This is a genomic window from Pedobacter suwonensis, from assembly GCF_007833675.1.
In the GTDB taxonomy this organism is placed as follows: domain Bacteria; phylum Bacteroidota; class Bacteroidia; order Sphingobacteriales; family Sphingobacteriaceae; genus Pedobacter; species Pedobacter suwonensis.
Map to the genome: position 1 here is coordinate 115,344 of NZ_CP031708.1, position 115,343 is coordinate 230,686.

Annotated in this window: 85 protein-coding genes, 1 tRNA gene, 1 other RNA gene and 1 pseudogene (1 of these 88 only partly in view); 30 read left to right on the forward strand and 58 right to left on the reverse strand. The window is 39.7% G+C overall.

The features are described 5' to 3' along the window. Nucleotides 1-106 precede the first annotated feature (106 nt). The 6 genes from DV942_RS00520 to recQ form a co-directional block, all read right to left on the reverse strand. Nucleotides 107-2,230 (reverse strand): xanthine dehydrogenase family protein molybdopterin-binding subunit, encoded by a 2,124-nt coding sequence (locus DV942_RS00520; protein WP_145854357.1) that lies wholly within the window; start codon nt 2,228-2,230, stop codon nt 107-109. 2 nt (nt 2,231-2,232) lie between these two features. Then, nucleotides 2,233-3,216, reverse strand: a complete 984-nt coding sequence (locus DV942_RS00525; RefSeq protein WP_145854359.1) for an FAD binding domain-containing protein — start codon at nt 3,214-3,216, stop codon at nt 2,233-2,235. Further along, nucleotides 3,213-3,836: a (2Fe-2S)-binding protein gene (locus tag DV942_RS00530; RefSeq protein ID WP_145854362.1), complete on the reverse strand. Its 624-nt coding sequence runs from the start codon at nt 3,834-3,836 to the stop codon at nt 3,213-3,215. The genes DV942_RS00525 and DV942_RS00530 overlap by 4 nt, the downstream gene beginning before the upstream one ends. A 336-nt stretch (nt 3,837-4,172) precedes the next feature. Next, the gene (locus DV942_RS00535) at nt 4,173-4,892 is read right to left on the reverse strand and encodes a YqjF family protein (protein WP_145854364.1); all 720 of its coding nucleotides are present in this window, start codon (nt 4,890-4,892) and stop codon (nt 4,173-4,175) included. Further along, a complete protein-coding gene (kdsA, locus tag DV942_RS00540; protein ID WP_145854366.1) occupies nt 4,892-5,704 on the reverse strand; it encodes a 3-deoxy-8-phosphooctulonate synthase in 813 nt (270 codons plus the stop codon). The genes DV942_RS00535 and kdsA overlap by 1 nt, the downstream gene beginning before the upstream one ends. 89 nt (nt 5,705-5,793) lie before the next feature. Beyond that, nucleotides 5,794-7,983 carry a DNA helicase RecQ gene (gene recQ / locus DV942_RS00545; protein WP_090979074.1) on the reverse strand — a complete coding sequence of 730 codons (2,190 nt, stop codon included), beginning with the start codon at nt 7,981-7,983 and terminating at the stop codon, nt 5,794-5,796. Between the two features lie 91 nt (nt 7,984-8,074). Between recQ and DV942_RS00550 the strand changes: the two are divergent. Both DV942_RS00550 and DV942_RS00555 read left to right on the forward strand, forming a co-directional pair. Continuing rightward, nucleotides 8,075-9,042: pseudogene (locus DV942_RS00550) on the forward strand (KpsF/GutQ family sugar-phosphate isomerase). 14 nt (nt 9,043-9,056) lie between these two features. After that, nucleotides 9,057-10,148 carry a mannose-1-phosphate guanylyltransferase gene (locus DV942_RS00555; protein ID WP_145854368.1) on the forward strand — a complete coding sequence of 364 codons (1,092 nt, stop codon included), beginning with the start codon at nt 9,057-9,059 and terminating at the stop codon, nt 10,146-10,148. 557 nt (nt 10,149-10,705) lie between these two features. Here DV942_RS00555 and rlmB read toward each other — a convergent pair. Beyond that, nucleotides 10,706-11,470 (reverse strand): 23S rRNA (guanosine(2251)-2'-O)-methyltransferase RlmB, encoded by a 765-nt coding sequence (rlmB, locus tag DV942_RS00560; protein ID WP_145854370.1) that lies wholly within the window; start codon nt 11,468-11,470, stop codon nt 10,706-10,708. A 198-nt stretch (nt 11,471-11,668) separates the two neighbouring features. Here rlmB and dnaB point away from each other — a divergent pair, with 198 nt between their 5' ends. Next, nucleotides 11,669-13,231 (forward strand): replicative DNA helicase, encoded by a 1,563-nt coding sequence (gene dnaB, locus DV942_RS00565; RefSeq protein ID WP_145854372.1) that lies wholly within the window; start codon nt 11,669-11,671, stop codon nt 13,229-13,231. Nucleotides 13,232-13,457: 226 nt separating this feature from the next. Here the strand turns inward: dnaB and DV942_RS00570 are convergent, their stop codons facing one another. From DV942_RS00570 to DV942_RS00580, 3 genes are all read right to left on the reverse strand, one after another. Next, nucleotides 13,458-14,075, reverse strand: coding sequence for a porin family protein (locus DV942_RS00570; RefSeq protein ID WP_145854374.1), 618 nt, complete (start codon nt 14,073-14,075; stop codon nt 13,458-13,460). 91 nt (nt 14,076-14,166) lie between these two features. Next, nucleotides 14,167-15,384, reverse strand: coding sequence for a chromate efflux transporter (gene chrA, locus DV942_RS00575; protein WP_145854376.1), 1,218 nt, complete (start codon nt 15,382-15,384; stop codon nt 14,167-14,169). A gap of 90 nt (nt 15,385-15,474) precedes the next feature. Next, on the reverse strand, nt 15,475-15,810 hold the full coding sequence (locus DV942_RS00580; protein ID WP_090979096.1) for a tetratricopeptide repeat protein: 336 nt from the start codon (nt 15,808-15,810) through the stop codon (nt 15,475-15,477). Between the two features lie 130 nt (nt 15,811-15,940). Here DV942_RS00580 and DV942_RS00585 point away from each other — a divergent pair, with 130 nt between their 5' ends. The 5 genes from DV942_RS00585 to DV942_RS00605 all read left to right on the forward strand — a co-directional run bounded on the left by DV942_RS00585 (nt 15,941) and on the right by DV942_RS00605 (nt 21,117). Continuing rightward, nucleotides 15,941-16,678 carry an electron transfer flavoprotein subunit beta/FixA family protein gene (locus DV942_RS00585; protein ID WP_145854378.1) on the forward strand — a complete coding sequence of 246 codons (738 nt, stop codon included), beginning with the start codon at nt 15,941-15,943 and terminating at the stop codon, nt 16,676-16,678. Nucleotides 16,679-16,775: 97 nt separating this feature from the next. Beyond that, complete coding sequence (locus DV942_RS00590; RefSeq protein ID WP_145854379.1) at nt 16,776-17,744, forward strand: electron transfer flavoprotein subunit alpha/FixB family protein; 969 nt, start codon at nt 16,776-16,778, stop codon at nt 17,742-17,744. A 52-nt stretch (nt 17,745-17,796) separates the two neighbouring features. Then, a complete protein-coding gene (locus tag DV942_RS00595) occupies nt 17,797-18,411 on the forward strand; it encodes a bifunctional nuclease family protein (protein WP_145854381.1) in 615 nt (204 codons plus the stop codon). Between the two features lie 187 nt (nt 18,412-18,598). After that, the gene (locus DV942_RS00600) at nt 18,599-19,978 is read left to right on the forward strand and encodes a nucleoside permease (RefSeq protein ID WP_145854383.1); all 1,380 of its coding nucleotides are present in this window, start codon (nt 18,599-18,601) and stop codon (nt 19,976-19,978) included. 17 nt (nt 19,979-19,995) lie between these two features. Further along, the gene (locus DV942_RS00605) at nt 19,996-21,117 is read left to right on the forward strand and encodes a DUF3667 domain-containing protein (RefSeq protein ID WP_145854385.1); all 1,122 of its coding nucleotides are present in this window, start codon (nt 19,996-19,998) and stop codon (nt 21,115-21,117) included. Nucleotides 21,118-21,525: 408 nt separating this feature from the next. On the opposite strand, the gene DV942_RS00610 is transcribed toward DV942_RS00605, so the two are convergent. The 8 genes from DV942_RS00610 to DV942_RS00645 form a co-directional block, all read right to left on the reverse strand. Then, nucleotides 21,526-22,815: a citrate synthase gene (locus DV942_RS00610; protein WP_145854387.1), complete on the reverse strand. Its 1,290-nt coding sequence runs from the start codon at nt 22,813-22,815 to the stop codon at nt 21,526-21,528. Nucleotides 22,816-22,948: 133 nt separating this feature from the next. Beyond that, nucleotides 22,949-23,479, reverse strand: a complete 531-nt coding sequence (locus tag DV942_RS00615; RefSeq protein ID WP_145854389.1) for a DUF3347 domain-containing protein — start codon at nt 23,477-23,479, stop codon at nt 22,949-22,951. Nucleotides 23,480-23,575: 96 nt separating this feature from the next. Next, a complete protein-coding gene (locus DV942_RS00620) occupies nt 23,576-24,118 on the reverse strand; it encodes a hypothetical protein (protein WP_145854391.1) in 543 nt (180 codons plus the stop codon). Nucleotides 24,119-24,272: 154 nt separating this feature from the next. After that, nucleotides 24,273-24,779, reverse strand: a complete 507-nt coding sequence (locus DV942_RS00625; RefSeq protein WP_090979126.1) for a hypothetical protein — start codon at nt 24,777-24,779, stop codon at nt 24,273-24,275. Nucleotides 24,780-24,895: 116 nt separating this feature from the next. Further along, entirely contained in the window at nt 24,896-25,825 is a 930-nt protein-coding gene (miaA, locus tag DV942_RS00630) for a tRNA (adenosine(37)-N6)-dimethylallyltransferase MiaA (RefSeq protein ID WP_145854393.1), read from the reverse strand. Continuing rightward, complete coding sequence (locus tag DV942_RS00635) at nt 25,825-26,535, reverse strand: PDDEXK family nuclease (RefSeq protein ID WP_145854395.1); 711 nt, start codon at nt 26,533-26,535, stop codon at nt 25,825-25,827. Before DV942_RS00635 ends, miaA begins: the two co-directional genes overlap by 1 nt. Nucleotides 26,536-26,659: 124 nt before the next feature. Further along, a complete protein-coding gene (locus DV942_RS00640) occupies nt 26,660-27,022 on the reverse strand; it encodes a hypothetical protein (protein ID WP_145854397.1) in 363 nt (120 codons plus the stop codon). Nucleotides 27,023-27,075: 53 nt separating this feature from the next. After that, nucleotides 27,076-28,170: an MBL fold metallo-hydrolase gene (locus DV942_RS00645; RefSeq protein ID WP_145854399.1), complete on the reverse strand. Its 1,095-nt coding sequence runs from the start codon at nt 28,168-28,170 to the stop codon at nt 27,076-27,078. A gap of 198 nt (nt 28,171-28,368) precedes the next feature. Between DV942_RS00645 and DV942_RS00650 the strand changes: the two genes are divergently transcribed. Beyond that, nucleotides 28,369-29,385 carry a LacI family DNA-binding transcriptional regulator gene (locus tag DV942_RS00650; RefSeq protein WP_145854401.1) on the forward strand — a complete coding sequence of 339 codons (1,017 nt, stop codon included), beginning with the start codon at nt 28,369-28,371 and terminating at the stop codon, nt 29,383-29,385. A 939-nt stretch (nt 29,386-30,324) separates the two neighbouring features. On the opposite strand, the gene DV942_RS00655 is transcribed toward DV942_RS00650, so the two are convergent. The 4 genes from DV942_RS00655 to DV942_RS00670 all read right to left on the reverse strand — a co-directional run bounded on the left by DV942_RS00655 (nt 30,325) and on the right by DV942_RS00670 (nt 33,978). Then, a complete protein-coding gene (locus DV942_RS00655; protein WP_056096518.1) occupies nt 30,325-30,504 on the reverse strand; it encodes a hypothetical protein in 180 nt (59 codons plus the stop codon). A gap of 183 nt (nt 30,505-30,687) precedes the next feature. Continuing rightward, entirely contained in the window at nt 30,688-31,215 is a 528-nt protein-coding gene (locus DV942_RS00660; protein WP_244950787.1) for a biliverdin-producing heme oxygenase, read from the reverse strand. Nucleotides 31,216-31,344: 129 nt separating this feature from the next. After that, nucleotides 31,345-31,764 (reverse strand): response regulator, encoded by a 420-nt coding sequence (locus DV942_RS00665; protein WP_145854405.1) that lies wholly within the window; start codon nt 31,762-31,764, stop codon nt 31,345-31,347. Beyond that, the gene (locus DV942_RS00670; RefSeq protein ID WP_145854407.1) at nt 31,765-33,978 is read right to left on the reverse strand and encodes an ATP-binding protein; all 2,214 of its coding nucleotides are present in this window, start codon (nt 33,976-33,978) and stop codon (nt 31,765-31,767) included. 143 nt (nt 33,979-34,121) lie between these two features. On the opposite strand from DV942_RS00670, the gene DV942_RS00675 reads away from it, so the two are divergent. Then, complete coding sequence (locus DV942_RS00675) at nt 34,122-34,490, forward strand: response regulator transcription factor (RefSeq protein WP_090979154.1); 369 nt, start codon at nt 34,122-34,124, stop codon at nt 34,488-34,490. Nucleotides 34,491-34,494: 4 nt separating this feature from the next. Here DV942_RS00675 and DV942_RS00680 read toward each other — a convergent pair whose 3' ends face one another. The 3 genes from DV942_RS00680 to DV942_RS00685 are packed head-to-tail and all read right to left on the reverse strand — an operon-like array spanning nt 34,495 to nt 35,858. Next, a complete protein-coding gene (locus DV942_RS00680) occupies nt 34,495-35,313 on the reverse strand; it encodes a mechanosensitive ion channel family protein (RefSeq protein ID WP_244278681.1) in 819 nt (272 codons plus the stop codon). An 11-nt stretch (nt 35,314-35,324) separates the two neighbouring features. Next, nucleotides 35,325-35,477 (reverse strand): hypothetical protein, encoded by a 153-nt coding sequence (locus DV942_RS23365; protein WP_166672290.1) that lies wholly within the window; start codon nt 35,475-35,477, stop codon nt 35,325-35,327. A gap of 12 nt (nt 35,478-35,489) precedes the next feature. Beyond that, nucleotides 35,490-35,858, reverse strand: a complete 369-nt coding sequence (locus DV942_RS00685; RefSeq protein WP_145854409.1) for a SpoIIAA family protein — start codon at nt 35,856-35,858, stop codon at nt 35,490-35,492. A gap of 139 nt (nt 35,859-35,997) precedes the next feature. Between DV942_RS00685 and DV942_RS00690 the strand changes: the two genes are divergently transcribed. Next, the gene (locus DV942_RS00690; protein ID WP_145854411.1) at nt 35,998-37,116 is read left to right on the forward strand and encodes an alpha/beta hydrolase; all 1,119 of its coding nucleotides are present in this window, start codon (nt 35,998-36,000) and stop codon (nt 37,114-37,116) included. Nucleotides 37,117-37,251: 135 nt separating this feature from the next. Here the strand turns inward: DV942_RS00690 and ku are convergent, their stop codons facing one another. After that, entirely contained in the window at nt 37,252-38,022 is a 771-nt protein-coding gene (ku, locus tag DV942_RS00695) for a non-homologous end joining protein Ku (protein ID WP_090979164.1), read from the reverse strand. Between the two features lie 219 nt (nt 38,023-38,241). On the opposite strand from ku, the gene DV942_RS00700 reads away from it, so the two are divergent. Next, nucleotides 38,242-40,512, forward strand: coding sequence for a glycosyltransferase family 4 protein (locus DV942_RS00700; RefSeq protein ID WP_145854413.1), 2,271 nt, complete (start codon nt 38,242-38,244; stop codon nt 40,510-40,512). A gap of 561 nt (nt 40,513-41,073) precedes the next feature. Here the strand turns inward: DV942_RS00700 and DV942_RS00705 are convergent. Then, on the reverse strand, nt 41,074-42,546 hold the full coding sequence (locus tag DV942_RS00705) for a glycoside hydrolase family 130 protein (RefSeq protein ID WP_090979170.1): 1,473 nt from the start codon (nt 42,544-42,546) through the stop codon (nt 41,074-41,076). 146 nt (nt 42,547-42,692) lie between these two features. Between DV942_RS00705 and DV942_RS00710 the strand changes: the two genes are divergently transcribed. Then, nucleotides 42,693-43,793, forward strand: coding sequence for a sensor histidine kinase (locus DV942_RS00710; protein ID WP_145854415.1), 1,101 nt, complete (start codon nt 42,693-42,695; stop codon nt 43,791-43,793). Here DV942_RS00710 and DV942_RS00715 read toward each other — a convergent pair. Further along, nucleotides 43,779-44,918, reverse strand: a complete 1,140-nt coding sequence (locus DV942_RS00715) for a metallophosphoesterase (protein WP_450091364.1) — start codon at nt 44,916-44,918, stop codon at nt 43,779-43,781. The two genes, DV942_RS00710 and DV942_RS00715, sit on opposite strands and share 15 nt — an antisense overlap. Nucleotides 44,919-45,190: 272 nt before the next feature. Here DV942_RS00715 and DV942_RS00720 point away from each other — a divergent pair, with 272 nt between their 5' ends. Beyond that, nucleotides 45,191-46,393 (forward strand): DUF763 domain-containing protein, encoded by a 1,203-nt coding sequence (locus DV942_RS00720; protein WP_145854419.1) that lies wholly within the window; start codon nt 45,191-45,193, stop codon nt 46,391-46,393. A gap of 188 nt (nt 46,394-46,581) precedes the next feature. On the opposite strand, the gene DV942_RS00725 is transcribed toward DV942_RS00720, so the two are convergent. From DV942_RS00725 to gltB, 3 genes are all read right to left on the reverse strand, one after another. Then, the gene (locus DV942_RS00725) at nt 46,582-46,965 is read right to left on the reverse strand and encodes a hypothetical protein (protein ID WP_244950788.1); all 384 of its coding nucleotides are present in this window, start codon (nt 46,963-46,965) and stop codon (nt 46,582-46,584) included. 1,364 nt (nt 46,966-48,329) lie between these two features. Beyond that, complete coding sequence (locus DV942_RS00730) at nt 48,330-49,796, reverse strand: glutamate synthase subunit beta (protein WP_145854421.1); 1,467 nt, start codon at nt 49,794-49,796, stop codon at nt 48,330-48,332. Nucleotides 49,797-49,799: 3 nt separating this feature from the next. Further along, on the reverse strand, nt 49,800-54,299 hold the full coding sequence (gene gltB, locus DV942_RS00735) for a glutamate synthase large subunit (protein WP_090979187.1): 4,500 nt from the start codon (nt 54,297-54,299) through the stop codon (nt 49,800-49,802). A 411-nt stretch (nt 54,300-54,710) separates the two neighbouring features. Between gltB and ffs the strand changes: the two genes are divergently transcribed. After that, nucleotides 54,711-54,810: signal recognition particle sRNA small type (ffs, locus tag DV942_RS00740), an RNA gene on the forward strand. A 91-nt stretch (nt 54,811-54,901) separates the two neighbouring features. Then, nucleotides 54,902-55,561 (forward strand): fructose-6-phosphate aldolase, encoded by a 660-nt coding sequence (gene fsa, locus DV942_RS00745; RefSeq protein WP_090979190.1) that lies wholly within the window; start codon nt 54,902-54,904, stop codon nt 55,559-55,561. A gap of 1,086 nt (nt 55,562-56,647) precedes the next feature. Here fsa and DV942_RS00750 read toward each other — a convergent pair. Both DV942_RS00750 and DV942_RS00755 read right to left on the reverse strand, forming a co-directional pair. Next, the gene (locus tag DV942_RS00750; protein WP_090979197.1) at nt 56,648-57,154 is read right to left on the reverse strand and encodes a D-glycero-alpha-D-manno-heptose-1,7-bisphosphate 7-phosphatase; all 507 of its coding nucleotides are present in this window, start codon (nt 57,152-57,154) and stop codon (nt 56,648-56,650) included. Between the two features lie 167 nt (nt 57,155-57,321). After that, nucleotides 57,322-58,602 carry a sugar MFS transporter gene (locus tag DV942_RS00755; protein ID WP_145854423.1) on the reverse strand — a complete coding sequence of 427 codons (1,281 nt, stop codon included), beginning with the start codon at nt 58,600-58,602 and terminating at the stop codon, nt 57,322-57,324. Between the two features lie 295 nt (nt 58,603-58,897). On the opposite strand from DV942_RS00755, the gene DV942_RS00760 reads away from it, so the two are divergent. Next, nucleotides 58,898-58,970: transfer RNA gene (locus tag DV942_RS00760), tRNA-Lys, on the forward strand. A 452-nt stretch (nt 58,971-59,422) separates the two neighbouring features. Here DV942_RS00760 and DV942_RS00765 read toward each other — a convergent pair. Both DV942_RS00765 and DV942_RS00770 read right to left on the reverse strand, forming a co-directional pair. Next, nucleotides 59,423-60,133 (reverse strand): hypothetical protein, encoded by a 711-nt coding sequence (locus DV942_RS00765; RefSeq protein ID WP_145854425.1) that lies wholly within the window; start codon nt 60,131-60,133, stop codon nt 59,423-59,425. A gap of 637 nt (nt 60,134-60,770) precedes the next feature. Next, complete coding sequence (locus DV942_RS00770) at nt 60,771-61,502, reverse strand: DUF6794 domain-containing protein (protein ID WP_145854427.1); 732 nt, start codon at nt 61,500-61,502, stop codon at nt 60,771-60,773. Nucleotides 61,503-61,751: 249 nt separating this feature from the next. Here DV942_RS00770 and DV942_RS00775 point away from each other — a divergent pair, with 249 nt between their 5' ends. The 3 genes from DV942_RS00775 to DV942_RS00785 all read left to right on the forward strand — a co-directional run bounded on the left by DV942_RS00775 (nt 61,752) and on the right by DV942_RS00785 (nt 63,921). Further along, nucleotides 61,752-62,093 (forward strand): hypothetical protein, encoded by a 342-nt coding sequence (locus DV942_RS00775; RefSeq protein ID WP_145854429.1) that lies wholly within the window; start codon nt 61,752-61,754, stop codon nt 62,091-62,093. 212 nt (nt 62,094-62,305) lie between these two features. Continuing rightward, entirely contained in the window at nt 62,306-63,031 is a 726-nt protein-coding gene (locus DV942_RS00780) for an XAC2610-related protein (protein ID WP_145854431.1), read from the forward strand. 161 nt (nt 63,032-63,192) lie between these two features. Further along, complete coding sequence (locus DV942_RS00785) at nt 63,193-63,921, forward strand: hypothetical protein (RefSeq protein WP_145854433.1); 729 nt, start codon at nt 63,193-63,195, stop codon at nt 63,919-63,921. Between the two features lie 111 nt (nt 63,922-64,032). Here DV942_RS00785 and DV942_RS00790 read toward each other — a convergent pair whose 3' ends face one another. Together DV942_RS00790 and DV942_RS23735 are read right to left on the reverse strand one after the other, a co-directional pair. Then, a complete protein-coding gene (locus tag DV942_RS00790) occupies nt 64,033-64,827 on the reverse strand; it encodes a DUF5712 family protein (RefSeq protein WP_244950882.1) in 795 nt (264 codons plus the stop codon). Continuing rightward, a complete protein-coding gene (locus tag DV942_RS23735; RefSeq protein ID WP_145854437.1) occupies nt 64,733-65,485 on the reverse strand; it encodes a hypothetical protein in 753 nt (250 codons plus the stop codon). Before DV942_RS23735 ends, DV942_RS00790 begins: the two co-directional genes overlap by 95 nt. Before the next feature lie 141 nt (nt 65,486-65,626). On the opposite strand from DV942_RS23735, the gene DV942_RS00800 reads away from it, so the two are divergent. From DV942_RS00800 to DV942_RS00810, 3 genes are all read left to right on the forward strand, one after another. Then, complete coding sequence (locus DV942_RS00800) at nt 65,627-67,003, forward strand: hypothetical protein (protein ID WP_145854439.1); 1,377 nt, start codon at nt 65,627-65,629, stop codon at nt 67,001-67,003. 32 nt (nt 67,004-67,035) lie between these two features. Then, nucleotides 67,036-68,622: a hypothetical protein gene (locus DV942_RS00805; RefSeq protein WP_145854441.1), complete on the forward strand. Its 1,587-nt coding sequence runs from the start codon at nt 67,036-67,038 to the stop codon at nt 68,620-68,622. A gap of 185 nt (nt 68,623-68,807) precedes the next feature. Further along, entirely contained in the window at nt 68,808-69,227 is a 420-nt protein-coding gene (locus tag DV942_RS00810; protein ID WP_145854444.1) for a hypothetical protein, read from the forward strand. Nucleotides 69,228-69,253: 26 nt separating this feature from the next. Here the strand turns inward: DV942_RS00810 and DV942_RS00815 are convergent, their stop codons facing one another. The 5 genes from DV942_RS00815 to DV942_RS00835 all read right to left on the reverse strand — a co-directional run bounded on the left by DV942_RS00815 (nt 69,254) and on the right by DV942_RS00835 (nt 80,603). Continuing rightward, nucleotides 69,254-70,501 (reverse strand): PIN domain-containing protein, encoded by a 1,248-nt coding sequence (locus tag DV942_RS00815; protein WP_145854446.1) that lies wholly within the window; start codon nt 70,499-70,501, stop codon nt 69,254-69,256. A gap of 254 nt (nt 70,502-70,755) precedes the next feature. Beyond that, the gene (locus tag DV942_RS00820; protein WP_145854448.1) at nt 70,756-71,562 is read right to left on the reverse strand and encodes a hypothetical protein; all 807 of its coding nucleotides are present in this window, start codon (nt 71,560-71,562) and stop codon (nt 70,756-70,758) included. Between the two features lie 112 nt (nt 71,563-71,674). Next, a complete protein-coding gene (locus DV942_RS00825) occupies nt 71,675-75,373 on the reverse strand; it encodes a hypothetical protein (protein WP_145854450.1) in 3,699 nt (1,232 codons plus the stop codon). 23 nt (nt 75,374-75,396) lie between these two features. Then, nucleotides 75,397-77,349 (reverse strand): hypothetical protein, encoded by a 1,953-nt coding sequence (locus tag DV942_RS00830; protein WP_145854452.1) that lies wholly within the window; start codon nt 77,347-77,349, stop codon nt 75,397-75,399. A 1,421-nt stretch (nt 77,350-78,770) separates the two neighbouring features. Continuing rightward, nucleotides 78,771-80,603: an ABC transporter ATP-binding protein gene (locus tag DV942_RS00835; RefSeq protein ID WP_145854454.1), complete on the reverse strand. Its 1,833-nt coding sequence runs from the start codon at nt 80,601-80,603 to the stop codon at nt 78,771-78,773. Nucleotides 80,604-80,839: 236 nt separating this feature from the next. Between DV942_RS00835 and DV942_RS00840 the strand changes: the two genes are divergently transcribed. The 7 genes from DV942_RS00840 (at nt 80,840) to araA (ending at nt 91,739) form a co-directional block, all read left to right on the forward strand. Further along, nucleotides 80,840-81,523: a hypothetical protein gene (locus DV942_RS00840; protein ID WP_145854456.1), complete on the forward strand. Its 684-nt coding sequence runs from the start codon at nt 80,840-80,842 to the stop codon at nt 81,521-81,523. Between the two features lie 31 nt (nt 81,524-81,554). Continuing rightward, entirely contained in the window at nt 81,555-82,256 is a 702-nt protein-coding gene (locus DV942_RS00845) for a carboxypeptidase-like regulatory domain-containing protein (RefSeq protein ID WP_145854458.1), read from the forward strand. Between the two features lie 677 nt (nt 82,257-82,933). Beyond that, entirely contained in the window at nt 82,934-84,070 is a 1,137-nt protein-coding gene (locus tag DV942_RS00850) for an FIST signal transduction protein (protein WP_145854460.1), read from the forward strand. Further along, nucleotides 84,057-87,458, forward strand: a complete 3,402-nt coding sequence (locus DV942_RS00855; protein ID WP_145854462.1) for a PAS domain-containing hybrid sensor histidine kinase/response regulator — start codon at nt 84,057-84,059, stop codon at nt 87,456-87,458. The genes DV942_RS00850 and DV942_RS00855 overlap by 14 nt, the downstream gene beginning before the upstream one ends. Nucleotides 87,459-87,715: 257 nt before the next feature. Further along, nucleotides 87,716-89,416, forward strand: a complete 1,701-nt coding sequence (locus tag DV942_RS00860) for a ribulokinase (RefSeq protein ID WP_145854464.1) — start codon at nt 87,716-87,718, stop codon at nt 89,414-89,416. After that, nucleotides 89,413-90,114, forward strand: coding sequence for an L-ribulose-5-phosphate 4-epimerase (locus tag DV942_RS00865; RefSeq protein ID WP_145854466.1), 702 nt, complete (start codon nt 89,413-89,415; stop codon nt 90,112-90,114). Before DV942_RS00860 ends, DV942_RS00865 begins: the two co-directional genes overlap by 4 nt. 131 nt (nt 90,115-90,245) lie before the next feature. Next, nucleotides 90,246-91,739 carry an L-arabinose isomerase gene (gene araA / locus DV942_RS00870; protein WP_134203595.1) on the forward strand — a complete coding sequence of 498 codons (1,494 nt, stop codon included), beginning with the start codon at nt 90,246-90,248 and terminating at the stop codon, nt 91,737-91,739. A 368-nt stretch (nt 91,740-92,107) separates the two neighbouring features. Here araA and DV942_RS00875 read toward each other — a convergent pair whose 3' ends face one another. The 16 genes from DV942_RS00875 to DV942_RS00950 form a co-directional block, all read right to left on the reverse strand. Next, a complete protein-coding gene (locus DV942_RS00875) occupies nt 92,108-92,896 on the reverse strand; it encodes an L-fucose dehydrogenase (RefSeq protein WP_090979286.1) in 789 nt (262 codons plus the stop codon). A 365-nt stretch (nt 92,897-93,261) separates the two neighbouring features. Then, nucleotides 93,262-95,553, reverse strand: coding sequence for a DUF5703 domain-containing protein (locus tag DV942_RS00880; protein WP_186462386.1), 2,292 nt, complete (start codon nt 95,551-95,553; stop codon nt 93,262-93,264). A gap of 245 nt (nt 95,554-95,798) precedes the next feature. Beyond that, entirely contained in the window at nt 95,799-97,217 is a 1,419-nt protein-coding gene (locus tag DV942_RS00885) for a sialate O-acetylesterase (protein ID WP_145854468.1), read from the reverse strand. Between the two features lie 168 nt (nt 97,218-97,385). After that, a complete protein-coding gene (locus tag DV942_RS00890) occupies nt 97,386-99,365 on the reverse strand; it encodes an aceric acid hydrolase (RefSeq protein WP_244950789.1) in 1,980 nt (659 codons plus the stop codon). A gap of 106 nt (nt 99,366-99,471) precedes the next feature. Next, a complete protein-coding gene (locus tag DV942_RS00895) occupies nt 99,472-100,062 on the reverse strand; it encodes a hypothetical protein (protein WP_145854470.1) in 591 nt (196 codons plus the stop codon). A 23-nt stretch (nt 100,063-100,085) separates the two neighbouring features. Next, nucleotides 100,086-103,523, reverse strand: coding sequence for a glycosyl hydrolase (locus DV942_RS00900; RefSeq protein ID WP_145854473.1), 3,438 nt, complete (start codon nt 103,521-103,523; stop codon nt 100,086-100,088). 57 nt (nt 103,524-103,580) lie between these two features. Next, entirely contained in the window at nt 103,581-104,876 is a 1,296-nt protein-coding gene (gene fucP, locus DV942_RS00905) for an L-fucose:H+ symporter permease (RefSeq protein ID WP_145854475.1), read from the reverse strand. A gap of 107 nt (nt 104,877-104,983) precedes the next feature. Continuing rightward, a complete protein-coding gene (locus DV942_RS00910; protein WP_145854477.1) occupies nt 104,984-105,433 on the reverse strand; it encodes a MaoC/PaaZ C-terminal domain-containing protein in 450 nt (149 codons plus the stop codon). A 217-nt stretch (nt 105,434-105,650) separates the two neighbouring features. Beyond that, complete coding sequence (locus tag DV942_RS00915; RefSeq protein WP_145854480.1) at nt 105,651-106,718, reverse strand: Gfo/Idh/MocA family protein; 1,068 nt, start codon at nt 106,716-106,718, stop codon at nt 105,651-105,653. Beyond that, nucleotides 106,719-107,954, reverse strand: coding sequence for an extracellular solute-binding protein (locus DV942_RS00920; protein WP_145854482.1), 1,236 nt, complete (start codon nt 107,952-107,954; stop codon nt 106,719-106,721). It lies immediately after the preceding gene. After that, nucleotides 107,947-109,107, reverse strand: a complete 1,161-nt coding sequence (locus tag DV942_RS00925) for a CaiB/BaiF CoA transferase family protein (protein WP_145854483.1) — start codon at nt 109,105-109,107, stop codon at nt 107,947-107,949. Before DV942_RS00925 ends, DV942_RS00920 begins: the two co-directional genes overlap by 8 nt. Before the next feature lie 109 nt (nt 109,108-109,216). After that, the gene (locus DV942_RS00930) at nt 109,217-110,368 is read right to left on the reverse strand and encodes a CaiB/BaiF CoA transferase family protein (protein WP_145854485.1); all 1,152 of its coding nucleotides are present in this window, start codon (nt 110,366-110,368) and stop codon (nt 109,217-109,219) included. Beyond that, nucleotides 110,365-111,525 carry an ABC transporter substrate-binding protein gene (locus DV942_RS00935; protein ID WP_145854487.1) on the reverse strand — a complete coding sequence of 387 codons (1,161 nt, stop codon included), beginning with the start codon at nt 111,523-111,525 and terminating at the stop codon, nt 110,365-110,367. Before DV942_RS00935 ends, DV942_RS00930 begins: the two co-directional genes overlap by 4 nt. Nucleotides 111,526-111,663: 138 nt before the next feature. After that, a complete protein-coding gene (locus DV942_RS00940; RefSeq protein ID WP_244950790.1) occupies nt 111,664-114,180 on the reverse strand; it encodes a glycoside hydrolase family 2 TIM barrel-domain containing protein in 2,517 nt (838 codons plus the stop codon). Nucleotides 114,181-114,183: 3 nt separating this feature from the next. Next, on the reverse strand, nt 114,184-115,290 hold the full coding sequence (locus tag DV942_RS00945) for a glycoside hydrolase family protein (protein ID WP_145854489.1): 1,107 nt from the start codon (nt 115,288-115,290) through the stop codon (nt 114,184-114,186). Between the two features lies 1 nt (nt 115,291). After that, a protein-coding gene (locus DV942_RS00950) for a family 78 glycoside hydrolase catalytic domain (protein ID WP_145854491.1) crosses the window boundary here: on the reverse strand, nt 115,292-115,343 show its end. It continues 2,702 nt past the right edge of the window; 52 of the gene's 2,754 nt are visible here — the last part of the coding sequence; its start codon lies off the right edge, out of view; it ends in the stop codon at nt 115,292-115,294.

Genomic DNA, 115,343 nt, shown 5'->3' on the forward strand with positions numbered 1-115,343 from the left:
GTCATTCTGAGCGAAAGCGAAGGATCTTCAAGCTGTTTTCTTTAACAGAAAAATAAAAATGCGTCCCAATGTAAAATCTGGACGCATTTTTTGTTTCGGGTGTTTTTTAAGCCAATATCTTATCAGGTGTGATGGGTAATGTTCTGATCCTCTTCCCCGTAGCATTAAAAACGGCATTGGCTACTGCAGCAGAAAAGCCTATCAAAGCAATTTCACCCATACCTTTTGCACCCATAGGGTTAATGTAAGGATCAGGTTTATTGATAAAATTAACATCGATTTCCGGTACATCAGCGTTCACAGGAACGTGGTAATCAGCAAAGTTGTTATTGATGTATCTACCATAACGGTGATCGATTATTGATTCTTCTGTTAAAGCCATTCCTATACCGCCAACTGCGCCGCCCACCATCTGGCTTCTGGCGGTTTTCGGACTCACAATGGTTCCTGAATCACCTACAGAAACAATTTTACTTATCTTTACCACTCCTGTCAGGTTATTTACTTTTACCTGTACAAAGTGAATGGAGAACGAATACATCGAGTAATTATCTCTTTCCTTACCGCCCTGACTCTCTTTTGTTATTTCTATTTGCGGCAGATTATTCTTTTTCAAAACATCAACAAAATTAGACGTTGCATCCATATTTGAATTTGCTGCGAGTTCGGCAATGGTAGATTTTAAGGCTACACAAACATCATTCACTGCTGAGCCTACGGTAGATAGTGTAGCCGAACCGCCCTGACTTGGCGCTGGCGGTAAAGATGAATCGCCTAATTCGAAAGTAATTTTATCTACAGGAATACCCATCAGTTTACTGGCAATTAAAGTCATACCGGTTCCTGTACCAGGACCAATGTCACTTGTTGCACTTTGCAAAAGAAGCGATCCATCGGCTTTTAAAATGCCTTTTACGCTGGCTTTACCCCTATTGGCATTAAATACACCAACACTTACCCCGTAACCGGTTTGCCATGACCCCTCAACTATACTGCCCGGTTTGTTTTTTCGGTTGCGCCAGCCAATCTTCTCAGCTCCGATTTTATAGGCCTCTTTAATATTCTTGCTGGAAAAAGGCTTGTTTTTTTGTTGATCGGTTTCAGGATCATTTTTAATTCTAAATTCCAATGGATCCATGTCTAGGGCATGCGCCATCTCATCAATCGCGCTTTCGAGCGCAAAAGCTCCGGTGGCTTCCCCTGGTCCTCGCATCCATATCGGCACGCCCAGATCAACCGGAACAATAACATAAGAAGTATTTACATTATCGCATTGGTACATAAACTTTGCCATGTTCACTACACCTTCGGTAAAGTTCTCATAAGCAGAAGTTTCACCATAAGCCCTATGCGTAATGCCCGTTAGCTTGCCATCCTTATTTGCACCCAAACCAATGGTTTGTATGGCCGCTGGCCGATTACCTACCATCGTAAACATCTGCATTCTGGTAACAACCAGTTTTACAGGTTTGCCAATGTGTTTAGAAGCCATTATTGTGGCGATCTCCAATGGCCATGTGCGTAAGGCCATCCCAAAACCACCACCCACAAACTCCGAGTTCACCTGGATATTTTCCATTGGGATTTTAAAAACATTCGCAATGGTACCCTGCGTAGCTTTTACGCCTTGTGTTTTGGCATAAACGGTAAGCTGGTTATTTGGTCTCCAATCGGCAATAATCCCATGTAATTCCATTGGGTTATGCGTCTCAATTGGAAGAAAGTACCTTTCTTCGATCTTTACCTCTGCAGTTTTATAAGCATTTTCTTCACCACGTTTATAGTCGGCCTGCCCCTGTAGCTTTTTAGCTTTCGGATCTTTCAGCGCTTTTTCAAAATCAGTATTAAAAGTTTCTTTAGCATAGGTCGCCTTAACCAATGATGCCGCATAAGTTGCCCTTTCAAAAGTATTGGCCACCACAATAGCTATGGGTTGTCCGTTATAGAAAATCTTATCGGTATAAAAAATCTTCATCTGCGGTCCACCCTCCTGTTCGTAAGCCGCCGCCGAGGGCTTATTCAGGTGCGAAATCACCGCGACCACTCCCGGAGCTTTTTCTGCAGATTTCGTATCAAGTGTGATTATTTTCCCTTTAGTGATGGTACTGGTTACCAATACACCGTAGGTTAAACCAGGTAAATCATATTCAGCAAAATATTTGGCTTTTCCGGTCACTTTCAAGAATCCGTCTACTCTGTCGTTTTCATCTTTTAGCATATTCTTTTCCATAACTAGGCTTTTGATTTTGCTAGGTTTAAGGCCTCAATAATTGTATTGGGTGCAAGTTTTAGCTTGAAGTCGTTTCCTCCAAAGCTTTTTGCATCTTTCATGGCCAGTTGCGCAGCCTGCTCAAAATTGGTTAAGCTGGCTTCTTTTCCTTTTAAGAAAATCTCAGATGCGGTTAAACGCCAGGGTTTATGTGCCACGCCGCCCATGGCCAGCCGAACATCAGTAATTTTATTATTGACGATTTCAAAAGCTGCCGCTACTGATACCAGTGCAAAAGCATAAGAAGCCCTATCCCTGACTTTTAGATAATGATAATTTTTGGCCAGGTTGTTTGTAGGGATTTCCAAACCTATAATCATTTCATCGGCCTTTAAGTTATTGTCTAACTGTGGTGTATCTCCGGCTAAGCGATGAAAATCTTTAAATGATAGTTTGCGTTCTCCTTTTGCATTGGCCAATATCACTTCAGCGTCTAAGGCAATTAAGGCTACACACATATCGCTGGGATGAACAGCAATGCATTTTTCTGAAGTTCCGAAAATAGCATGCATGCGGTTAAAACCTTCCATTGCTCCACATCCTGTACCGGGCTGGCGTTTATTACAAGGCATTTCGATATCGTAAAAATACCCACAGCGCGTACGCTGCATCATGTTTCCGCCAACCGAAGCCACGTTTCTGAGTTGCGCTGACGCGCCGGCTTGTAAAGCCCGGGAAAGTAAAGGCAGTTTCTCTTTAATCAGGGGATGATCTGCAACTGCCGTATTCGAAGCCAAAGCACCGATATGGATTTTATTCCCGATCTGCCTGATTTGTTTCAGCGGTACGTGGTTGATATCAATAAGTTTTTCCGGTGCGGTAACACCTCTCTTCATCAGATCGATTAAATTGGTACCACCTGCCAGGAATTTGGCATTTTTATCTTTACCCAATAAAGCAATGGCTGATTTTGCTGTGGTTGTTCTGAGGTATTGAAAATTGATCATACGGTTTCACCTCCTTCTTTCACTTCAATAATTGCATCAACTATGTTTGGATAAGCACCACACCTGCAGATATTTCCGCTCATGTATTCGCTTATTTCAGCCCTTGAATTGGCATGGCCTTCACGAACACAGGCTACTGCCGACATGATCTGCCCTGGTGTACAGTAGCCGCATTGAAAACCGTCATGTTTGATAAAAGCAGCCTGCATCGGATGTAAAGTATCGCCATTTGCCAAACCTTCTATCGTAGTTATTTTCTTTCCCTCATTCATCACTGCTAAGCTTAGACAAGCGTTTACCCTTTGTCCATCTACATGAACAGTACAGGCGCCACACTGGCCATGATCACATCCTTTTTTAGTACCCGTTAAGTGTAATTCCTCACGCAGATAGTCTAAAAGGGTTACCCGGGGTTCTACCGTTGTTTGATAAGCTTTATTGTTTACTGTAAGCTTTAAGGGTATTTTCTCAAAAAGTTCGGCAAAACGTTCATCGGCATTATTTTCTGCTGCTTTAATTGCGGTACCAGGCGTTAGTGCAATGGCCGTAATTACTGAGGTCTTTTTAAGAAAATCGCGCCTGCTATCACCCTGATTTGGTTTCTGTTCAGAAGATTTCATAGTTGGATGTTTATAAATGGTTGCGTTACCAGAATCTTCATTATTATCAATTCTTCGATAAAAATTGACCGTTTTTCCGGTATTTCCATCTCTAAATTTAAAATAAAAACTAAAGCTAATTTCCTTAAAATTGATAGGTAAAAGAAAAGTTACGCCCCGACTTTGATGCCACATACATAAAACCAACAATTTCAAAAATTGTTCGGACTTTCGTACTACAATTATTGCCTTTCTACCGGGTTAAAAAAATGAGAATGATTTTGATTTAATGGGAAAAAAAATCAAATTCAGAATAGTCATGATCATTGCGTTTAACCTGAATGATGGTAATTCCGTCTAAAATCGTTTTCCTTTAAGTACCCTGATTTCTGATCCTTCTGCCAGGAAAACAGAATCTGGCTCGGCATGGTTTAAGAAAGCAAAATCACCACCATAGTTTATCCCAAAATTGACGTTGATTTTATAACTTTTTATCGGATAAACTTGCCAGCGCGGATGTTCTACCCCATATTCAGAGGTTTTATTGTGGCCAATTTTAGTGTATCCCCAGTAATGTTCGGTAATAAATTCTTCTTCGCTACCCGGTGCAATTTCTTCAGCCTTAGCATTGGCAGTAATCTGAAAATTATGCCATGTTTTACTTTTCCAAAGATAATCCACCTCAAGCTTGTTTTCCTGTTCTACCCAAACATGTTTCATGGGTAAAGTTTGATATTTTTCTTTATAAATGGTATTGGCAACAAATGTGATTGCAGGCAAGGGAACAATTTCTTTAACAAAAACAACTCCTCGTTTCCATTCTTTACCATCTTTATACCGAACATAGAAGCGCAGGTTAACCTCCTCAAAATTTGTATGGAATGGAATATTAAAGCCAAGTAACTTTACATTCATAAACATGAAACCCACTAAGCTCACATAATACTTTCCATTCCAGCTATCTAGTTCGGTATGCGGAGGAAGATACTTTAAAAGAATTTGCTCATCTACCGCATATTGCGCAAGTGCTAACTTTCGCCATTCCGCAGTTAAGAAAACACCTTTTTTAGCTGTCATTATATAACAGCTTGTCTTAAACGAACTAATTTGACTAAAGTTTCTTCGAGCAAATCTAAATGAAGCATGTTGGCTCCATCTGATTTGGCATTTGCAGGATCAGGATGTGTTTCGATAAATAAGCCATCGGCACCAACGGCAATGGCTGCTTTTGCAATAGTTGAAATCAGTTCGGGTTTACCACCGGTAACTCCGCTGCTTTGATTAGGCTGTTGTAAACTATGGGTACAATCCATTACCACAGGCGCACCAAAACTTTGCATTTCGGGTAAACCGCGATAATCTACAATCAGATCCTGATAACCAAAGGTATTTCCACGATCGGTTAAGATGACCTTATTGTTGCCCGCCTCTCTTACCTTTTCAACCGCAAATTTCATTGACCCAGCCGATAAAAACTGGCCTTTTTTTACATTTACCACTTTCCCCGTTTCTGCAGCAGCAACCAATAAATCGGTTTGGCGGCACAAAAAAGCCGGAATCTGCAGTACATCAACATACGCAGCAGCCATCGCGGCTTCACCACTCTCATGGATATCGGTAACGGTTGGCACACCAAATTCTCTGCCGATCCTTTCTAAAATGCGTAACGCTTTTTCATCGCCAATGCCCGTAAAAGAACTTCCTTTACTTCTATTTGCCTTGCGGTACGAACCCTTAAAAATGTATGGAATCTGCAGTTTATCGGTAACCGTAATAATCTTTTCAGCAATTCTCATGGCAATATCTTCGCCTTCAATAGCGCATGGACCCGCCATTAAAAAGAAATTCCCTGAATCTGTATTTTTTAATTTATCTAAATAGTTTAACATTGTTGAGATGTGAGATGTGAGATGTGAGATGCGAGATTTGAGATTTGGGTTTCTCTCAGATCTAACGTCTCAAATCTCATATCTGATTTTTAGTTTCCTAATTCGGACATAAATTTTATCCGCATCAATTGAATTTCTTCCCGGGTGTAATCGGTTTCGCCCAGTTCATTTAGTGCTTCGTCTATAGAATCGCTTTCAGCTGCCCTGAAGTAATCAAAAACTTCATCCTGCCTATCATCGTCAATGATTTCATCAATAAAGTAGTTCAGGTTCAGTTTGGTGCCGGAGTTTACAATCGACTCTACTTCTTTCAGGATTTCTTCGTAAGTGATGCCTTTTGAATCGGCAATGTCTTCCAGGCCAATCTGTCTGTCGATATTTTGGATGATTGATACTTTCATCTGTGATTTATTGGCCTGCGTTTTAATGATCAGATCAATAGGACGTTCAATGTCGTTATCCTCCACATATTTTTTGATCAATTCAATAAAAGGTGCACCGAATTTCATTGCTTTACCCGAACCTACACCCGAAATCTGGCGAAGTTCTTCCATGGTAATTGGATAATGGGTACACATTTCTTCTAAAGACGGATCCTGGAAAACCACAAATGGTGGAACGCTTTTTTGCTTCGCAATTTTTTTACGCAGCTCTTTGAGTAACGATAAAAGATGGGTATCCAAAGCACCTGTGCCTTGTTTTACATCTTCATCATCATCGTCGGTGCTGTTTCCTATTGGCTCATTTAATATGAATTTGAGGCTGTAAGGATTAACGATAAAATCTTTTCCCTGTTTAGTTAATTTTAATAAACCGTAATTATCGATATCCTTAAAAAGATAATTATTTAAAACCGCCTGGCGGATAATGGATTTCCACATCAGCTCACCGTCCTCCTTGCCGATTCCAAATTCAGGAACCTTACTATGTTCATAAGCAATGGTTTGCGCTGTTTCCAGACCTAAGAACACATTTAACAGGTGTGCATCATCGAACTTCTCACCGGATTTTTCAATAAACTTTAATAAGGTAGATAACTGACTTTCTACTTCAAACTGTTTTTTAGGCTTTTTGCAGTTGTCGCACATGCAGTTGCAGCCGGTTTCGTTAAAGTTTTCGCCAAAATAGTGTAGGATTTGCTTACGACGGCAAACGCCGGATTCTGCATAATCAATCACTTCTTTTAATATCTGTGTACCAATCTCTCTTTCAGAAACCGGTTTATCTTTCATAAATTTTGCCAGTTTATCTACATCTTTTTGAGAGTAGAAAGCAATGCACACGCCTTCGCCACCATCACGTCCGGCCCTACCGGTTTCCTGATAATAACCTTCCATACTCTTAGGCACATCGTGGTGGATGACAAAGCGTACATCTGGTTTATCGATCCCCATACCAAAGGCAATCGTTGCAACAATTACCTCGGCATCTTCCATCAAAAATTTATCCTGTGTTTCGGCCCTGACTTTCGGATCTAAACCTGCATGATAAGGCAAGGCACTGATTCCATTCAGGTTCAAAGCTTCGGCCACTTCCTCTACCTTTTTACGGCTTAGGCAATAGATAATCCCTGATTTACCCGGATTAGACTTGATATATTTAATGATTTCTTTGGTGATATCTTTTTTAGGACGAATTTCATAAAATAAATTCGGCCGGTTAAATGAAGATTTGAATAACGTGGCTTCCGTCATGCCCAGATTCTTCATAATGTCCTGTTGTACCTTTGGCGTAGCCGTCGCAGTTAATGCAATAATCGGGATATTATTCCCCAACCCTGCAATAACTTGTTTAATCTTACGGTATTCCGGCCTGAAATCGTGACCCCATTCAGAGATACAATGCGCCTCATCAACGGCGACAAAGGAAATTTTAATCAGGTTTAAAAATTCAATGTTATCCTGTTTTGCCAAAGACTCTGGCGCAACGTACAATAATTTAGTCTGACCGCTTAAGAGGTCAGATTTAACTTGGGTAATTTCAGATTTGTTTAAGGATGAATTAAGAAAGTGAGCAATACTGTCATTTCCACCAAAAGCCCTTAATTGGTCTACCTGGTTTTTCATTAATGCGATTAAAGGAGAAATCACAATTGCTGTACCCTCGCTCATTAAAGCGGGCAACTGATAGCAAATAGACTTCCCTCCGCCTGTGGGCATAATAACAAAAGTATTATTGCCTTCTAAAATATTGGTAATGATCGACTCCTGATCACCCTTGAAATTATCAAACCCGAAGAAATTTTGTAGGTTATCAAATAACGACTTTTTCACGTCCATTTTGTGTAATAAAATATGCGATGCTATTTTTGTATCCAAAATAACATAATTTTACAAGAATTTCAAGTATTAACAAACAATTATTTTCTCTTTGAAAAGTAAAAAATCCATAATCCAATCAGCTATAGGCACTTTAGAGCTTGAAGCAGCTGCAATATTAAATGTTGCGAAAAACATTAACGGCGATTTTGAGAAAGTCGTATCAAGCATTCTAAATAGCAAAGGACGGGTGATTGTAACGGGCATAGGTAAAAGTGCAATTATCGCGCAGAAAATAGTGGCTACTTTTAATTCAACGGGTACACCCGCTATTTTTATGCATGCTGCAGATGCGATCCATGGCGATTTGGGCATGATCCAAATGGATGATATTGTCATTTGCCTTTCCAAAAGCGGAAATACACCTGAAATTAAAGTGCTTATTCCCTTATTGAAAACAGCTGGCAATCTACTGATTGGTATGGTTGGCGAATTAAATTCTTTTTTGGCAGAGCAGGCCGATCTGATTTTGAATACCGCTTTCGAAAAAGAGGCCTGTCCGCATAATTTGGCGCCAACAACCAGTACAACTGCGCAATTGGCATTGGGTGATGCTTTGGCCATTTGTTTGTTAGAATGCAGAGCGTTTAACGAATCTGATTTTGCAAAATATCACCCTGGTGGATCTTTAGGTAAAAAGCTATATTTAAAAGCACGTGATTTAGCCCTGTCTAACGAAAAACCAGCTATACATCCTTCTGCCTCAGTTAAAGATGTGCTGATCGAAATTAGTAAAAACCGTTTGGGGCCGTAGCTGTTGTAGATAGCGACGATAAGGTACTGGGCATCATTACCGATGGTGACGTTAGGCGGATGTTGGAAAATAATACTACTATTGCAAACTTAAAAGCGCAGGATATCATGGGCAGAACACCAAAGAGCATACAATTTGATGCTTTAGCTGTCGATGCCCTGGATATTATTAAGCAAAACAATATTACCCAGTTGTTAGTTCTGGAACAAAATACTTACTTTGGCATCATCCATTTACACGATCTTTTGAATGAAGGTATTGTGTAATTTTAAATTATAAAATGAATAAAAACTACTATGCATTAATTATGGCCGGTGGCGTTGGAAGCCGCTTTTGGCCGGTGAGCAGAACAGAATATCCAAAACAATTCATAGATTTTTTCGGTGTCGGAAAAACCCTTATTCAAAGCACTTATGAAAGATTTCTGAATATCTGTCCTCCGGAAAATATATTTATCGTTACCAACGAAATTTATACCGGTCTGATTAAAGCGCAGTTACCACAGTTAACGGATAACCAGATTTTGGCTGAGCCTTTAATGAGAAATACAGCACCTTGTATAGCTTACGGAAGTTTAAAAATCGCAGAATTAAATCCTGATGCGACTATTGTGGTTGCGCCATCAGATCATACCATTGCTAATATTGATGGCTTTGTAGCATCCATTGAGCAATCTTTAGAAGCAGCATCCAAAAATGATTGTTTAATCACGTTGGGAATTAAACCGAACCGTCCGGATACTGGTTACGGTTATATCCAGCATACTGATTATGTGCTTAATACCGATACTGACCTGCATAAGGTTAAAACCTTTACTGAAAAGCCAAATTTAGATTTGGCTAAATCATTTATACAAAGCGGTGATTTTTTATGGAATGCCGGAATTTTTATCTGGTCTGCCAGAGCGATATTAAAGGCGTTTGAGAAACATCTGCCAGATATGTATGAAATATTTAATGTCGGGAGGACTGAGTTGAATAAGGCCAGTGAAAAAGAATTTATCAATAATGCCTATTTCCAATGCACCAATATTTCAATAGATTTTGGAATTATGGAAAAGGCAGAAAACGTTTACGTACTTCCATCTGATTTCGGATGGTCTGATTTAGGTACCTGGGCGTCTATTTATGAAATGGCTGAAAAGGATTATGTGGGTAATGCCGTTATTCCTTCAGAACAGGTGCTGATGTTCGATTCATCAAATTGTATGGTAAATGTTCCAAAGGATAAATTGGTGATCTTACAAGGGCTGCATGATTATATTGTGGTTGAAAACAATAATATGCTTATGATCTGCCCCAGAGACGAAGAACAGAAGGTTAAAGAGTTTGTTGCGGAAGTTAAATCCAGATTTGGAAATAAGTTTATTTAAGGATGGATAATGTGGGATGTAAAATGGATGATGTGGCATACTTTCATCATCCATTTTGCATATTCTATTGTAGAAAGATATTGAAACAAGTACGATTAACAGATTTTAGTAAGACAGGAGCGTCATTGCGACGAGGAACGACAGCCCGTCCCGATTTCTCGGGAAAGCAATCTTAAAGCACACGCTGGTGGTTATTGTTTTAAGATTGCTTCATCGGCTGAAATAGCCTGCTTATAATGATGTTTCTTGCAACCAACATTTTGCAAAAAAACTTTTACTCATATAGATTTTACGCAATAAATTATTTCAAAGGATAACGGTTTTGACGGAACCCATTAGGTTGGTCGTCATCCGATAGCTCTCGGATCCCGCGCATGCGCAGACCACAAAGTGTTCAGAAAGGCAAATCTTAAAGCGCTGGTCGTGAAATCTCAAGTTAATCAAGTATATAGCAACTTTCGATCACCGTAAATGAAGTTCAAAGATCCTGAAATACGTTCAGCATGGCGGATCTGGTTGAATTCCATTATCCATCTCCCCTTTTACATCTTACATTGTTACATCCTCTGCCTAACTGCCTCATATAAAATTACCCCGGCAGCTACTGAAACATTTAATGATTCAATTTTTCCTGCCATAGGTATTTTAGCTAAATGATCTGCTACCCTCAAAAGGTCGTTAGAAATGCCTTCATCTTCTGAACCCATTATAATTGCTGTAGGCATGGTATAATCGGGGGCGTAAATAAAATCATTGGTTTTTTCAGTACAGGCCACAATCTGCAGACCACTTTCTTGCAGAAATAAGCAGGTTTTATGCAGGTTGGCATGGCGGCAAATCGGAATGCTGAATAATGCCCCTGCAGAAGTTTTAATCGCATCCGCGTTAATCTGTGCCGCATTTTTTAACGGAACAACTATGGCGTGAACACCTACACAGGCAGCCGTACGTGCTATTGCACCCATGTTGCGCACGTCAGTTACACTATCTAAAACCAGAATTAGCGGCACTTCGCCCTTTTCGAAAACAGCAGGAATAATGTCTTCAATATTTTGATAGGTAATTGGAGAAATGACAGCAATTACGCCCTGATGGTTTTTCTGCGACATGCGGTTCAGCTTTTCTACAGGAACCGAATTCAATGGTATAAGTGTATCCTTTAGAAGGGCTTTCAGCTCCAGAAAGAGTTCACCTCCCAAACCGCGTTGCTGATAAATGGTTTCAATGTCTCTTCCTGCTTTAACGGCTTCTATTACGGCCCTGATGCCGAATACAAACTCATTATTCTCTTTTGCCCTTTGCGGTCTTCTAAAATTATCCATGTTTCAAAATTGTTAGGCAAAAGTATTCAATTAAAATGTTTTGACCCTAAACAATATGTAGCTTATTAACATTTAATTGTTTAAAATTTTTAAAGCCTCATAAATGCGATAAAATTTAATTTGATTATCCCTCAATTTGTTAACAAACGGCTAGTAACTATTCAAACAACCCCATCAAAATTTGCTTACTTTTGTAGAATGAGTATCGATAACGAACAAGGCGGAAAGGGTAGCATGACTGCTAGAAAAAGCAGGTTAAGTAACACCATAAGTTCACAGGGGAAAATCCCCCCACAGGCATTAGACCTGGAAGAAGCTGTTTTAGGTGCATTGATGCTCGAAAAAGATGCACTCTCAGCGGTAATTGATGTTTTAAAGCCAGAGGTTTTTTATAATATCGCACATCAGAAAATTTTTGAAGCGATCCATATCCTTTTCCAGAAATCGAAACCGGTAGATATTTTAACGGTAACCGCTGAGCTCCGTACTTTAGGAGCCTTAGAAATGGTTGGTGGCGCTTATTACATTACTCATTTAACTAACCGTGTTGCTTCTGCCGCCAATATTGAGTTTCATGCGCGTATTATTTCTCAGAAATATATTCAGCGTGAATTGATCAGAATTTCGACGGAAATCATTACCAATGCATACGAAGATACCACAGATATTTTCGACTTATTGGATCAGGCTGAAAAAGGCCTTTTTGAAATCGCCCAGAATAACCTGCGTAGAGATACACAAAAAATGGACGATATCGTTAAACAATCACTGGCTACACTCGAAGAACTCCGTACCAAAACCGATGGTTTAACCGGCGTGCCAACCGGGTTTACCGGGCTGGACCGTATTACCGGAGGTTGGCAAAAGCAGGATCTGGTTATTATTGCTGCGCGTCCGGCGATGGGAAAAACCGCATTCGTATTAACCTGTGCACGTAACGCTACTGTTGATTTCCAAAGACCTTGCGTAGTATTCTCGCTGGAGATGTCTTCAGTTCAGCTGGTTAATCGTTTAATTTCAGGAGAAGCAGAAATCGAGCAGGAAAAAATCAGGAAAGGAAATTTACAGGAATGGGAATGGCAGCAGTTACACAGCAAAATTGGACGTTTAACCGAAGCGCCCCTATTAATTGATGATACACCTGCATTAAATATTTTCGAGTTCAGGGCAAAATGCCGGAGGCTAAAATCACAATACGATATCCAATTGGTTATTGTCGATTACTTGCAGTTGATGCATGGTAAAGGTGAAGGAAAAGGCGGTGGTAACCGTGAGCAGGAAATCGGTAGTATTTCAAGGGCACTTAAGTCGGTTGCAAAAGAACTGGATGTTCCGGTGCTGGCGTTATCGCAGTTAAGTCGTGCGGTAGAGAGTAGGCCTGGTTTACAGGGAAAACGGCCTATGCTGTCTGATTTACGTGAGTCGGGTTCTATTGAACAGGATGCGGATATGGTATTGTTCTTATACCGGCCAGAATATTATGGTATTACCGAAGATGAGCAGGGACGATCACAGGCTGGTATCGGTGAGGTAATCATTGCGAAACACCGTAATGGTGAAACCGGAATTGTACCGCTTAAATTTGTGGGAAAATTTGTGAAATTCCAGGATCTGGAAGATGATTTCAATGCGCCGCCAAATTCATTTGCTGCCGATCCTTCCGCTGGAATGTATCCATCTCAGGATTTTGAAAAACAAAGCAATGTGATTATCCGTCCGTCAAAAATGGACGACTACAATGACGATGATCCACCTTTTTAATCATCTTTGATCGTCATTTTGAGCGTAGGAGAAATTTTTGGTTATGATGATCCTAAAAGCTAGGTATTTATAAAAAAGAAGCTGTGTCATAAGTATAGCTGTCATCATGAGCTTGTCGAAGGGCCATGTTTTAATTGCCCTAAAGGCGTTTCGACAGGCTCAACGTGACAAACGAAGGTAAAATTACAAATCATGACACAGCTTCTTTTATGTAAGAAAGCTTTTCCTACAAATCAAAAAGCAAACCTGCATTAAAACTCGATCGGTTTGTCCTGACCTGGTAACCTTGATTTTGTTTAAAAAGATCGGTAAGGCCGGATTGTCCGTCAAGTTCCAGTAATACCTTTACTTTATTGGCTACAGGTAATTTTACACCGATACCCAGGTCAATGCCAATATCTCTGTTATGGATAAAATTCTTTAAATCGGTATTGAATTTTGTTTCGTTCGCATTCAATAAAATCCCGAAATATGGCCCGAAGTTCAGGTACCAATTTCTTTTTTTTCCAAAATGCCAGTTCGCCATTACAGGGATAGTCAAATAGTTAATCCGGTAATCTGTAACAAAGCTTTGCCCGTTATCCAAATTGGTGATGTAGCCACTGTCCCAACCTTTTTGATCATAACCAATCTTAGCTTTAATGCTCCATCTGTCTGAAAAGAAGTAGTCGCCAACAGCTGTGAGGTTAAAGCCATTTCTGTAATCGCTGTTTGTTTGGCTACTGGTTGATACGGTAGCGAGGTTAAATCCAGCATGTAGTCCCAATTCCAGACTGTTTTTTTCTTGTGCCGATGCGGTTATGCCGAAGCCGGCAACTAATAAAAGCGTTAATAGTTTCTTCATTGTTTGATCTGATTTAAATTTCGATGAAGATAAAACTAAAAAACAAGTTATTGAAGAACGGACTGTATTCTGGGAAAAAAAAAGTTAAAAATTAGAGGATGTATCCTATAAGAATGCCTGCTATTACTATAACCGGCGGACTTATTTTAGTGAAATTAAGCAATAGAAATGTAGCGAGCATAATACCCAGAAACAACCAGTTAAAGCCTATTGGGATCAATAACAGCACAAAAGCAGCAATAATAAATCCAACACTAACAGCATTAATGCCCGAAAGGCTATGGCGGATCCTGGAAATCTTTTTCAGATCATCCCAAAAGGGCACAATGAATAACACGAGGATAAGGCCGGGTAAATTAATCCCGATCACGCCGATCAATCCACCTAAAATCTGCCCCCATAATCCATATCCAAAATTCTTCATGCTTAGTGCGCCCAGATAGCTCGTAAAAGAAAATGTCGGTCCGGGTAAGGCTTGCTGTAGCGCGAAACCTGATAAAAAACCGGATGAAGGCAGGTAATGTTTCATCTCTACAAACTCGGTAAACATTAGCGGAACCAGCACCTGCCCTCCTCCAAAAACCAATATTCCGTTACGGTAAAAGTTCTCCAGTAAACGGATGGGTAAACTAAAGGGAGAGGTTCTGTTTATGATTGCGCCTACCAATGCAAACAAAAGTAAAGCACCAAGAAAGTAAACCAGTTTTCGGGGATTGATATTCGAAAAAAGTTTTACCCTTAACTCCGTTTCCTCTTTTGGTGTTTCAATAGCCGAAGAGATCATTCCTCCTATCAATATCGACAGCGGAAATACATAAGCATTTCTTAAAACCAATGTGGCAATAACCGAGGCAATAGCTAAAAATATAGAAACCTCTGATGATAAAACTTTTTTGCCAAGTTTCCAGGCACCATAAGCAACAATACCGAGTGCAATGGGCTGAATATATTCTAAAATATAACTAAACTTCTGTTTTTGATCAAGCAAAGCGTAACTGATGGCAGCTAAAGTCATTATCGTTGCGGTGGGTAATATCCAGATCAGGAAAGTGATAATGGCCAGCTTAAGCTTTCCAACCTTCCAGGCTATGCCAACCAAGGTTTGTGTAGATGCTGGTCCGGGAAGTACCTGTGCCAAGGCATTCAACTCTAAAAGTTCTTCCTCTGAAATAAACTTAGCACTCTGGACAAAATATTTTAGCAACAAGGCCAGATGCGCCTGTGCGCCACCAAAAGAAGTGAAGGTGAAAAAAATTACATTCCGGATAAACAGCAACTGTCTTTTAGCAGCGATGGGTTTGTTTTGCATTAATTTAAACTGATAACATTAACTGAATGCAGTCAACTGACAAGTGTAAACTGAGAATTGTAAACTGACAACTGTAAACTGAAGATCTGCCTAGTCATCCTCATAATCTAATCCCGCGGCTGTATTATACGCGCCCTGCAATTCTGAAAAGGCGTGCATATCTCTTTTATTTCGGGCTACCTGCATCCCCTTTTGATAAATTTCGATTGCTTTCTCTTTTTGATCGTCTTTTTCCAATAACTTACCTAAATGGTAATAGGTACCTACATAATCAGGATGTTTATCCGTTAACTGAAGGTAAAAAGAATAGGCTTTTTCTTTATCATTTTGAGCATTATACTCTGTGGCTAAGGCATATAGTATAAATGGATCGTTTGGATCGCTTTCTAAAAATTCCAATAACTTACTTAAACGGGTGGATGACATTTTATTTCCTTGCTTTTTTAATTAAATTTGCAGAAAGACCTTATATAATAATCATATCGTATATGGACTGATCGATAGCTAAACAATTTTAGTTCGAGATCGTTCATAACAATAAAACCACTATTAACATATGAAAATATTAGTTTGTATCAGTAACGTGCCAGACACAACGACAAAAATAACTTTTACTAATGATAATACCGAATTCAATACGTCAGGAGTTCAATATATTGTTAATCCATACGATGAAATCGCTTTATCACGCGCAATTGAGTTAACTGAAGGTGGAAAAGGAACGGTAACCGTGATCAATGTTGGCGAAGCAACTAATGACCCAACCATCAGAAAAGCCCTTGCAATTGGTGCTGATGATGCGGTTCGGGTAAATGCAGCGCCGAGAGATGCTTATTTCGTGGCTAAACAAATTGCTGAATATGCAAAGGACAAAGATTTTAATCTTATTTTAACGGGTCGCGAATCAATCGACTATAATGGTAATCAGGTTGCCGCTATGGTTGGCGAATTTTTGGATATTCCTTCGGTATCTATCATCAAAAAATTAGCTATTGATGGAGATACTGCAACAATTGAACGTGAAATTGAAGGTGGTAAAGAAGTTTTAACGGTTTCGGGCAAATTTATTGCCAGCTGTGCTGAAGGTGTGGCGGAACCTAAAATCCCGAATATGCGTGGTATTATGAGCGCCAGAACCAAACCATTGAATGTGGTAGATGCAGTTGATGCTGAAGAAGTAACTAAAGTCATTAAATATGAAACCCCTGCTCCGCGTGGAACGGTAAAATTAATTCCTGCAGATCAAACGGAAGAGCTGATCAGCTTGTTGCACAGCGAGGCCAAAGTAATTTAATTGGCAGTTTGAAGTTTTCAGTTGCCAGTTTACAGAGATAACAAATAAAATATTTCATTAAAATAAAGTCCCCTTTACGGGGTTACAGGATAAATATATGTCAGTATTAGTATATGTAGAACAAGCTGAGGGAAAATTTAAGAAGTCGGTTTTTGAAGCTGTATCTTATGCCAAAGCCATTGCCGATCAACAGTCAACCAATTTAACTGCTATTTCTATTGGCGATGTAGCCGACAGCGAATTGAAAGAATTAGGTAGATACGGTGCATCAAAAGTGCTAAATGTAAGTGCCGATCAGTTAAAGACCTTTGTAAATCAAGCTTATGCAAGTGTTATCGCTGCAGCAGCAGAAAAAGAAGGTGCAGATATTGTTGTGTTGTCTAATTCCTTTTCTGGTAAGGGTTTAGCACCGCGTATTGCAGTAAAACTTAAAGCAGGCTTGGCCGATGGAGCGGTAGAATTACCAAGCACAGATGGGAAGTTTGCGGTTAAGAAAACAGCTTTCTCTGGTAAAGCATTCGCCATTACCGAGTTAACATCAGCCAATAAAGTAATTGCTTTAAATCCTAATGCATTTGGTGTGAAAGAAAATGCTACCGATGCAGCGATAGAAACTTTTACTGCAGATGTGAAACAATCAGATTTAGGAACGGTTATAAAAGAGATTGTCAGGGCAACCGATAAAGTATCATTACCTGATGCAGAATTGGTCGTTTCAGCAGGCAGAGGTTTAAAAGGACCTGAAAACTGGGGAATGATCGAAGAATTAGCTGGTTTATTAGGCGCTGCTACTGCCTGCTCTAAACCAGTATCAGACGCAGATTGGAGACCGCATTCAGAACACGTTGGTCAAACCGGTATTGCAATTAGTCCTAACCTTTATATAGCAATTGGTATTTCCGGCGCTATCCAGCACCTGGCGGGTGTGAGTTCATCAAAAGTGATTGTTGTCATCAATAAAGATCCGGAAGCGCCTTTCTTTAAAGTAGCAGATTATGGTATTGTTGGCGATGCTTTTGAAGTTGTTCCAAAATTAATTGAGGCATTAAAAGCACATAAAGGATAATATCTTATAGACCTTATCGGTTTTTAAAAACCGATAAGGTCTTATCACAAATATGAAAAAAGTTAAATTAGATATTGTAGGTTTATCTTACAGCCAGACACAATCTGGTGCGTATGCCCTGGTTTTAGGAGAAGTAAACGGGCGTCGGCGCTTACCGATTATTATTGGCGCATTTGAGGCACAGGCTATAGCAATAGAAATTGAGAAAATGACTCCTAGCCGGCCATTAACGCACGATTTATTTAAATCAATGGCTGATACTTTTCATATCGGTATCAAAGAAATTATCATATACAATTTGGTTGATGGTGTTTTTTATGCAAAGTTGATCTGTAGTGATGGTAAAAACACCCATGAGGTTGATGCGAGAACATCAGATGCTATTGCTTTGGCTGTTCGCTTCAATGCCACGATTTACACTTACGAATTTATCCTGGCTTCTGCAGGAATTGTAATCGAAGGCAATGACTTTCTTTTCCTCGAAAATATGGATTCTATTGCAAAAGAACATGAAACCGAAAACTTGTCAGGCTCAACGCAGCAACCGGGCTTTGGTGATTTAACATTAGACGAACTTCAGCAAAAATTACAGGAAGCCATTGCTGAAGAAGCCTACGAAAGAGCCGCAAGATTAAGAGATGAATTGAATAAACGCAGTAAATCCTGATACCGGCGTGCTTAAAATGTTCATCCTTTCAAAAGCTCTTGAATTTTTTTTCTCAAATCCCATTTGTAAAAGCTAAATTCTAAAATGATCCGAATTAATTAAAATAATTTGGGCTCATTTTGGATTATCATTCAAAATAATTCTATATTCAGCTTTTACTTTCAATCATTCAAACTAAAGTATTATTATGAATGTTAAGTTTCGCTTAACTATAATGAGTTTCATGCAATTCTTTGTATGGGCTGCCTGGTTAATTACAATTGCAAATTATTGGTTTGGGACCAAACAATGGGATGGTGCAGATTTTGGAATTATTTTTTCCACCATGGGTATTGCATCGCTGTTTATGCCTACCATTACCGGTATTTTAGCCGATAAGTGGATCAATGCAGAAAAACTTTATGCTATCTTGCATCTTCTATACGCCGCAACCATGTTTTACCTTCCGCAGGTAGATAATCCCCATATTTTTTTCTGGGTAATATTGGTAGCCATGTGCTTTTACATGCCAACCATAGCGCTGAGTAATTCCATCAGTTACACCACTTTAAAAAACGGCAATTTCGATGTGATCAAAGACTTTCCGCCAATCAGGGTTTGGGGTACCATTGGTTTTATTGCCGCCATGTGGATAACCAATTTAACCGGTAATAAAGCCAGCGCCAACCAATTTTATATTGCAGGTATAAGTGCTTTATTGTTGGGTATATATTCTTTTACGCTACCCGCTTGTAAGCCTTTAAACTTAATCAGCGATAAGAAAACATTTGCACAAAAACTTGGACTGGAATCCTTTAAGCTCTTTGCCGACTACAAGATGGCCTTGTTTTTTATCTTTTCGATGTTTTTGGGGGCAGCCCTACAGTTAACCAATGCATATGGTGATGTTTTTCTGGATGAATTTAAATTATTTCCTGTTTTTGCAGAGTCATTCGTAATTAAGTATTCTACCATTATTTTATCGATTTCGCAAGTGTCAGAAACGCTTTTTATCCTGGCTATCCCCTTCTTTTTGAAAAGATTTGGAATTAAATGGGTTATTGCCATTGCCATGTTTGCCTGGGTGCTTCGTTTTGGTTTATTTGCCTATGGCGATCCATCAACCAATCTATGGATGATCATCATTTCATGTATTGTGTATGGAATGGCATTTGATTTCTTTAATATTTCAGGGTCGTTGTTTGTTGAAACATCAACCGCGCCTAAAATCCGCTCTTCTGCGCAGGGCTTGTTTATGATGATGACCAATGGTTTTGGTGCCGTTTTTGGCAGTTTGGTTTCAGGCTGGATGATTAGCCGTTTCTTTACAACATATTACCATACCATCGGATCGCTATCCAAATATGTTAAAAGCGAAGAAGACAACGTGCATCTGCTTAAATTTCTTAAAAATAAAGGGATTGATGTACTACCAAATGGCGAACTGAGCCGGGCGCTGGATGTAAAAGACTGGCATAATATCTGGTTAACCTTTACCATTTACGTACTCATAATTGCCATTATCTTTGTTATCACTTTTAAACACAAACATACCCGAGCCGAACTCGAAGTCATTAACCATTTATAATTTGCGATTAGCCTCTTATGTCAGCTGGTAAATATAGAAAAGAACACGATTGCTTAAACTGCGGTGCTCATGTTGAGAAACATTATTGTAGCGATTGTGGTCAACCGAATTTAGAATTAAAGGAAAGTTTCTGGACTTTTATAAGTCATAGTATTGCCCATTATTTTCATTTCGACAATAAGTTTTTTCAAACGCTTGTCCCTCTCCTAACCAAACCAGGTAAAGTTACACTCGATTATCTGGCTGGTAAAAGAGCCCGTTATATCAATCCGGTAAGCATGTACATTTTTGTTTCCATTGTCTATTTTTTGGTGGTATACTCTCCAAAACATGTAGAAAAGGATCCTGATCATGGTCATATCGACATTGAAGAGAAAAAGGGTGCGGATGTTTCCGATAGTGTGAATAAAGCATTAAAGCTTACAGGTTTATCTAAAGAAATTGCCAATAAAGCAACAAAATCAATTAATGAAGCAATCAGGAGAAAAGAATTTATAAAACTTGGCTTTGCTGATCAAGAGAAGGAATTAAAAAGACTTAACGCGGAAAATGCCAAACTGAAATCCGATTCTCTCAGCGATATTATTGATGAGTACAACGATATTCATATCGAACGAAACGATAGCACCTATGCGGCTTATCTGGCAAGACAAAAAAAACTGCCTGTTTCAAAACAGGATAGCTGGTATGATAGATTGATTAAAAAAAGAGCAATCACCCTTGGAGAAAAATCAGAAGTCATTCAGGAAACCCTTGAACATAACCGGCCGAAACAATATTTTTTATTGATGCCATTGCTGGCCTGGTTTATCATGCTCAATTTCAGGAAAAATCATATCTATTATCTTGATCACCTGATTTTCACCATCCATGGTATGATGGTTTATTTTATCGTCTCGATAATCACCCAGCCTGCAATGAAGCATGTTTTCGGTGAAGATTCCTTCATGAGTAAAATTATAGCGGTGTGTGTGACGATATTTTTATTCTGGTACATGTTTAAGGCGCTTACCATTTTTTATCAACGCAAAACGTGGAGTACCATTTTTAAAATATTCTGGATCTTGATTTTGTATTCAGTGGCATTTAAGCTAACTGAAATGGTGATGATCAATTTAATTTATTATGTAGCGACTTAGTTTAGCGAGATCCCGATTGGAATGCAGTGAAATGGAGAGCTCTATTTATAGCAGATTTTTCGGCTACCTTGCACTCTGCTCAAGACGAATCTGATCACGCAAATTCGTATTTCTGAACTTGTTTTACGAGTAGAAATGATATTTTCAATGGCCTTGTGTCTGTTTTATGGTCAGCATCTTATTGTTGAACCACCTTTCTATAAAGACCCTGAAACAAGTTCAGGGTGACGACCGTTTCCTGTAAGTTGGCAACAAACCTAAATTATAGCAAATTATTAATTGAATTCAGGTTTTTATCACTTAAACATTTTTAAAGATCTCTCGACTGCGTTGCACTTCGCTCGAGATGACGCATAAAACAAAAAAAAACCACCCGGATTCGGGTGGTTTTTTATCTTTTTTTTGAAATTATTTTCTGTCTTTAATCTCAACAAATTCCCTGTCGGTTTCGCCAACGTAAATCTGACGTGGACGACCAATCGGTTCTTTGTTTTCGTGCATTTCCTTCCACTGTGCAATCCATCCTGGTAAACGGCCTAAAGCAAATAACACCGTGAACATTTCGGATGGGAAACCCAATGCGCGGTAAATAATACCTGAATAAAAATCCACATTCGGATATAACTTACGGTCAATGAAGTATTGATCAGTTAAAGCTGCTTCCTCTAATTTTTTAGCAATTTCTAAAATCGGATCATCAATACCTAAGTTCTCTAAAATATCATCACAAGCTTTTTTAATGATTTTAGCTCTTGGATCGAAGTTTTTGTACACCCTGTGTCCAAAGCCCATCATGCGGAACGGATCGTTTTTGTCCTTAGCTTTTGCAATCCATTTTTCTGTATCACCACCGTCAGCTTTGATCAATTCAAGCATATCAATTACAGCCTGGTTAGCACCGCCATGCAATGGTCCCCAGAGCGCGGCAATACCAGCAGCAACTGAAGCATATAAATTACAGTCTGAAGAGCCTACAATACGAACGGTTGACGCAGAACAGTTTTGCTCGTGATCGGCATGCAGAATCAGCAATTTATTCAAGGCATTTACCACGATAGGATTCACATCATAATCTTCCGTACGTTGGCCAAACGTCATCCAAAGGAAGTTGGTTACATAATCATATTTATTTTTTGGATAAATAAGCGGGTGACCTAACGACTTTTTGTAAACGAAGGAAACAATGGTTGGAAATTTAGCCAGGAGCTTAATAATGGTTAAATTCTGCTCTTCTGCAGTTTGATTTGGCTTTAAGCATTCCGGATAGAACGTAGACAACGAGAAGATCAGTGAGCCGAGTTGCCCCATAGGATGAGATCTTGACGGATAACCATCAAAAAATTTCTTCATATCCTCGTGGATGAGCGTATGTTTACTGATTTCGGCCTGTAATTCTTCTAATTGGGTCTGTGTAGGAAGATCGCCATAAATAATCAGATAAATCACTTCCAAAAAACTTGATTTTGCTGCAAGCTCTTCAATAGCGTATCCCCTATATTTTAAAATGCCTTTTTCACCATCTAAAAAAGTGATTTTACTTTTTGTAGAACCAGTATTTTTAAAACCAGTATCTAAAGTTACGAAGCCTGTTGAATCTCTTAATTTCGAAATATCTATGGCCTTTTCATCTTCTGTTCCTGTTATTACTGGCAATTCTACTGTCTTACCATCAACTTTTATCTCTGCAATATCTGACATATTATTGTATTGTGTTTATAGCTTTCTAAATTATATAAAATTAATATACATGCATAACAAATCTGTTAAATTAATATGAATAATTGGTCAAAATGACGTAACAATCATGCTTAATTTAACCCGGTTCAGCCTCTTATTTTGCTTTGATTTCTTCTGCAACTCTGCCACATTCTAACATTTCATTGCCGTAATAAGGGTTTTTAATTTCCTTTTCGGTTGATAACCAGTCCCCTCCATCTCCTTTATTCGCCATCGGACAATGCTGGACATAAATGGTTCCTTTTTCTATTTCCGCATTTTTAAGCAAAGCAATGATATCGGCACTTAAAGCAGTAAAATCTTTTCTTTGTATAACCAGGTTATTACTTGCCGCTATTTTCTGAGCAATTTCTGCAGTTGGCTCACAGCCCTCGTAGGCAGCCAGACTATTTTTCAGTACGGCAGCAGTTTTCTGCGCATTTGCAGCATCAGACTTCACCAGCGCATTTTTCAAATTCACATAGTTTTTAAATATCGCCAGTTTCTTCTCGTCCTTTATTAAAACCTCGTTGTTAACCGAAGTAGCTTCGGTTTTGGTAGAATCTTTGGTTTCATTAGATTTCTGCTCTGCCTGGTTGCAGGCCATTAAAGTAGTAAATATGGCTATCCCGAATATTCTTTTCATGGTATTTGGTTTTCGGCTCAAAATAGGAATTAAAATGGTAAATAAATAAAAAAGTCCCAATTTTCATCGGGACTTTAATATTATATGATGTTTGAATTATAATTTGAAATTGTAAGCCAGCCTTAATGCGTACTGACCTGTTTTTCTGAAATAGGTGGCTGATGAGCTATCATTCACATAACCTTCATATCGAACACCAGCGTCGAAACCGCCAAACTCATAACCCAGTCCACCCGAATAAATAAAGTTCGTTTTGCCACCATCTTTAATGGCAAAGCCTGCACCTGCTTCAGTGGCTAAATACATTCTTTTAATCGGAAACACTTTAACGCCACCTTTGGCCGGGATAAAATCTATGTCAATGGCGTTATTCTTAGCCATTAGTTTGGTATAACCGCCTGAAGCAGTCACGGCAACATATGGTGATAAATCCCATTGCAATTTCAAATCAGCACCATAAGCGTAATCCATTGGCGATTGATCACGGAAGAGTCCGCCGTTAACACCAACCCCTATTTTGAAAGCCATTCCCTTAGGTGCCGGATTCGGATCAGTTTCTGTCATGGTTTGCGCATTCAGTGTTGTAGTGGCAAACAAAGCAACTGCAGTAGCTGCTGTAGCGAAAATTTTAGTAATCATTTTCATATTAGATAAATTAAGTTAATACTAAGGTTTTGGTAGATATACGTAGTGTGCTTTCGTTCAGATTTTTTTATTTTCATTTTTTTCAGAAATAATGATAAATAAAAAAGCCCCGGTATTTGCCGGGGCTTTAAGTATCAGGTAAGTAATCTTATAAGCTAAATCCGTAAGCTAAGCGAATGCCTGCAAAACCAATGCTACCATTGTTTGAATAACCTTCGTATTTCGCGGCTAAATCTAAACCATTAGCCCATGCATAACCAATTGCTGGTGAATAAACAAAAGATGTACCAGCACCTTTTTCAGTTCCAAATCCAGCACCAAGTTCAGCTAATCCGTAAGCACCAGAGCCAGAATCATTAAAGAAATATTTAGCACCGGCTTTTACAGGAATAATTCCGAAGCTACCTCCACCGTACGAATCTTTTCTTGAAAAATTGTTGTACCCAGCGGTTACAGGGATAGATAATTGCTTATCTACATTGAATTGGTATCTGATATCTCCACCAATAACCAAACCTAAACCTGTTGTTGTTCCTGCACCAACATTTAAACCTATACCTAAGTTTCTTGCAGAGCTTTGAGCATTTGCATTAGTTGAAAAAAATAGTGCTACAACAGCTGCTGATGTAGCAAAAATTTTTGTAATTGTTTTCATGTTTAAGATATTCTTTTTGAGTTAAAATAATATCCAATGCAGATACAAAGGTTGTGCCAAAAGGGCGTTTTTGGGCTTATTTGCACATTTTCCTCGCTTAAAATCAGCTTTTGAAGCTAATTTTTATTTGTTGAAACTTTTTCCAAAATCAACTGTTTTAACAGGTTTGTCGGCATGCTGGCATCAAGCCAGATAATCTCTACATTGTCCTTTTCCATTTTTCTGAAAAATGTATTTTGTCTTTTAGCATACTGACAAATGGCCGTACCAAGTTTTAACTTTAGTTCCTCAAAGGTTAATAATCCATCAAGATAGTTTACGATAAATTTGTACTCCAGGCCGTAGAAAACTAAGATTTCCCGGTCAATTCCCTCTTTCAGCAATTGTTCTACTTCTTCTACCAGGCCGGCTTTGAACCTTTCGTTCAGCCTGTTTAGAATTTTAGCCCTGGTAACTTCAACCTCATTTTTTAACCCAAAAATAACCGGTTTAAGTGACGGTCGATTTACTTTTTCGAGTATGTTATGTTTGAGATAATCGGCTATTTCTAATGCGCGGATCAGTCTTTTTTTTGAGGATAGATCAGCATGTCCGATATTTTGGCTTTCATCACTTTGCAATATCAAAACCAGTTCTTCCTTTGATAATAAATCTAATCGATCTCTCAAGGGTTGATTGACGGGGACAGCGGTATAGGTTTGATTCTGTAGTAAGCTGTGAATGTACATGCCTGTCCCGCCACACAGGACCGGCATGTTGTTTTTTTTTGTTATGGCTGCAAATGCCTTGTAGAAATCGTTTTTAAAGGCATCTACATGATAACGTTCGCCGGGCAATAAAATATCGATCAGATGATATGGAATTGTTTTGCCGTTGATATGATACTCTTGCAGATCTTTACCTGTACCGATATCCATTCGTTTAAAAACCTGACGGCTATCGGCACTAATGATCTCGCCATTTAAAGCATCTGCAACGCTCACAGCCAGCTTCGTTTTACCAGACGCAGTTGCTCCTAAAATGATGATGAGATTATGTTGGTCCATTAAAACTGAAGAATAAATTTAAAACTCCCGGTGTTAAATACCTCCTGTGCAAAAAACCGGGCATCTTTTTTGAGTACACGATTAAGATTTTCATCCAGGCTGTAAATCTGCGGTTCCAAAATTGCAGTTTGTAAAAAGCCCAGTTTAGTATAGGCCTCTCCTGCAGACCAATCGCGATCAGCGTAAGTCATGAGGTCGTTAGGTTGATAGGTTGCAGCAAAAAATGAAATCAATTTACTTAATCCGCCTGTAATAGAATACCCCGCTTTAACTGCAAACCTGATCAGTTCCGCAGATCTGTAATTTTCGGTATGGTTCATTTTGCGCAATCCCGAAAAGGTAGCAACAGCAACCAGTTGATCTTTTTCAAATAAACCTATTTTATAACGGCTCGTTACCGCACCCTGCAAATGATTTTCAGTTAAAAAAGAATCAGCAACAGGTTTGGTAATTTTTAATATTTTAGTTTTCCTGCCGTGAATGCGGCTATTTTTGCCAAGCAAAGATTTTATTCTCGCTAAAACCTGCACGGGTTTTGATAACCAGAGGTCTTCCCAAAGGTGAATGAGCTTAATGCCTTTCTGATAATGTCTTTCCTGTAGTGCAATAAGATCCTGTGGAATAAAGCTGTTTTGTAAGCTGACCAGGTGGATAATCAGTTGATGATCAATCCTGAGTAACTGAAAACCATCTTCTGAAAAAAAAAGCACCCAATTTTATGATCAGCAAGAGCCAAACTAAATTGATGGTGCCAGTTATCTTCAAAAGTTAAATTATTCAATCAGTAAAATATTGTTCAGAAATATATCGACTGCAAATTTAACCATCAGATTGTTAAATCCATTCTTTTTCTTTAAAGTTCGTACTGATAATCTCTATTAAAGTTTCTACTTCCTTTAATTTGGCATCATCAAGAGCCGAAATTTTCAAGCCAGCTTTGTTATGGCCAAAATCAGTTAGATTATGATTGTCTGTAGAAAATTCTTCTGTATTGATCTTAACTTCAACGGCATCTCCATTGATATAAACACCTGCAAAAAATCGCTTGGTTATTTTTTGTCCATTTAGTTCAATATTTTTTTCACTATACAGATCATATCCGTTTTCTGAATTTTCGTGTACCGTATATCCGCGGGTGGCATAGGGCTGTAAGCCGGCTCTGATGGTCTGAAAAATTTCTACAAGATCAGTTTTCATAATGGTATTTGATTTTAGCATTAAACACCATAGTCTTCTTATTGTTTAATTTTTTATTCTTTTAGCCACCAGTTTTCGGTTGGTAAATATTCATCTAAAATAATGGTTTCTCCTAATTTTGGAGTGACCAAAGGAAACTGTTTTGCTGCTGCGGCTACAACTATCCGTTTTATTGGCTCATTCCAGGGGTGCATGGCCAAGCTGAATTTTCCCCAATGTACCGGCATTAAAATTTTAGCTTTCAGCTCGATTGCGGCCTGTACAGTTTCTTCCGGGAACATATGGATGTATGGCCAGTAAGCATTATACTGTCCGCACTCCAGCAAGGCCAAATCAAAAGGACCGTGCTCCTCACCTATTTTTTCGAAGTGTGTATCATAACCGGAATCGCCACCCAAAAAAAGTTTAAAGTCTGCAGTTTTCAGTACGAAGGCTGACCATAGTGTTTGATTTCTTTTAAATTTTCTGCCTGTAAAATGCCTGGCTGGAACAGCTGTTAAATGCAAACGGTTAAACAATGTGACCGATTCGTTCCAACTCAGCTCATTAATTTTTTCTTTTTTAATTTTCCATCGCTCCAGATGCGACCCTACACCAAGCGAAGTGACAATACTGTTAACCTGCGGCGAAATTTTTAATATACTCTCATAATCCAGATGATCATAATGATCGTGTGTAATGATGAGGATATCAATATTTTTGAATTCTTCGGCCTTTATAATGTCAGTGCCCAAAAAAGCCTTACTCCCGATAAATGAAAACGGAGAAGGTGTTTTGCTGAATATAGGATCAACCAAAATTCTTAGTCCGTTTATTTTGATCAGATATGACGAATGGCCAAACCAGATAATTTCAGGTGCATTACCCTTAGCACTGCCATTTATATTCGGTGAAATATATGGAAGCGCTTTGCTCGGGGCCTTATCCGGATGTTTTTCGAAAAAGAAAGCGCTTAAAATCTTAAAAAAGCTTACTCCTTCTGGCTGCATTGGTGTGATGGATAAGTTCTGTAGCGCACCATTGCGATAATTACTCAGGCTTCGGATTTTATCCAAACGCAATCCCTTTGGTAACTGTCCGAAAACCGGCAGATTGGTTATAATAAGGAATAAGGAGACAACAAAAACTAAAATATATACTGCGATCATTTTTAAATTAAATAGCAGCCAAAATATGAATATGATTTCAAAGATGCGGCCAGTGTGATATATATGACGAATGGATTACAGGTTGGGTGTAACTACATATCTTTTTAGCTGAACAAGGAGTGAAAACAGCGCAAACGTTTGATTAATTTTGTATTATTATATGTTGAAGCAATTTAATATACTAGTTTAGTACGCATCATGCAGTCGAAACCCACAACGATCAAAGAAATAGCCAGAATCTTAAATATCTCTCCCTCCAGCGTTTCAAGGGGCCTGCACGATCATCCGAGCATTGGGGCAGTTACCAGGGAGAAGATTAAACAGTTGGCGAAGTCGCTAAATTATGAGCCTAACAAGGCTGCCATTCTATTTCAAAAAGGAAAAACATATACCATTGGTGTCATTTTACCAGAGCTATCAGAACACTTTTTTTCAATCGCTATTTCTGCAATTGAAGATGAGGCGATGAAGAAAAATTATACCGTGATTTTCGCCCAGTCGCACGACCGTTATGAGCTCGAAGTAAAACTTGTTGAGAAAATGAAAAATCAACGTGTTGATGGCTTATTGGTATCAATCAGTAAGCACACCTGTAATTTTGATCATTTCGAAAAAGTTAATTCGTTTAACATTCCGGTTGTATTTTTTGACCGGATACCACCTTTAAAAAACGTGCATTACGTTGCATCCGGCTTGGAAAGTGCAACAGTTAAAGCGGTGAACTATCTTTTAAAAAAAGGGCACAGAAGTATCGGGATGATTAATGGTCCAGGTACCTTATATGCCAGTGAAGAGCGCAAAGACGGTTACAAACAGGCGATTACTTTTAACCGTTTAAAGTTCGATCCATCATTGGTCATCAATTGCGATTTAACAGAACAAGGTACTATAGATGCTGCCGAAAAGTTTTTAAAGCATAAAAGAAAACCAACGGCTATAGTCGCTTTTAATGACTACGTGGCACTTTTTCTTATCAAACACTTTAAAAAGATGAATGTAATCGACGATTTTGACATCGTAAGTTATGCCAACCTCCCTATTATCAGTTATCTTGATCGCGCTCCCGTAGCTTCGGTAGAGCAATATCCATATTTGCAGGGGCAAAAGGCGGTAAATATTCTATTGGATCTTATTCATAGCCCCAATGCTGAAAACCAGGCCTATTATAATACCATTGTTGATGCCGATCTTATTGTAAATGAAACGAATTACTGAACAAACGTTTGCGTGATGCTTAAGGTTGCTTAAACTTTCGGGTAAGCGGGTTGAGCCTGTAATCATTAATCTCCATTTTATTTGGTATCTGTGTTAAAGAATGACAAAGTTGTAAATCTGCCTTACCAATTTCTTCACTAACAGAATCTTATACATATCACCCCTCCCCCTACACTCATTTCTTTCTTAGTAGACGTTTTGCAATAGTGATGTGCATGCCAATAAACGAATTTGAATGACGTGTAATGTTTCATGGTTTGCAGTGAAAATTGTTACACGCTCTTACACAGCTTAGTATCATGAAATTTTCTTGCTACATCTGCTTAATTACAAGTTTCTTTCCTGAAGAAATGAGAGGTAAATTCATATTCACTTATGCGTTTACCGTTCTCCTCCTCTTAGAGAATATCAATATATTTTATAATTATTTATAATTAGTCTAAATAAGTTATAAGATAATTATATATTTGTGTAAGAAAGGGGCCAAAAGATATTTGGATTACGGGCAATAGGTTTGCAGATTTTAAAATTCAAATTTTACCGCAGATGTGTGATTGACCGGGTTAATATGATAATGATTTAGAGCAACACACCGGGTTTAAATATATTGATAAAAAGAATATCCATTTTAGTGAAGATCTTAACCTGGTAAAAATATGTTTTGTTAGTTGGATACATGCTCCCCGCGATGGGGAGCTTTATCATTTATATCGGTATGTTTGATAAGCACCTTTTATTTAGCCGCCATCAAATTATCGCAGGCCATTAAGATGCTAAAAAAGTCTGGAATGGAGATTTCTGGTATTCGCTTTATTTTATGTGCTTAAATAAGCGGAGCGTTTGTAGCTAAACCGAATTTAGATTGAAGAGCGATGATATCTAAACGCAAAAAGGGCTTTGGCGTACCAAAAACCCTTTTTGTTTCATACTCGCGAAATATTATTTTCCAGAGTTTTTCTTTTCAGTTACTTCTGCACGGATTTCTTGTGCTAAAACTTTAAGATCTTGCATTGCTTTACGCACACGAGTACCAGCAGCTGCGTTGCCAGCATTGTAAAATTTTTCTACGTCTGCTTCAATAGCAGCAACAGCAGCTTTAACTTTTGAGAATTTTTCCATCGCTAATTGATGTTTTAAGGTTTAAAAAATTTATTTTTTTTCAATAATACATATTTACCTCGAATTAACAACAGAAAGCAAATATTTATTTACAATAAGTTTTGCACATTTTCAAAATCAAAAAAATGCCCTGGCACATATTACAACCACATTTTTAGTTTTTTTAAATTAAAATAAGTTGATTTATGTCATTTGTTTGGAGAGCATAATCAGGTTATTAAAGGTTTGGTTTGCGCTATTGCTACAACGTTCGTAATCGGCTTCTGCAACATGCTCGTTTATTACCATAACAAAGCTTTTCCATTTAGTACTGAGCTCATCACCATACACACCGTAATAATTTAAGCCACCCTCCTGGTTTATAAAATTTGGATTGGCCAGTATATGCTTTCTAATTACGTTACCACCTAATGTAGCGCCCTCAAGCACATATAATGCGCCTAAAACCTCTGCTGTATGCTGTTCAGGAACAAATAATTCGAAATTTAAACCCGGTAATGTCAAACTGCTTATTTCCCAGTAATTCAGGTCTTTTTCTAAAGCATTCAACTTAAAACGACCTTTCATGTCTAATTTCTCCGCAATAGCCAGGTCTAGCATATTTGCCAGTGCATTCTCCAGTTTTTGGTGAACCATATAATTAATGGTTAACAGCTTTTTATATTGATCGATACTTAGTGAATGGTTCATAATTTCGTTAACGAACATCATTGACTCTAGTGTTTTGTGATTATGTGCTGTTTCCGTTCTCAGTAAATTGGCAATCATACAGGGAAGTTTTCGATGAAATAGAAAAAATCCGGGCCTGCCGCCAGATTTTTTCATATTTGTATTATATTATTAATTTAACCTCAAGTGCTGGTTAAACCAAAAGTCGTGTACGGAATGTACGCACTTAACCAGGTTCTCGTAACCATCCGGTTTGGTGAGGTAAGCATTGGCTCCAAATTCTATCGATGCTTTTACATCGTCCGGATTATCTGATGTTGAAAATAAGATAACCGGTACGGTTTTTAAATAAGGAATATCACGTATAAATTTCAATAAATCCAAACCGGATAAGCCCGGTAAGTTCAGGTCAAGCAGGATTAACTTCGGTTTGGTTTTAAGTTCTGCAAAATGCTGAAGTTTTTTCAATGCCTCTACCCCATCTTCAACTATGGCCAGATTAAGCGTCTCCTTAACTTCCTGTACAGCACTTTGCATAAAAAATGCATAGTCTATGTCATCTTCAACATAAAATATATCTGGTGTTCTCATTTATCTGTTTTTAAAAGCTACAAAAAAGGTAGATCCAACATTTAACTTACTTTCGAACCAAACCCTGCCATGATGTTTCTCTACAATCCTTTTTACTATAGCAAGTCCTACTCCTGATCCTTCAATATCTTTCACATTATCCATGCGCTTAAAAAGCTCAAAAACCCTGTCGTAATAACGGTTATCAATTCCTATACCATTATCTTTTACCGAATAGATGATTTCTCCCCCTTCTATATACGCAGCAACTTCTACTTTGGGTTTGTTGGCATTTGAAGAGTATTTTACAGCATTTCCGATCAGGTTGGTAAAAACCTGTGTAATCATGGTTTTATCTCCTTTGATATTGGGAAGTTGTCCTAAAACCAGGGTAACATGATCTGCTTTGTAGGCTGCCCAAACTTCGCTGGTGATGTCTTTTATTAAAGAGGCTATATCAACTGTTTCAAAATTAATTTCAGAGCGGCCAACTCTTGCCAAATTTAAAATCTCTTTAATTAACAAGTTCATTTTATCGGCACCCACCAAAATTCTGCTTAACATTTTTTTACCTCCCTCATCTATGCTTTTGTTTTTAGACATCAGCTCTGCGTAGGTTTTAATAGAGGTAAGCGGTGTTCTTAAATCATGCGACACGGTGTAGCTAAACGTATCCAGTTCTTCGTAAGCGGCCTGAAGTTTTTCATTAAGCGATCTGATCTCGTTTGCTTTTTTATTAATATCGGTAATGATAATTTCGCGTATCCTTAATACGGAGGCAATTTCTTCAGCCATCCATTTTTCTGAAGTATTATTAACAACCTCCGCCCAGATTTCGAAAGATTTACGGGGAGATAAACTCATCAAACCATTTTCTGACGGAACTACAGCTTTGTCCGGATTTCCAGCCCAATTTACCTGTGTAATCATTTCCGGCTTAAACCAAATGATCATTTCGCCCATTTCCTTATTGATCACGCATGAAAGAATGCCAGACGCTACAGACTTGTATTTCTTAGCCGGAGAATAGATTTCAGACAACCGATGCGTATAATATAACGACTCATCGCTGGTGGTTTTTAACCAAAAAGCAAGGTCACTTATTTCTTCTGCTGATGGTACATTCCCAATAGTTTTAAGCTCATTTTCAAAAATGATCGCCACTCCGCTGGCTTTAGTGGCATCCAGAATGGTTCGTTTATGGGTGGTTATCGCTTCCATCAGATATTTATCCCGGTTTAAATGGTCTGACAGTATATTCGCGGTATTTTTAAATTGTTCAATAATTTTGGCATCTTCCTCTTCCTGGCGATATTCAAGCGCTGAGGAAAGAATCTGTCCGATTAACTTGGCACCCTCTCTTGCCTTATAATCTATAAATTTAGGGCTATAGTTATGGCAGGCAATCAACCCCCAAAGCTCGCCATGAGAAATCAGGGAAATACTAAAACTGGAGTGGACACCCATGTTTTTCAAATATTGAATATGAATGGGTGATACGGCACGTAAGCCGCCGTTTGTTAAATCCAGCGCTTCACCCTCCTTAAATGTAATCACCTTCGAATCGGTTATGTTTACATCAGCAATTAACCTCGTTAAGTTGAGCTTATACAGTTGTCTGGCCTGCTTTGGAATATCTGTTGCCGGATAGTGTAAGCCAAAAAATGCTTCCAAACCGGCTTCTTTTTCTTCTGCTACCACTTCACCATGGCCATCTTCTAAAAACTTATAAACCATGATCCGGTCGTAATTGATCAATCGTTTTACTTCCTTGGCAGCACCTTTTAATAAGGACTCTATGTTTTTTCCCTGAAGCATCGATGAGGCCGAACGGCCTATAGAACTTTGAATGTCATATTGAAGTGTAACAGGTTCAAATTCCAATAACCAATCGTTTTTTGAGGAAGAAATAATCAGGTAAAAGGGATTTCCTTCAATTTCTATTGGATGCGGACTTATGGCATCGAAACTTTTACGAATGATACCCAGCTTTAACAAATCCTCGATATGGAGAGCTGAATCCGGTTGGCTGATTAAATCATTTAATGTAGATAAGGGAGTATTTAATAAGCTTTTGGCATCTTGTTTTAAAAAATCTCCTGTATTTTCACTGATATAGGAAATGGTTGAGCTATTTTTATCAACAGCTATCAGAAAACCATGTGATTGAATCTTGCCCGGTATATGAATTGGCTCTTGATCACAATTGGTCAGGTCTACAGAAAATTTACTCATGTGTTTGATGTTGCAACATATTTAATCTCGCAAATTAACAATTTTAAAGCCTAATTTTAGAATGTCTCTAATTTGATAAATTCAGATTTGAGATTTATTTTTTGTTATATATTTGTTTGAATTTAAAAAAAACCATTCAAACTTTGGCAAAGAAAAACATTTTGGTGATTGAAGATAACCATGCAATCCTAGACGTTATCACACTTATTTTAGAGAGCGAAGCATTTAACGTTGAGGGATTAAATAAGGGAGCTGATTTTATTAACCATGTTCAGGAATTCAATCCAGACGTAATCATCATGGATATTATGCTCCCTGACGTTGACGGAAGGGTCCTTTTAAAGGAACTTAAAAATTCCGGGGCTACAAAGAACATTCCGGTTTTGATGATTTCCGCCCGGTATAACGCCAGCAACTATGCACTTGATGGTGTAGAGGCGGATGACTTTATGGCCAAACCTTTCAACATTGATGAGTTAATGGATAAGATTTACGCTTTATTAAAAAGCTAAATTTTTAGTCAGGCATACCCGGTAATTTTATTCCTCCAAGTTTTAGGTTTTTCATCAGCACTTCCAGAAATGAAAGCTTGGTATCGGTAAATCCATGAGCATTTACCCAGATATTTAAACTTGCTTTGAAACCGTTATCCTCTAAAGAGGATACACCAATTCTCCTTTCGGGGGTTTTTAAGCAAGACTTAAACTCATCCACCGTTTTATTAAAAATGGAAACTACTTTTTCGTAATCTATTCCGTAGCTAAATTTAATTTCTATATCCAATCTGCGGGTACCTTCCCTGCTGATGTTGATAATCACCTCATTAGATAGTTTACTGTTGGGTATCACCACAGTTCTGTTATCAAATGTTTTCACAATGGTATAAAATATCTGTATTGAGGCTACAGTTCCTTCCTGGCCCTGCGCAATGATGTTATCTCCGGCAACAAATGGTTTCAGGAGTAAAATCAATACACCGCTGGCAAAATTTTGCAGGGTGCCCGACAACGCCAAACCTGCCGCAACGCCAATACCACCAATCAGTACGGTTAAAAAAGTAAGCTGAATGCCAATAACCTGCATCACGGTAAGAACAAGCAAAACCCTCAAAGTGATGATGATCAGGCTTGTTAAAAAAGGTCGTAGTGACGGATTGATGTCTTTACGGTGCATGCCGCCCTGCATCCATTTTCCCAGCAGCTTAATGAGCCATAAGCCAAAAATAAGCAGTATAATCCCTAAAATTACTGAAGGTCCCCTGTCTATTATCCAATCGTAAGCTTTATCATAAAAACGGTTTACATTACCCGCATCAACTTTCATAATGGTATTCAATGTATCTATGATTATTGTTTTTTCTGTTTAGCTGATTTGTCTTTAGTTACATCCACTTTCTCCGCATCTTTTGCTGATGTCACTTTATCATCAGCACCTTTGGCTTTAACATTTTTCGGTGCAGTAGCCTTGCTACTTTCGGCCGATGTTTTTGAATCTTTCATATAGTTTAATCGTTAATCTTCAGCATTAAGCCAGGCTTTTGCCTCTTCTATTTCTTCAGGTTTAAAGCCTTTCGACTGACCATGTGTAGCGATGGTGAATACGTCAGTAAACCACTCCACTCCTTTTTCAGCGCTTACAACTGCAATTTTTTTCCATTTACTGAAATTTTGCAGGCCCGCTTTAATGTCTTGTGCCCATGCACCGGCCGTAAAATTTTTTACGTCAGTTTCCAATACCAGCAAATACCTGATTTCTTTAAACCTCCTGGCCGTCCTTTGCAAACCGGTTAATAAAACGCTTTTAATATCATCACTGGTAACTTCTCCCGTGGCTCTTACGCCAAAAATGTGATCTGGTAGTCCTGTAATTTCTGTCAACATAAATTATTCGTTTATTTAAGAACAGATTAAGCTGTCAAGAAGTTTGCCATTTATATAAATTCTGAAAAGTTGTGTTATCATAAAAACACTTGTATTACTGATTACGTTATAAAGCCGTATTAAAAAGTAAAACAACCCTATGAAAAACAACCTGCTAAAACCTATTATTCTGGCTTTTGGAACAACCATTTTGCTTTCAGCCTGTACTGGCGAAACAAAAAATATAACAGTTACAGATTCTTCCATGACTGATTCTACGCAGATGGCGACATTAAAGCCTGCCGGGCCTGCACCGGAATGGGGCAAAACCATCAGACCTGAAATGCAGGTAATAATAGAAAAGTTAAGCAGTTATGGTGATCAACCCATAGAAACTTTAAGTGCTACTGATGCACGTAAGAACCATACCCCAACAGATGCGGTAATGGACGTAGCCAAACAAAATAATATTGCGGTACCAATGCCTAAGGTAGATACCACTGGAAAGGATATTGATGCCGATAACGGGAAGGTTCACCTGCGTATTTACACGCCTAAAGTTGGAAACGGGCCTTACCCGCTCATTGTTTATTATCATGGCGGTGGTTTTGTTATTGCTAATGTGGATGTTTATCATGCATCTGCCGAGGCCCTGGCAGAACAAGTGGGCGCAATTGTCGTTTCTGTGGCTTACCGCCTGGCGCCAGAGAATAAATTTCCTACGGCGCACAATGATGCATTTGCAGCTTACGAATGGGCAGTTAAAAATGCTGTAGACTTAAAGGCAGACCCGGCAAAAATTGCTGTAGCTGGCGAAAGTGCGGGTGGAAATTTAGCAGCAAACGTTTCTATTATGGCCAGAAACAAACACATTATGCTTCCTGTACACGAAGTTTTGATCTATCCCATTGCACAAGCGGATACGAATACCGAATCTTATAAAATGTATGCGAATGCAAAGCCTTTAAATAAAGCGATGATGGGCTGGTTTACAGAAAAATACCTAAATAGCATGATCGAAGCGCAAGATACTAAAATATCACTGGTTAATGCCAATTTAAGCGGACTTCCATCAACCACGATCATCACCGCCGAAATAGATCCTTTGCATGATGATGGCGTAATGTTGGCTGATAAGCTTAAAGCTGCCGGGGTAAAAGTTGATCTTAAAAATTATGAGGGTGTAACACACGAGTTTTTTGGCATGTCGCTTCTTGTACCAGAAGCTAAAGCCGCACAGGCGTATGTTGCTGACCAGTTAAAAGCTGCCTTTAAATAAAATCAGCTGCATTGGAGTGGAAACACTTCAATGCAGCCTCGTATGTGCGCTCAGCTTGAAACTTTAAAAATCCCCTTCCAACCTAATAACTGCAAACTGACAACTGCGAACTGTTAACTGATAACTGCAAACTGTCTAAGCTCCTTTCTTCGAACCCAGACTCTGCATCAACTGGTCATACAAATCATCACTTGAAGCTTTTTTCGGTTTCATCTTTTTAACGGTAGCCCGCTTTCCTTTGGCCTTGGCTTTAATAATTTTCAGTAATTCGTTACTGTAATCATCTTTGAATGTACTCAGGTCAAATTTTGAGCTGTATTGTTTAATCAGGGCCAGTCCTACATCCATTTCTTTTTTAGTGATGCTGATATCATCCGCCTTATTAATTTCGGATAAACTTCTGATTTCCTGGTCAAACCTAATTTTTGTGATGACAATAACGTTTTCCATGGGATGGATAACACAAAGATTTTCGGTATTCCTTAACACAAACCTGGCCACGCCGGCTTTGCCAGATTTCTGTAAGGCCTTTAACAATAAGCTATAGGCCTTTCTACCCTGCTTTTCAGGTTCGGTATAATAAGATGTTTCGTAGTAAATGGGGTTAATATCTTTGATATCAACAAAATTTTCGAGTTCAATAATCTTTGTTTTTTCAGGTGCAGCCTCCTCAAAATCATGTTTGTCTAAAATGATGTACCTGTCCTTTAAAAAGTAACCTTTAACGATCTTATCATAAGGTACCTCTTTTTGTGTATTTTCATTTACCCTTAAAAATTTGATCTTGGCATGGTCGCGTTCGTCAAGCATATCCAAATCAAGGTTACTGTTCTGGACACCTGAAAATAACTTAACCGGAATATTTACCAAACCAAATCCAATTGAACCTTTCCATATTGATCTCATAGCGAAATGTTTAAAATATTAACCTATTAACAGGTGTCTAAACTTATTGTTTTGGGTTTACAAGCTGTAAATCGTTCAAACAGCAAACTATTTGGAACCAATAATGTTATTTAACCATAACCTTATAGAAATACTTGTGAAACTATTATGATTTTTCAAAGTAATAAAGGGAACGAAGAGATCACGATTGTGTAATTACCATTGAAAACATTTATAAAGATGAAAATAGCCTATATTTCTACCTATCCGCCCCGTGAGTGTGGTTTAGCTACCTTCAACCAAAATTTAGTTAATGCTTTAAGTTTAAATCCTACCTACGATGCCCGCAGGAGTTTTGTAGTTGCCATGAATGAGTCGGATGATGTAAACGAACATCAGTACCCGGGCGAAGTAAAATTTGTTATCCGACAACAAAATCAACAGGATTATATTGAAGCAGCTGATTTTATCAATAACAGTGATATAGATACTTGTATTATTGAACATGAATTTGGTATATATGGTGGTAATAGCGGTGTTTTTTTGCTTTCACTAATTAACCGGTTAAAAAAACCTTTCATCACTATTTTGCATACGGTTTTGAAAGAACCAAATTTTATGCAACAAACCATTATCAAGGAAATAGCATCTAAAACGGCTAAATTGGTAGTGATGAGCAAAAAGGCAGTAATGTTTTTAACAAGCATATACCAGATTCCACAGGCATCTATTAAATTAATAGAACATGGTGTTCCTGATTTAGAACCGATCGTTAATAATCAAATCGAGCAGAGTGATTTATTTAGGGGTAAAAAAGTACTTTTTACTTTTGGTCTGATTAGCAGGAATAAAGGTTTAGAAACGGTAATCAATGCTTTACCGGATATCGTATCAAAACATCCTGATGTTTTATACCTGATTTTAGGAAATACCCATCCTGGTGTAGTTAAACACAACGGCGAAGAATATCGCGACAGTTTGAAGGCCCTGGCAAAAGATTTAGGTGTAGAAAAGAATATCGCTTTCGTCAATAAATTCGTTTCGGAAGAAGAACTGCATCAATATTTAACCGCATGCCATTTATACATTACTCCCTATTTAAATGAAGCCCAGATTACCAGCGGTACCTTATCATATGCTATTGGCGCGGGTGCGGCAGTCATTTCTACACCTTACTGGCATGCACAGGAGTTATTGGCCGATAACAGAGGTAAATTATTTGATTTTAAAGATCATCATAAACTGGCCGCAATTGTTAATGATCTTTTAAGCGACAGCGATAAATATCACAAACTGAAGCAGAATGCTTATGAATACGGATTAAACCTTCGTTGGCCGGCGATCGGAAGTATTTATCTTAATGTATTGAATGAAGCGCTATCTGCAGGGACGAAAACAGAGCGGTCAATCCCGCCGATTATCGACGTAGAAGGAATGCCTGCTTTGAATTTAAGTCACATTGCTCTACTAACAGATGATACCGGAATTATACAACATGCCCGCTTTGGCATTCCGAATTTAAAAGAAGGTTATTGCATTGATGATAATGCACGGGCATTGATTATGGCCATTATGGCTGTGGAGCAGAATAAAAACCGAAGGGCTTTAGCTTTTATGCCAATATACCTCAGTTTTATTCAGTACATGCAAACAGATGATGGAAATTTCAGGAATTTCCTGAGTTTCAACAGACAATTTTTAGATGAGGTTGGCTCTGAAGATTCATTCGGCAGGACCATTTGGGCATTAGGTTATCTGGTTTCCAGCGCACCGAATAATTCCTATCGGGAGTTTGGCCGCGAACTTTTTTCTCATTCTGTAAAACACTTTAAAGAACTAAAATATCTGCGCGGAAAGGCAAATACGGTTATTGGTTTATCTTATTACCTGAATGCTCATCCCGGAGATGAATTGATTAGCCAGGAGATAAATATGCTGGCAAGTTCATTGGTGGCATCATATAAAGAAAATAAAGATGGAGACTGGCATTGGTTTGAAGATATTCTGACTTATGATAATGCCATTCTTCCTTTAGCTTTGCTTCATCATTATGATGTTACAGGCAACAAGGAATCGTACCAGGTAGCTATGGAAAGTATTAAATTCCTGAACAGTTTCTCTTTTGAAAACGGATACCTGAATCCGGTTGGAAATGCCGGCTGGATGAAAAAGCATGGTAAAAACCCTATTTATGATCAACAGGCTATAGAAACAATGGCCATGGTTTTATTGTATGCTAAAACTTATGAGATTACTAAAGATGATCAATACCTGAACCTGATGCACATCAGTTATAAATGGTTTCTAGGCGAAAACAGCCTTCACATCCCACTGTACGATTATGAAACCCATGGCTGTGCGGATGGATTGCAGTTTAACAGTGTGAACAGAAATCAAGGTGCCGAAAGTACATTGGCTTATTTTATCTCGCACTTGGCGATTTTAAAAATTGCTGAAGTAGAATATGAAACTTTGTCTTCACCACTAATGGAAACAGAGAAGATCGGTTAGATCAATAGACTCGCCCGGAGCTATCAAAAGCTGGTTCGAAATGAATCAGCTTTTTTTTTGAAGATCAATTTATTTGATAAATAAAAATATAAAATAGCCTGTCTCAAAATAACAGATTAAATAATAGCAGTAGAATTTAATTTGGGTATGTCGTCATGCTCAGCTTGACTGGGCATCTTAATGCTTTGGTATGGACTGATTTAGTTGCTGTTCTATCGCATTAAGATTGGCTTCGCTGAACTCTGCATGGTTCCCGTTGTCACGGGAATGAAGCCCTTTCAAAATATTATTCTGCCAAAAATCCCCAAAATCATTTCTGAGATAGCCTCTTCGTGTGAAAGGATTTGTTACTAAAAATATTAAACCAATAATTTCAGCTTTAACTTCGATTCTGGTTTTGTCCAGGCTAACTTTAGCCTGTAATAATAAAGAAGAAGTGTCTAAACGATTTGTTTTAATTTAATGGCGGTATTTAAACTGCTTGAGCCGAAACTTCTAAATCTCGCGCTGAAATTAAATTATACCGGTGTCAGAACGTGAATGATGATCGTTGGCAGTATATTAAATCTGATTATTCTCTAATAGCCTATTCAACAGTAACTCCAAATTTACAGTAGCAAATGATGAGCTATAATCTGATAAACCGTAAGGTATAATCAGTTCGCCATTGCTGATAATAGAACCACAAGAGTATACTACATTTGGTACATAACCTTCCCGTTCGTCATTATTTGGGATAATCAATGGTTCCTTTAAATGGCCTATTTCAATACTGGGATCCTCCAGGTCCAATAAACTCACACCAATGCAATATCTTCGCATCGGCCCAACTCCATGCGTAATCACCAGCCACCCTTTTTCAGTTTCTATGGGCGAACCGCAATTGCCGATCTGCACCAGTTCCCAATCGTAACGGGGCTGCTTTAAAAGAACCGGGTTTTCCCAAACATTCACCTTATCCGAAAACATCAGGTAATTGTTCCATCCATCTATCCGACTCATCATCACATATTTTCCTTTGATTTTCCTTGGAAATAAAGCAAGGTTTTTATTCTGTGCACCGTCGCCATAAAGGGGAATCACTTTAAACTCATAAAAATCTTCTGTTTGAACGAGTTTGGGAATAATTAAAGAACCATCAAAAGCAGTGTAGGTGGCATAGTATAGTACTTTGCCATCATCTTTAATAAACTTGACAAAACGAGCATCTTCAATCCCCTTGCGTTCAAATTCTGAGATAGGAAAAATTACACGATCAGAAATATCCGTATCCTTTGAAAAGGTGATGGTGTGATAAGTGTCTGATAACCAAAGTACCTTATCGTATTCGATTAAACGTGCCGGATTCTCTTTATATAAGCTTTTAGAATCTTTGATGATATTGCTTAAACTGGTGTATTCAAATTTATCATCAAGTTTAGACTCAATTTCTTCTAAAACAGCAGGATCAATCTGCGCATAAGCCGCTTTTTTCAGGAATAGTTTTTTGATGTAGATGGCATTCTTTACTACCTCGGCCTCATCAACATAATTTCCAACTGGTAAAACCTGTATGTTGTTATTTTTATCAATTAAGGCACGTCGGAATACGATAGATGAAATGTGTCCCTCTCCTACAGCCCTAAAACTTATGATTACCCTTTTTTCACCTTCAACTAAATCGGTCTGATCAGGATCATCAACAATACTCGGATTGAAAAAAGCAGCCGATTCTATGGAATATTCGTGTGTAAAATATGCGCCAATCAATAACCGGGTATATTCATCAATGTCTTCGAATGAGGTACCCAGGGCTAAAAACTGCTTTTTTAATTTCTTACAATGACGGGTTAAGATTTTAGTGATATTCCGGTGTCTTTTGGAATATTCCTGCAGTATAGGCGATATCAGTGAAAACACTTTTTCATCCGAAAATTCCAAGACCTTTCTGATTACTTCCAGTGCCCTCTCCTCTCCATTAAAAAAAAAACGTGCAATAACTCTCTTTGTATCTGGATTTACCTTAACAGGTTTACGTTCTATATATAGTCTCATTTTTTAAAAGTTATGATGGTAATTTTAATGCATTCGGCTCTGTAATCTCCAACCTAAACATAACGAAAATTACTGCTTAATTGTTTATGGTATTGTATATAATTTTTACCTTTAGTGATTCATCCATCTATTAAATTGTGCCATAAATGCTATACGAAAAAGCAGAACATGATATCTCTTCAGATGAAACCTTACGGTTGAAAAAGCTGGGTAATTACGAGATATTAAATACCCCGCCAGAAAGTGCTTTTGACCAGATTTCGCAGCTGGCTGCTGAAATATTTGATGTGTCATTTGCCGGGATCTGCTTTGAGGGTGATGGTAATTTTTTCGTGAAGTCGGAGGTCGGCGGAGCTGCATTGGAAGTTATTCAAGATCAGGCTAAGGCAGGATTTACTTTTTTTACTTCAGCACCCATCGTATCGCCTGACGGTTATCACCTTGGACTGATTTACGTTGCAGATAAAAAATCTAAACCAGTCGACGAAAAGAAGTTGAAAATGCTGCGGTATTTAGCTGATATGGTAGTGGAAAAACTGGAGTCCAGGATGGCAATAAGGAGAACTTTAAGGGCTTATGATGATCGTTTACATGTACTTGTTCATGATCTTAAAAACCCAATGACCACCATTACGCTACAATCTGAATTGTTGGGACGAATTCCAGGTATTGATGATAAGGCATCTTTAATTGCGGGTAAGATTAATGCACAATCTAAAAAGATGATTGATAATCTGAACGGCATTTTAAGTGCTGCCCGGAAAGAGGCAACTTCATTTAAGCCCCAAAAGAATAAGATAGATTTAAGACAAATTCTGGAAAAAGTAAAGAAAGAATTTACGCCAGCGCTTGAGCGTAAAAATCAGACAGTTTTAATCGAAATTGAGGAAACTGCTGAGGTTTTTGCTGACCCGGATAAAATCGCTATGGTTTTTAGCCAGTTGATTGATAATGCGATCAAGTTTTCGCCGATAGGAAATAAAATTGTGATCACCCATCAAAGTTTTGACAATCACATCACCATTGCGATGAAAGACCATGGCGTGGGTTTAACCCAGGAGGATTTAGACAGCGTTTTTCTGAAATTTGCGCGTCTGAGTTCGGTAAGTACAAATCGGGAAAATAGTTATGGATTGGGACTGATTACAGCAAATGCGCTTGTGGAGATCCATAAAGGGAAGTTGTGGGCAGAAAGCGATGGAAAAGATTTGGGATGTACTTTTTATGTAACGTTACCCGTCAAATAAGTTTGAATCTACTAAATCGTTGATTTTCATTTCCTCAAGTATTATCCTTTCGGGTACAATATTGGTATGGTATGACCATTTGATTAATCTTATCAAGCCATCAGCAATTTCGATCCCGGTAATATCGCCGTCACTAAAGCAGCAGCATCCGCTGTTAAAATAAACCGGCTTGTATTTGCCAAAAATCGGGGCCTGGTCTCCTTCTTTGATCCGTTTATGAAGTTCGGCATTTAGAAACGCGATGTCGCTGGTATTTTTCTCGTCTTTTGCTTTTTTTAACTTCATGTAAATTCGTTCCAGATGAGTTAATGAGGCAAAAACTGGCTGGTGCGTGTGCCCCGTAATTAAAGCCATATTACGCTTGGTAATCGCCCAATTGTACATCAGTGTGTTGTGAACTGTTTTAAGCTGATTATCGTATGCCGGCGTATTCAGATTAATCTGAAGGTACGACTGTAGCGGTGCCCATATCGTACTTACAAACCATTTGCTAAACCAATTTCCGTCACTCTGCAAGTCGCCCTGATGTCCATGCGTTAAAAAAATATCAAGTTTTCCATTCTTTACCGGCATCCTTAATATGGCTCCTTCGTATATACGGATCGCGGCTCCGTAAAGTCTGTTGAGGTTAAATCCAGCCAACGGATCATTATCCCAATATAAATCATGGTTGCCAAATATTTTGGTGAACTGATTTTTAGCAATAAATGCTTTCTCTGCTTCGAATGTTTCTTTATTGTGTTTGATTACCGATTCGAGCAAATTCTCCCAAAGCTCCTCACTATCCCCTAAATTTATATAATGAAAGTTCTGTTCATTATAATACTGAAGTGCCTTTAAATAATTTTTTTCAGCTAAAGTGAAATCGTCTGCATCATCTCTGGCACCTTTATGCTGATCTGAAAAAATAATGAATTTATGATCATCAGTAACTTCGAAAATAAGTCCACGTTTTCCAGGGTTATCATTAATGGTCTTGTAAAGTTTATCTAACGCCTCATGGATGCGTTCAGGGTTGGGATTTGAACTAAACTTATTCGACAGGTGAATAATCCAGGAACTGAGTAAACGTTGTAGAAATTTGCGCATAGATAAATAAGCCTTTGCCAGGATGTTATTGCTCAAAATAACAAAAAATATGATTAATCGTTTTGTTTCGTGAAATCGTTCAGGGGTATTGCTTTTAAAACATGTGCAAAAATTAATTAGCCACGGAAACACAGAAATCACGGAGGAGATTAAAATTTTTCCGTGTTTTTCGTGCTTCCGTGGCGAACATAATGCTTATGCATGCGCAGAAAGAGCTAGAACTAACAAAGAAAAGTTAAAAGCGATTTCCCTGTTAAATCGGTAGCTGCTTTTTCGCTTTTGTAAATTTTTTACTAATTTTGTTAGTATTGAAAAGATCAGGAAGCGCAGATTTACCCTTACATTATGGCCATGTCCCACCATGGCTGGCACAACGCATGGCCAAACTTGGCTTAGCAATAACAGAAGCCATACTATTGGAATATGGTAAAGCCGAAGTAATACGCCGGTTAAGTAGTCCGTTCTGGTTCCAGAGTTTAGGTGCGGTAATGGGGATGGATTGGCATTCTTCAGGAATAACGACATCAGTAATTGGCGCTTTAAAAAAATCCATAAATCCTTTATCAAAAGAGTTGGGCATTTACATCTGTGGTGGCAAAGGAAAGTATAGTAGGGAAACACCAAATGAACTTCTGAAAATTACCGATAAAACCGGATTGAATGGTACAGATTTGGTTCGTGCGAGTAAACTCAGTGCAAAAGTAGATAATACGGCCATCCAGGACGGATTTCAATTGTACCTTCATAGTTTTATTTTGAGCAATGAGGGCGATTGGGCAGTGGTGCAACAAGGCATGAGCGATAGCAGCGCAACAGCGAGAAGATACCACTGGCACTCTAAAAATTTAAAATCCTTTGTAGAAGAACCGCATACGGGAATCTGTGGCATTAATCAAGGCCAGATCCTTAATCTGACAGCTCATAATGCTGATCAAACCAGGCAGAGCATGATGGGCATGACGGTTGAATCGCCTGCTCGTATGCTTAATGAGATACAAAAATTGGTGTTACCCCATCATCATGATGTAAAAGCAAAAGATGTAGATTTGAAACGTTTGGGCAGTATATTGTGGCTGGCACAGGAAAAGCAACCCCGCGATTTTGAAGAATTATTGTTGCTGGAAGGCATGGGACCGAGAACCTTACAATCTATGGCTTTAGTAAGTGAGGTAATTTACGGTACGCCTTCGCGGTTTACTGATCCTGCACGTTATTCATTCGCTCATGGAGGCAAAGATGGCCACCCCTTCCCTGTTCCGGTAAATGTTTATGATGAAACAATTAATGTTTTGCAAAAAGCAATTGATAAGGCGAAAATCGGCAATACCGACAAACAACAAGCGATAAAATCACTACATCAAATTGCCCGAAATGCAGAAAAAGACTTCGTTCCTAATATGGATTTTGAAAAAGTAATTGAACAGGAACGTGAGGAAAGCTGGAAATACGGTGGTCGAACGGTTTTTGGGAAAGAGAAGCCACCCATAGATAAACAGTTGAAATTGTTTTAATTTTTATTCTGCCAGGTCATTTATTATCATACTGTTTTCAGTTTCTTTCTGTAAAGTTCCGAAGGACTCTGGGACTGTAAAATGGATAAGAGTCTCTGACTCGGTTTTGTTACTGAGTTTTAAACTCAGTTCTATTAACAAATTCTTAGAGACGCTACGGATAGTGTATGTGAATGGTAAGCCTCTTTTTATTCTATAAAGTCTATTTCTATCAATCCTCTTTCTGTTGTATAGTAATCTATAGCAGAGGAATAAACGTATTCTTTTGCACTCCTAACCGCACCTGATCTTACAGGATTATCATGTAAATAATTTAATCTTTGATCCATCATTTCATTGGTAGAAAGTTCCACCGGATGATTTTCCTGCTGCCAAAATTGATAATCTTTATTTCTTTTATTTTCTTCTCCAGCTTTTTTAAATATCCAAAGCATCCAGCTTCGTCTACTTTCATAATTATTGTTTTTGATTGCTTTAATGATGTTGTTAGATGTAAACTTTTTAAAATCTCTTAACGTATCAGATAGATTACTATCACTTGCTGATAAAATCAAATGAAGATGATTACTCATAATACACCAGGCATGAATTCGTAACCTTTATTCGTTTTGCAATAAATTAGACTTTCTACAACGATATCAGCATATTCTTTTCTGGTAAATACATCTACCCACTGTACAGTAGCAAATGTTATAAAATATATAGCCTCCTGATCTTTTATTTGATAGCCATTTTCTCCCATATACTAATATAAGTTTTTAGAATTAAGATATTTACGTCGTTTCAAAATAGACCGTAGATTATAGACGATTTATAGAATAGCTAAGTCTCTGAGTCGCCATTTTGCTGAGTTATAACTCAGTCTATTCTTATCCGTAGAGACGCTGCGCTTAACTCTACGGATAGTATGGTAAGGATATGGTTCTATCCGTAGAGTTCCGAAGGGTTCTACGGATTTTGGAATGGACAAGGGTCTCTGACTCTATTTTGTTGCTGAGTTATAAACTCAGTTCTATTCTTAAATCCGTAGGAGATTCTGCGCTTAACGCTACGGATAGTATGGTAAGGATATGGTTCTATCCGTAGAGTTCCGAAGGGCTCTACGGATTTTGGAATGGGCAAGAGTCTCTGACTCGGTTTTGTTGCTGAGTTATAAACTCAGTTCTATTCTTAATCCGTAGAGACGCTGCGCTTAACTCTACGGATAGTATGGTTCTATCCGTAGAGTTCTGAAGGGCTCTACGGATTTTGGAATGGACAAGAGTCTCTGACTCGTTTTTGTTACTGAGTTATAAACTCAGTCTATTCTTAGATCCGTAGAGACGCTGCGCTTAACGTTAAGGATATGGTTCTATCCGTAGAGTTCCGAAGGGCTCTACGGATTTTGGAATGGACAAGAGTCTCTGACTCTGTTTTGTTGCTGAGTTATAAACTCAGTTCTATTCTTAAATCCGTAGAGACGCTGCGCTTAACTCTACGGATAGTATGGTTCTATCCGTAGAGTTCTGAAGGGCTCTACGGATTTTGGAATGGACAAGAGTCTCTGACTCGGTTTTGTTGCTGAGTTATAAAATCAGTTCTATTCTTAAATCCGTAGAGGCGCTTCGCTTAAAGTTAAGGATATGGTTCTATCCGTAGAGTTCCGAAGGGCTCTACGGATTTTGGAATGGACAAGAGTCTCTGACTCGGTTTTGTTGCTGAGTTATAAACTCAGTTCTATTCTTAAATCCGTAGAGACGCTGCGCTTAACTCTACGGATAGTACGGGGCCCGAAAGATGCTGACCACGAAGTAGCTACAAGGTAACTGAAAATAATATCTCTTACTTGTAAAATAAATTCAGCATGACGATCGAATGAATTATCAATTTTATTGTATAAAACAAAAAAGGTCGTGGTTTACACCACGACCCAAAAAAATATAGAATTTAAACCTGTTTAAGCATATGCTACTGCATCTTTCGACGCCAGTTTAGTTGCTCCCATTAAGTATTCATCTACCTTACGGGCAGCTTCTCTGCCTTCTGAAATGGCCCAAACCACTAACGATTGTCCACGGCGGACATCGCCTGCAGCAAAAATCTTTGCAATATTAGTTTGATAGGTATGTTCAGATGCCTTTACATTTCCACGGTTATCTAATTCAATACCCAATTTTTCAAGTAAACCTTCTTTTTGCGGATGTAAAAATCCCATTGCTAAAAGCACCAGCTCGCATGGAAGATCTCTTTCAGTACCTGCTACTTCTTTAAATGTAACCGGACGCCCGTTTGCATCAATTTCCCATTCTACATCAACAACTTTTAGTGCTTTAAGATTTCCTTCCTCGTCAGCAATAAAGTTTTTGGTATTAACAGACCAAGCTCTCTGTGCACCTTCCTCGTGAGAAGAAGTATTTTTCAGCAACATTGGATAATTTGGCCAAGGCATATGCTCATTGCGTGCCTGCGGTGGCATTGGCATGATCTCGAATTGCGTAACGGATTTTGCGCCATGGCGGTTTGAAGTACCAATACAATCAGATCCGGTATCACCACCACCAATTACAATCACATTCTTACCGGTAGCCATAATATCTTCTGCTTCTACAGTCCTGCCAGCCACACGTTTATTCTGCTGCTTTAAGAAATCCATTGCAAAATGAACACCTTTAGCTGAACGACCATCAATCGGCAGATCACGTGGAATTGTTGAACCACCTGCCAATACAATCGCATTAAAATCACGTAACAAAGTACCTATTTCAACATTCTCGCCTACGTTGGCCTTGCATTTAAAAATGATGCCTTCTTCTTTCATCAAATCAATACGGCGATCTACTACGTTTTTTTGCAGTTTGAAATCGGGAATGCCATATCTTAATAAACCACCCGGTGCATCATCACGTTCGAAAACGGTAACTTCATGCCCGACTTTATTTAGCTGGGCAGCAGCTGCCAGGCCTGCAGGACCTGAACCAATTACAGCAACTTTTTTACCCGTTCTGATTAACGGTGCTTTAGCTTTGATAAATCCTTTTTCGAAAGCAATTTCGATGATATGCTTCTCAATCTCTTCAATAGAAACCGGTGGTCTGTTAATACCTAACACACATGCAGATTCGCATGGTGCCGGGCAAATTCTACCCGTAAATTCCGGAAAATTATTGGTGCTTAATAAAATATTTGCCGCTAATTCCCATTTACCCTGATAAACAGCATCGTTAAATTCCGGTATCACGTTACCCAGCGGACAACCTGACTGGCAGAAAGGCACTCCGCAATCCATACAACGGGCAGCCTGATTATTTAATTCTTGTGGCGGTAAATTATTTAAAAATTCACCATAGTGTTTTACACGCGTTGCAACCTCTTCTCTAATGGGTGCAACTCTGTCGTATTCTTGAAATCCTGTTACTTTACCCATGGCCTAGTGTGTTTTTACTTGTTGGTTACGTTTGCTTAAAACTGCCTTGTATTCTTTAGGGAATACTTTTACGAAATGCGCAGACTGGGTTTTCCAATCGCTTAAGATAAACTCAGCTACCTTGCTATCTGTTAAGCGGATATGTGCTTTAAGTAAGGCTAAGATACGTTCTTCATCTTCTGCCTGAAGTGGATCTAAATCAACCATTTCTTTATTGCATTTTCGCTCGAAAGTTCCATTGGCATCGTAAATCCACGCCACACCACCACTCATTCCAGCGGCGAAATTGCTTCCGGTATCGCCCAGAATCAGCACCTCACCGCCAGTCATGTATTCACATCCATGATCGCCAACACCTTCAACAACAGCTGTTGCACCAGAGTTACGTACGGCAAAACGTTCGCCTGCTTTACCACGGGCAAACAACTCACCAGAAGTTGCACCATACAGGGCCACATTACCAATAATGATATTTTGTTCAGGAACAAAAGTAGCGTTTGAGAAAGGATAAATAGCCAGTCTCGCACCTGATAAACCTTTACCTACATAATCGTTTGCCTCGCCTTCCAGTGATAAAGTAACCCCGCGGGTATTAAAAGCACCAAAGCTTTGTCCGGCAGAACCCACAAATTTAAAGTTGATCGTATCCGGAGGTAAACCAGCGCTTAAATGAACTTTTGAAATTTCATTAGACAGCATAGTGCCTATCGCACGGTCAGTATTTTTTACATTAAAGCTGGCAAATACAGGTTCGTTATGATGGATGGCAGGTTGGGCTGCAGCAATCAGCTGGTGATCTAAAACCTGATCCAAGCCATGATCCTGAGCTTCTGTATGATATAAAGGTAAACCATTTTCTTCTGCCTTGTATAATATGGCTGATAGATCAAGGTGTTTCAGTTTCCAGTCTTCGGCAGGCAATTCACGTAATTTTAAAATATCAGCCTGGCCAATCATTTCGTTAATGGTCCTAAAGCCAAGTTCGGCCATAATCTCCCGTAATTCCTCGGCAAGGAAATAGAATAGGTTTACTACATGGTCTGCATCACCGGTAAATAATTTCCTTAGTTCCGGATCTTGTGTAGCCACCCCTACCGGACAGGTATTTAAATGGCATTTACGCATCATGATACATCCTGATGTTACCAACGCGGCTGTTGCAACGCCCCACTCTTCTGCACCCAATAAAGCTGCAATGGCGATATCCCTACCTGTTTTTAGCTGACCGTCTGTTTGTAAAACGATACGGTTGCGCAATTTGTTCTTTACCAGGGTTTGGTGCGCTTCCGCCAGTCCTAACTCCCATGGTAAACCCGCATGCTGAATAGAAGTTAACGGCGAAGCACCGGTACCGCCATCAAAGCCGGATACAAGAATAACATCAGCATGAGCTTTAGCTACGCCGGCTGCAATAGTACCTACGCCGGCTTTAGATACGAGTTTTACATTGATCCGTGCCGCGCGGTTGGCATTTTTAAGATCATAAATTAACTGTGCCAAATCCTCGATGGAATAAATATCGTGGTGTGGAGGAGGCGAAATTAAACCTACGCCTGGCGTAGAGTGACGAACTTTTGCAATCCAATCGTCTACTTTGTGTCCAGGTAATTGCCCGCCTTCTCCCGGCTTAGCACCCTGAGCCATTTTGATCTGTAACTCATCAGCATTGGTCAAATAATAGCTCGTTACACCGAAACGCGCAGAAGCCACCTGTTTAATCGCTGAGCGCATGCTATCGCCATTTGGCAGTTTGGTATAACGCATTTCATCTTCACCACCTTCTCCGGTATTGCTCTTTCCACCGATACGGTTCATGGCGATGGCCAAAGTAGAATGTGCCTCATGCGAGATTGAGCCGAAAGACATCGCTCCAGTGGCAAATCTTTTTAAGATAGATTCCGTAGCTTCTACCTCGTTTAAAGGAACAGAAGGGCGGCTATAATTGAATTCAAACAATCCACGGATGGTGTAAGCCTGTTGTGTTTGCTCATTTACCAGTTTAGAATATTGTTTGAAAATATTGTAGTCGTTTTTACGTGTTGCGTTTTGTAGTAAGTGAATGGTTTGCGGATTAAATAAATGCGCTTCACCTTTGCGGCGGAATTTATATGTTCCGCCAGCCGGCAATAAGTTTTCTGTCTGCGTTAGCGGGCCAAAACTGCGGTGATGCTTGATTAAAGTTTCTTTCGCAATCTCATCCAGACCTAAACCACCTATACGAGAAACCGCACCCGTGAAATAGGTGTTCACCACCTGTTTGTTTAAACCTAAAATCTCAAAAATCTGCGCACCCTGGTATGATTGAAGGGTAGAGATACCCATTTTAGAGAAAATTTTAAGTAAACCGCTGTTTACCGCGTAGATATAGTTTTTGGTAAGTTGTTCTGCCGACAAACCAGATTCTTGCTGAAAACCATTGATGGTTTCTAGAGCCAGATAAGGGTTTATAGCCGTAACACCAAAGCCCAGCAAGGTTGCGAAATGATGTACTTCCCAAATATCTCCAGCCTCAATCACAATACCAACCGCACCACGGTATCCTTTACGGATCAAATGATGGTGTACTGCTGAAACCGCCAGTAGAGAAGGCATCGCGGCGTGTTCAGAATCGATAGCCCGATCGGTTAATACAATCACCTGGAAACCGTCTTCAACCGCATCAACGGCATAACGGCACAAACGGTCTAAGGCTTTAGCCATAGCGCCTGGTTTGCCATCTGCCCTGAAATAAGTCTGCAAAGTTTTTGCCTGGAAAACGCCGGTGTCAATACTTCTTAATTTCTCTAGTTCCTGGTTGGTTAAAATCGGGTGTTTAATCGCAACGCAATGTGCCTGTTTTGGTGTTTCTTCCAGCAGGTTGCCCATGCTGCCCATAAAACTGGCCAAACTCATTACCACTTTTTCCCTGATCGGGTCAATTGGTGGGTTAGTTACCTGTGCAAATAACTGCTTGAAATAGGATGATAAGTGTTGCGGACGTTTTGACAGGATAGCCAGAGGCGTATCGGTACCCATTGAACCAATCGGTTCCTTGCCTTCAATGGCCATTGGTTTAAGCAAAAGATCTACATCTTCTCTGCTATAGCCAAAAACCTGTTGATATTTGAAGATAGATTCAGTAGATAAGCCGGTAAACATTACGCGGGGCTCAGGCAATTCCTCTAAGCGGATCTGGTATTGGTTAATCCAGTCGCCGTAAGGACTTTTGCCACAAACTTCTTCTTTAATTTCATTGTCGCTGATGATCCTGCCCTGCTCCATGTCTACTACAAACATTTTACCGGGAGTTAAGCGGCCTTTTTCGATGATCGTGCTTTGATCGATGGCCAGCGCTCCCGCTTCAGAACCCATAATTACGCGGTCGTCAGAAGTAATGGCATAACGCGAAGGACGGAGACCATTACGGTCTAAAGTAGCGCCAATTAATTTACCGTCAGTAAAAGCGATGGCGGCAGGTCCGTCCCAGGGCTCCATTAAAGTGGCGTGGAATTCGTAAAAAGCCTTTTTAACAGGATCCATATCCTCATTGCCATCCCAGGCTTCAGGCACCAGCATCATTAGTACATGCGGCAGGCTTCTTCCTGAGTGAAGCAACAGTTCAATCACATTATCCAGACAGCCTGAATCTGAGTTTGTTTCGTCGATTACAGGCAATAACATATCAAGTTCTTCCGGTGTAAAATAAGCAGAAGCAAAAGACTTTACGCCAGCCCTAAACCAGTTTAAATTTCCTTGTAAAGTATTGATCTCGCCGTTATGCGCAATAAAGCGGAACGGCTGGGCCAGTCTCCACGAAGGAAAAGTATTGGTGGCAAAACGCGAGTGAACCAAACCCAGGGCAGACACCATACGCTTATCGGTAAGATCGGTAAAATAGGTGCGTACCTGTAAGGAAGTAAGCTGACCTTTATATATAATGGTTTGTGCGGAAAGCGAAACGATGTAAAAATCTTTACCGCCATGAACGGTATTTACAATCAGTTTGATCAGGTAATTTTTAAAAATGTAAAGTTTGCGTTCAAAATCTGCACCTGGTGCCACCGCATAAGGGCGGGCAATAAACACCTGTTCAATTTCAGGTTCAACGGAAAGGGCCATGTTGCCTATATCCGTTGTGTCTACATCAACCTTTCTAAAACCTAAAATTTCAAGGCCTAGCTTTTCAGCAGCACGGTAAATCAGCTCTCTGCATTCTTCTCTGGACCTGATATCTTTTGGCATAAATAACATACCAACACCATAATTATTGGTTTCTGGTAGGCTAAAGCCTGCTTTTAAACATTCATCGTAAAAAAATTCGTGAGGAATCTGAATCATGATACCTGCTCCATCGCCTGTATTTGGTTCTGCTCCACATGCCCCTCTATGATCTAGATTCTCTAAAATAGTAAGTGCATCAGAGATGATTTGATGCGATTTCCGCCCTTTCACATGTGCAACGAACCCAATACCGCAGGCATCGTGTTCAAATTGCGCATCGTACAATCCACTGTTTGGTTCCATTCTTTGCTCGTTAGTTGTTAGTGTATAGGAAACACTAAGATAGGAAAAAGAAACTTTAAATTACAGAGTTGACACGATTTTTGGAAAAATTTTAGTTCCTAGGTAATTTAATGCGTTTAAATTTAAAAAATAATAATTATTGTGCAATACATTTAGCAAATTGATAATGGTAATATTGTACAATAAATGCTCATATTAGCTCAATTTTAAAACTAAACCGTTTTAACAAGTATTTCAAGTATGAATAATTTATTTAAATATAAAATAAACTACTGAAAGTGAGTCTGTTGTGGTCAAATTAAAATGCCGGTTTCGATTTTATTAATTTATTAATCAGCTATATAGCTTAAAACTAAAAAAAAATACAGAAATGCGTTTTGCAAAACAACTTCTTTTTCTACCTTTGTGGCCGGGCAAGTCTTTTACGACCAGCTCCCTTTGAACTCCCCCAGGGTGGGAACGCAGCAAGGGTAGAAGGTTGTAGCGGTGCGATAGAAGGTGCTTGCCCTTTTTTTACCCCCTTATTCCCCTGAAGGGGGGATATTAAATTCTTCAGGGCTTCTTGCAGCAGAACCTAATAATCATTTTAAGAATTTATAAACATGAAATTTTTTATTGACACAGCAAATCTTGATCAAATCAAAGAAGCTCAAGATCTTGGCATTTTAGATGGCGTAACCACCAACCCTAGCTTAATGGCTAAAGAAGGTATTACCGGCGATGAAAATGTAATTAACCATTATAAAGCAATCTGCGATATTGTTGACGATAATGTAAGTGCAGAAGTAATTTCGACCACTTTTGAGGAAATTATCAAAGAAGGCGAAGCCCTGGCCGCATTAAACCCGAAAATCGTAGTTAAAGTTCCAATGATTAAAGATGGTTTGAAAGCCATTAAATATTTTTCTTCAAAAGGAATTAAAACCAATTGTACTTTGATTTTTTCTGCCGGACAAGCTTTATTGGCAGCGAAAGCAGGTGCAACATACGTTTCTCCTTTTTTGGGCCGTTTAGACGATATTTCTAACGATGGCCTGGTTTTAATTGAAGATATCAGAACAATTTTTGATAACTACGGATATGAAACACAAATTTTAGCGGCATCCATCCGCGGACCATTGCATATTGTAAATTGTGCTAAATTAGGCGCCGACGTAATTACGGCACCATTGGCTGCTATTGTTGGTTTATTAAAACACCCGCTAACAGATAGCGGTCTAGCAACATTTTTAGCCGACCACGCTAAAGCAGCGGGTAAATAAGTTTTGAGTATTAAGTTTGGGATGTTGAGTTCCAGGCAGACAAAAAAGTCCTGAATTAAGTAATAATTTAGGACTTTTTTGTTTAACAAAATTTAATGAATAAGAGTCCTTAGGGTTTTCTATTTGAGCATTTTGCTTATTCCAAACTCTAAACCCTGAATGCCAACTGAGCTAAATATTTTATTTTCAATAATTTAGTGTCTTTCCTCTCCCATTTTCCCTGATCTTTTGGAGAGCAGAACCAGTGCCAATCGGTTGCTCCAGTCCTGCTTTCCATTATATTCCGGTGAATTTTCCGGAAAGATAATTGATTTAACACCGGAATGCCATTTCAATCAGGTCTAGTTTCCATGGGCAGCTTAAGAAAGTTCAAAGCACAAGCGCGTGGAACGATTTCGTAAGTTTGGCAAGGCAGGTTCCATCATCCATTTTCCCTCTTCCATTTTCCCTGATCTTTTGGAGAGCAGAACCACCAGTGCCAATCGGTTGCTCCAGTCCTGCTTTCCATTATATTCCGGTGAATTTTCCGGAAAGATAAATTGATCAGACACCGGAATGGTCTAAAAGGCAAGGTAACTTGAGAAATTTTAAAGGAGAAGTTTCCGGAAGGATTTAAGTATTAGGTACGAAAAAACGTAATATAATTTCATAAACTTCTGATTGACAGTGTATTTATTCTTTCCTTTTTAAACTTCGTATATCTTTGCGAACATTTTGAGTTAACGATGGAAAAGGCATCCTTTTGGCTATCATCTTGAGGGATAATTTATGATATAAAAATCAATATGATTGACGGATAAAATTTAATTAGGAAATATCCCTCAGGAAATCGTCATTCCCAACTTGATTGGGAACCACGAAGTGCTCATGAATGCCGCTATATAAAAGCAAACACTGATGAATAATCTTAAAACGTTTTATTAAGATTCCCGCGTACGCGAGAATGAAGACCAAAATAGTGGATTCTGTCGATGGCAGCGTACTCGAAGGCCAGCCAAAAAGATATAGTGTACAGCGTGTTAAAACGCCCAAATAAAATCAATATAAGCCCTGGAGTTAAATTCTTGTACGCCTTAAAAAGAGACTTTAGACTAAAGACTCACGACTAAGGACTTCCTTAACCTTCTCGTAACTGATCTGCTCATCCGGTTCAATCAATATTCCCTTCACTCCTGCCCCATTTGCGGCTTCTACGTCTCTGGGTTTATCGCCGATCATAACAGACTGTGCCGGATCAATATCATACATGTCAATGGCATCCAGAATCATTCCTGATGCAGGTTTTCTACATTTACACTCCCCACCAACAGTTGGATGATGCGGACAGTAATAAAAACCGGCAATATCAGCCCCCTTGGCCAAAAAAGCATTTCGGAGCATCTGGTGCATAATAGCCAGTTCTTGTTCGGTATAGCGCTTCAATGCAATGCCGCCCTGGTTCGTAATGACAATCAGCAAATACCCCTCATCAAAAAGTTTCTTTAGTACAGGAATTTGGTAATCCAGGATTTTAAAGTCTTCAACGCGACAAATGTAATCGTATATTTCGTGGTTAAGTACACCATCGCGGTCTAGAAAGATAGCTTTGTTCATTGTTGATATTATGGGTTTTGGAGTATTAGTATCAAGATTTAAGTATTAAGTATCGAGATTCTACCTGTTTATAATTTCGCCAAAATAACTGAAAATTAAGCATAAAAGAAAGCCCAACCTCATTGAAGGCGGGGCTTAATCATAAAATTGATGTGGTTTTGCTTATTTCAAATCAATCCTGCCCTGTGGCCTTTTATGGCAAAAAACAGAATGTATAAGTAGCAGGGCAATACCGTTAACAGGTAGGCCAGTTGAAAGTTAATATGCAGTTTTTCATTTAAGAAAGCATATAGTAGCGGCATTATGGCACCCCCTGCAATACCCATAATCATAATGGCTGAACCTATTTTGGTAAATCTGCCCAGATGACTAATGCCTAGCGGAAAAATTGCAGGCCACATTAATGAATTGGCTAAGCCGAGTAAAGCCACGAAAATTACTGCGAACCAGCTGGAAATTACAAAAGATAAAATGGTGAACAAGATCCCTAAAATGGCACACATTCTTAAAGCCTTTTGCTGCGAGATGTATTTTGGAATGGTTACAATGCCAACAATGTAACCAATTAACATACTAAAAAGGGTAATGGAAGTTAGTTTTCCGCTAATCTCGGCTTTAATGCCCAATTCACGGCCATAAATTCCGATAATATCACCGGCCATAACCTCCGCTCCCACATATACAAAAATACAAAGTGCTCCCAAAAATAAATGTGGAAACTGGAAAATACTTTTGTGTTTGAGTACCGCTCCATTGCTTTCGTCTACCACATCCTCTTCAACTTCAACCTCCGGCAAATTGGTAAATTTAATCAGCAATGCAAAAAGGCAGAAAACAATGGCTAAAACAACGTAAGGCATATTTACGCGACCTAAAACATCATTTAATAACTGTTGGTGCACTGCACCGGTAGCCGATTTAATCTGTTTTTCTACTTCAGAAGCATTTTTTAAAAACAAGGTACCCATAATCAATGGCACAATCATTCCGGCAAATTTATTGCAGATCCCGGCAATGCTGATGCGTTTGGCTGCACTTTCAATAGGTCCTATAATGGTTAAGTACGGATTTGATGCGGTTTGTAACAAAGCCAGTGCCGCCCCTTGTACAAAAATACCGGTTAAAAATAAACCAAAAGTTCTGGTCTGAGCTGCCGGAATAAATATCAATGAGCCTAAACCCAAAATAATCAAACCTAAAACAATTCCGTTTTTAAAGCCCACTTGTTTCAAGATCCACGACGATGGTAGCGCCAAAAAGAAATAGGCCATGTACGAGGCGAAGGTTACAAAAAATGCCTGTAGGTTTGACAGGCCAAAAGATAACTTAAAAAAAGGAATCAGGGTTCCGTTTGCCCAGGTTACAAAGCCGAAAATAAAGAATAAAGCACAAATAATAATGAGCGGTTTCGGCCCCTGTGCCAGGGCTGATGTTGTTTTTTGCTGCATGAGTTTGGTTCGGTTTATTTGTTTAGGCCAAACTAAAGAATAATTTTTAATAAATAGGCATCACCGCTTTCGTAATTTTATTTTTAACATGTCTTTAAACCCCATTTCACTATGGATGATCTACATGTTAAGTATAGAAAACTTACAAAATCAGTTTAAAAAAGGACCGCCAGATAATTAATTTACCTATAAATCAATACACTACCGCATTTATCGATTTTTTATTTGCAGGAAACAGTCTGTACGCCTATATTTGCACCACTTTAAAGGAAACGGCTAACGTTGATGTAAAGTAGATTCCGTAGCTCAGCTGGTAGAGCATTACACTTTTAATGTAGTGGTCCTGGGTTCGAATCCCAGCGGGATCACGAAAATAGTATAAAAACTATGTAAAAGCTTGCAAATCAAATGATTGCAAGCTTTTTTGTTTTAGTTGAAAATCTAAAATACTCACAGATTCTCATATCAAAAGTGTGTAATTCGGTGAGTAATTTAGGTACAAAAAGAACTTGCCGAATTATACATAACCATTTGTTTAACAATTCGTTATAGCATCGAACATCTTGACGTTTTCAGAGTGCAGAAACAGTTACAACAGGGACGCGGGATCTAATCCAGGCGCTGATGAAAGGCCATCGCCTCAATTCTTTTTACCTCGTAGGTGGTACCGCCTATCTTTAAGGATCGGACACAGTGAATTCATAGATATAGACCTTTTCAGCTCATCAGACCTCGATGGTGACGGACTCGCCTTCCACTTAAGGAACAGCTATGGCGCAGATGTAAAACGCTGGGAATGGTCAGAGTCATTACCTCCTTTTCATTTAGGTGTGGATAACTTTCCATTACGTTTTAAAAACTGTTTGATTATTACCAGAATCACCGTTAGCAATGCTGCAATAGGAATAAAAAAATAGCTAATGTCGCTATGCGCATCGAAAGGCCTTATTTCAAATTTACTTTTCCTAACCATCGTGACCTCACGGGCGATTTTTTTTCTCACGCCATTCTTTGTAAAATCGGCGGTTATCTTTGCAGTGAACCTTTCGCCAGAGTATTTAGGATTTAGCTTAAATATGAATTCATAAGCAAAATAAGGGTTACTGGAACTGTTTATAAACTTAAGACTATCTGGAATTTCTGAAAAGCTTCTAAATTCAGGAATGTCCCAATTGTGCATTCCGCTATAGGGCAGTATTTTTTCTAATAATAAGTTGTTTTCCTTTTCACTTTCGATTTGAGATAAACCAATTTGTAAATCCTGAATCTGAATTTCAGCTTTGATATTGTTTAGACTACAGTCAAATGAGTAGCCTGTACCTTCGGACTTCAAACTAGTTGAAATTACAAATCCATTATTATAGATTTTTTCGCTTAATTGGCTTGAAGGGTTTTCAAAATATGTATTCTTTCTGGAATGGGTAACTAGCGATATAATAGTTATACTGAGAAAAATATAGAGAAGGGTATTTGTTAATTTCATTTTATCTGATAAATAATTCAAAGTTCCAAATAGGGTTACAGCTAGCATATGGCCTTTTGTAAGCTAAGGATATTGATCTAATATCCAGGTGGTCTTCGAGGGTTTGATCTAATAAACCTGGATATGTCTAGCTAATTTAAAATTCACCAATCGTCGCTATAGATCATATATTCTACAAAATAGAATGACGGGATTTCTAATTCAGATTTGTAATAGGGTATCTGGTCTATCTCCCAGTCAACCACAGGAGGCTTGTTTCCAAAAAAATTGTTTAAAAAGTTCATTTTTTCAGGGGGTATTATTAGTTACGGGATCTTTTGCTTTTCCTCATTGATCCTCCTGTAAACGAGTTTAACTATCAAATCAAGTTCGCTCTGCTCACAGTAATATTCACTTATATGTCCAAAAGTCTGGTATGTTGAGACGTTAAAGCCTTCCTCAATGTCATTGTAAAAAACTACCTTATTACCTAAGATTGCGACCACCCAAAATCCTCCGTCCTCGTTTCCATATTCTTTTTTCTTTCATTTCTGGAGTGCATTTTAATCAGGTTCCAAAAGTTCAATGGCTTACCTTCGAGTTTTGACTCTCCCCTTGAGATCCAATCTTCTAATTTTCGGTTAACGAAATCGGTATCTATTTACTCATTGATAAGCCATTATTTTTTTTGAAATAAACTGCAATTTTATTCTATGTTCAAACCTATAAGTGAGAAGTCGATATCTTCTCCAATTTTTATTTTCTGCATAAGAATATCCGTATCACTTCTATTTGCGCTATTTATCTTTACTGTAAAAAATACATTCGATGGTGCATTGATGTTATACTTTTTTACAACAGTACCTTTAATCAAAAGGTCGGTTTTTGGATCAAATTTCCAGGATACATTTGGGCAATCCAGAATTACTGCATTTCTGGAACCGTCAGTATTATCTACATGCATATAAATTAAAATATGATCTCCTTCATTAAATCGATTATAGTTTTTAACAGCCATGAATGCAGCTTTTTCTTCGCATTCGCTTATGGGTTTCCAATATATTTTGTATTCTTCAATCTGGTGATCCACATCGATTTTTTTATTATTTAATTTTCTATGCAAAGATGTGAGGATGATCGAGGAGATACCATCGGGATGGTTAATGCCCAATGATCTAAAATATTTAGCTAACGGAACATTTCTATCGCCTCTTATCCAATTATTTCTGATCCAAAGTCCAGCTCCAAGATGGGCTTCAGCAACGGCTTGTTTTTCCGATTTGGTTTTAAACGAATTCAATTCGGAGGAAGTCCATTCATTTTTGAGATATGAGATTGACTCCTCAAGGTTTTTCGGCATTGCCTGTGTTTTCGGAGAAGATACCGAAGAACAACCAAAGCATGAAATAAGCAACAGAAAATTGACCAGTGTTTTCATTAGCGAGCGAATAATTTTTAAATCTACAAAACGCTATTGATTAATCATCCTAATCAATGATAAACTAGTGGATCCGATAAAAGTGGTACACGAGTTTTTTAGTCACGCATGGTTGCCCTATCATCTGAAAACGCTGACATGCTGGAGAAACGATGTCGCGTTTGAATCTGAAGAGCCAAAAAATGTAGTCCAGCCTTTCTCGTGTATCATTACGAACTGATCATAAAGCTGATAGAAGCCGCCTGGCTCTTGCAGCACCACAAGCTTGGCAGACTTGACATCGATGACAAACAGGAAAGTGATATCGCAAAATGGTACATTAAAACGGAAAGGAAGAAACTACGGAACTATCCTGAAAATCTGACCGTTCGGGAGATCGTAAAGCCTTCATCTGTACTCAAGAAAATGTTCAGGATCTATCAACTGGACGGCTACAAAAAAATCCTGAACACATGGCTTCACGAAGCGCTGAGCAGTTCCTTCATGGAAGAAAGCCTTTCCAAGGCTGAAGTAATTACCGTTTACGAACAATTGGTCAAACTGGTCGAGGCTACGTGGCTGATTAGTCAGCGCATCGAGACAAAGGCTTAGTTCATTTTAACGGCTTCCAGTCTAAAAAAATAGCCCGGTGTTTTAGGGCCAATCAATAATATGTCATACATTATAGCTGTTAAGCTTGCTCAACTATAAAATCTGACAATAGATATAATCAAGTATATTCGTTTACAGATATCTAGGCAAATAGGATTTACAAATACTCAAGTTAACAGCATACAGGGCGCATATCTATGACAATAAACGACATGAAACACTACCTATTAATAATTTCATTGCTTATTATCTCATGTAATAACGGATTGAAAAAAATCTCTAAATCTGATATTGGTGCTGTTTCAAAACTGCAAACTAAATACGTAGCTAAAGAAGAAATTGAACTTCTAGAATATTTTACTGACTCTACAATTATTGGAAGGCCTAATAAGAACAAGATTGAGCTTTCACATTTTCGAAGCCCTGATAGTGGTTACGTGGTAATTCGTTTTTATGCAAAATCGAGTGAAAATAAATGGCTGTTAAAGCAGGAATTCAGTTTCTTAAAAGATGAAATTTCAGGATGCTTTACTGAACTTTCGGATTTCAACAATGACGGCTATAAAGATTTGACCTATAAATCGGCAATAGCCGCAAGAGGTGCAAATGATGTTAGAAATCTCTTTATTTACGACAAAATAAAAGATCAGCTAACTTATATTAAAAACTCAGAGAATTACCCTAACATGTTATACAATAAAGAATTGGATTGTATAGATGCATTTTTAGTTCATGGGGGTTGCACTACTGTTTTCTTAAAAATTGAATTGGATAGTTTAAAAGAATTTGCTAGCGTTGACCTAAGTGATAAGATTAATATCCAGCTTTTATATAAGAATGGAGACAGAACATACTTAGTGAAGGATAAGAAAAATAATTTTAAACCATACACACGATTTAAAAATTTTAGACCACTGGAAGAATTTTCAAAACGTTAAACCGCAGTTAACAAAGTTCCAAAATTGGCGGAAAATCATGTTTAACCTGTTATATTGCATATGAATTTATCTCAGACAGCCAACTGGGCAAAGCATTTGGATCGTGAGTACCATTCACGGCGCTTATCTTTTAAGCGCAAAACTTGCTAACTTTAAAGAGAATGAATACACAACTACACGACATAAAAACTAACATTGAAATAGGTCAACAAATTTTTGAAGCTGTTCCAAGCAATCTTCAACCGAAGTGGGCTGGAGTAATTTTAAATAAATTCAACAAACACATCACAGAGATTCCAGAACAAATCAAGGAACTAAATGACATAATAAAAAAGCCTGATCGTTGGCATGAAGCCCATAAACAATTTGGCTCAATTAGGCGTTTTTTATTGGACAGCAAAAAATATGCGCCCCAGGAATATGTGCTTTTAGCAGAAAGTATTGCCAAAATCACTTACAATTCGTCAGGGAAGCCTGCACCATTTGACTTTGATAGCGGTTATTACATTCCAAGCTTAGCCCTGAAGGCGGCAGATTTTTTTCAGGATGAAAGTCTCGAAGAAGATATAAAAACTACTTTACTTTTATTTAGGGGAAATAAAAACCTAACTACAGATCTAGCAAGCGCTAAAGAAATACTCCTTTATCATCAAATAGACGATATACTTTGGTATGATTGGGATCCAATTGGAATCAATGATTTAGCACCAAGGGATGAATATCAAAGCTACACGCCTCAAATTTTTAGTCTTATCAAGTCAAATACCGATAAAATGGTAATTGCAAAGACTTTGTCTAAGATTGAAACCTACAATATGGGATTGGCCGGAAATATAGAAAAATGCTTAAAGATTGCAGATCAGATTCTGGCTATAGATATGGAAAACTAAACTTCCCATAGTGTAGTACAATTCTTTCCGTAGATACCAGAGCAAAAACAGCGGTGCTGTGTGGGCTGGCCGTTTTTGCAGACCGCAAATGCGCGGGGGGAAAATCTGATGCTACCGCCCAAGGCCTTGGTTTTGTTGCATCTTTCGCTTCCGCCTTTTCCGTGCTGCAAGTTCCACTGGATTTACATCAGGCTCGATCGACTGCACTGGTTCAAGCATTGCCTCAATAAATCCACCGATCGATTGGCCTGTTACCTTGACCATATCCGCAACCGAGTTATAAAGACCATCTGCTACATCCTTTGCCAGTTCATTCACATGCTTTAAATTATGGTGCTGATTTGTTGACAGTTCAAGAATATCCATCTGTTCCCTCTGTGCAGTGCTACCGTTCTTCTGGACGTTTGCATGCGCAAAAGTCTCATCTAGCCCCCTGTCAAAACCAAAGAGCCTATCAAAGATGGTCTCTCCCGATTGCTTGAACGCCACACGGTTGAACTGTCCAAGCTTTTTGGAATGTGCCTCGTTCTTGCCCTTTGAATTGTTCATTGGGCTTAACTTGATTTTGTTGCTGGCATCCTTTCGGCTTATGATGATCTGAATGTGCATCTGGTTGCCCTCTTTTCTCTCAGCACGTTTCCTTTCACCGTTTAATACTTCTTTGTCCTTGTAGCCGTAGTAGCGATGGCGCTCAATCTTACCGAACCACATCAGGTCTCTGGCGGAACTGATGCCTTCACGCTTGAAGTTCCTGGCATATTCGTCCATTACCTTTTCGGCATATTTCTTCAGCTGTTTCTTGATCTCCTTTTTACCATAGCTTTCTTCGAGGTATTTCAATTCTTTTTGGCTGGGGCTGATGTTGACCAGAAAGAACTTTGCATCGGCCTTGCAGAGCTTGGCGATATTTTCGAGCGGTTTCGATGGGAATATCCTTACCACCGTGTGAGAAATATTTGGCGATCATCTTAGCATACGGGATTTTGTGGTCGCTCTTTATAAGTTTCCTGCCAGATGGCAGTTGTAACTCACGCAATTGTTGAATAACATCTATGAAAGTTGGCAGGTGGCCATCATCGATCAAGATCTTGAGTGAAACTTCGTATTCGTTTAGTTCTGCCAGTTTAGCATTTAGTTTTTCAATCTCTTGTTTCTGGTTCTGGATGAGTTCTTCTTTTTCGGCGATAACGATATTAGCAGGTCTCGCATTCCACTCATCTATGCTCGTCAAATATTTTTGGAACTGTTGGAGCTTTGCAAGGTTTTGCCTATGCATGCCGTGGTTGCTTGAAAAAGGATCCTGCATTTCGAAATGTTTAACCCTGGTCTGTACAATTTGCCAGACATGACTGAAGAAATCCTCGCTACTTGCCAATTTATTTTCTAGGACGTAATTCAGGTGATAAATATAATAATTGGAATAGTCCTTTTCGTCCATTCTGTAGATCTTTAACAGGAAATGGTTATCATCATGGTTGTGCCATAAGCCCATAAAGGTTCCTAAGTCGTATGGATGAGCAGAAAAGGAAAAGGGCTTGCGGGGTTTAAAGTAACTTGTTTTCATAAGTTATATTTTAAATGAAACTAAGTTAAGGTTTTTAAAAAAAATCATATTCATGATTGTAGCTATAATGAAAGCGACGGCATAATCAACCCGACACACCGTATTTTAATGTAATTCATGGTAAGAAGCTTATCTTAGCTTATGATTTGGCCTGATTTTAGTACAATGGTAGCCTTTACTGGTTCAGAACAGTTATTTCAGCTGGCTCTTCAGGAAAAGTTATATAAACCCTTAAAGGAAAGCGGTTTCCCGACGACGTTACTTGCGATTGAAAAAAACAGTATTATTCCTACTGACGGATTTATATATTTTCCTTCCTGGATCAACCTCTATCTGACACAAGACTTCATTGTAGACGAGTGCAACACCACATCGGAATTTTATCTTGATTTCACGACCAAGCTTGAAGACATCTTTAAAATGACTGGCAGAAAAGAAGATAGGCCAACATCGGAATCAATAAGGGCAGCCACCTATACCATTTTCTATAAAGCAAATGACGGAAAGATATTATTGTTTCAAATGCATAACGATGCGAGCGAGGTACTGATATCGAAGTTTAGACAAGCCATTGGTTTTATTTCGGATATTTTGAACTCAAGAACTCCGGAAGTAGTGGATGCCATGAACAAAAGTTACTCGTATACCGACGTTGTTTATTATGTGGGTTATTTGGATGCGTCCTGGAGAATTATAGATCCATTACTATATGTGTCAGATCAAATTAATTCTGAATACCGGCAACATGCAGATTTAAGGGCGCATAAGCCAGATATCATTCTACAGGAAGATAACTTGAACCGCCGGCACACATTCGGTGATAATTGGGTATTAGAATTTGACGGTCTTTCTACGTATTTGGATCGGCCCAATGATGTTGGCTTATATTCGAGCATTTGCGAAAAAAATCTTATAGCGGCAAAGAAATTTTACGATGATACTATTCTCATCAGGCATCAGCATTACACCGGTAATTTTCCGATACCAGAGCAACAGCGAGAATATTTTGACTATTTTGAACTCATCACAACCGCGCTGATCTTTGCCTATAGTTCGATTGAAGCATTTATTAATAATTTCATCCCTGATGATTACACCTTTACCAAACCAAATGGCACTAAGGTAATGGATAAAAATCATATCGAAAGGTTTCTATCATTAACAGACAAGCTAAAGAATATTTTCACAGACATATACAATACACCAAATCCAGAACAAGAAACCTGGTGGCAAAGCCTGACTGATCTGCAAGAGCTAAGGGATCAGACCATTCATACCAAGCAACATTATTCACAGATACGTTATTCTAAATTATTAAGCCGGGAAATATTTCGTACGATCCAAGTCTATAAGGTTATTATCGGCTATTATGGTAAATACATGCAGGAGAAAGACAAAAATCTCATTAACGAATTTCCTTACAATTTTGGCTTTGACCAAGTGTACCCGGCATTAATGACAGATCGAACTTACGAGGACATCTATAACAGCCTGCACAATCCATATAACCCTTTATAAATCAGGCTAAAATTTGAGCTACACCAGTATCCATGACATCTAAGAACTCCCTAAATGAACTCTATGAACAATTAAAAAAGTTCCACTTATCTGACGGACTATATGTGATCGGCGCTGTAAACGCTGCTTTGAAATATGGCACCATTAAGGCAGACAATAAAAATATACCCGCCTGGATTTGGGACTGGCTTCAAACACGGGGAAGAAGTGAGCAAGATAGACGATCGTTATCTGTTGTCCTCTCCAGGATGGCACGTTTTCTATTACTTTCTTCTGCAAACGACTATAAAGGAATTTTTTTTGACCTAAATAATCCAGCGGTTCACAAAGCCTACAATCAAGTGGTGAATTTGGAAGACTTGGATGAATCTTCAGGGGAAGATATGCTGGGCAAGTTTTCACTTTACTTCAACAGGATAGGTCAAATTCAATTTCCTCTTCAAGCCAGTAAAAAAACTACAATCGGTAGAGGTTATCTTCTGTTCCATAAGCTGATACTTAATACACCGACAGACTATGATTTCGACAAAAAGTTTCAAGAATATTTTGGATTGACTCTTATCGAGTTCATGTCTACTGGCTTTGCAATGTGGATTCTGTCAAACGGCACGTTGGACTACGAGATAAAAAACGAAATATCAGAACTTAAGCATGTCATAACTCTCGATTCGCAACGCATATTCTTAGAATTGTCCTGCGGGACGCCGCAACGCTATAGGGAAATGGTTCGTGGCACCGATTGGAAAACTCCGCATAGGCTCAAGGATATGTATGCACTTGAACCGTTAACAATTATGCCGGCCGTTAAAGTTGAGAAGTCTTCAAAATTATCTTCTACTACCTATGTAGTACCGCAAGCTAAATACCTGCTTGACAGAGCTAGTTCCGGAATATTTTATTTGTTGGGAGACAAAGAAAAAGAATTGGCCGAAAAAGAAGGAAAGATAGGAAAAAATCCATTCAGGAACGCCTTCGGAATGGTATATCGTGCCTACGTCGGCAAACATTTGTCCATTTCGGGCAAACATGATTTTGTTGATCTTGATAACGATTTTGTTCAAACTACTGGAAAACTCCCTGACTTTGCAATTGTTCAAGGTGATACATGTATCTTATTTGAAGTCAAAACTTCGCTGCTCAATATTGATTCCCGCACCTATTTTGATAAGCAAATGTTAGAAAAGGAAGTAAAATCCGGCAATATTCAAAAGGCAATGAAGCAGTTAACGGATTTCAAGAAGAGAATATTAACAGCGCAAATAGATGATGCTAGATTTTCAAAAGTCACTTCAGTTGTTGGTGTGATTGTCGGCTATGAGGATATTTTTTCAATCAATTCAACCCTGCTACCTATGCTCGACAACCTTAATGGGTCATTGGTAGATGATCTTCAATTTGCCTCAATCTCGGATATCGAAGCCATTGGCAGCGCTATTAATCAAAAATTGAACATTATAGAGATGATACAAAAAAAGGTGGCAAGCCCTGCCGAGCGGCAATGGTCTATAGCTACCCTTTTCCATAAAGATATGGATCACAGAAATTCTATATTGGATCAGGCCTTTAATGAGTTCATTGTAAAAATGGGTGTTCCTGGGTTTAAAGGAAAATCAGTTTAAAAAGCTTAACCAAACCGTTTCCCATTCATCTAGGGCTTTAAACTGGTCTAAAATCTGCATTAATGTCCCTATACACGCTAAAGGGTCAGTGTTAAAATCATATCCAGCCCACAGTGTAAAACAATTTTTGAAATTTTTCAGAGATAGCATTTAGAAGTAATTTGAGATGGGGTATTTTTGTATACATGACAAATAAAGATCAATTTATAAACACATTAATCCAAAGACATAACCAGAATGCGTTGATTACGATGAAGCATGATCCATACAAAGTGGCATTGTACACTGATAACGGTTTTAGAACAGTCGTTTCTTATGAAATAACGGATGACCCAATTGCTATGCTCAATGCAGAACAATTTCATGTAGAGGCATACCAAAATAACCAGTTTCCGCAATCGCCAGAATATTATGTTATAAAACCTTTTATTCACACTGTTACCGCTTCAGGAGCTACCAGAAACATCATTCATTCCATTACAAAAGACAATTTGGTGATAGTTAAAGGTCGAAATCAAGGATATCATATTTTTGGCGAGTCGACAGCCCTAATAAACTGGAAATTAAACAATGGCCAGTTGACAAGCCTTGGCTTGCTGTTATAAGTCAGGGTTATTTCTGAAATCCCGAGCTAGTTATTTATTGTATCATCCTCATATTCCTGGCACGTTTCGCATAAATTATTAACACTGACTTCATCCAACTCATCACCACAAGAGGCGCAGCTATGGCGCATTAATATCTCGTATTCCAATTTTTCGAGGAATCCTATATGATCTCTTTTTTCATGGAGAACAAATTTGTAGTGACAGCCAGAACAGTTTGCTTTATGGTTTGCTGACCCGATAGTAACTAAATCCTCACAATTTGGACAGATTAAATACGATGCACTACACATATTACATTCTCCGGTAATTACTTCGATATAAGGATTTTCAAGCTGAATTTTTATTCCTTCAAAAAGACCAAGTTGATTTTTGTCTCTGCTTCCAGCCTTAATCAAATGAGGATCAAAAAGAGAAATCGGCTTGAAAAAATCAACACGGGAAAACTCATGGTCACAGACTTCACAGTTTAACCAATCTTCTGCATTCTCGATGGCTGATTCTTCATCCCGAGTCAACAGTTCCTGCTCCACGTCTTTTAAAAGTTTATGCAAGACATAATAAAACTTGGAGTTGCTGTGTGCCATTAAAGGTTCCAAATCAGGATGTAAGGCTTCCTTATTATTTGGATCAGAAAAATCACCCGAATTACTTGAAACGAAGTATGACAAAGGAAAATTTTCGACTTCGAAACCTTCGTTGTCACCCCATTGGCTAAAATCAATTTTGGTAATCCCAATCGTCCTCATGTAATCGACGAAACCGAGCATCAATAGTGCATCAGCCATGCTGTTTTTCTTTTCCCCTATGAATGGCGCTTTTCTGTCCAGTGCCATTTTTGCGGCATCTATATGGTGCTGATCTGTGACAGGAATTGTTACTGTGGCATTTTTAATAAAGTGTTCAACCTTTGCTATGTGTTCTTTCTGTTGATCTATTCTTTGTTTCGCTTGCTCAATTATTTTGTTTTCGATCTCGTTTACTCTATTCAAATCCTCCGCCGCGAGGAATCCTTTAATTGGTTTGAGATTATTTACATGATGTGCCGCTTTTTTCTGTATTTCTACAATATAATTTTCTGTTTGAATTTTGTTGCGTTCAAATTCGGCAAGAACAATTTCATTTACCAAAAATACGTAGGTTCCATCGTTCGATTTTTCTTCGATTGTCTCGAAAATTTTCAGATGTAAATCCCCATGTTTGTTCGAATATATATCAAAGCCATTAGCCAGATAAATCCAGTTATTCGTGTCTAGGAAAACGTAAACGGGCATTGAGCAAATAATTATCTCCCAAATATAAAAGATGTAAAATGTAAATCCTATTTCTCCCTAATAGAGTAAGCTATATTTTTAAACTGACCACCTTTGGGGCACTAAAAGTTTTAACGCTGAAAGAACAACAACTATAGGTGCTGGAAGAAAGAAAAACGAGCAATTGTAAAATCAAAACGCCTACGGGCCTCAATTTCTAACACCAACATGTAAGGCCTTGTGAAAATTTCATGACCACTTTGACATGTGATAATTTAACCCTGTGTGGGCTTTATCTGTTTGATTAGGTATTCGGCAAGGTCAAATTTAAACTGTTCCCAATGCAGATTTTTAGGCGCATCCTCTTTTCCCATTGTACTATAACCAAATAATACCAATTGTGTATTATCGTCATCAAGGTATTTTTTATAGGTAATCATTCGTTGAGCGCAAATCAATAGTTTTACTGTATCGATGTTATTGATCGCTATTGTATGTATCCTGGTTACGCATTGGATAAGGACTTTGAAATATGGAAAGATATCAAACGATTCGTTCATTGATGCGAAATCGCTTAGGATACGTTTTTTCCAATCCATACCCTCGATAAGTTCAGTCTTATTGACCATGAAATGATGTACTTGGTTTTCATTTTCATCCAACTTGGAGGTTACCATTATATTGGGCATACCACAATGATGGATATAATTTCTAAGTCCATACAAAAACCTGTATTCAAAATGATTGTCATACTGTTCGGCCGTACTTTTTTTAAAATCATTATAGTTTTTCGAGTTTTCGCCGAACGTTCTCTTCAGGGATGTATTCCAATGATTTAAGAACGCGTTGAAAGTTGACATCAGTTCCATTAGTTGCCTAAAGAGGATATGTGATGGTTTACCACTCTGTAACGTGTCCAACATCTCCTGGTAAATGTCCCGAACAATCTCAAACTTTAAGTTTTGCACGTCGAAATCGTTTATCACCTGGAACATGACTTCAATTGTAGCCTGTTCCTCAAAGGAAAGATGTTTGATCACTACAAATTCTTTGTTTTTATACCTGGCAAGGCTTTTACTCATATTGATTATTTAAATTGGATTCCAAAAATACCGATTAGCCTATTGTAGAGTTTAGGTAGCTGCCCGACATTTGAAAATTTATTTATTTTATTGTAAAGTGACGACGGAAATATCACATCTCATATAAAAGACTGCTCTTGCGCTTCCAAGTTCCGAAGTCGTAAAATGGAAGATTTTTATAGTTTTTTGTAATAAATGGATATGGTACCTTTTCACTCGTTAAAAACACTGATCTGACTTCATACTGATCATAATTTTCAATATTGTATGCTCGACCCAGTTCAACTAAATTGTTTTGTAACCATTTGTGACGCTTGAGATGTTTGCCTATCCAGTCCGATTCAAATTTTTTGAGTTCAGAGGCAAATTCACTTGTAATTCTAGCTGGATTGAGATTTTTGCATTCAATGGAAATGATTCTTTTTTGCCAAGGGATTATGATTAATATATCTATATCTCCTAAATTTTTGTATGCAATCATCTTACCTTTTATGTCAATTTTCACCTCATGGTCAATTATGCATTCAGATAAAGCATCATTGTTTTCCAGCCATTTATATACTGTTTGTGTAAAAGTTTTTCCTTTTATATTGAGCATATGGCCAATGTATTTGCCCATGGATTTAGTTCTATACGTATATCGTCCGCTATCTATTAGGTCTGATATGTACTGCCAACTAAGTATGACTTGCCGCATTCCCCAATAATAATATATAATTTCGTTTTTCATAAGCTGAAGCAGGGGTTTTCTCATATAAGACAATGCCCTGCTGTAGCGCCATGGATAGATATCAGTTTGGGTGTATCCTTCGGGAACGTCACCCCATGAACTCCTTGATTTTAAACTAAATTCACCAAGAACATATTCTATTTTCTCCTCGCTGAGCTCTATTTTTTCCTTCAGTTCTTTAATTAATACATCTTTTCTGAACATTATAACACCATCTTCCTGCTGATACCCATATTCCATAAGCGCAACTAAAATATCAAGTATTTCATCCCATGGGTAAATAAATTCTTCCTCATAGGCTTTATTTTTAAGAGATTCGGTTTCGGAGGATGAAATGAGTTCGTTTTTCGATAAGCCAAGAGCAAGAGCTTGTTCTTCTTCAATACGGTCGTCGATGCCTTCATTTCTTTTAGCAATGTTATATGGTCGCAATGAATTATGCAGAAATTCTTTTCCAGTTGCCAGACGGCCTGATGGAAGAATACCCAGTTCAATGTCGTTTATCCCCAGATTTATTTCTTCACTAAGACCACCCCATGTGATGATTTCCTTGGATAAGGCTAGCATTTGATCAATATCATAGTTATTCACTGTTTTCTTTCCAGATGGTGGGGTAGCGATGATGATTTCGATCAAACATCGTAATGCAACTGAAGCTTCATCAATTTCAAGTCCTTCATCCAATATCTCGTCTCGTAAGGTGGAAACTTCCCCAAAACAAGCAAGGCGTGAAGTCACTTTAGCTCCTGCAATATGCTTAGCTCGCCATAGTTCTTCACTGAGTCCAACTGTTCGATAAATTAGTTCTGAAGCAGGAAAGACAGCAACTAATTCCTGTAGTGTTTTAAAGTAATAGGCAACTACGGCATGACATAATTTGTTTTTTTCTCTTTGGGTAGTCAGATTACCTAGTGGATATCCTGGTACAGCTTTTTGCGCGAGATCATTGAGCAATTGCTCCACGTGGAAGCGGGATACCAATCTCTTTGTAGGAAGCTTATGACCAAATAACATTGGATTTTCAAAGGCGTCAAAGCCTAAAATCATAGTTTTCTTGCCAGCAGGGCAATATTTGTCAATTAGTTGCCGTATATCCAATTTGGTTAAGGCATCCTTGCACTCAAGAAATGAATTTATACCTTTTAAAATCCATTCCAGCAATACCATGTCATTGTCATTGTTCTTCCCATTGATTAGATAGGCAAACTCAAAAGGTACATTGATGTTGATCTTATGCTCATTCGAGTTTGCCGTAAATAGAGAAGAGACATGAACGCTATCTAACTTCTTGTCATAGTTATAATTTGCCCATTTATGTTGGTCAATTAGGTTAAACTGAAACTGCACAAGCCCCCTTTCAGCGTAATCGGCATAATTTTGCAATTCGGAAGATATTTGCCAAATCCAATAGGAACACGCTTCCATTATTGACCAAGCTACTTGGCGAACAGCAACTTCACTGGTGTCCTGCATGTTAACATGCACCCAAAAAGATAATCTTTTACCCTTCACATATAAACGTGGTAATAACTCTGGTTCAATTGGAATGTAAATATCTATTTCTTTATGAGGAAACTTACGTTCCACCTGCGCAAGCAAATCTGAATGATTGAAAAGTACTAGATGCGGATCTGCCTTTCTATAAGCCTCTTCCCTGAAATCATTTGCTAGGCCGATTTCTAATGTGATGTTTGGATACCTGGCATCATCTGTAAAATAAAAGCTATTACGGTTTCGTGAATAAAAGGCATATTTATCTAACGTACTAAAAGCTATTATCTCTGAATGATTCAAAACATCTCTTTCAGCTAAAAAGTAGTTCCATAATAGCAGTTTATCTTTTCCGCTATCATGATGGGCAATACTTGTCAGGTCCGCAACATTCATTAAAAGATGATTGAATGATTGCTTAGGTAAAACTATTTTGTATTCTCTACCAATCGGTACATAAATGTCAAGAAATAGAATTTTGTGATCAATGAATTCATTTGCGATGCATTCGGAGATAAAGTCCTTTCTTCTATGAAGCACATCAGGGCTAACTAATTCGTTGCCTGTTGTGAAAAATATGTCTTTGTTGTATGCCTTAAACTGATCTGGTACGATGGTAATATGTATCAGTTTATCATCGTCTATTTTTGAAAGTATTTCTAAACCATAAAGAGGATGCGCTTTGGAAAGGGCGGGTATTTCTTTAAAAGGCTTTAAGCTAAGACGAGTGAAAAGCATTTCAATATGTTTTTTCAATACTCTACGGTAATCGGCTACAAATTGATCATTTATTTGATACTCTAATATTTTGGATATTATAAAATGTACTAGTGAAGCCGGTATAGTAGCTATTTGATTAACTATTAATGTGTCACCAAATTTTGAAAATGGTTTAGTTTGCAGAGGATTTTTATTAAAATCATCCTCGTCAATGAACTTTGATTTTTCATCACAAATGAAAAAATTTATAGTATTTTCTCTTTGCTCAAATCCACCACGATCTATGCCGACGACTTTACTATACTGAAATTTGATAGCGTTGCACGCATTACTAATTAGGTTTTGATTTCCAAAATATAGTGGGTCGTGATGGCTAACCGGGCTATTAAGATATCTATCAAATCCCATTCTTTTGGCTATCGTATCACTCATATTGAGCAGACTACTGGCAGCGTAATAAATCTCCTGTTTAAAAGGCTGCGGGAATTTGGTTCCATCCATAAAAATAGTGTCCAAAAAAAATTTCAGCGCAGTATGACTATCAGCTAGAACTTCTGGAAAAACAATAAAATTTCCCCCATGAAATTGTATCAGCTCGGTAAACAGTACTTCTTGGGGATCTTCATATTGCCATATTTGTTCATCAGGCGTAAAATGCTGTTCTAACAATTCAGCCAAAATTGAACTGTTGACCTCACTTCTTTGCTCGCTACTACTGTTCGAGCAGATAGCAGCTTGGAGCGCTGCCCTGAGCCGTGGTTTTTTTGAGTGGTTTTCAGGAAAAAGGGCTATTGCACCTAATTTGGAAATTAGGCTTTCTTTATCATATTTAGCGAATTTATCACTGAGGCTTTTAACTATCTTTTGCATCCGGCTTTACTGTTATTCAATTATCATATGAAATTTTTTCGCTTTGGTTTTGCTATGGTTTGCCCCATTTGCAAGGCATTATAATAGCTGTCAAAATCATGGAGATAACGGCCCACTGTAAAATTGTCCAAGTGCTTTATGTGCTTTTTAAACACCAACCCCTCTTCAAAAAAGCATCCGAGCAAATTCAATTCATCTTGGGTAGAGAATGCTTTCCATTTATTTAAGGGAATACGCTTGTCTAAATAGTCGTTAAAGTCTTTTGCAGATTCGATGATATCTGCAAAAACCATCAAATCATAAATATGGATAATCCAGGGAGAATCACCTGTAGCATCAATAATTTCTGCCTCCTCTAAAGAATCTATCCGAGTCAGCAGGCCTGAAAATGAATCCAGGGTAACGATGATCTTGTATATTTTTTTTGATTTGTCAATTGGCAACTGATTTTCTTTACCCTCTTCGATGAAATATGGTACATCATTTAAACGGATATGGTTTTCGGCTCGTTGACTTTGATAGACACCCTTACCAACATTTTTCTTAAGTCGACTGACCATACTTTCAACGGCTCCTCGTCTGGCCGAGTCATTGAATTCCCCAGCTTTAACTTCTATTAAATAAGTCTCATTTGGTCCTATTCCCAGTAAATCCAGTTCTGTCATTTCCAACGCTGTAGAATTATTATGCGTTTCGGGAAGCGGATACTTAACATTTGGATAAAACATAACCTCGGGTAATAGTGAACGGAACACCTCTTCTATCTTTCGCTCAATAAATCGGTCCCTGCAAATCTCGTAGGCTTTTCCAAGAAATTTTTTGTTATAGTAAGCTGGATCTTTATCTTTGATTAAAGCTTGTCCAATTGTAAGATAGTTCCTGGATGCAAGTGCATTTGAAAAAATGAATGAATCCCCTTCAGCATTTTTAAGAAAAGGTTTTTCATGGATTTGTGTTGAGGCTAAAAGGTGACCCTTTATCTTATCACCAGCAAATTTCTCATTCTGACCAAATTCGAGGGAGAGTGCGTCCACGACCTTTTCCTGAACCAAACTTGTGCATATTATCTTAAATAATAAATGGTATGATCCGATCTCGTTTATTTTGAAAAGCCTAATTCCATTTTCGTCTACATACACATCAGGGTTGTCCTGTTGGAACTCTCTAGCTAATTTAGGAGTTATTGAGAAAGGTGGCGGAAATATCCTTTTAGACTGCGCCCAGTTCATAAATCTTTGCTCAAGGATGGGATGAGGGCCGCCCCATCGATTGGGTATCCTTGTCAAGCATGACGTTTCTATATCATTTAATGCTTTTATGAAATCATGTGCGGTAAAACCATATTTTTCAGATAAGAACTTGTCGTGGAGTGAGAACATTTCCAGAAAAAGCTGTTCTATGTGGACATAGTAGCCGATACCCCTGATATTCAGGCTCTCTGTGATAACATGAATTTTTAAATCATTCAATCCTTGGCGATCCTTTCCTTCAGTATTGCCATTTAATACAGATTCATGGACATAATAGCCATTATAATTATCTCTGATCTCACCAAGGGTTTCAATCATGTTTTGCAATACTTCTGGTGTTGGCGGTTCTCGATCAGCTTTTTCAGGGATCGATGAAGATACACTCATTCCATATTCTAGGATAACCTCACTTAGGCCATCGTCGATACGATCTGTTTTTTTAAAAATGTCATTGCAAGATAGTGCTCCTAAAAGTTCTATGTTGTCGTATTTCTCGAAAATATCGAAAACCTCTGAGATACGCTCATTTATCCCCTCCAGCACTTTGGGAAGAGCAGTTTCTATTTGGTCTAAAAATTCTTGATGCTGATCCGGTGTCCTCTGATTATGGGTAAAGATCGTATTTCCTTTTCTAACGATTTTCATTCCGTTGACGATAGTAACCTGCTTGTCAGAATTCTTATTAGACTTCTTTTTTTTCTTTTTTCTCTTGTTGCTAATAGGCATCGTTACTGGTTTAACTATTTGATTAAGATGTAAATATAGTGAAGTCTGAGCAGGATCAACAGACGATAAAATCCGGAAGGCGGCAACAATAGTTATATCTCTATCATTGTTGCCCTTATCATTAATGATATGCGGGGCGCCTGAGGATGTAATGTAACACCTACAGGAACTTTTCAGAATAATCAGGGAAATTTATAAAAATAAAAGTGCATTAATGATAATAAAATAGTTAAATTAAGTGGAATCGACTTAGATGTCGTTTAAACCATTTTCAATCCTTTTTTTCGAAGATGTATTTTAAAAATGCCTATTAGAGGGTTTTGCATTCACTCTACTGGGTATAATGTCCGGTTGTTCATCTTGCAACTAACTACTTAACTTTGGATACGACCAATTATAAATGTGAGGATAATAAAGCAATTTATAGAAACGGTTTTAATCGGTTTGCTTATTTTTGCTTTTTACTAATCTTTTTTAAAGAAAAAACTTATATTTAAATAATAGCAATTGCAACTAAAAAATACAGACAAAAAGGTGAGTGATTCGGTGAGTCACATTTTAAAAACCTTCCAGATAGCTTTTAAACGCTGAAAATTGAACGAAGTTCACGTCCCAGCAGGATCACATAAATCCTTTCCTGCTCATTGTAGCATTTTTATTTCAAAAGGATTTATTTCATGATACTAAAATCCCAAACAGCCGTTTATTGCCCCGCGTTGCTCCGACACAGCTATACACCAGCAATACCTTCGGCTGAATTTCTCTTTACCCTTTATTTACCCATTGTAAACCTTGCCATCGAAAGCGAGGTAAATGTTTGATCATCCTGATCTATACCAGGGCTACAACTCTACCAAAGTAAGTGTCTAGCAGTGTGCAAGCAGGTACCACGCAAGCCTGGCCGGAAGGTGGGTCAAACGTGGGGTGAATGTGGACTTTTGAATATTTTTAGGGAGTATTTTTTTTCAGATGGATGATTTGGGTACTCATCTTTTTGGGTGATTACAATATACTCAAATTATGGCGAAACGGACCAAAAAAAGCTTATAAATTTTTCGGCAAGGGCAATATCAACGCAATTTATTAGGGTTTGTACCAGGCGTTGGTAAGCTGCTACAGTTTGATCATTGTACAGTGTTTGTAATTCGCCTTATGGAGTAGATCAACTTAATTTTATTCATCCAGCCATAGGCAACAGTGCTAAGATTGAACGGGTAAATAACTGAAGCTGTTTTGTGTCCGGTTGCCCCTTCCCCATCCATATCTTTATGGGCTAAATCAATGTAACCTGATCGCTCTTCTTAAAGCATCAGTAAGCATTTTAAGGTTTTAATCAGCCAATGAGGTATAGTTCAGGCCATCACCCGCAACTGTAAAATAACAGGGAAACTCGCTCAATACCTCCTTTTTTATATGCTGTTTTATGATTGTTGCGCCTCGAGTTGCAAGCCACTCAGGTACTTATACAGTCCTTGTTCAGTTTTCATGAGTTCCTGGTGGGTGCCCGATTCAACAATCTGTCCCTTTTCCAGCACCAGGATCCTGTCTGCTTCACGAATGGTAGATAACCGGTGCGCGATGATGATAGACGTCCGTCCGCTCATTAATTCTTCAAGTGCTTCCTGCACCAGGCGTTCTGATTCGGAGTCGAGCGAAGAAGTGGCTTCGTCCAGAATCAATATAGACGGATTTTTTAACAGCGCCCTGGCAATGGCAATGCGCTGGCGTTGCCCACCCGAAAGTTTTACGCCACGTTCTCCAACAACGGTTTCGTAGCCTTCTGGAAATGCACTGATAAAATCATGCGCATTTGCCCGTTTAGCCGCCTGTATAATTTCGGTTTTTGTAGCCTTTAGCTTGCCATAGGCGATGTTTTCCAATATCGTTCCGCCAAATAACATCACATCCTGTGGCACAATCGCGATCTGATTCCGTATATCCGTAAGTGAATAGGCAGCGGCTGGTTTGCCATCAAACAGGATTTCGCCGCTTTGGGGCTGGTAAAATTGCAGGATCAATCCTGCAGTAGTCGATTTACCCGAACCACTTGGACCTACTATTGCTATTTTTTGTCCGGCTTTCGCTTCGAAAGATACCTGGTTTAACACCGCTACTTCAGGCCTTGAGGGATAGGCAAAATTAATGTGTTTAAAAGCAAGATTCCCCGCTATTTTTTGTTTTGGTACGTTGTCGTTTTCGACTATCGATACTGCTTCACCCTGTTCGCCCAATATCTCCAGCACCCGTTCGCTGGCACCTACAGCCTTTTGCAGGTTGGCAAAAAGTTCCGGAAAACTACCCAGGGAACTGCCAAGGAACATCGCATAAAGTGAAAATTTTAAAAGTTCGCCAAAGGTAATTTCCTGGTGACTGACCAGGATACAGCCATAACCAATCACCCCCAGTACACTTCCAAAAACACAAAGCACGATAAAGGAAACAAACATGCCTCTGAATTTGGCTCCTTTAATAGCAATATCGGCTACCTCGCGGATGGTATTCCTGTACCGTGCGGCTTCAAAGGCTTCATTTACAAACGCCTTTACATTTGATATGCCCGACAGGGTTTCTTCAACAATGCTGTTTGATTCGGCCATTTTATCCTGGGCCTGGCGCGAAATCTTCTTGATAAACCGCCCGAATAACACCGCAAACACAATCATAAGGGGTAAAATCAAAAGCAGGGTAAAAACCAGTTTTTTCGAAATGATGGCCATCAAAACAATGCCACCTGCAAACAATACAAACTGCCGTAACATCTCAGCAATGGTGGTGGTTAAGGTATCCTGAACCTGCGACAGATCCGCAGAGATCCTGCTGTTGAGCTCCCCAACCCTGCGGTTGGAAAAGAAGTTCATCGGCAAGGTGATCAATTTGAAATAGGTATCGCGCCTGATATCGGCAAGTGAACGTTCTGCTACATTGACAAACCATAAAATTCTAAAATAAGACACCACTGCCTGCACGGCCAATACAACAAAGGCTAACATTAAGATTCCCGGTATGGTATCCGGCAAATAACCATTGGCGTGTTTACCCTGTGCGGTATCAATCAATGCACCGATAAAAGATGGAAAGGCCAGTCCAACCAAACTTGATAAAAAGAGAAAAAACAGCGCTGCAATGAATTTGCCGCGATAGGGTTTCAGATAAGTAAGCAAACGGGCAACATTGCCCAAACTTTTTCTGTTTATTTTGGCTTTTGATAATTCAACGCCTGGTGCATTTCCACTGTTTAACTGTTTTCTTGCCATTGTTTTGATGTGATCTTGTTTGGAGCGATTTCTGCTCTATCGCTTATTCCTGCGCCAAAGCGGGTTTTGATAATGAAGACGGATCAATGCCAAAAATACTTCATTTTTTTTTCATGAAATTCTAACGCTCCTGATTATCAGATTACTATTTTTTTGTCTTTAAGTTGGTTAAAAATTATCCCATAAGTACGCAGTCATTATTCTATATTTGCGGCCAAAATAAAATAAATATGTATATGAAATCAAAATTAACCCTCTTCATTCTTCTTGTAGCGGTATTTATCTCTTGCAAAAAAACGACCAATGTTGATGTTAAACTTTCTACCAGCGGAAAGCTTACTTACAAACTAACCGACGATGCCGGTAAAGGATTGGCAAATGTAAAAGTATCTTTATTTGACCGTACCGACACCTATTACGCTAATTACAACATTCTGTTGGAAACCCGTTTAACAGATCCTAATGGTCTGGTAGATTTTGGCAACCTCAATCCAAGCAATTACTTACTTGTTGCTGATTCTGCAAAGGTAAATAATGTTGCCTACATGGTTCAGGAATATGTTCAGGTGATTACTGGTGCTGATAAAGCTAAAGAAACCAAGGTAACAGATTTTTCAGGAACATTTGCGCTTGCGGTTAGATCTTACAATAATAATCAACCATTAAAAAATATAGGTGTGATTATGATTCCTTCAAATAAATTCAACTACGCTGCAACTACTGCCGCCAATTTAAAAGTTGCCGATTTTTCAGGAGTGACAAACGATGCAGGGTTGATCACCTTCAGAATTCCTTCAAGCAAGCAGTACGCAATATACCTTTATAATACGGTTACAAATGCATCATACAATTATAACAATAGCGTTTCGGTTCAAAAAGATGCTACGGTCAATTATTCAATGAATATCTATCAGCTATAGTTGATTGTAAGATTGCTTATTTTATAATAGTATGAAATGTAAAATCATGGTCCTGCTGGGGCTGTTTATTTTGACGCTCTCCTGTAAAAAGATTACCAACGTTAAATTGGTTGATGGGGTAAATTCTGGCAAACTGAGTTATAAACTTGTAGATGATGCAGGGAAAGGTTTAGCTGGTATTAAAGTTTCGCTGTATGATGCAAAACTTGGTTTAAATACGAACTACCCTGACCCAAGTGCGTTGGTTGGATCAATAAGAACAGATCAGGATGGCGTAGCGTATTTTCCTGATCTGCTGCCTAAAAATTATCTTGTAACCTGCGATACTGCCAGGATCAATAAAGTGAGGTACCGTACTGACGAATTTGTTCAGGTTGTTGCGGATGTAGACAAGAAAAAGAGTATAAATGTGTCTGAATTTTCAGGCCTTTTAAACCTCACGCTCATATCCACAAAAGATTACAGAACTGTATTGAAGAACGTAGGCGTAGTGGCTTATCCGGTTAATGAAATCATCCTTAATTCCAGCAATGTTTTTGAAGTGATCAATTCGTCAACACTTAAAGGGGTTACCGATGCCAATGGTTTTGTATCAATAAAAGTACCATCCAATATTCCTTTTAATTTTATTGTATATAATATAACAAACAGGAATCTTGCTTATGGATACAATAGCTATTCGGTAGCAAAGAATGCTAAAATTAATGCTACGCTTTATTCAGATCCTTTTTAAGTATCATACCACCAGAAAAAGCTACTGATCAAAAAAAGGGAGCTGTCCGGAATGGATAGCTCCCTTTTTTATTGGATTCCAAAGACAGCACGCCTGTTGTTTTACAGTGTGATTCAAACCTCAAATATCCAATAAAGCGCTCCTGCCCTGGCAGGCTGTCCAAATTGTCATCATTTCCAAAAAAAAGTATCAGGACCTGATACTTCAAATTTTTAAACGACCGGATAGAAATGTTTTCCGCTGTTGTAACAGAGAGGATAATCTATGCTTCTTCTGGATTTCCTTTCAGCATATAGAATCACAATCATTTGAAAAAAAATTATTAGCTTTATTTAGGTTATTGCAACTGAATTTTATAAGGGAAAAGTATATCTGGTAACTATTTGATTTTCGTTGTATAGGATGATTCTGGTCAGATCATATTTATCTCCTATCATTTGAACTTAGTTATTTAGACCCACAATAATGATGCGCTTAAAGCCGCAGAAATGTAGGATATCGGAAAAAGTACCGGTGATAAAACGATAAGAGACGACGAAGCTTTTTATACGTGCTGTGTTTCGGTTAATTCAATTAAATGAAATATTATTTTTAATTTTCTATAAAATAATGATATTCAGGTGTATGTGATGTTTTATCAATACATTCGTCCAGGTGTTATGTGTAAAAAATAAATCATGAAAGCTAAGCTCTTTAATTATACAGCAGGCCAATGGATTGCTGAGAACGGTGAAGAAAACATAGCTGCTGATCAGTTTCAATTGGTATTGTGTTTTGGTGGTAAGGATTTATTGCAGACCATTGATGTATACCTGCAGCTAAAATCACTTTTTACAAATGCAGATATTGCGTTATGCAGTGCTGCAGGAGAAATTTACCAGCAAACAGTATGCGATAATGCGCTTATTGCTATTGCTTTAGCTTTTGATTCAACCACGATAAAAACTTCGCTGGCCAATATAAACGAATATGAAAATAGTTATGCTGCGGCGATCGGGTTAATTGAGAAATTGCCGAAAGAGGAACTAAGCTATATACTAACGTTTGCCGATGGAAATATGGTAAATGGAAGTGAGCTGATTAAAGGACTAAACGTTGCCACGGGAAACATTTTGGTAACCGGTGGTTTGGCTGGTGATGATGCGAATTTCAAATCCACTTTAGTGGGACTCAATCAAAACCCAGGTGAAGGAAACATCATTGCCATTGGGTTTTATGGGAACAGGCTGCTGGTTACCCATGGCTCGCAGGGTGGTTGGGACATGTTCGGTTTGGAGCGAACAGTAACCCGATCGCAGGCAAATGTATTGTATGAAATTAATGGCGAAAGTGCCCTGGATTTGTATAAAAAATATTTGGGACCTGATGTGGATAACCTCCCGGCCTCTGCGTTGTTATTTCCGTTAGCTATTTCAATTCCAGGTTTTTCAGAGCCAATTGTACGTACCATTCTATCGATTGATGAAGATAAAAAAACGATGACTTTTGCAGGAGACATACCCGAGGGCTCACAGGTAAGATTGATGAAAGCAAATTTCGATAATTTGATCGAAGCTTCGAGCCATGCAGCCACAAATAGCCTGAAACAAAATCAAAAGCCGGATTTTGCTTTGCTCATCAGTTGCGTTGGGCGTAAATTAATACTCGGCCCCAGAACCGAGGAAGAAGTTGAAGCAGTTGCTGAAGTGTTTGCTAAAGAAACTACCATCGCGGGTTTTTATTCGTATGGTGAGATTTCCCCGTTTAATAATAGTGGAACCTGCCAGCTACACAATCAAACGATGACCATTACTTCATTCTATGAATTACCATAAGTTACTCAATAAGCAGATTAGCAAATATTTATCTGCCGAACTGGTGGAGAATCCGGCTATTAAAAAATTTTTGAGCGTAATCAGCGATTCCTATGACGCGTTGCTAAGAGATAAATTATTGGTTGAAAGGGCTTTTTCAATTAGTGAAGAAGAGTATATATCCGTAAATAAAAAACTGAGCCATGAAGTATCGGTAAAAAGGAAATCAATTGAAACCTTGAAAAACATTTTGGGTGAAATGGGTCGGAATTATCAGGGCGAAAACCCTGATGATTTTCTTGCCATTGCCGAATACCTGAATAAACAGGTTACGTTAAGGAAAAGTGCAGAAAAAGTATTTACTTCTTTGGTGGAAAACTCGCACAGTGGGATTTTATTGGAAGATGAGCATAGAAACATCGTTTTTACGAATCAGCTTTTTTGCGATCTGTTTCAGATACCCTATCCACCAGATGCACTTATTGGCACCAGCTGCAGTGATAGTGCAGAGCAATCAAAACACCTTTTTAACAATCCTGATGAGTTTGTTGCCGGTATCGGGCAAATACTGAAAAACAGAGCTTTCGAAAGTACAAACCTAACGCTAGCCGATGGAAGGATATTAAAACGCGAGTACATTCCGATTTTTATAGACGATGTATACAAGGGACACCTTTGGAATTATACCGATATTACCGAAAAGAAAAAAGCGATGGAAGCGCTTGAGCAGAGCGAATTAAAAAATCGCCTGATCATGAATTCGGCTTTGGATGCCATTATTACCATCGATAGCGAGGGATTAATTACTTTCTGGAATCCTCAGGCAGAGAAAATATTTGGCTGGAAGGAAGCTGAAGTGATCGGAAAGCATTTAACAGATAATATTATTCCATCCTATCACAAAGCCGGACATAAAGCGGGTATGGAAAGGTACCATCAAAATAGTGCCGGTACAATTTTAAATAAAATGATTGAAATGCCTGCGATGAATAAAAACGGAGCGGAATTTTCAGTTGAATTGTCTATCATTCCCGTAAGCCAGGGCAGCACAAATTTTTTCTGTGCCTTTATCAGGGATATTTCTGACAGAAAGAAAAATGAAGAAGAGCTAAGGGCAAGTAAGGAGTTATGGCAATTTGCTTTGGAAGGCGCCGGGGATGGTGTTTGGGAATACAATTTCCAAAACAAAAAAGCCTTTTTTTCTAAAAAATACAAAAGCATGCTCGGCTATGGGGATGAAGATTTTGCTAATGACCCTGATGAATGGTTAAGCCGGATACATCCCGATGACCTTCCTAAAATTTTGGAGACAGATGAAGCCTATTTTTCAGGTGAAATAAATTCACATCAGCGGGAGTACCGGATATTACACAAAAATGGCAACTACATATGGGTGCTTGACCGGGGAATGATTGTGAACAGAACACCTGATGGGTTGCCGGAGAGAATTATCGGTACCCATTCTGACATCACTGAACGTAAACTTTCTGAGCAGGCCCTGATCAACAAAGAAGAAAAGTACCGAAACATCATTACCAATATGAACCTGGGCTTACTGGAGGTTGATAATGACGGATATATCCAATTTGCAAATCAAACTTTTTGTAAAATGATCGGGTTTGACCAGGAAGAACTTGCCGGAGCGAAAGACACAGATATAATCGACCTTGGCGAAAGTAAGGAGACCGTAGCGTCAAAAACAAGTCTCCGAAAACATGGAATATCGGATGCCTATGAAGTGAAAGTTCGGAATAGAGCCGGCGAATTAAGATGGTGGCTCATAAGCGGAGCGCCAAGGCTCAATGATAAAGGGGAACATATCGGCTCTGTCGGAATACACTTAGATATTACTGAGCAGAAAAAGCTGGAGCATGAGCTTATCAAAGCTAAAGAGGCTGCCGAGGAATCAACGAAATCAAAAGAAGCATTTCTGGCCAATATGAGCCATGAAATACGAACACCAATGAATGCCATTTCCGGGATGGCCAATCAACTTAGTAAAACAAAATTAGATCATCATCAGCAATTTTTTCTCAATACAATCCGCTCCTCTGCCGATAATCTGCTCGTAATTATCAATGATATTCTGGACCTAAGTAAAATAGAATCAGGCAAGCTGGGTATTGAAAAAATTGGATTTGAACCTAAAAAGGTTATTAGCCATGTTATGCAGGTGATGCAGCACCGGGCCGAAGAAAAGGGACTTACGTTTACCAACTCATTTTACGATCAACGACTTTCGAGGGTATTAATTGGCGATCCTTACCGCCTTTCCCAAATTATGCTCAATTTAGTCAGCAATGCAATCAAGTTTACCCCTAAAGGAAAAGTAGATATTTACTGCAGCGTTTTACAGGATCACGAATCGGAACAGCTTATTGAGATAAGCGTGATTGATAGTGGCGTTGGAATGGAGCAGACATTTGTTAACCACCTGTTCGCTAAATTTTCACAGGAAGATAACTCTATTACCAGAAAATACGGTGGAACCGGACTGGGCATGAGCATATCTAAAGAACTCATTGAACTGATGGGAGGAGAAATTAAGGTAAACAGCGAAAAAAACAAAGGAACTACCGTATCCTTCAACCTCAGGATACCAAAAGGTAACGAACAGGACCTTATAGAGAAAGGCAATATTGAAGTAGATACGACATTACTGAATGGTAAGCAGATTTTGATTACCGATGACAATGAAACCAACCGGCTTCTGGCATCAGCAATATTAGGTAATTTCGGTGCTGTTGTTACCGAGGCCTCTAACGGACACGAAGCGCTTCTTTTAATTGAAAAGAATAAATTTGATCTGATCTTGATGGATGTACAAATGCCCGAAATGGATGGGCTGGAAGCAACCAGATTGGTTAGGGAAAAGCTAATAGATGTACCGATTATAGCACTCACGGCTTTCGCATTAAAAGGAGATAATCAAAAATGCTTAGATAATGGCATGGACGATTATTTGTCAAAACCATTTGAAGAAGAACAGCTCCTTGAAATTGCTTCGAAATGGCTGGGTAAATTTCACTTAGTTAAAAAAGAACCTGATAACGTAACTGATACACCTCTTTATAATTTATCGAAAATTGAGGGGATAGCGAGAGGTAATACCAAAGTCATCAATAATCTGGTCGGTTTTTTTATCCGGCATATACCGCTTACGTTAAAAGAGATAAATGATGCATATGATCACAATGATTTTTCGAAAATTTCAAAGCTTGTACATCGGATTAAACCCTCTGTAGCTGATATGGGTATATCATCCATAAAGGACGAGTTGATCGAAATAGAGAATTTTGCACCGGAATATGGTAAATCGCAACGACTTGACTATTTACTGAATAACATCAATGTGGTATTAAATCAGGTGGTTTCCGCATTGAAAGCTAATATCGTATCTGATGTTTAATCTTTAACGTTTGATTTGGTTGCTCCCTGTGATGTTATACTGCGCGATAAAATTGTTTGCTGATGGACTTGGGTTTACCATTAAGTGGTACGGCAGGTTCCTGTCGTTTAAAATAACCAGGAAATACCTCAGCTAAACGAAAGAAATTCGCAAACAAAAGAGCTCCAGACTGTTCGGAATCGACGTTTTAGAATTAAAAATCAATAAAATTTTTTAATTCAAATAAATAAACGTTAATTAGACATTTATTTATTGTTATGAGCAAAGCAAACTATGTAATTGGAGTAGATTATGGGACTGATTCTGTCCGATCTGTTCTAGTCGATACCGCAAATGGAAAAGAAATTTCGGCCTCTGTTTTTCTTTATCCCAGATGGCAAAAAGGTTTATACTGTAAACCGGCTGTTAACCAGTTCCGCCAGCATCCCTTAGATTATATTGAAGGTTTAGAGCATACCATAAAAGATTGTTTAACCAAAGCCGGTGGTGCAGAAATTGCTTCTTTAGTAAGGGGTATTTCGATTGATACGACAGGTTCTAGTCCGGTTGCTGTTGATGCAGCAGGTACTCCCCTGGCTTTAACACCTGGTTTTGAAGAGAATCCAAATGCCATGTTTGTGCTTTGGAAAGACCATACAGCGGTTAAAGAAGCTGCAGAAATTAATGAGCATGCTACCCGGTTCGAAACCAACTATTTGAAGTATGTAGGCGGAATTTATTCGTCTGAATGGTTTTGGGCCAAACTCTTGCGTACCTTAAGGGTAGATCAGTCTATTCGGAACAGTGCGCAATCCTGGGTAGAACATTGTGACTGGATTCCGTTTTTACTTTGTGGCGGCAAGGATGTGACTTCCATGAAAAGAAGTCGTTGCGCTGCCGGACACAAAGCTTTATGGGCAGAAGAATTTAACGGTTTGCCGCCGGAAGATTTTTTTAGCAGTCTGGATCCGCTTTTGACCGGTTTCAGAGATAAATTATTTAATGATACCGATACTTCTGATGTTGCCGCCGGAACCTTGTGCGAAGAGTGGGCAAATAAATTAGGCTTAAGTACTGATGTGGTAATTGGTGTTGGCGCTTTTGATGCACACATGGGCGCAGTTGGCGGACAGATTGAGCCTTATTATTTAAGTAAGGTAATGGGTACCAGTACCTGCGATATTTTAGTAGCACCTAACCAGGATTTAGATGGAAAACTGATAAACGGTATATGTGGACAGGTAAATGGTTCTGTAATTCCGGGTATGGCAGGTTTAGAGGCAGGTCAGTCTGCTTTTGGCGATGTATACGCCTGGTTTAAAAATTTAATCAGCTGGCCGCTAAACCATTTGCTAACTGAATCTGCACTTATTGATGAGGCCACGGCAATTGCGCTGAAAGAAGAACTTGAAGCCAAAATTATCGCCAGTTTAAGTAAGCAGGCTGAAGCTTTAGATGATGATGATTATGCAGAGCTGGCTGTAGATTGGTTAAACGGCAGAAGAACGCCTGATGCCAATCAGGAACTTAAAGGTGCCATCACTGGTTTGGGTTTAGGAACCGATGCTCCGCGGTTTTTCCGCGCCCTGGCAGCCGCAACCTGTTTTGGTGCAAAAGCCATTGTAGATCGTTTTAAAGAACAAGGGGTGCCTGTAAAAGGTATTATTGGCATTGGTGGAGTGGCTAAAAAATCGGCTTACATTATGCAGATGATGTCTGATGTGCTCGAAATGCCGATCCGGATCCACCGCTTTGAGCATACCTGTGCTTTAGGTGCAGCTATGTTTGCCGCAGTAGCAGCCGGTATTTACCCGAATATTGAGGAAGCCATGCAAGCCATGGGTACCGGTTTTGAAAAAGAATATAAGCCAAATGTGAAAAAGCAAAAGCTTTACCGCCAGCATTATCAGCAATATTTAGGGCTTGGCCGTTATTTGGAGAAATACAGCAAAAAAGATGTTAAACCTTATCTGTCATGAGCAACTATCAGGATATAAAACAACAGGCTTACGAAGCCAATATGCAGTTGCCGAAATTGGGATTGGTACTGTTTACCTTCGGTAATGTAAGTGCCGCCGACCGTTCAAAAGGTGTATTTGCAATTAAGCCCAGTGGTGTGCCTTATGAGGATTTAACACCGGAAAAAATGGTGATTGTAGATTTTGATGGGAAAACGGTTGAAGGTAGTCTCCGCCCCTCTTCGGATACCCAAACGCACGCCGTGTTGTATAAGCACTGGGAAGATATTGGTGGCGTGGTGCATACCCACTCTACCTACGGCACTGCCTGGGCGCAGGCGCAAAAAGCCATCCCGATTTTTGGTACCACCCATGCTGACCATTTAACTGTCGATATTCCGTGTGCACCACCGATGGATGACGCCATGATTAAAGGTAATTATGAATATGAAACGGGGTTCCAGATCATTAATCACTTTGAAAGCCTGGGCTTAAGCCATAAAGAGGTAGAAATGATTTTAGTGGGTAACCATGCGCCTTTTACCTGGGGTAAAACAGCAGAGAAAGCCGTTTACAATAGTGCAGTACTGGAGGCCGTAGCGCAAATGGCTTTGTTAACGCAACAGATTAATCCGCAGGCACCAAAGTTAAAAAACTCATTGATTGAGAAGCACTATGAGCGTAAACATGGTGCAGGTGCTTACTACGGACAGAAATAGTGAGTCCAAAGTCTTGAACTATCGGTTGGTGTCTCACCGACCGGAAAATAATAACCTATCAGGTTTTTAAAACCTGATAGGTTTATTTGAATAAATTAAAAACAAAATAATTAAAAACAACATAAACAGTAATGATTGATTTAAAAAAATTACAGGTTTGGTTTATCACCGGTACGCAACATTTGTACGGCGAAGAAACCTTGAAGCAAGTAGCAGAACATGCACAGCAGGTTGCTGATTCATTAAACCAAAACCAAAATATTTCGGTTTCGGTGGTGTACAAGCCGATTGTAAAAACCACCGAGGAGATTTTTGAAACTTTACAACAGGCCAATATCGATGAGAACTGTATTGGAGTTATTACCTGGATGCACACGTTCTCTCCAGCAAAAATGTGGATCAGGGGTTTGAATGTATTGCAGAAACCTCTGTTACACCTGCATACACAATTCAATCGTGATATTCCATGGAATACCATTGATATGGATTTTATGAACCTGAACCAGAGTGCACACGGCGACCGCGAATTTGGTTTTATGGTTTCGCGTATGCGTAAAGACCGTAAAGTGGTGGTTGGCCACTGGCAGGATGAAGAAGTGGCAAAACAGATTGATACCTGGTGCAGGGCTGCTGCCGGATGGAACGATTGGCAGGGCGCTAAATTTGTACGCTTTGGCGATAACATGCGCTTTGTAGCGGTTACCGATGGCGACAAGGTTGAAGCGGAAATGAAATTTGGCTTTTCAGTAAACACTTACGGTATAGGTGATTTAGTAGCCGTAATTAATGGAATTGATGAGGAAGCTGTTCAGGCTTTATTAAAAGAATACGAAGCTACCTATGAAATGGCTGATGACCTGAAAGCTGGTGGCGCAAGACACCAATCGGTTTACGATGCGGCTAAAATTGAGTTGGGATTACGCAAGTTTTTAGTTGATGGTGGCTTTAAAGGTTTCTCAGATACCTTTGAAGATTTACACGGGATGATTCAGTTGCCTGGTATTGCAGCACAACGTTTGATGGCCGATGGTTACGGTTTTGCCGGTGAAGGTGATTGGAAAACTGCGGCTTTGGTACGTGCGTGTAAGGTAATGGGCGCGGGTTTACCAGGTGGAAATGCTTTTATGGAAGATTATACGTATCATTTTGATCCGGCAAATGCCATGGTGCTGGGTTCGCACATGCTGGAAGTAGACGCCAGCCTAGCATCAGGAAAAGCAAGTTTAGAAGTACATCCACTGGGCATTGGCGGTAAAGCCGATCCGGCACGTTTGGTATTCAACGTAGGCGGTGGCGATGCCCTGAATGCTTCGTTAATTGATATGGGCAACCGTTTCCGTTTACTGGTAAATGAAGTTAAAGCCGTTGAAGCAGAAAATGATTTGCCTAACCTGCCTGTTGCACGCGTGCTCTGGAAACCACTGCCTGATATGAAAACAGGTTGTGCAGCATGGATTTACGCGGGTGGAGCACACCACACGGCTTACAGTCAGAATTTAACTACCGAGCACTTGTCAGATTTTGCCAACATTGCCGGTTTGGAATACATTAACATTGGGGCCGATACGAAAATCAATCAGTTCAGAAATGAATTGCATTGGAATGAGGTGTTTTATAAAGGTTAAGCTAAATGAACCCCAATAATACAGAAGCCGATAATTTAAATTTATCGGCTTTTTTTTGGGATTATACTTTTCAGCGATAAAATCGCTGTCCTCATGCATCCGCGTTACAAACGCGGACGATTTTTTTCTTTCAGTAGGTTATCGGATATGGCCTAACAAAATGGAGAGATAACAATAGACATTCGTCATTGCAAGAAGGCTTTTTCAGCCGACGAAGCAATCTTTCTAGCAAGAATCGCTGGCATGACAGATTGCTTTGTCGTTCCTCCTCGCAATGACGATCTATTTACGCTCCAGTTTTCATTAGTGTTGGTTAATTGCCGGCATTGGTATAAACTGCAAACTAATAACTGTCGACTGAAAACTGATTAAGCGTTCGCCAAAGCCCGATCTAAATGTACATAGCCACCATCTACATGGATTATTTGCCCGGTAGTGTGACTTGAGCGGGCCGACATTAGAAATACCGTCATATTGGCGATTTCTTCTGCAGTGGTCATTCTGTTTTCTAAAGGAATTTTAGCGGTAATTTCATTTAGTTTTTCCTGTGCATCAGTTAACGTTTCGATCCAGGTTTCGTAGGCGGGTGTCCAGCACTCTGCCACTACAACTGCATTAACCCTGATGCCATATTTTAAAAGTTCTACCGCCCACTCGCGGGTTAGCGCATTTCTGCCACCATTGGCTGCCGCATAGGCTGAGGTGTTGCCCTGACCGGTTTCAGCTGTTTTGGAAGTGATATTTACAATTGCCCCCTTGCTTTTGATCAGCTCAGGCAAAGCATGGTGCGCCATCAGGTAGTAATGCACTACATTTTTGTGGAGCGAAGCCATAAAACTTTCATAATCGCCACGCTCAAGGCCCACCCCATCATTTACACCGGCATTGTTTACCAGACCATCAATCCTGCCAAATTTAGCGACAATCTGGGCAATTACTTTTTCGCAATCTTCCGGTTTGGAAAGTTCGGCTACAAACTGATCGGCTTTTTTGCCTAGCGCGATAATTTCATCAACCACCTTCTGGTTGTCTGCTGCTTTTCTGCCTACAATTACGGCGACGGCATCTTCTTTGGCAAATACTTCCGCGATACTACGGCCAATGCCTTTGGCCGCGCCGGTAATGATGATTACTTTTTCTTTTAGTTGTAAATCCATATTTATTTTTTTTTGCCACAGATTAACACAGATTTGGTTTTAGTTTGAGATTTGTGTTTGTCTTTTTTAGCTGTGGGTTGTTGTAATTCTTGTTCTGTTTTTTGCCACAGATTGCAAGGATAGACACGGATTATGTTTATTAATATCTGCGTTCATCCTTTTTATCAGTGGTTTATTCTGAGTGTTTTTTCTGTTCTGTTTTTTGCCACAGATTGCACGGATAGACACGAATTATGTTTATTAATATCTGTCTTCATCCTTTTTACCTGTGGTTTATTCTAATTGTTTTTCTGTTCTATTTTTTGCCAACGTATTTCACGGATAAATACCGATTGTTTTTTTATTAAAATCTGTATTTATTCTTTTTATCTGTGGTTGATCATATTCATGATGTCCTGTCTTCTCGATTCGGGTAATACTTTTAAATCGATTAATTTTCCGTCTTTTAACCTTCCTTCAACGGTAGTTTGGTATGGTGCATAAAGTTTAAAATGTACATCCCAGTCTTTTGGCCAGGCTGGGAAAAGATAAATCTTTTTTCCATCGCTTTGCATGAGCATCTCCTGTAAACCAATCATACCCGAGCCACCCCAGTTGTGATCGGGTGTCCAATCGAAGCCCGGTCCCCAGAAGGCCGGAAAACGCCTTCCGGAATCTTTTAATTTAAGGGTGGTTAATCGGGCAGCTTCTTTGGTTAAACCTAATCTCGCTGCAAAGATATTATCCTGCTTCCAGCCTACATAACTCCTGAATTTCAGCACATCTGTATCGTATCGGAAGGTATTGACCGCAGTATCTAAACCTGGTTTCCCTATGCCATAAATGCCCCATGGATATACCGGATAGAGTTGCGGACTTTCGACGTTATTGATGCGTTCCCAGAGTCTGGCCGGTGCAATAGTGGTGTGCTCCTGAAAGGCCCTGAAACTGATTCCCGGAATGGTTTTGAGCATGGCTGTCCATTCGCTTCGCTTATTTTCGGGTAATGAAGGGCTTTCAATCAAGCTTCGTAATACTGTTTTTAATGCAGCGATGGTAGACGTAGAATTGTATGCCATTTTATAGGTTTCGGCACCGGATCCCGGATACAAAACCAGGTGCCCTTCCCCATCAAGTGCTTTGGCGCCACGTTGTTTGGCAAGATAGATATAATGCTCCTTGAAAAACGTCAGTGAGCTTTCAATTAAAGGAAGATATTTTTCAATATTGCGCTTATCGTAGCGCTCCGTCTCCAGAATCATCATGCAGAACTCCAGAACGGTATCCCATTCGTATTCGAGCCAGGCATTGTATTCCATCCCTTTGTTAAAATCGGCCGGACGTTTCCAGCCATATTCTGCAGGGTTGGGTAAACCGAAATTTTCGAGTTGCTCGGTAAAACTTGCTCCCTTATGTCCCCAGGCAGCCGCTGTCCTGATCTCCGCATTCTTTAGTAAATCCAGGTAGAAATCAAATTGAGGCTTCATCATATCGAAATCGCCGGTTTTGAGCATGGGCCAGTAAACCAAACGCTGGTTTTGTGCGGTATGGGTACCTCCTCCCCAGTTTCTGAAATCGGGCGTGTATTTTAATGCGCTATCAATGAGTTGCGGATCGAAAGTAAATAGCCCGCCGTTAAATTTAGTAGGGTATCTGCCAAAAGCGTTACATCCCAGCATGTAGCGGAAAAGCTCGTAATTCCTTCCGGATTGATTGGCGGCCTCATCTTTTGCCTGGATGTAAATAAAACTTTTGTTCCAGTAATTGTTCCACCATCTGATGCTGGCCTGCTGATCGTTTTTCGCATGTTGAAGTATGCTTTTCAATTCCTTTTCCCAGTTGGCAACAGCCGATGTAGTACTGGTATTCAGGGCAATGGTGAGGTGTTCGTTTGTAGCAGGTGTTTTGCTTTTCAATTTCCAGCCCTGAAAAGGTGTGCTGAGGTAAGTGCCGGCATCATTACCTGCAGCCACCATGTTTTTCCCTGTCATTATTCCGCCAAAAATCAGATTTTTTAAAGGGTTGTAGAGTGTGGTTTGATATTCAGTTAAACCTTGTTGTTTTACGGTCACATCAAAAACAGTTTGCGGCTGATTCTGATGATAAAATTGTACGCCACCATCTTTAAAAGCAATTTCGTCTTTCCGTGTTTTTACAATGCCTTGAGGAGCCCATTTGTACGAATTCTGGTTATTTTCTTTGCCTGTGGTAATGCGATCTTCAAAGCGCCAGCTCTCATAATTGGCGGTAGTGGTCATTTTTGCATTCGATTGAATGTCTATATGAATGACTGGTTTAAAAACATCGACCCAAACCTTGATTTCGCTTTTAATTTTTCCATTGGCGCCGGATATGCTGGCGTAACCATCTTTCAGGATGAGTTCTTGCTTAAAGGTTTGGCCGGCAAACGGATTGGGGCTAAACTGCAGCCTGATGCGACCAAGTTTAAGCAAGGTATTGTTTTCATCAAAGGTTCCGCTGCGGGAAAGGTACAGATACACCTCTCCTTTTTCTACCCAGAGGTTTAAACCGATATCTCCACCGCCAACAGGCATCGATTCGGCTGAATTGTTACTTTGGGTAGTCCACACCACATTATCTTTTTCTTGCGCATAGGCAACTGTTGAGGTGAACCACAAAGACGCGAACAGCACAAAGAAAAAGGTTTTGCCTTGCAAACGTAAAATATTTGACCAACTGAGACACCTAAGCACACCTGACTGATGATTTAAAAAAACCAACCATATAAGACAATTAAGCACATTTAAGTTGATTAATAGAATTCCCTGTAGCCTTCGTGTCTTTGTGGTTAAAAAGCTAAGCACACCTGAGGAATGGCTTAAAAATGCCGGCCATATATGGAAATTTAGTACATTGAAGTACTTTTTATACAAACTAGATGTCTTTGTGGTTAATATCATTACTATTTTTCCCAATTGTCTGTACGGAAGGAAGAAACCGGCAGGCCGTCATTTCCGAATAAATCGCCGGTTACAAAATTCTTAAACGCATAACGTACGGCCACAGGCACTTTCACCTCTTCCGCCGAAACAACGATACTGCTGCCTTTTATAATGGCTTTAGCCGGATAAAACTTCTGATCAGCGCCCGCAATTTCAAATAAAGATAAAGTTTTACCAAAAGAAGTTAACCCGTTAGGTATATTTTTAAACCTCAGGATTGCAGTGTTTTTTTCGATACTTAACGATTCGTAAACCGGACTAAGTGCACCAAAGCCTTTGATACCATAGGTTTGGGCCAGGGCCAGGTAGGCAAGCCTTTCTCCACCCTGTTTTTTATTGGCCGGATGGATGGAGTTTTCTTCACCGATATCCATTAAAACCGCCATACCACTGCTGGGTATTTTGCTTAAAGATTTGCGCTGCGCATCGCGTAAATATGCCGAATTGTAATTGGTGCCTGGCTTGGCGATGATTGAATAATTGTAAGGCGCAATTTGTGCGTAGTAGAAGGGAAATTCGCCATGATCCCATTGTTGTCGCCAGCCGGAAACCATGGCCGGTAACAAATCTTCGTAGCGTTGTGGTCGCTCATAATTCGATTCGCCCTGATACCAGATGGCTCCTTTAATGCCATAACCCATTACCGGATAAAGCATGCCATTGTATAAGGTAGTGGGTGTTCTGCTTACTTCTTTAATAGAATCGACTTTTGAAGGGATTTTAATTTCTGTAAAGGGCTTTAATTCTTCGGGCGACATCCAGGCTTCAATGCTCGAACCACCGTAACTGTCGTTGATTAAACCAATGGGTATATGGAGCATTTCGCTCAGCAGCGATCCAAAATAATAAGCGGTAGCACTGAAATTAGAAACGGCTTCGGGTTCGGCAAGTTTCCACAACGAAGGTTTGCTATTGTCCTGTCTTTCGGTAATGGATGAACGCGGAACAGTATATAACCTGATGTTGGGGTTTAAAGATTTTAAGATAACTTCATTAGATCCAATAACAGGCTGACTTTTGAATCCTTTCATCGGCATTTCCATATTCGACTGGCCCCCGCAAAACCAAACCTCACCAATGAGGATGTCTTTCAGGACGAGTTTTTCTCCATCATTAAGCGCGATTTCGTATGGTCCGCCTGCTGCAGGTGTAGCCACTTTTACTTTCCACTTTCCGGTTTCATCAGAAGTTACAGCATAGCTGGTTTTGTTCCATGAGGTAAACACTTTAACTTTGGTTGCCGGTTTAGCCCAGCCCCAAATGGATACCTTGCTTTGCTGCTGCAACACCATGTGATCGGTAAAAATGGAAGCTGGTTTTACTGTGGCCGATGCAATGCTGGAGCAAAGGATCAGGAAAAGTATCAGTTTTAATTTCATTGTTTTATTTTTTTTTCTTTCGTGATTCCCACGCAATTGGAATCTTAAAGATCATCGTCCTCTCGACTGCAGCGCAGCGAAATGGAGAGATCTATCTAAGCAGATTGGCTTCGCTGAGCCTTCGGGTTCCCGACTACATTGCGCTCCGTTTGAATGACGCACATCTGTTTATCTACTAACCGGCAGCCAAACCGACATTTCTGAATGGCCCCTGTTGCCCCAGGCAAAGTAGGGTATCAGTTTAAGTGTGGTTGTGGTGTTTTTATCTTCAATTGGCTTGTAAAGCACATTTTTCCAGTTATTGGGTGCTACAATTTTAGCGGTACCCTCCAGGCTCATTATTTTGGCGCCATCAATATTCATGGTTTTTGCTTCAAATTGGGTTGTGGCAGGTATAAAGGCGTTGAAAATACGCTTACCCGGCAGGTCGGTAGATTCAAGGCAATATACCACCGGGCCGCGTTTTACGGCTACCTGATTGCGGTTTTCCTCTACCAAAGGATTGGCTTCAATTAAAACAGCCTCCATAGGAAGGTTGAGTGTAATCACATCCCCTTTTTTCCAAAGGCGGTTCATTTCAGCATAAGTGCCAGGAACAGCTTTTACCTGTGCGGCTGCTCCATTGATGCTGATTTTCGGATCATGAGTCCAGGCGGGTATTCTCAAAAAAATTGAATAGGCTTTATCGGTACTTTCTTTTACAGTGATTTTGATGTTGCCACTCCAGGGATAGTCGGTTTCTTCGCTCAAAGCAATTTTAGCGCCGTTAGTTAGTGTAGTGCTTAAATTATTGCCCCCATAAAGATTGAACCACAATCCTTTATCTGAAATGCTGTAGGCGTAATTACTAACTTCGGCAATGGTGCGCACCACATTTGGCGGACAACAGTTTGATAGTGCTATGTAAAGTACCCGATCTTTAGACCAGCGCTGTTTGAAAGGTAAATCATCAGATTGTGCCAGCGGATTGGTATACAGGAAATTCTTTCCATCTAAGCTAATGCCTGATAAAACACTGTTGTGAAGCGCCAGTTCCATCACATCGGCATATTTGGCATCGCCAGTAATTTGCAACATGCGCCAGTTCCACAATACGTTACCGATATTGGCACAGGTTTCATTGTGGGCGGTGAAATTGGGTAGCTGGTAATCGCGGCCGAAAGCCTGGTGTATTTTCTGTACCTCGGCCGGATTGTATGAAGTGCCATCAGGCGATGTACCATCGTAAAGGGAACCACAACCGCCGGTAATGTACATTTTATGCTGGTTTACATCATCCCACATCAAATTCAGTGTGTTTAAAAGTGAATCTTTTCCGGTTTCTGCGTACAGATCGGCTACCCCGGCATACAGGTAATTGGCCCTTACGGCATGGCCCATGGCTTTGGTTTGCTGTAAAAAGGGAATACGGTCCTGGTTATCGTCGGTTCCATCCTCAATTTTTCCTTTAATGGCAATTAAATGTTTGGCCAGCTCGAGGTAGCGCGGATCTTTAGTGGTACGGTACATTTCTATTACACCCATGTAGTGCGAAGGACAAATGGCATTTCTGGCCAGAGTAGGCGAAGCGGATTTATAGAACCTGTATAAATAATCGGTGGCTTTTTTGGCGATATTAAGCAAGGTGGTTTTACCCGTAGCGCGGTAATGGATGCAACCTGCTGTCATTAAATGACCGATGTTGTAGGATTCGAAACTCAGGCGATCCTGAAACTGGTTATTGGTACCGGTTTTACGCTGCTCAATCATGGCTTTGGTATAAATGTAGCCATCTTCGCGCTGCGATTTGCCAATTACAACAATCGCCTTATCCATCATCTTATCTAATTTTGGATTTTTGGTAGAAGCATACAGCACCGCCACCGCTTCCAGCGTTTTGTAATAATCGCCATCGTGAAAGGAAGGGCCGGCATGCGAACCGGTATCAAGGCCAGCGGCAATTTCGAAGTTTTTAAAGGCATGGCTGATTTTAGGATCGTTGTAAATCGCCCACATATTCGGTACCATGGTTTCGGTGGCCACTTTAAAACGGTCGGCCCAAAAACCTTTTGTCCAGGTTACATCACTCATATTAATGCTATGCAGCTTAGCATAAGGGCTGTTTGAGGTGTTGACCAGCGCTTTATCCTGTGCTACTGCGTTTAACATTAAAAAAAGCATTGCGCAAATCATTACCTGAAGTCGTAAATTCTGAAAGAAAAAATTTCCGATCATATGAGGTAGCTTTTTTATCATTGTTTTCCTTTTTAGCGTTCTAATCTAGTTTATTGCCAAAATTTCTTAAATTCTGAAGGGTGGGCAATGGCCTGATCATAATTTTCTTTACATTTTTTTTTAGAATTTTTTCGGAGCCCAATGATTTTAAAGTTTCAGTCCTCACTCCTGCTAAAAGATCAAAGACTGTTTCAATAGTTGAATTTTTGCCATCATAAACTACACTGGAGATTTTAACCAATTGAAAAACGCCGTTTTTGTAGATGAATTTGTGTTCATAACGAACATCATTTTTTTCGGAGTTCATGACTAAAAACCCTTTTTCAATAAAAAAATATGGAATGGTATTTTTGGTGTGTATACCATTTGCATATTGAGGTTCAATTACATCTGTTGAAGAGAAAATCATTTTAAATTGCTTATTTGGCTGTAACAAGAATATCTGCAACCTCAACGGAACTGCTGCATCGATTGTATCCATTGTAATTACAGTTTTGTCGGTTAAGCCATCGTTATTCAAATCACCCTTTTCTAACCTAATGCGGACATTAAAATTATCTTTTACTTGCTTTTGCTGGGTGTAAACAATGGTTTGGGCAAAAGCCAGAATGAATACAATTACTTTTTTCATTTATTGAAATATCAAATTCTCAATTACTTTTCAAGTTGTATCAGTACCGGTCCGAATAATCCGGCAGGGTTTAATGGCTTGCCTTCTAAACGGAATGGTGCAGTTGTTTTGGTAATTCTTTTGTCTTCAGGCAATTTACTATCGCCAATTAAACGGTTAGCCCAGGTATTTACCACTTCAATACTGATCTGGTTCTCTCCTTTTTTAACGGCCTTGCTGATGTCTAAATAGTAAGGCGGTGTCCACAAGGTACCGCATGTCACGCCGTTGATTTTAACTTCGGCCATGCTCGAGAAAGCGCCTAAATCGATCCAGGCATTTTTGGTATCGCCATTGTAAGTAAAGTTTTTGGTGTAAAGTGCAGTTCCCGAATAGTAGCGGATTGCCGAATCAGGATTTTTGCTCCAATCGCTAAGCTGATTAAAAAGAACCGGTTGGGATGGGCCGCCATAAGCGGGGTCAAATTGCACCTGCCAGTTAGCTGAAATATCCAGTGCTTTTTTATCTACAGGCTTGTTTTTTACAGCTTTCAATCCGCTATCGGCACTTTGTGAAGAAAAAGAACTTAATTCCGGTGTATCCATTACCAGAAAAACAGATTGGTTAGGATATAAGGTTAAACTGATGTTAGTACCATCAAATGCATTGTTGATCTGATGTGGTTCAGACCATACATCACTTACAGCATCATAGCTTTGTACAGCTTTTCTGCCATTTCTTAAATTGAAGAGTAATGCCCTTTCTCTATTTTGCTGATTAGAGATAAAGTAAATTTCCTTGTTTCCATCAATTCTATGGGTGTAAGCAATACCAGGTGCGTAATCCTCAGTTAATTTACTGTTCGTGAATTCGTTAACCGTTAAGTCTCTTTTCAAGCCTAAAACATCAAAGGTTTCACCATAGAAAGGGGCCTTAAAAATCTGTCCCAGTCCTAATTTTTTGGTATAAACAGGATGGTTATTATTTTTATATGATTCGAAGTTGCCATCCCAAATTTCTTCCACCATTTTATTGAACACCGAGGCGTTAACCTGTTTTATACCATTTTGGTATAAGGGTTTATCTCCAACAATTACCTTCGCACCTGCCCTGATCAGCCCCAAAAGCTTTTTAATTGTTTCATAGCTTATGTACTGGTAATTGGGGTTCATTTTCATATCCCCGGGGAATACCAGAATTTTATAGCTGGTACCGCCTGCAAAAACAACTTCTCCGTTTTTAACGGTTGCAGTGCTCAATACGTCCGGATTAAAACTATCGTAAGCATAACCGCGTAAAGGGTTTACCCAGTTTTCGGGATCGGCCATGTTAGCCGAATGGGTAACCCCGGCAGGGATTTGTCGCAAAGGTTCGCCAACATTGGCTAAACGTTGCTGTTCTGCCTCCACCACCTCCTTGCCAAAAACTCCGGGTAAGGTTGCGACCAGCCTATCGGGTAATACCGACCTGCGGGGCAATTCTTCACCTGTGAAAACGGCAATATCCACTACAGGTTTACCTTGTTGCAGCAGATTTTGCGTGCGTATGGCATAATCAACCCAGGCTTTACCCAGTTTCCACCAGGTTTGGTCGCGCTGAAAGTAAAGGCCTACCCCATCTAAAGTCATGCCCGGTTTTCTATCCATCCAGGGGTTGTGCGCAAAAACGTGGTAGCTCAGTTTATTAATGCCCAGGGCATAATTACGGTCTTGCAGGGTTTTCATATTGCCCGGACTTTCGTTCCAATCCATCCGAACGGTGGTAAAGGCCTCTGCCTGAACAATGTTTTTGCCATAAATGTGCGCTCCTGAAATGGCATCGAGCATATCGTTTGGTTTATCGTGCGTAGGGCTGTTCAGCCAAAACTCGCCCATGGGTACATCTACTGTTTTATAGTGCAATAAATCGTCGCTCATCATGGTAGGTGCTACACTCTCCGCGGTAAAGGTTACCCCTTTCTCCTTGGCCAGTTTGGCCAGGGTTTTATAAAACTGATCAACCACCAGCTCGGCAATGGTTTTTCTGATATCATACAGGAAATCTTCAGATACTTTTGCATTCTCTACCGGAAGTCCGGTAAAAATGGGCAGATAAGGTGTTAAATCGTACCCCCGGCGTTTTAAAAATTCGGCTTTGAACAATGGCGACCAGTTCTGGCTGCCACACTCCCAGCTATCGACATGGAAAACGCTCAACACCTTTTTGGCCGTTTCAGGGCCAGCATGTTTTAAAGCTGCTCCATACCAATTGTCGAACTGTAGTTTAACGGCTGCGGGATTAAATTTATCGCATTCCAGTCCCATGCCGCCACCTGCGGTAGCGTTGGTATGCCCTGTTGAGGTATGCCCGATCCTCAAAATAGTCCATTTACCTTTGGGAGCCTTCCAGTTCAAAGTGCCGTCAGGATTTAGTTTATTACTGAGGTTGATGATGTCTTTTAAGGGAATGCAAAGGTTTGGGGCAATTTGAGCATCTGTGCTTCTTTTGCTGATCCGCCAGACAGCGCCATTTTTGCCTTCAAATTGATTAAGCTGCGCTTCGGCCGATAATTCCAGGTTAACGAGTTTTAATGAAGGTTTCCATTTGGCCGCATCTAAATCTTCAGCGCCAGGTTCAGCGCCTCTCTTATCGTAAATAAACCTGAAGAATTGAGCTGTTACAGGCACAATGCTGTGTGTTTCAGCTTCATCTGTATCCTGCCAGCCATGCCGTGGTGCTTCCAGGCGCCCGATGGAGCGGAAGGTTTTCCCATCGTTACTCACCTCAATGGCCAGTCGCTGGGCCTGATAATTATTGCCACTAACCTTAATTGTTATGGTTCGGCAGGTGAAAGGCTTTTCAAATTCGTACTGGATGTAACAAGGTTCGTTTGAGCCAAAGTTTTTCTTATTGCCCGGTTGCACCAATCCGGTAGCGTCTGCACCATTGCTGGCCGTAATTTTAGGGATGACGGTTCGGGTAGAGATCCCTTCTCCTACAGGTGATGGATACGCATAAACAGCTATGTCGCGATAGTAATTTTCCTTATTTTCGGGTACAGGTAGTTGTATTTTATTCTTTGTATTACTGGTGGTTATCTTTGACCAAACTACTTTTTGCATGGAAAGTTCGGGTTTAATCCAGGGACCGCCTGCCAATGCAAAACCATCGCTTACATGCATACCCAGTTTAAGGTTTAAACGTTTGGCTTCGCTCATGGCAAACTCCACCATTTGCCACCATTCAGGGGTAAGTTGTACGCTTGGCGGCTGATAAAGCGGTGTTTTATCGGCACCCTGAATACTCATTAAATAAGCGCCGCCGATACCATTGACTTTCATGGCCTCCAGATCGGCTGTTATGCCGGGTTTCGAAACAGCTCCTTTAATCCAGTACCAGAATACCCAGGGCTTTGCATTTTCATTTTGCGCATGGGCCCGCTTTGAGACACAAAAGCTGACCAGCAATATCAATAACAGTGTTTTACTAAACCTGGGTGTCATTTTTAAATTTTATATTCAATAACTTTAAGTTGATCATAGTAGCAAGGAGTAGATTAATTATGATTTATGCGCCATTTTATAGCCGCTTAAAGCAAAATAAAGCACCACTATAAAGCAAACCAACGGGATGCTGTAACCAATCTGGATGTGATCACCGTACAGATCAATCAGGGTGCCCATGCCGAAAGGTAAAATGGCACCTCCCACAATTGACATAATTAACCATGAAGAACCTGGTTTGGTATCATCACCAATACCATCTATACCCAGGGCAAAAATGGTCGGAAACATGATCGACATAAAGAATCCAAGTCCACCTAAAGCATACACCACGTAAGAACCCTTTCCTAAAATAGCCACCAGGCACAACAAAACAGAGATAACAGCATAAATTGCCAGCAGTTTATTGGAAGAAACAAACTGGAGAATGGCTGTACCTGCAAAACGCCCGACAGTGAATAAGAAACCATAAATCGCTAAATAGGATGCCGCGGTTTTCTCATCAAAGCCACCACCTTGCTGGGCCATTCTGATAAAAAAACTGGTTACACAAACCTGCGCACCGACATAAAAAAACTGTGCAACCACAGCCCACCTCAGGTGTTTATGCCTCAATGCACCAAAGAAACTACCTTTGGCCTCGCCATCAATACTTTTGGTTTTAATTTCGGGCAGGTGGATGAAATAAAATATAACTGCGATAACCAGTAAAATAATTCCTAAAGTGATGTAAGGGGTTTTAACTGATGCTGCTTCTTCCAAAAAATAGCTGTTTCGGTGCTCAGCACTCATGGCCGCGAGTTGTTCTTTGGTATGCGATTTTCCGGAAAGGATAAATAAACCACCGATCATGGGCGCTACCATGGCTGCTAAGCCATTAAATGATGCGGCAAGATTTAACCTGCTGGTGGCTTTTGCTGGATCGCCTAAGACTGCAGCATAAGGATTGGCCGAAGTTTCGAGCATGGTTAAACCACAACCAATGATAAAAAGTGCAATAAGAAAAGTGATGTAGGAAAGGTTATTGGCTGCCGGAACAAATAGAAAAGCACCGATTGCAAAAGCCAGCAGGCCCGAAATCATGGTAGCCTTATAACCCCATTTCTTTAAAATAACGCCTGCCGGAATGGCCATTAAGAAATAGGCAAAGAAAACAGCGGTATCAATTAAGGTAGATTGCCGGTTATTTAAGTTACAGGCTTTTTTAAGGTGCGGAATCAGGATCGAATCGAGATTGTGCGCCATTCCCCACAGGAAAAACAGACTCACTACGAGTATAAATGGCAATAGGTACTTTTTTCCCGATGAGGAATGGTTTTCAGTTACAATTTCGGTTGCGGTGTTGTGGTTCATGATATTTGGTTTATCGGTTCATTGGTTCAATAGTTCATTTGTCATTGGTTTGATTTGTTCATTGGAGCTGCCACTGCCAGGCGGAGATCAGTATCCTGATTACTGAACTAATGACTACTGAACTTTTTGACTACAAGAAGATGGTCGCAGACCAATACAACTTCTCCATGCTGGTTAATAATTTCTACATGCTCGGTTACGGTGCCATATTCTGGCCTTTTGCTTTCTCCTTTTTCCGAAATGGTGACTTCGGAGTGAATGGTATCGCCAATAAACACCGGTTTTATGAAACGAAGTTTATCGTAACCTTTACTCATGGCCTCGGGGTTAATTTCGGAAGCAGTAAGGCCAATACCAATGCTGAAAATCATGGTACCATGTGCGATGCGTTGTTTAAAGGGTTGTGTGGCACACCATTCGGCATCCATGTGGTGCGGAAAAAAATCGCCGGTATGGCCTGCATGCACCACAAAATCGCTTTCTGTGATGGTGCGCCCTAAGGTCACACGTTTATCCTGTAACTGGTAATCTTCAAAAAATGTGGATTTGAAATACATAATTTAATTTTTTTATAAGCGATACAATCGCCGTTCCCGTTCATCCTCGTTGCAAACGAGGACGATGTGTTGTTAAATTTTATTCATTTAGTTTTTTGCAGAGCGTCTTACGAGGCAACGCTTTGTTTTTAGGCGATACAATCGCCGTTCCCGTTCATCCTCGTTACAAACGAGGACGATATTTTCAATATTGTTTCCTCCTCGCAATGACGCTAACTTATTTTGGCTTCACACCACCAGTATCACTGGATTCATAGGCACTTTCTACTACAGCCATCGTATCAATCACATCTTCAACACTGGTGTGTAAAACAGGGCTTGATCCTTCATTATAACGCATTAAATTGGCCATGGTGCCAATAAAGGCTTCAGGAAACCAGGAGCCTTCCAGTTTTACGGTTTGCCATTCCGGTGTTTTACCAGCTTCTGCCACACAATACTCAAACACATCGGGCACGCCATGCGGATAATCCATCAATAAGCCAATTTTGGCTATAATAGCGCCTTTGGTTCCCTCCCATTTTATATAACTTTCCTGATGCTTCGGACCAAAATCATGGTCGTGGTTGGTATTGATTACGGCATGCATCGTATCGCCATAATCGAGTAAAATGGTTGAACGTGATGAGGACAAGCTTTTGGCAGGATGTTTCAGGGTTTTGGCCAGCACGCTATTGGGGTTACCCAAAAACGAACGGATCAAATCAACGTAGTGGATGCTATGATACTGAATCTCTAAACGTGGATGGATGATCACGTGCGGGAAAATTTCCCAGGGTGTTTTAATGGTTACGCGGACTTCCATATCGTAGAGTTCGCCAATCAAACCTTTATCGATAAGGTATTTTGCAGCACTTACAAAAGGTGCAAAGCGCAGCTGAAAGTTAATGGCCGCTTTGAGTTTTTTTGCCCGGCATAAAGCTAAAATTTCTTTAGCCTGGTTAAAATCATCGCCCATGGGCTTTTGGATTAAAACCGCTGCACCATCAGGTAATTGCTTTAGGGTTTCGATATACTGCCCGGGCATAATGGTAATATCGAACACCGTATTTTCAGGCGCTGCAGCAACGGCTTCAGCCACAGTATCAAAAACATGAGGGATGCCGAAAGCATCGGCCAGTTTCTGTGCCCTGGCTTTTGTCCGGTTTACAATGCCATATACTTCAAAGCCCGCAATTTTATAAGCAGGAAGATGTGCATCAGCCACAATTCCGCCGGCACCAATAATGATAATCGGCTGTTTGGTTTCGGGTAAAGCTGGTTTATATTGGATATCGATACTCATTCAATTCAATTTGTTAATCTGGTTTTGGGCTGCCTCAATTAAACCGGCAGATTCTGCCGTGGTATTGATGGCTTTTAACACCATTTCATCAATAATTTTGGCTATTTGCGTCCAGTTTTTATGCTGTGGCAGCGTATTGGCCACCTCGTGTAACTGTTCTAGTTTATGGTAGTATGGAATCATTTCGTTTACTTCTGCATCTTTCCAGGTAGAAAGCCTGCAACCAATTCCACCTTCAAGCGTCAATAGCTTATCTTGAGCGGCATTCGTGGCAAATTTCAGGAAATCGTAAGCCAATTCTTTGTTTTTACTGCCTTTGGCAATGGTGTAAAGCCAGTATACATTTAAAGATGCCGATGCCTTACCAACTGCTGCAGGCAACAAATCGACACCTACTCTACCTTTTACCTTCGAATTGGCATCTACCTCGCACATGCCGGCAAAACCAAACCAGTTAATCATCATGGCGGCTTCGCCATTGGCAAAAGCCAGGCCGGCGGCAACCGATTCAAAATCTTTTGATTTGGGATGAACTGCAGTTTGATCATTTACGATCTTCCGGTAAAAATCAAGACCTTCTACTGCCGCGTGGCAGTTGATTTGAATGTTTCCATTTTGATCAACCAGACTGCCCGCTCTGGTCCACAATTGCAGGCAAAAATCGAAAACGGTATTGTGCCCATCGGGATAGCAGGCAAAGATGCTGCCATATAGGTGCTCGTGCGGGCGGTGAAAAAACTGTGCTGCCTGATGAAAATCCTCCCAGGTTTGGGGTATGGTTAAAGCTTTTCCAAACTGTTTTAAATAATTGGCCTGCTCAGTTTCGCTTTCAAACAAATCTTTGCGGTAGATAAAACACTCCGGACCGTCATGAAAAGGCAAACCCACCACTTCCCAGCCAAAGCGCTGTAATTTGAGTAGCGATTTGCTCCAGCCATTAGGGAAATCTACGGGTTTACGGGTGTTGATATAAGGGTTTAAAACCTCAAATGCCTGGTTCAGGTAACCTTCATACACCCAATCGGTATTGATGTGCGCAATATCAAATGTACCTTTAGCTAAGCCCTGATTGGTAATGGTACTTTCATAGAGCTCGTGTAAATCCATAATCTGCATGTCCAGCTGGAGTGTACAGCCAGAAAAAGCACAGTAGCTGTCCCAGAATTTTTGCATGGCAGATTCAAAAGGGCCAAATTTACGTACAGCTATTCTGAAAGTTTCGGCTTGATTAGACATTTACAGTTGTATGAGTTATAAATTCTTTGATGATTTTTTCGTTGTCCTGTCCCAGTTTGGGTGAACCTTTCGGTGAAGTTAATAATTCTCCGTCAATCCGGATTGGACATCTGGTGGTTTCGTAACGGTAACCATCAAGCATTTGTACTTCCTGGATCATGTTCAATACCTTAAAACCATCGTGCGCCATCAAAGCATTCCAGTTTAATACATCCGAACACCAGATATCGGCCGGTTCTAATTTAGAAAGCCATTTTTCAGTGGTTTGGGTAAGCAAATGACTGGCTAATATGTATTTAATCTCGTCGCGCTTGTCAAAGGCTTCGCTTACTTCTGCATAATCTTCCAGTTTTTCGCAGCCGAGTAAATTACCCAATTGCGGAATTGACCCCATGGCCAATGCCAGATAACCATTTTCGGTCTGGTAAATGCCATAAGGTGCACCTAAGTAAGCGTTTGCGTTGTTTTGTTTAGATCGCTCAGGCAAACTACCACCGTCGTTCATGAAGGTGGTAATGGTTTCAAACTGAAAATCGTAAGCCGATTCCATCATGCTTACCTGGACAAAACCGCCCTCACTTTTTACAGCTTTTCGGTACAGGCAGGCTAAAATTCCCTGGGCCAGATGTGCACCGGCCAGCATATCAACAATGGATAAGCCCATGGCCATAGGTCCACTATCTGCATTTCCGGTAAGCGATGTCAAACCTGTAACCGATTGTAAGAGCAAATCCTGCCCCGGTTTATTTTTCCATTCACCAGTGGTGCCGTAACCTGATATTTCGCCATATATAATAGTCGGATTTAAAGCGCTCACTGTAGGATAATCGAAGCCTAAACGCTCCATTACACCCGGCCTGAAGTTATGAATCATGACATCGGCCTTTTTTAAAAGCCCGCGTACCATTTCGCAATCTTCCTCACTTTTTAAATCAACCTCAAAACTTTCCTTGTTCCGGTTGATCGCATGAAAAACCGATGATTCGCCGTTCATAATCAGGTTTGAGGTATACAGCGTACGGCAAATGTCGCCAATGCCCAAACGTTCGATTTTGATTACACGCGCCCCCATATCGGCTAAACGCAAACTCGCCGAGGGGCCGGAAAGAAACTGGCTAAAATCGATAACTAAATAATCTTCAAGCGGTCGCATATGTTAATTTATTTTATTCTTTATTCGTCATTCCGACCGTAGTGGAGGGATCTGTTTTGAAAGATTTCTCCGTTCCGCTGTGCTCCAGTCGAAAATGACGGCATGATGCTTAATTTATCTCAAACTCTCTGTTGATACTTTCCGTATCAAAACCCAATTTTGGCGCAGCTTTAGCCGCAAATAATTTTCTTTTATCCAGCCGGATTGGACTAACGGTTGTTTTAATGGTTTTTCCGCTCCCTAAATCAAGCTGTTGTTCTATTTCCAGGTTTTTATAAGTGGTTAATGCAGTAGCCGTTTGGTAATTGAGCACCTCGGCACACCAGATGCCATTGCTTTCCAGTAGATTAACCCAGCTGGCTGTACGCTCCAGTTTAAAGGTTTCGGAAAGACGTACAATCAGTTTGTCGCGGTTATCGAAAGCTGAACCAGCTTCTACATACAAGTCGCTGATATCGCAGCAGATAATGGCGCAGATATTCGGGAGGTTGCCCATGGCCATGGCAATGTAGCCATCCTGCGTTTGGTACATGCCATAAGGTGCGCTTAGATAGGCATGTGCACTACCTTTGACTCCGCTCCTGTCTGGCAATTTGCCTCCATCATTTAAATAAGTCGTAATTACTTCAAACTGTACATCCAGAATAGATTCGAGCAGGCTCACCTCTACCAATACGCTTTTTTGGGTTTTAGCACGCTTAATTAAAGCCGCCATAATGCCTTGTGCCAAGTGGTTGCCGCACATAATATCCGATACGGAAAGGCCAAAAGGCACCGGTCCGTCGGTATCTACACCGGAAAGAAAGGTTAAACCAGAAACAGATTGAACCAGTAAATCCTGTCCGGGTTTATTTTTCCAGGGGCCTTCGTTGCCATAACCCGTAACCACGCCGTAGATAATTTTTGAATTGATTTGTTGTACCTGCGTATAATCCAGCCCAATTTTCTCCATTACACCCGGCCTGAAATTATGGGTCATTACATCTGCTTTGGCGATCAGTTTTTTTATTTTTGCTAAATCTTCCGGATTTTTTAAATCGGCAGTGTAACTCTCTTTATTGCGGTTAATGGTATGAAATAATAAGCTGTCTTCATCCACAAAGAGATTTTTGATGGATAGAGAGCGGCAGGCATCGCCGGTTTGTGGTCGCTCTATTTTAATCACGCGAGCGCCTAAATCAGCCAGTTTTAAACCAGCGGATGGCCCGGCCAGAAACTGGCAAAACTCTAAAATCAAAAGTCCTTCTAACGGCCTGTTCATGATACTGCTAAACTTTTAGATTGCTGATATAACTCGTTCAAAGCAGATAAAACTGTCATTTCATCGCCCTCACCCATTAAATAATCGCGCACTACATCACCGGCATGATCCTGAAAATACATGGACCCATGGTAGCGGGGACGTAAAAAAGCCCTTTGTAAGGCAGGTAATGTGTTGGCAAAATATTGCTGGCTCTGGCGATTCACCTCTTCATTTTTCCATGCAGCCAAATGCCCGGGTTGTCCCCCGCTTTCGAAATATAATGTAGCCTGACAATTTGGAGAACCCACAAACTCAACATATTTGGCTGCCATTTCTGGTTCGGCACATTTTGCTGAAATAGCCAAACCTGTGCCACCTAAAGTGCTTCTTAAATTGGTTTTGCCATTCACCGATATCATATCATGAAAGTGCAGCACTTTTCGTGCATAACCATTTCTTGAATAATTGGCATAGCCGTAGGCAAAGGGGCAATAAGCAATCTGATCTGTTTGGGTCATGGCTTCATATACCTGAATGGGGTTTCTGTTGAAATTTGCCGGATCTATTTTTGATGCCAGCTGACGGTACATTTGTAGTGCCCTTACCCCGGTTTCAGTTGAAATTACAGTCTCATCGTTATGGCAGGGATCTTCGCCCAAAGAGCAGCAAAGCGTATAAAAATTCATTAACACATCTATCGGGATGCCTGCAAAGGCTACCAGGCCTGCATTGGCCAATGCCATTAAATCTTCAAAAGATTGAGGCAGGGAAAAGCCTTTTTCAGCCAGTAAATCAGGCCGGCTGGCGGCTACGGGTGTGGCTGCATCAATGGGTAACGCCCATAAATGACCATCGTAAGTATAACTTTCGTAAGATTGTCCCACCGAATGCTCTTCCTGATCTTTCAAATAGTCATCACTGAGGTAAGAATCCAAAGGAACAATCGACTTGGTTTTGGCGGCAAAGCCTGCCCAGGGATGATCGATCACCAATAAGTCGAAACGCTCTGCCAGTTCCTGGATAGAAAAATCGGCAAATTGCTGCAAGCTCCGCTTTTCCCAGGTGATATTTACATTGGGTTGCAATTCTGAAAACCGCTGTGCAGTTGCCACCATGGGCAATAAGCCACGACTGTGGTTCCAGGTTATTCCTTTTAAATTGATCGTCTTCTCCACTTATTCTTATTATTTAATTTCTGTCATGGTTCGTGTCTTCACGAACCATCATTTACATGCTCAGTTTCGGTTGGTGAGCCACCAACCGATTAGGTTATCCAACTGGTTGGTGCCACACCAACCAGCTTTGCAAGGCTTTTATTTATTTATTCTAACTTCTATAACTGCCGATGACAAACCTGCCGATGTTGCTGTTAGCTTAATCACCCCTGCTTTTTCTGTAGCCTGCAAAATAGCCAGGCATAAACCATGAAAAGCTTTGCGGTAGCTGGATTTAAAAGGTTCTAAACTCGCCTGAAACCCATTGTCTACACCGGCTATAGATCCATTGCCTTCCACTTTAAAGTCAACCAGGTTATCCGCATTCGGTACCACATTCCCGGCCTTATCTAAAATGCGTACAGTGATAAACGATAAATCTTTACCATCGGCTTTAATCTGTTTTCGATCAGCTATTAACTCAATTTTAGCCGGATCGCCGGCAGTTTTTACTTCTCGGACCAAAACCTCTTTTCCATTTTTGCGCGATAAGGCTTTAAGTGTTCCGGGTTCGAAATTTACGTTCCATTGCACGTGTAAATCATCATTCTGTTTTGATTTTTTACCTAAAGATTTTCCATTGAGGTACAGTTCTACCTCGTCAGCCTGGTTGTAGTAAGCCCAAACCTCTACAGATTTGCCCGGTTCCCAGTTCCAGTGAGGCAGGATGTGCAATACCGGTTTATCGGTCCACTCGCTTTGGTACATGTAATACGAATCTTTAGGGAAACCCGCTAAATCGACAATTCCAAAATACGAGCTGCGTGCCGGCCATGGGTAAGGTAATGGCTCGCCGAGATAATCAAAACCCGTCCAGACAAAAAGACCTGAAACATGATCGTATTTTTTGGCTGCTTTCCAGGTTTCTTCGTGCGTAGAACCCCAGTAAGCCGAAACATTATCATAAGCAGAGGCTGACCATTTAGGGTTGCCTTCAGTAAACTTTGTTTTTCCGTCTCTTGGCCACCGGCGGATGGTATCAGCCGTATCGTAAAAACCTCTGGTTTCTAATGCTGATGTGGTTTCGGTGGCCAGAAACTTAACACCAGGATAATTTTTAGGCCAATCTTTATACAGTTTATGGTTGTAGTTTAATCCATAAATATCCAGCGCATTGGCCTGGTAAATAAAATTTTTCTTAGCATCGGTTTCGGTTAAGGCCGAGATTACCGGACGACTTTGATCGAGGTTTTTAACTGTTGTCACCAACTCTTTGGTTAGTGCTACACCTGTACTATCGAACTGCTCTCGGATTTCGTTTCCGATGCTCCATAAAATAATGGAGGGGTGATTGCGGTCGCGGAGAACCATATCTTCCAGATCGCGTTTATGCCATTCGGGAAAACTGAGGTGATAATCGTTTTTGTTTTTCTTTTTCGCCCACATGTCAAAAGCTTCATCCATTACGAGAAAACCCATTTCATCACATAAATCTAAAAACTCCGGTGCCGGTGGATTGTGGGCTGTACGGATGGCATTTACGCCCATGGCTTTCATAATTTCGAGCTGGCGCTCCATGGCGCGTAGGTTTACAGCAGCGCCCAAAGCACCCAGATCATGGTGCAGGCAAACGCCCAGTATTTTGGTGGGTATACCATTTAAAGAAAAGCCCTTTTCTGCGTCGAAATTGAAGGTTCTGAATCCGAATTTAGTTTCATAAGTATCAATAAGCTTATTGTTTTGCAAAATTTGTGTAACCACTTTGTACTGTGCAGGATTTTTTAACGACCAAAGCACAGGGTTTTTAAGCTGGCTATCGCTGTTAACGATTAATCCGGTTGTATCTATTTTGATGTTTTGTGCTTGTGTTTTTATGATCAGTTTATCCCTGGCATCATAAATAGAATGTACCAAAACTGCTGACTGCTGTTTCGAAGTTTTGTTCTGGATTTGCGTTTTTATACTCACTTTTCCGTCAGTACCCGTAGTTACAAAAGTGCCCCATTTGGCCACCGCAACTTTGGCGGTAGTTGTTAACCATACGTTTCTGTAAATTCCGGAACCGGAATACCAGCGCGAATCGGGCTGTGCTGAATTATCGACCTTCACAGCAATGACGTTATTGCCTGACTTTATGAATCTGCTGATTTCGTAAGCAAAAGAACTGTAGCCATAAGGACGTTTACCCAGATAATGGCCGTTTACCCAAACCTCGCTGTTTTTGTAAACACCGTCGAACTCAACGGTAATCAATTTGTTTGTAAAACCGGCAGGTGCGGTAAATGTTTTCCTGTACCAGCCAATACCAGTTGGCAAGCCACCACCCTCAGGTTTAGCAGGGTTCTTTTCGTCGAATTTGCCTTCAATGCTCCAGTCGTGTGGCAAAGTAAGTTTTCTCCATTTTGAATCATTATACAGCGAATTCCTGGCAGCGGGATCATTACCCAGGAAAAATTTCCAGTCTTGGTTGAAGCTGGTTTTTACTCGGGATTCTCTATCGGTTGGTGTCTCACCGACCGATAATTGTCTATCATGGTTGGTGCCTCGTGAAAAGATTTCTCCGTTCCGCTGCGCTCCAGTCGAAATGACGAATAGTGGATTAGCATCACAATTTTGCGAGGCTAATAATCCCAGCAGGGATACCATAAAAACCTTATAAATGCCCGGTATTCTCATTTCTTAATTTTGAACAAAATTCAATTTACTTTTTCCTAAATCTTTCGAAGTGGCCACCGCAATGCCCCGCTGGTCTAGTTTGTTCACCGCACAATAAAAGTGGTAAACAATGCCTTTGTGCTTAACGACGAACGATTTGTGTGCATATAACTCATCATATTTTTCTGATGATTCGATCAGGTTATTACCCGTCCAGTCGGTCCAGTTAACGAGGTCTTTAGATACTGCAAAACGGTTAAAAGAGCCTTTCCTGTCCTGCCAGAATGCGCCGAAATAAAACATCACATAATTGCTTCCGATCTGCTGGATGACTGCATCGCCGGTAATGCCAACCGGATGATGTACAACGGGATTTTTAAGGTAGCGTTGCCAATGCACCATATCGTCGGATACTGCCATGCCAATGCGTTCATACCAGCGTGTTTTTTTATTGTTTGCCAGCGAATCGCCAACAGCATTGTAATACATTACAAAGGAATGGCCCGTTAACTTTTTCTGATCGGCAATCACCGTACTTTTAAATAGTTTATGACGGTTTTCCCACCAGCGTACATCGCTGTCGAGCGAGCTTAAAACCGGTCGATCCAGCCGTTTCCATTCCTGCACAACCGACGGATGTTGATCGGTATAGGCCATGCCAATAGATAAAGGTTCTGCCTCGTATCCTTTTTCCTTGCCACCAAAATAAGACAACCAGTATTTGCCATTAAAGCGGTTCGCCTGGTAACTGCCTCCCCATTTGATAGCTAAAAGTGCATTGTAACCCGCCTTCTGGTTATCGTCCCATTTGCCTGAATCATCGAACGACATTAATTTACCCTGATTTTCCCAGTGCAGTAAATCGCTGCTTTTCGCCATCCAGGTTTCGTAACCGCGACCGCTAAAAATCAGATAAGTCATGTACCAGTATTTGCCTTTTCTAAAAATGGTGGGACAATCCATTTTATGCTCCTGATCAGCCGGAACCATCACCAATCCGTATTTGAAAGGCGTTTTCACATCCTGGTAAATTTTTTCCATTTCGACCGCAGATACCGGATTTTTAGCTTCCTGAGCAAATGCTGTAGCGCATGTTAATAGGCCTGTCAGATATATCCAGATCTTGCTCATGCTACTTCACTTTAAATTTATAATAACCCGAACCGATTGCAATTTGGGTTCTG

Excerpts from the sequence above, each read along its gene's own strand:
- DV942_RS00520 (WP_145854357.1), bottom strand. The coding sequence starts at position 2,230 with ATGGAAAAGAATATGCTAAAAGATGAAAACGACAGAGTAGACGGATTC.
- DV942_RS00525 (WP_145854359.1), bottom strand. The coding sequence starts at position 3,216 with ATGATCAATTTTCAATACCTCAGAACAACCACAGCAAAATCAGCCATT.
- DV942_RS00530 (WP_145854362.1), bottom strand. The coding sequence starts at position 3,836 with ATGAAATCTTCTGAACAGAAACCAAATCAGGGTGATAGCAGGCGCGAT.
- DV942_RS00535 (WP_145854364.1), bottom strand. The coding sequence starts at position 4,892 with ATGACAGCTAAAAAAGGTGTTTTCTTAACTGCGGAATGGCGAAAGTTA.
- kdsA (WP_145854366.1), bottom strand. The coding sequence starts at position 5,704 with ATGTTAAACTATTTAGATAAATTAAAAAATACAGATTCAGGGAATTTC.
- recQ (WP_090979074.1), bottom strand. The coding sequence starts at position 7,983 with ATGGACGTGAAAAAGTCGTTATTTGATAACCTACAAAATTTCTTCGGG.
- DV942_RS00555 (WP_145854368.1), top strand. The coding sequence starts at position 9,057 with ATGAATAAAAACTACTATGCATTAATTATGGCCGGTGGCGTTGGAAGC.
- rlmB (WP_145854370.1), bottom strand. The coding sequence starts at position 11,470 with ATGGATAATTTTAGAAGACCGCAAAGGGCAAAAGAGAATAATGAGTTT.
- dnaB (WP_145854372.1), top strand. The coding sequence starts at position 11,669 with ATGAGTATCGATAACGAACAAGGCGGAAAGGGTAGCATGACTGCTAGA.
- DV942_RS00570 (WP_145854374.1), bottom strand. The coding sequence starts at position 14,075 with ATGAAGAAACTATTAACGCTTTTATTAGTTGCCGGCTTCGGCATAACC.
- chrA (WP_145854376.1), bottom strand. The coding sequence starts at position 15,384 with ATGCAAAACAAACCCATCGCTGCTAAAAGACAGTTGCTGTTTATCCGG.
- DV942_RS00580 (WP_090979096.1), bottom strand. The coding sequence starts at position 15,810 with ATGTCATCCACCCGTTTAAGTAAGTTATTGGAATTTTTAGAAAGCGAT.
- DV942_RS00585 (WP_145854378.1), top strand. The coding sequence starts at position 15,941 with ATGAAAATATTAGTTTGTATCAGTAACGTGCCAGACACAACGACAAAA.
- DV942_RS00590 (WP_145854379.1), top strand. The coding sequence starts at position 16,776 with ATGTCAGTATTAGTATATGTAGAACAAGCTGAGGGAAAATTTAAGAAG.
- DV942_RS00595 (WP_145854381.1), top strand. The coding sequence starts at position 17,797 with ATGAAAAAAGTTAAATTAGATATTGTAGGTTTATCTTACAGCCAGACA.
- DV942_RS00600 (WP_145854383.1), top strand. The coding sequence starts at position 18,599 with ATGAATGTTAAGTTTCGCTTAACTATAATGAGTTTCATGCAATTCTTT.
- DV942_RS00605 (WP_145854385.1), top strand. The coding sequence starts at position 19,996 with ATGTCAGCTGGTAAATATAGAAAAGAACACGATTGCTTAAACTGCGGT.
- DV942_RS00610 (WP_145854387.1), bottom strand. The coding sequence starts at position 22,815 with ATGTCAGATATTGCAGAGATAAAAGTTGATGGTAAGACAGTAGAATTG.
- DV942_RS00615 (WP_145854389.1), bottom strand. The coding sequence starts at position 23,479 with ATGAAAAGAATATTCGGGATAGCCATATTTACTACTTTAATGGCCTGC.
- DV942_RS00620 (WP_145854391.1), bottom strand. The coding sequence starts at position 24,118 with ATGATTACTAAAATTTTCGCTACAGCAGCTACTGCAGTTGCTTTGTTT.
- DV942_RS00625 (WP_090979126.1), bottom strand. The coding sequence starts at position 24,779 with ATGAAAACAATTACAAAAATTTTTGCTACATCAGCAGCTGTTGTAGCA.
- miaA (WP_145854393.1), bottom strand. The coding sequence starts at position 25,825 with ATGGACCAACATAATCTCATCATCATTTTAGGAGCAACTGCGTCTGGT.
- DV942_RS00640 (WP_145854397.1), bottom strand. The coding sequence starts at position 27,022 with ATGAAAACTGATCTTGTAGAAATTTTTCAGACCATCAGAGCCGGCTTA.
- DV942_RS00645 (WP_145854399.1), bottom strand. The coding sequence starts at position 28,170 with ATGATCGCAGTATATATTTTAGTTTTTGTTGTCTCCTTATTCCTTATT.
- DV942_RS00650 (WP_145854401.1), top strand. The coding sequence starts at position 28,369 with ATGCAGTCGAAACCCACAACGATCAAAGAAATAGCCAGAATCTTAAAT.
- DV942_RS00655 (WP_056096518.1), bottom strand. The coding sequence starts at position 30,504 with ATGGAAAAATTCTCAAAAGTTAAAGCTGCTGTTGCTGCTATTGAAGCA.
- DV942_RS00660 (WP_244950787.1), bottom strand. The coding sequence starts at position 31,215 with ATGATGTTCGTTAACGAAATTATGAACCATTCACTAAGTATCGATCAA.
- DV942_RS00665 (WP_145854405.1), bottom strand. The coding sequence starts at position 31,764 with ATGAGAACACCAGATATATTTTATGTTGAAGATGACATAGACTATGCA.
- DV942_RS00670 (WP_145854407.1), bottom strand. The coding sequence starts at position 33,978 with ATGAGTAAATTTTCTGTAGACCTGACCAATTGTGATCAAGAGCCAATT.
- DV942_RS23365 (WP_166672290.1), bottom strand. The coding sequence starts at position 35,477 with ATGAAAGATTCAAAAACATCGGCCGAAAGTAGCAAGGCTACTGCACCG.
- DV942_RS00685 (WP_145854409.1), bottom strand. The coding sequence starts at position 35,858 with ATGTTGACAGAAATTACAGGACTACCAGATCACATTTTTGGCGTAAGA.
- DV942_RS00690 (WP_145854411.1), top strand. The coding sequence starts at position 35,998 with ATGAAAAACAACCTGCTAAAACCTATTATTCTGGCTTTTGGAACAACC.
- ku (WP_090979164.1), bottom strand. The coding sequence starts at position 38,022 with ATGAGATCAATATGGAAAGGTTCAATTGGATTTGGTTTGGTAAATATT.
- DV942_RS00700 (WP_145854413.1), top strand. The coding sequence starts at position 38,242 with ATGAAAATAGCCTATATTTCTACCTATCCGCCCCGTGAGTGTGGTTTA.
- DV942_RS00705 (WP_090979170.1), bottom strand. The coding sequence starts at position 42,546 with ATGAGACTATATATAGAACGTAAACCTGTTAAGGTAAATCCAGATACA.
- DV942_RS00710 (WP_145854415.1), top strand. The coding sequence starts at position 42,693 with ATGCTATACGAAAAAGCAGAACATGATATCTCTTCAGATGAAACCTTA.
- DV942_RS00725 (WP_244950788.1), bottom strand. The coding sequence starts at position 46,965 with ATGAGTAATCATCTTCATTTGATTTTATCAGCAAGTGATAGTAATCTA.
- DV942_RS00730 (WP_145854421.1), bottom strand. The coding sequence starts at position 49,796 with ATGGGTAAAGTAACAGGATTTCAAGAATACGACAGAGTTGCACCCATT.
- gltB (WP_090979187.1), bottom strand. The coding sequence starts at position 54,299 with ATGGAACCAAACAGTGGATTGTACGATGCGCAATTTGAACACGATGCC.
- fsa (WP_090979190.1), top strand. The coding sequence starts at position 54,902 with ATGAAATTTTTTATTGACACAGCAAATCTTGATCAAATCAAAGAAGCT.
- DV942_RS00750 (WP_090979197.1), bottom strand. The coding sequence starts at position 57,154 with ATGAACAAAGCTATCTTTCTAGACCGCGATGGTGTACTTAACCACGAA.
- DV942_RS00755 (WP_145854423.1), bottom strand. The coding sequence starts at position 58,602 with ATGCAGCAAAAAACAACATCAGCCCTGGCACAGGGGCCGAAACCGCTC.
- DV942_RS00765 (WP_145854425.1), bottom strand. The coding sequence starts at position 60,133 with ATGCTAGCTGTAACCCTATTTGGAACTTTGAATTATTTATCAGATAAA.
- DV942_RS00770 (WP_145854427.1), bottom strand. The coding sequence starts at position 61,502 with ATGAAAACACTGGTCAATTTTCTGTTGCTTATTTCATGCTTTGGTTGT.
- DV942_RS00780 (WP_145854431.1), top strand. The coding sequence starts at position 62,306 with ATGAAACACTACCTATTAATAATTTCATTGCTTATTATCTCATGTAAT.
- DV942_RS00785 (WP_145854433.1), top strand. The coding sequence starts at position 63,193 with ATGAATACACAACTACACGACATAAAAACTAACATTGAAATAGGTCAA.
- DV942_RS23735 (WP_145854437.1), bottom strand. The coding sequence starts at position 65,485 with ATGAAAACAAGTTACTTTAAACCCCGCAAGCCCTTTTCCTTTTCTGCT.
- DV942_RS00800 (WP_145854439.1), top strand. The coding sequence starts at position 65,627 with ATGATTTGGCCTGATTTTAGTACAATGGTAGCCTTTACTGGTTCAGAA.
- DV942_RS00805 (WP_145854441.1), top strand. The coding sequence starts at position 67,036 with ATGACATCTAAGAACTCCCTAAATGAACTCTATGAACAATTAAAAAAG.
- DV942_RS00810 (WP_145854444.1), top strand. The coding sequence starts at position 68,808 with ATGACAAATAAAGATCAATTTATAAACACATTAATCCAAAGACATAAC.
- DV942_RS00815 (WP_145854446.1), bottom strand. The coding sequence starts at position 70,501 with ATGCCCGTTTACGTTTTCCTAGACACGAATAACTGGATTTATCTGGCT.
- DV942_RS00820 (WP_145854448.1), bottom strand. The coding sequence starts at position 71,562 with ATGAGTAAAAGCCTTGCCAGGTATAAAAACAAAGAATTTGTAGTGATC.
- DV942_RS00825 (WP_145854450.1), bottom strand. The coding sequence starts at position 75,373 with ATGCAAAAGATAGTTAAAAGCCTCAGTGATAAATTCGCTAAATATGAT.
- DV942_RS00830 (WP_145854452.1), bottom strand. The coding sequence starts at position 77,349 with ATGCCTATTAGCAACAAGAGAAAAAAGAAAAAAAAGAAGTCTAATAAG.
- DV942_RS00835 (WP_145854454.1), bottom strand. The coding sequence starts at position 80,603 with ATGGCAAGAAAACAGTTAAACAGTGGAAATGCACCAGGCGTTGAATTA.
- DV942_RS00840 (WP_145854456.1), top strand. The coding sequence starts at position 80,840 with ATGAAATCAAAATTAACCCTCTTCATTCTTCTTGTAGCGGTATTTATC.
- DV942_RS00845 (WP_145854458.1), top strand. The coding sequence starts at position 81,555 with ATGAAATGTAAAATCATGGTCCTGCTGGGGCTGTTTATTTTGACGCTC.
- DV942_RS00850 (WP_145854460.1), top strand. The coding sequence starts at position 82,934 with ATGAAAGCTAAGCTCTTTAATTATACAGCAGGCCAATGGATTGCTGAG.
- DV942_RS00855 (WP_145854462.1), top strand. The coding sequence starts at position 84,057 with ATGAATTACCATAAGTTACTCAATAAGCAGATTAGCAAATATTTATCT.
- DV942_RS00860 (WP_145854464.1), top strand. The coding sequence starts at position 87,716 with ATGAGCAAAGCAAACTATGTAATTGGAGTAGATTATGGGACTGATTCT.
- DV942_RS00865 (WP_145854466.1), top strand. The coding sequence starts at position 89,413 with ATGAGCAACTATCAGGATATAAAACAACAGGCTTACGAAGCCAATATG.
- araA (WP_134203595.1), top strand. The coding sequence starts at position 90,246 with ATGATTGATTTAAAAAAATTACAGGTTTGGTTTATCACCGGTACGCAA.
- DV942_RS00875 (WP_090979286.1), bottom strand. The coding sequence starts at position 92,896 with ATGGATTTACAACTAAAAGAAAAAGTAATCATCATTACCGGCGCGGCC.
- DV942_RS00885 (WP_145854468.1), bottom strand. The coding sequence starts at position 97,217 with ATGAAATTAAAACTGATACTTTTCCTGATCCTTTGCTCCAGCATTGCA.
- DV942_RS00890 (WP_244950789.1), bottom strand. The coding sequence starts at position 99,365 with ATGTTAAACGCAGTAGCACAGGATAAAGCGCTGGTCAACACCTCAAAC.
- DV942_RS00895 (WP_145854470.1), bottom strand. The coding sequence starts at position 100,062 with ATGAAAAAAGTAATTGTATTCATTCTGGCTTTTGCCCAAACCATTGTT.
- DV942_RS00900 (WP_145854473.1), bottom strand. The coding sequence starts at position 103,523 with ATGACACCCAGGTTTAGTAAAACACTGTTATTGATATTGCTGGTCAGC.
- fucP (WP_145854475.1), bottom strand. The coding sequence starts at position 104,876 with ATGAACCACAACACCGCAACCGAAATTGTAACTGAAAACCATTCCTCA.
- DV942_RS00910 (WP_145854477.1), bottom strand. The coding sequence starts at position 105,433 with ATGTATTTCAAATCCACATTTTTTGAAGATTACCAGTTACAGGATAAA.
- DV942_RS00915 (WP_145854480.1), bottom strand. The coding sequence starts at position 106,718 with ATGAGTATCGATATCCAATATAAACCAGCTTTACCCGAAACCAAACAG.
- DV942_RS00920 (WP_145854482.1), bottom strand. The coding sequence starts at position 107,954 with ATGTCTAATCAAGCCGAAACTTTCAGAATAGCTGTACGTAAATTTGGC.
- DV942_RS00925 (WP_145854483.1), bottom strand. The coding sequence starts at position 109,107 with ATGCGACCGCTTGAAGATTATTTAGTTATCGATTTTAGCCAGTTTCTT.
- DV942_RS00930 (WP_145854485.1), bottom strand. The coding sequence starts at position 110,368 with ATGAACAGGCCGTTAGAAGGACTTTTGATTTTAGAGTTTTGCCAGTTT.
- DV942_RS00940 (WP_244950790.1), bottom strand. The coding sequence starts at position 114,180 with ATGAGAATACCGGGCATTTATAAGGTTTTTATGGTATCCCTGCTGGGA.
- DV942_RS00945 (WP_145854489.1), bottom strand. The coding sequence starts at position 115,290 with ATGAGCAAGATCTGGATATATCTGACAGGCCTATTAACATGCGCTACA.